The 96,428-nt window shown below is 59.0% G+C and carries 70 protein-coding genes, 1 pseudogene and 1 riboswitch; of the genes and pseudogenes, 34 read left to right on the forward strand and 37 right to left on the reverse strand.

Annotated elements, in window-relative coordinates; all coding sequences use genetic code 11:
• Positions 1 to 156: 156 nt before the first annotated feature.
• Complete coding sequence (locus HMPREF2942_RS02640) at positions 157 to 909, reverse strand: alpha/beta hydrolase (RefSeq protein ID WP_070688288.1); 753 nt, start codon at positions 907 to 909, stop codon at positions 157 to 159.
• 94 nt (positions 910 to 1,003) lie between these two features.
• Here HMPREF2942_RS02640 and HMPREF2942_RS09495 point away from each other — a divergent pair.
• Positions 1,004 to 1,285 (forward strand): annotated as a pseudogene (locus HMPREF2942_RS09495) (MerR family transcriptional regulator); the annotation flags it as partial.
• A 72-nt stretch (positions 1,286 to 1,357) separates the two neighbouring features.
• The gene (locus HMPREF2942_RS09500) at positions 1,358 to 1,819 is read left to right on the forward strand and encodes a TipAS antibiotic-recognition domain-containing protein (RefSeq protein ID WP_246823716.1); all 462 of its coding nucleotides are present in this window, start codon (positions 1,358 to 1,360) and stop codon (positions 1,817 to 1,819) included.
• Between the two features lie 137 nt (positions 1,820 to 1,956).
• Here the strand turns inward: HMPREF2942_RS09500 and HMPREF2942_RS02650 are convergent, their stop codons facing one another.
• The 3 genes from HMPREF2942_RS02650 to HMPREF2942_RS02660 all read right to left on the reverse strand — a co-directional run bounded on the left by HMPREF2942_RS02650 (position 1,957) and on the right by HMPREF2942_RS02660 (position 5,544).
• Positions 1,957 to 2,307, reverse strand: a complete 351-nt coding sequence (locus HMPREF2942_RS02650; protein ID WP_070507770.1) for a MerR family transcriptional regulator — start codon at positions 2,305 to 2,307, stop codon at positions 1,957 to 1,959.
• A 356-nt stretch (positions 2,308 to 2,663) separates the two neighbouring features.
• Positions 2,664 to 3,992: a homoserine O-acetyltransferase MetX gene (locus HMPREF2942_RS02655; RefSeq protein ID WP_210399417.1), complete on the reverse strand. Its 1,329-nt coding sequence runs from the start codon at positions 3,990 to 3,992 to the stop codon at positions 2,664 to 2,666.
• A gap of 205 nt (positions 3,993 to 4,197) precedes the next feature.
• Positions 4,198 to 5,544 (reverse strand): bifunctional o-acetylhomoserine/o-acetylserine sulfhydrylase, encoded by a 1,347-nt coding sequence (locus HMPREF2942_RS02660; RefSeq protein WP_070688291.1) that lies wholly within the window; start codon positions 5,542 to 5,544, stop codon positions 4,198 to 4,200.
• 103 nt (positions 5,545 to 5,647) lie between these two features.
• A riboswitch (SAM riboswitch) is annotated at positions 5,648 to 5,760 on the reverse strand.
• A gap of 339 nt (positions 5,761 to 6,099) precedes the next feature.
• On the opposite strand from HMPREF2942_RS02660, the gene HMPREF2942_RS02665 reads away from it, so the two are divergent.
• The 5 genes from HMPREF2942_RS02665 to HMPREF2942_RS02685 all read left to right on the forward strand — a co-directional run bounded on the left by HMPREF2942_RS02665 (position 6,100) and on the right by HMPREF2942_RS02685 (position 12,455).
• Positions 6,100 to 7,086, forward strand: coding sequence for an ABC transporter ATP-binding protein (locus tag HMPREF2942_RS02665; protein ID WP_070688293.1), 987 nt, complete (start codon positions 6,100 to 6,102; stop codon positions 7,084 to 7,086).
• The gene (locus tag HMPREF2942_RS02670) at positions 7,083 to 7,943 is read left to right on the forward strand and encodes an ABC transporter permease (RefSeq protein WP_070688294.1); all 861 of its coding nucleotides are present in this window, start codon (positions 7,083 to 7,085) and stop codon (positions 7,941 to 7,943) included. The genes HMPREF2942_RS02665 and HMPREF2942_RS02670 overlap by 4 nt, the downstream gene beginning before the upstream one ends.
• 1 nt (position 7,944) lies before the next feature.
• Positions 7,945 to 8,772, forward strand: a complete 828-nt coding sequence (locus tag HMPREF2942_RS02675; RefSeq protein WP_070688296.1) for an ABC transporter — start codon at positions 7,945 to 7,947, stop codon at positions 8,770 to 8,772.
• A gap of 75 nt (positions 8,773 to 8,847) precedes the next feature.
• On the forward strand, positions 8,848 to 10,068 hold the full coding sequence (rsgA, locus tag HMPREF2942_RS02680) for a ribosome small subunit-dependent GTPase A (RefSeq protein WP_070688298.1): 1,221 nt from the start codon (positions 8,848 to 8,850) through the stop codon (positions 10,066 to 10,068).
• Between the two features lie 209 nt (positions 10,069 to 10,277).
• Entirely contained in the window at positions 10,278 to 12,455 is a 2,178-nt protein-coding gene (locus tag HMPREF2942_RS02685; protein WP_070688300.1) for a S9 family peptidase, read from the forward strand.
• Between the two features lie 451 nt (positions 12,456 to 12,906).
• On the opposite strand, the gene gatB is transcribed toward HMPREF2942_RS02685, so the two are convergent.
• From gatB to HMPREF2942_RS02730, 9 genes are all read right to left on the reverse strand, one after another.
• Positions 12,907 to 14,412, reverse strand: coding sequence for an Asp-tRNA(Asn)/Glu-tRNA(Gln) amidotransferase subunit GatB (gatB, locus tag HMPREF2942_RS02690; protein WP_049355066.1), 1,506 nt, complete (start codon positions 14,410 to 14,412; stop codon positions 12,907 to 12,909).
• Positions 14,412 to 16,016, reverse strand: coding sequence for an Asp-tRNA(Asn)/Glu-tRNA(Gln) amidotransferase subunit GatA (gatA, locus tag HMPREF2942_RS02695; protein WP_070634997.1), 1,605 nt, complete (start codon positions 16,014 to 16,016; stop codon positions 14,412 to 14,414). The genes gatB and gatA overlap by 1 nt, the downstream gene beginning before the upstream one ends.
• A 15-nt stretch (positions 16,017 to 16,031) precedes the next feature.
• On the reverse strand, positions 16,032 to 16,328 hold the full coding sequence (gatC, locus tag HMPREF2942_RS02700; RefSeq protein ID WP_005507016.1) for an Asp-tRNA(Asn)/Glu-tRNA(Gln) amidotransferase subunit GatC: 297 nt from the start codon (positions 16,326 to 16,328) through the stop codon (positions 16,032 to 16,034).
• A 215-nt stretch (positions 16,329 to 16,543) separates the two neighbouring features.
• On the reverse strand, positions 16,544 to 17,287 hold the full coding sequence (locus tag HMPREF2942_RS02705; RefSeq protein ID WP_070688303.1) for a transglycosylase family protein: 744 nt from the start codon (positions 17,285 to 17,287) through the stop codon (positions 16,544 to 16,546).
• A gap of 696 nt (positions 17,288 to 17,983) precedes the next feature.
• Positions 17,984 to 20,167: an NAD-dependent DNA ligase LigA gene (ligA, locus tag HMPREF2942_RS02710; protein WP_070688385.1), complete on the reverse strand. Its 2,184-nt coding sequence runs from the start codon at positions 20,165 to 20,167 to the stop codon at positions 17,984 to 17,986.
• Between the two features lie 283 nt (positions 20,168 to 20,450).
• Positions 20,451 to 21,344 (reverse strand): PP2C family protein-serine/threonine phosphatase, encoded by an 894-nt coding sequence (locus HMPREF2942_RS02715; RefSeq protein ID WP_070634121.1) that lies wholly within the window; start codon positions 21,342 to 21,344, stop codon positions 20,451 to 20,453.
• Positions 21,341 to 22,492, reverse strand: coding sequence for an adenylate/guanylate cyclase domain-containing protein (locus HMPREF2942_RS02720; RefSeq protein ID WP_070688305.1), 1,152 nt, complete (start codon positions 22,490 to 22,492; stop codon positions 21,341 to 21,343). The genes HMPREF2942_RS02715 and HMPREF2942_RS02720 overlap by 4 nt, the downstream gene beginning before the upstream one ends.
• Before the next feature lie 324 nt (positions 22,493 to 22,816).
• Positions 22,817 to 23,305 (reverse strand): glucose ABC transporter permease, encoded by a 489-nt coding sequence (locus tag HMPREF2942_RS02725; protein ID WP_070688307.1) that lies wholly within the window; start codon positions 23,303 to 23,305, stop codon positions 22,817 to 22,819.
• A gap of 106 nt (positions 23,306 to 23,411) precedes the next feature.
• A complete protein-coding gene (locus tag HMPREF2942_RS02730; RefSeq protein ID WP_070688309.1) occupies positions 23,412 to 24,353 on the reverse strand; it encodes a biotin--[acetyl-CoA-carboxylase] ligase in 942 nt (313 codons plus the stop codon).
• 231 nt (positions 24,354 to 24,584) lie between these two features.
• Here HMPREF2942_RS02730 and HMPREF2942_RS02735 point away from each other — a divergent pair, with 231 nt between their 5' ends.
• From HMPREF2942_RS02735 to HMPREF2942_RS02760, 6 genes are all read left to right on the forward strand, one after another.
• Positions 24,585 to 24,866, forward strand: a complete 282-nt coding sequence (locus HMPREF2942_RS02735) for a YciI family protein (protein WP_049341641.1) — start codon at positions 24,585 to 24,587, stop codon at positions 24,864 to 24,866.
• Positions 24,867 to 25,184: 318 nt separating this feature from the next.
• Positions 25,185 to 26,786, forward strand: a complete 1,602-nt coding sequence (locus HMPREF2942_RS02740) for an acyl-CoA carboxylase subunit beta (protein ID WP_070667165.1) — start codon at positions 25,185 to 25,187, stop codon at positions 26,784 to 26,786.
• Positions 26,787 to 26,852: 66 nt separating this feature from the next.
• Complete coding sequence (locus HMPREF2942_RS02745) at positions 26,853 to 27,248, forward strand: acyl-CoA carboxylase subunit epsilon (RefSeq protein WP_246824074.1); 396 nt, start codon at positions 26,853 to 26,855, stop codon at positions 27,246 to 27,248.
• A 298-nt stretch (positions 27,249 to 27,546) separates the two neighbouring features.
• Entirely contained in the window at positions 27,547 to 28,635 is a 1,089-nt protein-coding gene (locus HMPREF2942_RS02750) for a restriction endonuclease (protein WP_246822788.1), read from the forward strand.
• Between the two features lie 487 nt (positions 28,636 to 29,122).
• Positions 29,123 to 31,573 carry a restriction endonuclease gene (locus HMPREF2942_RS02755; RefSeq protein WP_070688311.1) on the forward strand — a complete coding sequence of 817 codons (2,451 nt, stop codon included), beginning with the start codon at positions 29,123 to 29,125 and terminating at the stop codon, positions 31,571 to 31,573.
• 230 nt (positions 31,574 to 31,803) lie between these two features.
• Positions 31,804 to 33,561: a DUF885 domain-containing protein gene (locus HMPREF2942_RS02760; protein ID WP_070688313.1), complete on the forward strand. Its 1,758-nt coding sequence runs from the start codon at positions 31,804 to 31,806 to the stop codon at positions 33,559 to 33,561.
• 150 nt (positions 33,562 to 33,711) lie between these two features.
• Here the strand turns inward: HMPREF2942_RS02760 and HMPREF2942_RS02765 are convergent, their stop codons facing one another.
• Together HMPREF2942_RS02765 and HMPREF2942_RS02770 are read right to left on the reverse strand one after the other, a co-directional pair.
• Positions 33,712 to 35,004 (reverse strand): glutathionylspermidine synthase family protein, encoded by a 1,293-nt coding sequence (locus HMPREF2942_RS02765; RefSeq protein WP_070634135.1) that lies wholly within the window; start codon positions 35,002 to 35,004, stop codon positions 33,712 to 33,714.
• 134 nt (positions 35,005 to 35,138) lie between these two features.
• Entirely contained in the window at positions 35,139 to 36,065 is a 927-nt protein-coding gene (locus HMPREF2942_RS02770) for a hypothetical protein (RefSeq protein WP_070688315.1), read from the reverse strand.
• A gap of 425 nt (positions 36,066 to 36,490) precedes the next feature.
• On the opposite strand from HMPREF2942_RS02770, the gene HMPREF2942_RS02775 reads away from it, so the two are divergent.
• From HMPREF2942_RS02775 to HMPREF2942_RS02790, 4 genes are all read left to right on the forward strand, one after another.
• A complete protein-coding gene (locus HMPREF2942_RS02775; protein WP_070688317.1) occupies positions 36,491 to 37,909 on the forward strand; it encodes a dicarboxylate/amino acid:cation symporter in 1,419 nt (472 codons plus the stop codon).
• A gap of 435 nt (positions 37,910 to 38,344) precedes the next feature.
• Positions 38,345 to 39,058: a Maf family protein gene (locus tag HMPREF2942_RS02780; protein ID WP_049345185.1), complete on the forward strand. Its 714-nt coding sequence runs from the start codon at positions 38,345 to 38,347 to the stop codon at positions 39,056 to 39,058.
• A gap of 151 nt (positions 39,059 to 39,209) precedes the next feature.
• Positions 39,210 to 41,033, forward strand: coding sequence for an acetyl/propionyl/methylcrotonyl-CoA carboxylase subunit alpha (locus HMPREF2942_RS02785; protein WP_070688319.1), 1,824 nt, complete (start codon positions 39,210 to 39,212; stop codon positions 41,031 to 41,033).
• 386 nt (positions 41,034 to 41,419) lie between these two features.
• On the forward strand, positions 41,420 to 42,820 hold the full coding sequence (locus tag HMPREF2942_RS02790) for an MFS transporter (protein WP_005508870.1): 1,401 nt from the start codon (positions 41,420 to 41,422) through the stop codon (positions 42,818 to 42,820).
• A 150-nt stretch (positions 42,821 to 42,970) separates the two neighbouring features.
• On the opposite strand, the gene HMPREF2942_RS02795 is transcribed toward HMPREF2942_RS02790, so the two are convergent.
• Together HMPREF2942_RS02795 and mfd are read right to left on the reverse strand one after the other, a co-directional pair.
• Complete coding sequence (locus HMPREF2942_RS02795; RefSeq protein WP_070688321.1) at positions 42,971 to 44,389, reverse strand: NAD(P)H-quinone dehydrogenase; 1,419 nt, start codon at positions 44,387 to 44,389, stop codon at positions 42,971 to 42,973.
• Positions 44,390 to 44,530: 141 nt separating this feature from the next.
• Positions 44,531 to 48,280, reverse strand: coding sequence for a transcription-repair coupling factor (mfd, locus tag HMPREF2942_RS02800; protein ID WP_070688323.1), 3,750 nt, complete (start codon positions 48,278 to 48,280; stop codon positions 44,531 to 44,533).
• Between the two features lie 554 nt (positions 48,281 to 48,834).
• Here mfd and HMPREF2942_RS02805 point away from each other — a divergent pair.
• The 12 genes from HMPREF2942_RS02805 (at position 48,835) to HMPREF2942_RS02860 (ending at position 68,319) form a co-directional block, all read left to right on the forward strand.
• Positions 48,835 to 51,201: a fibrinogen-like YCDxxxxGGGW domain-containing protein gene (locus HMPREF2942_RS02805; protein ID WP_070688325.1), complete on the forward strand. Its 2,367-nt coding sequence runs from the start codon at positions 48,835 to 48,837 to the stop codon at positions 51,199 to 51,201.
• A gap of 527 nt (positions 51,202 to 51,728) precedes the next feature.
• Positions 51,729 to 54,197, forward strand: a complete 2,469-nt coding sequence (locus HMPREF2942_RS02810) for a fibrinogen-like YCDxxxxGGGW domain-containing protein (RefSeq protein WP_070688326.1) — start codon at positions 51,729 to 51,731, stop codon at positions 54,195 to 54,197.
• Positions 54,198 to 54,542: 345 nt separating this feature from the next.
• Positions 54,543 to 55,403 carry a hypothetical protein gene (locus HMPREF2942_RS02815; protein WP_070634144.1) on the forward strand — a complete coding sequence of 287 codons (861 nt, stop codon included), beginning with the start codon at positions 54,543 to 54,545 and terminating at the stop codon, positions 55,401 to 55,403.
• Between the two features lie 213 nt (positions 55,404 to 55,616).
• On the forward strand, positions 55,617 to 59,030 hold the full coding sequence (locus tag HMPREF2942_RS02820) for a fibrinogen-like YCDxxxxGGGW domain-containing protein (protein ID WP_246824335.1): 3,414 nt from the start codon (positions 55,617 to 55,619) through the stop codon (positions 59,028 to 59,030).
• A gap of 477 nt (positions 59,031 to 59,507) precedes the next feature.
• Complete coding sequence (locus tag HMPREF2942_RS02825) at positions 59,508 to 60,296, forward strand: CDP-alcohol phosphatidyltransferase family protein (RefSeq protein WP_070688328.1); 789 nt, start codon at positions 59,508 to 59,510, stop codon at positions 60,294 to 60,296.
• 11 nt (positions 60,297 to 60,307) lie between these two features.
• Positions 60,308 to 61,258 carry a glycosyltransferase family 2 protein gene (locus tag HMPREF2942_RS02830; RefSeq protein WP_049345168.1) on the forward strand — a complete coding sequence of 317 codons (951 nt, stop codon included), beginning with the start codon at positions 60,308 to 60,310 and terminating at the stop codon, positions 61,256 to 61,258.
• Between the two features lie 17 nt (positions 61,259 to 61,275).
• Positions 61,276 to 62,631, forward strand: coding sequence for an O-antigen ligase family protein (locus tag HMPREF2942_RS02835; protein ID WP_049345167.1), 1,356 nt, complete (start codon positions 61,276 to 61,278; stop codon positions 62,629 to 62,631).
• Positions 62,628 to 64,604: a lipopolysaccharide biosynthesis protein gene (locus HMPREF2942_RS02840; RefSeq protein WP_070688329.1), complete on the forward strand. Its 1,977-nt coding sequence runs from the start codon at positions 62,628 to 62,630 to the stop codon at positions 64,602 to 64,604. The genes HMPREF2942_RS02835 and HMPREF2942_RS02840 overlap by 4 nt, the downstream gene beginning before the upstream one ends.
• Positions 64,605 to 64,670: 66 nt before the next feature.
• Positions 64,671 to 65,903: a Wzz/FepE/Etk N-terminal domain-containing protein gene (locus tag HMPREF2942_RS02845; RefSeq protein WP_070688330.1), complete on the forward strand. Its 1,233-nt coding sequence runs from the start codon at positions 64,671 to 64,673 to the stop codon at positions 65,901 to 65,903.
• Between the two features lie 201 nt (positions 65,904 to 66,104).
• Entirely contained in the window at positions 66,105 to 66,587 is a 483-nt protein-coding gene (pssD, locus tag HMPREF2942_RS02850) for a PssD/Cps14F family polysaccharide biosynthesis glycosyltransferase (protein ID WP_049327955.1), read from the forward strand.
• A 276-nt stretch (positions 66,588 to 66,863) separates the two neighbouring features.
• Entirely contained in the window at positions 66,864 to 67,574 is a 711-nt protein-coding gene (locus tag HMPREF2942_RS02855; protein WP_070688331.1) for a glycosyltransferase, read from the forward strand.
• Positions 67,575 to 67,821: 247 nt separating this feature from the next.
• Positions 67,822 to 68,319 (forward strand): DUF2505 domain-containing protein, encoded by a 498-nt coding sequence (locus tag HMPREF2942_RS02860; RefSeq protein ID WP_070688332.1) that lies wholly within the window; start codon positions 67,822 to 67,824, stop codon positions 68,317 to 68,319.
• A 145-nt stretch (positions 68,320 to 68,464) separates the two neighbouring features.
• Here HMPREF2942_RS02860 and HMPREF2942_RS02865 read toward each other — a convergent pair whose 3' ends face one another.
• The 7 genes from HMPREF2942_RS02865 to rfbB all read right to left on the reverse strand — a co-directional run bounded on the left by HMPREF2942_RS02865 (position 68,465) and on the right by rfbB (position 75,574).
• The gene (locus HMPREF2942_RS02865) at positions 68,465 to 68,962 is read right to left on the reverse strand and encodes an FAD synthase family protein (protein WP_005506961.1); all 498 of its coding nucleotides are present in this window, start codon (positions 68,960 to 68,962) and stop codon (positions 68,465 to 68,467) included.
• Between the two features lie 528 nt (positions 68,963 to 69,490).
• Positions 69,491 to 69,961: a Fe-S cluster assembly sulfur transfer protein SufU gene (sufU, locus tag HMPREF2942_RS02870; protein WP_049355937.1), complete on the reverse strand. Its 471-nt coding sequence runs from the start codon at positions 69,959 to 69,961 to the stop codon at positions 69,491 to 69,493.
• Between the two features lie 65 nt (positions 69,962 to 70,026).
• Positions 70,027 to 71,325: an aminotransferase class V-fold PLP-dependent enzyme gene (locus tag HMPREF2942_RS02875; RefSeq protein ID WP_049355935.1), complete on the reverse strand. Its 1,299-nt coding sequence runs from the start codon at positions 71,323 to 71,325 to the stop codon at positions 70,027 to 70,029.
• A 188-nt stretch (positions 71,326 to 71,513) separates the two neighbouring features.
• Positions 71,514 to 72,101: an aminoacyl-tRNA hydrolase gene (gene pth, locus HMPREF2942_RS02880; RefSeq protein ID WP_070688333.1), complete on the reverse strand. Its 588-nt coding sequence runs from the start codon at positions 72,099 to 72,101 to the stop codon at positions 71,514 to 71,516.
• Between the two features lie 146 nt (positions 72,102 to 72,247).
• Positions 72,248 to 72,907: a 50S ribosomal protein L25/general stress protein Ctc gene (locus HMPREF2942_RS02885; protein WP_012904012.1), complete on the reverse strand. Its 660-nt coding sequence runs from the start codon at positions 72,905 to 72,907 to the stop codon at positions 72,248 to 72,250.
• A 244-nt stretch (positions 72,908 to 73,151) separates the two neighbouring features.
• Positions 73,152 to 74,576, reverse strand: coding sequence for a dTDP-4-dehydrorhamnose reductase (gene rfbD, locus HMPREF2942_RS02890; RefSeq protein ID WP_070594036.1), 1,425 nt, complete (start codon positions 74,574 to 74,576; stop codon positions 73,152 to 73,154).
• A complete protein-coding gene (rfbB, locus tag HMPREF2942_RS02895; protein ID WP_044142793.1) occupies positions 74,576 to 75,574 on the reverse strand; it encodes a dTDP-glucose 4,6-dehydratase in 999 nt (332 codons plus the stop codon). The genes rfbD and rfbB overlap by 1 nt, the downstream gene beginning before the upstream one ends.
• 74 nt (positions 75,575 to 75,648) lie before the next feature.
• Between rfbB and rfbA the strand changes: the two genes are divergently transcribed.
• The 4 genes from rfbA to HMPREF2942_RS02915 all read left to right on the forward strand — a co-directional run bounded on the left by rfbA (position 75,649) and on the right by HMPREF2942_RS02915 (position 79,353).
• Positions 75,649 to 76,509: a glucose-1-phosphate thymidylyltransferase RfbA gene (gene rfbA / locus HMPREF2942_RS02900; RefSeq protein WP_070688334.1), complete on the forward strand. Its 861-nt coding sequence runs from the start codon at positions 75,649 to 75,651 to the stop codon at positions 76,507 to 76,509.
• 96 nt (positions 76,510 to 76,605) lie between these two features.
• Complete coding sequence (locus tag HMPREF2942_RS02905) at positions 76,606 to 78,078, forward strand: tyrosine-protein kinase domain-containing protein (RefSeq protein ID WP_070688335.1); 1,473 nt, start codon at positions 76,606 to 76,608, stop codon at positions 78,076 to 78,078.
• A gap of 112 nt (positions 78,079 to 78,190) precedes the next feature.
• Complete coding sequence (locus HMPREF2942_RS02910) at positions 78,191 to 79,048, forward strand: nucleotidyltransferase family protein (protein WP_070688386.1); 858 nt, start codon at positions 78,191 to 78,193, stop codon at positions 79,046 to 79,048.
• The gene (locus tag HMPREF2942_RS02915; RefSeq protein WP_070676147.1) at positions 79,045 to 79,353 is read left to right on the forward strand and encodes a PqqD family protein; all 309 of its coding nucleotides are present in this window, start codon (positions 79,045 to 79,047) and stop codon (positions 79,351 to 79,353) included. The genes HMPREF2942_RS02910 and HMPREF2942_RS02915 overlap by 4 nt, the downstream gene beginning before the upstream one ends.
• Before the next feature lie 82 nt (positions 79,354 to 79,435).
• Here HMPREF2942_RS02915 and HMPREF2942_RS02920 read toward each other — a convergent pair whose 3' ends face one another.
• The 13 genes from HMPREF2942_RS02920 to HMPREF2942_RS02980 form a co-directional block, all read right to left on the reverse strand.
• Positions 79,436 to 80,683 carry a glycosyltransferase gene (locus HMPREF2942_RS02920; protein ID WP_049346733.1) on the reverse strand — a complete coding sequence of 416 codons (1,248 nt, stop codon included), beginning with the start codon at positions 80,681 to 80,683 and terminating at the stop codon, positions 79,436 to 79,438.
• 12 nt (positions 80,684 to 80,695) lie between these two features.
• Complete coding sequence (locus HMPREF2942_RS02925) at positions 80,696 to 81,649, reverse strand: glycosyltransferase family 2 protein (RefSeq protein WP_049327945.1); 954 nt, start codon at positions 81,647 to 81,649, stop codon at positions 80,696 to 80,698.
• A gap of 66 nt (positions 81,650 to 81,715) precedes the next feature.
• Positions 81,716 to 82,759, reverse strand: a complete 1,044-nt coding sequence (locus HMPREF2942_RS02930; RefSeq protein WP_070688336.1) for a glycosyltransferase family 4 protein — start codon at positions 82,757 to 82,759, stop codon at positions 81,716 to 81,718.
• A gap of 4 nt (positions 82,760 to 82,763) precedes the next feature.
• The gene (locus HMPREF2942_RS02935) at positions 82,764 to 83,672 is read right to left on the reverse strand and encodes a glycosyltransferase family 2 protein (RefSeq protein ID WP_070688337.1); all 909 of its coding nucleotides are present in this window, start codon (positions 83,670 to 83,672) and stop codon (positions 82,764 to 82,766) included.
• On the reverse strand, positions 83,665 to 84,996 hold the full coding sequence (locus tag HMPREF2942_RS02940) for a hypothetical protein (RefSeq protein WP_070688338.1): 1,332 nt from the start codon (positions 84,994 to 84,996) through the stop codon (positions 83,665 to 83,667). Before HMPREF2942_RS02940 ends, HMPREF2942_RS02935 begins: the two co-directional genes overlap by 8 nt.
• Positions 84,993 to 86,117, reverse strand: coding sequence for a glycosyltransferase family 4 protein (locus tag HMPREF2942_RS02945; protein WP_070688339.1), 1,125 nt, complete (start codon positions 86,115 to 86,117; stop codon positions 84,993 to 84,995). Before HMPREF2942_RS02945 ends, HMPREF2942_RS02940 begins: the two co-directional genes overlap by 4 nt.
• A 17-nt stretch (positions 86,118 to 86,134) precedes the next feature.
• On the reverse strand, positions 86,135 to 88,378 hold the full coding sequence (locus HMPREF2942_RS02950; protein WP_005506934.1) for an N-acetylneuraminate synthase family protein: 2,244 nt from the start codon (positions 88,376 to 88,378) through the stop codon (positions 86,135 to 86,137).
• Positions 88,379 to 88,468: 90 nt separating this feature from the next.
• Positions 88,469 to 89,197 carry an acylneuraminate cytidylyltransferase family protein gene (locus HMPREF2942_RS02955; RefSeq protein ID WP_049346748.1) on the reverse strand — a complete coding sequence of 243 codons (729 nt, stop codon included), beginning with the start codon at positions 89,195 to 89,197 and terminating at the stop codon, positions 88,469 to 88,471.
• Positions 89,197 to 90,291: an RNA-binding protein gene (locus HMPREF2942_RS02960; RefSeq protein WP_070688340.1), complete on the reverse strand. Its 1,095-nt coding sequence runs from the start codon at positions 90,289 to 90,291 to the stop codon at positions 89,197 to 89,199. The genes HMPREF2942_RS02955 and HMPREF2942_RS02960 overlap by 1 nt, the downstream gene beginning before the upstream one ends.
• Positions 90,284 to 90,850 (reverse strand): acyltransferase, encoded by a 567-nt coding sequence (locus tag HMPREF2942_RS09430; protein WP_012904026.1) that lies wholly within the window; start codon positions 90,848 to 90,850, stop codon positions 90,284 to 90,286. Before HMPREF2942_RS09430 ends, HMPREF2942_RS02960 begins: the two co-directional genes overlap by 8 nt.
• Positions 90,841 to 91,839 carry a CgeB family protein gene (locus HMPREF2942_RS02970; protein WP_005506928.1) on the reverse strand — a complete coding sequence of 333 codons (999 nt, stop codon included), beginning with the start codon at positions 91,837 to 91,839 and terminating at the stop codon, positions 90,841 to 90,843. Before HMPREF2942_RS02970 ends, HMPREF2942_RS09430 begins: the two co-directional genes overlap by 10 nt.
• 258 nt (positions 91,840 to 92,097) lie before the next feature.
• Complete coding sequence (locus HMPREF2942_RS02975; protein ID WP_070688341.1) at positions 92,098 to 93,018, reverse strand: glycosyltransferase family 2 protein; 921 nt, start codon at positions 93,016 to 93,018, stop codon at positions 92,098 to 92,100.
• A 103-nt stretch (positions 93,019 to 93,121) separates the two neighbouring features.
• On the reverse strand, positions 93,122 to 94,837 hold the full coding sequence (locus HMPREF2942_RS02980) for an ABC transporter ATP-binding protein (protein ID WP_246824336.1): 1,716 nt from the start codon (positions 94,835 to 94,837) through the stop codon (positions 93,122 to 93,124).
• Positions 94,838 to 95,248: 411 nt separating this feature from the next.
• Here HMPREF2942_RS02980 and HMPREF2942_RS02985 point away from each other — a divergent pair, with 411 nt between their 5' ends.
• The gene (locus HMPREF2942_RS02985) at positions 95,249 to 96,373 is read left to right on the forward strand and encodes an arsenate reductase/protein-tyrosine-phosphatase family protein (RefSeq protein ID WP_070688343.1); all 1,125 of its coding nucleotides are present in this window, start codon (positions 95,249 to 95,251) and stop codon (positions 96,371 to 96,373) included.
• Positions 96,374 to 96,428: the final 55 nt, after the last annotated feature.

Below are 96,428 nucleotides of genomic sequence, written 5' to 3' on the forward strand. Positions count from 1 at the left end.
ACATCAGGGTGCCCGAAGCGAAGCGAGGGCGGGTCCCCTGTAGGAACAAGGACGATAACCACCTTTCCAAGCGGAACTGCACAGAACCATGCGGAAGCAAAAGCAAACGTAAGGCCCCCGAGTCATCACGACCCGAGGGCTTTCCATATAGCCGTTTTAGGCGTCAGAGCCTTCGGCTGCGCCGGTCGCCTCCGCAACCTTCTGCGCACGAATACGCGGCTCCTTACCCTGCACCTTCACCTCCAGGAACTCGCCCACGTGGCGAATCTCCATGGCGCTCACACCGTGACCCGCACCGGCGTACAGTACCTTGATGCCGTCGGTGTACTTGCGGATCCAGTCGTAGGTGTAGTTCACCATCTCCTGCGGGATGACGGGGTCTTCCTGGTCGCGGCCGAAGAACACCGGCAGTTCGGTCTTCTTCAGCTCCTCGTCCTTGAAGTACGGCGAGTCAGAGTCCACCGCGTAGCCGGACAGGCCCACCACTGCGGCGAACTCGCCGGGGGCGTGACGCACCATCGACGTTGCGATGCCCATGCCCTGCGAGAAGCCCAGCAGGGTCACCGATGCGTACGGTTCACGGTTCGCGCGCACCCACTCCAGCACGTAGTCGCTCGCCTGCTCGATGGCGCGCTGGTCAGATTCGAGCTGCTGGTTCAGCGGGTACCACTGGTAGCCGATAGCGTCTGCGGCAATGTAGGCGCCGGTCGAGTCCGCGGAGAACTGGGTGCCAACCGGCTGCGGTGCACGCATGGAGGCGTAGGTGAAACCCTCCTGCGGAAGGTGCGCTGCCAGGGACAGCAGATCGTGCTCCTGGGAGCCGTAGCCGTGCAGCATGAGCACCAGGTGGGTGCCTGCGCGTTCGTTCTCGGGGCGGGTGTATTCGACGACGTATTTGTTTTCGCTCATGCACCCATCTTAGCGAGGACTCCCCCGCAAACCTGCACCGCAGGTTCCGCCGCTAGCTTGACCCTCACCTAACGTGAGGTTTTAGAGTGAAACCATGGACGCGAACAGAACACCGCCTGACGGGCAACACGAATACACCGTAGGAGAAGCGGCATCACTACACGGGCTAACAGTGCGCACGCTTCACCATTGGGAGCAGCGGGGCTTACTCAACCCGGCACATGATGAGTTCAACGGGTACCGGTACTACACCGATACAGACCTTGAACGAATCACCGTCATCATGGGATACCGCGCCACCGGCATGAGTCTTGACGCTATTCACAAAATACTGCAGGACGAAGCGAACAGCACCGAGCATCTGCTCGCTCAGCGGGATATGCTTCAACGCAAAATCGCCGCGTACGGGCGCATGCTTGAAACCATCGAACACCTTTTGGAGGACACCATGGCACCTAAGAATGAGCAGCTCAGCGCTGCCGAAAAAGCAGAGATTATGGGTGAGGGGTTCAGCCTCGCCCACCAGCAGGAAGCGCAGGAACGTTACGTGAAAACTGACGACTGGGCTGAATACCAGCGCCGAACTGCAACGATGAACCGTGCCGACTGGCAGAACGGCAAACAGCAGGTTGACGAGGTAGAGCAGGCCCTCGTCGAGGCATTCAACCGCGGCGTGCAGCCGGGCAGCGAGGAGGCGAACGCGCTCGCCGAGCGGCACCGCGCCTCTCTGTTCTTTTTTGAGGTCACCCCCGCCAAGCACGCTATTCTAGCCCGCGGCTACGTTGAGGATGCCCGCTTCAAGGCTCACTACGAGAAGCTCGCGACCGGGCTTGCAGAATGGTTGCGGGATGTCATCTACGAGAATGCTCGTGCACACGGTGTCGACCCTGATGAAGCCGCCTGGGGTTAAATCTTTGGCTGAAAATACCCAGTAGCTAGGGGTGAGTAGCTGAGTGTGAAAGCTGAGCACAGAAAAACGCCCGGTATTCCCAACGTTGGGAATACCGGGCGTCGGCGTGCATACCTGCATGAAAATTAGACGGCTATCTAGCGGGTGCCATCGAGGTGACGGCGGTGCTCCTGAATACGGCGATCCAGGTGCTCAAGGTTCTGCTGCAACCCCACAATCTCATCCTCAATCTTCTGACGGGCACGCTCCATCACATCAATAGATAGAGCGTGGTCGTCCGGATTGCTCAAAATCGTGCGAATATCGGCAAGACTCATTCCGGCCTGACGGCAGGTAGCAATAAACCGTGCCGAGGAGATGGACTCCTCGTCAAAAACGCGAGTTCCGTGAGCATCACGGGGCACAGCAATGAGCCCCTCTTTTTCGTAATAGCGCAGGGCGTGGGTGCTCACCCCCAACTGCTCCGCTACCTCTTGAATACTTACCACAGCTTTAATGCTATGGGGTTAGAGCGGGTCTAAAGCAAACCGAGAACCCTTACTCTCCAGTGCAACAGGAGGCTACTTCCGCGGTATCTCGCGGAGACCTTCTAAAACACCTCAAAAACCGGAAAATATTCCCTGACTTGGCACGATACCCGTCAGGCGGGCACAAAGAAACGCCGGGCACTCGCGCTATGCGAGTACCCGGCGTCCTATAACCCAACCGTCAAGGTGAACGTTAATTCTCAACGGAGGGAAGGACAGTTGAGAATACCCAGCCATTCCCTCACAATCCCACACCCACTGTTTGGATAAAACAACATTCAGCAGGATGCGTGAAACGCCTTCGGGCGCCGGTCGAGTTAGCGATTAACAGCGCCGTACAGACGAGTCATCGAGTCCAGCGCCTCACGCTCACGCTGCGCCTCGCTCGGGGTAGCAGATTCATCTTCAACACCCAGGGCGCGCGCCAGAATCTTCTCCACCTGCTTCGCCTCAATCAGGAAGCCGTCATGGCCGTGGTTCGACTCGATAATATCCACGGCGACCGGGGTGGGCAGCGCCTCCGCCAGACGGTGCGACTCGTGCGGGAAGAACAAGCGATCCGTGTTCACCGCCGCAATCGTCCACTCGCAATCGGTGTGCGCCAGCGCCTGCGCCAGGGTGCCGCGGCCACGCGCCACATCGTGCGAAATCAGTGCCTCGTTCACTGCCAGGTAGCTATTCGCGTCAAAGCGCTCAACCAGCTTGGCGCCGTGGTGGTCCAGGTAGCTTTCGATGGCGTAGCGGCCACGCGGCTCACCCAGCGAGCCGCCCACGGTGCTTTCGCCACGGTTCTCTTCGCGGCCGAAGCGGTGCTCCAGCTCGGCGGGGCTGCGGTAGGTGGTGTGCGCAATACGGCGTGCCAGGGCAAGACCGGTTACCGGCGCGGGACCCGCATAGTAGTCGCCGCCGGCGAAGTTCGCGTCCGAACGAATCGCAATGTTCTGGGTGTGCGCCCAGGAAATCTGCTCCGCCGTAGCCGAAGGACCGGAGGCAATGACCGCGCATCCGCGCACCAGCTCGGGGTTAGTTGCCGCCCACTCCAGGGCGCGAGCGCCACCGAGGGAACCACCAATCACGTAGCGGAAGCTGTTCACACCCAGGGCACGAGCCAGGCGCGCCTCAGCACGCACCGAGTCGCGGATGCTCACCTGCGGGAAGCGGGAACCCCAGTGCTCACCGGCGCCCGGGTAGCCTTCCGGGATGATGCTCGCCGGGCCGGTCGAGCCGTAGCAGCCGCCCAAAATATTGGGGGCAATCACGAAGTAACGGTTGGTGTCCACGACCGAGCCGGGGCCGACGACGCCTTCCCACCAGCCGTCCGATTCGATAGCGCGAATCAGCGGGGCGGGCATGTCGGGGGTGGGCACGCCGCGGGAGACATGCGTGTCACCGGTGAGCGCATGCAGAATCAGGATGGCGTTATCGCCAGCCTCGTTGAGGGTGCCCCAGGTTTCGTAGCCGATGGTGACCTGCGGCAGGGTTACGCCGGATTCGAGCTCCAGGTCGCCGATGTTCAGCTGACGCAGGTAGCCTTGCGCTTCGGGGTGTTCGCGCTGGGTGCCCGCCACGGGGATGGGCGCGGTAACAGGCTGGTTGGTAGTGCCGGGCTGGGTGGTGCCGGACTGGCTAGTGCTCTGGGCGGTCATGGGGGTTCCCTTCACTGGGTTGGCCGGCGAGGTGGTGCCGGGTGTGAGCGGGGTACTCGTCTGCGGGTTGAATCTACGGTTGAGTCTGCGGGTTGAGGCAGCGAGGCGGCGGTGCCGCGCGCTTATGAAATGCTCCGTAACGGGGAATCCGCAGGTGGACCGAAAAGCCGTAGCTTGCCGGTCCACCTGCGGGTTGCATCACCGTTTAGGAGAGGGTATCGAAGCCCAGCTGCAGGTCGGCGAGAATGTCGTCGATGTTCTCGATACCGACTGCCAGGCGGACGAAGTTCGGGTACACGCCAATCTTCTCCAGTTCCTCAGCGGAAAGCTGGGAGTGGGTGGTGGAGGCGGGGTGAATCACGAGCGAGCGTACGTCACCGATGTTCGCCACGTTGGAGTGCAGCTTCAGGGCGTCCACGAAGTCGCGGGTCTCCTCCAGGGTTGCGTCCTTGAGGGTGAAGCCGAGCACCGCACCGGGGCCCTTGGGCAGGTACTTCTGTGCACGCTCGTACCAGGGGGAGGATTCCACGCCAGCCCAGATAACCTTGTCGACCTGCGGGTTTGCTTCGAGCCAGCGGGCGACCTTGGTGGCGTTCTCAATGTGGCGTTCGATGCGCAGGGAGAGAGTCTCCAGACCGATGCCGATGTTGAAGGCGTTGGTCGGGGAGATTGCGGCGCCGGTGTCACGCAGCAGGGAGACGCGCGCCTTCAGGATGTAGGAGAGGTTCGCGCCGAACGCGGAGTCCTTACCCAAATCGCGTGCGTAGACCAGGCCGTGGTAGCCGGGGGCGGGCTGGTTGAACTTGGGGAACTTCTCGGGGTCTGCACCGTAGTCGAAGTTACCGGAGTCAACGATCACGCCGCCGATGGAGGTGCCGTGGCCGCCCAGGTACTTGGTGGCGGAGTGGACGACTACGTCTGCGCCGTGCTCGATGGGGCGCAGCAGGTAGGGGGTGGGCACGGTGTTGTCCACGATCAGGGGTACGCCGTTTTCGTGCGCAATTGCGGCAATGGGCTCAATGTCGAGCACGTCGTTGCGGGGGTTGGGCACGGACTCGCCGTAGAAGAGCTTGGTGTTGGGGCGGACTGCGGCGCGCCATGCATCCAGGTCGTCCGGGTCCTCAACGAAGGTGGTTTCGATACCGAGGTCGGCGAGGGTGTACTTGAGCAGGTTGTAGGTGCCGCCGTACACGGAGGGCGATGCGACCACGTGGTCGCCGGCGCCGGCAATGTTCAGGATTGCGTAGGTGATAGCTGCCTGACCGGATGCCAGCAGCAGCGCACCAACGCCGCCTTCCAGGGAAGCGATGCGGTTTTCGATAGCTTCCTGGGTGGGGTTGTTGAGGCGAGTGTAGATGGGGCCCAGCTCGGCGAGGGCGAAACGGTTCGCTGCCTGCTCGGCGCTGTCAAAGACGAAGGAAGTGGTCTGGTAGATGGGTAGTGCCCGAGCTCCCGTTGCGGCATCCGGCGCCTGACCTGCGTGAATCTGGCGGGTTTCGAACTTCCAACCTGCGGGGTTGGCGGGAGTCGGGACGGTAGTGTTGTTGCTCATGCGTGGCTCCTAATGGGGATTCTTAGGGGGCCGCATGCCGACGGTACAGGAATCGTCGTCGAATAATCCTGTCACGATTGATGTACCGTTTTCGGTCACATCGGTCCCGCGCTTGCGTCACGCTTGTGCGTGCCGCCTGGTCTTCACCCAGGGCACCCCACCGCGGAGGAGGGTTGCCGGCCAGCTAGCTGGGGCTTGTCGCTGGCGCTCTTGACCTGTATTCAGGGTGTCACAGGGCACGGGGCGGGGTCAAGGGTTTTGTGGGTAGACGGCACTTTAAGACATTTCATTGCAAAGATGACGTTTTTTAACGTCTGTCATAAAACGTGAGCGACGGTGCCGGGGCAATCCGAGGGCGAGGCAATCGAGATGCGGAGGCGGACACCCACCATCCACACAGTAACCCCCATCACTTTTATCTACAGTTTTTCGGTACACTGAAATGACACATACACTCACGCAGGGTACAACTCACTACGGCTCGCTACGCCGTTTATCCTGCTCAGCATCCCTCCGGTATAGGGGCCAGAGGGTCATACCCGAAGGTTACCTACCATGTCTCTTGTTCTTGATGCGGCGCAGCTCAGCCGCGTCTTTGGCAAAGGTGAAAACGCTTTTACCGCCGTCGACCGTGTGTCACTTCGCGTCAGTTCCGGTGAGATTCATGCCCTCCTCGGCCCCAACGGTGCGGGCAAAACGACTACCGTGCAGATGTGCTCGACCCTGCTCACACCCACCGGCGGTAACCTTACCGTGAACGGTATTGACGCTATCGCCCACCCGCAGCGGGCGCGCCGTCACGTGGGCCTAGCTTTGGGAGGGGAGAACGGCTTCTACCCGCGCGCTAGTGCCCGCGACAATCTGCTGTTCTTCGCCGATGTTGCGGGGGTTTCCGGGCGGACCCGACGACACGAGGTGGAGCATGCCCTAGCACGCGTAGAGCTCACCGATGCGGCAACGCGGCCTGTCCAGGAGTTTTCCCGCGGCATGAAGCAGCGCCTACATATTGCCCGCGCCCTGCTCGGCTCCCCCGCCCTGCTCCTGCTGGATGAGCCGACCAATGGGCTCGACCCCGATATCGCTCTGACCGTGCGTACCCTCATCCGATCTCTGGCAAATGAAGGTACCGCCATTCTGCTGACGAGCCACCTGCTGGGCGAGATTGAGGACCTAGCGCACACCATCACCGTTTTGGGCGCAGGTTCTGTCGCCGTGAGCGGCAACCTCGAGGATATTGCCGCGCACGCCGGCATTGCCGCCACGACCGTGGTTCAGGTCGAGGCCACCGCCACCGAGGGTCTTGATACACTACGCGGATTCCTCCACGATAAGGCGGCGGTGCTGTTTGCCCCGCGTGGTTCCGGCTGGGAGCTAACCCTCTACTGGCACGGTGAGCGCACCACGTTCGAGGCGGGTGAGGCTCACCGCATCCTCACGGAGGGGCTTGCCACCGCGAACATTGGGGCACGGACCGAACCGTACACACGCCCGGCAACCTTGGAAGAGGCATACCTGGCAATGGCGGAGGGGCTCAAGCGATGAACGCTCAGACGCAACGCTCGGAAGAGTTCCAGCGGCAGGGTCGACGGTATGACCTGTGGCAGGAGTGCGCCCGCCAACTGCGACTCATGGGCTTTAGCCTGCGCCAGTTCCTGACGGTCCCCTACTTCATTCAGCTGCTCATCAGTACGGTACTCGGCTCGGTCATCCTTCAGGCGCTCGCCGTGCATGCGGCGGCGCAGAGCTCCGCGGGTCACTCCGTTGACCCGACCCTCGCGTGGACCCGCGCGGGCATTGTGGGCATGTGGTCGGTCTGCATCGTGTCTGCGGGCATCATCAATTTCGAGCGTTTCCGTGGGACCCTCGTGTACCTGTGTTCGGGGTCGATTTCTCCGGTGCGGGTGCTGGCGGCTATCGTTTCGAGCGCCTCCATTGTGGGTATGGCGGCTTTGCCCCTGTCGTGGCTCATCTGGGCTCTTGTGACGCTTAACCCGCAGGTCACGGATTTTTCAGCACTCTGGCCGCGCTACGTTCTGGGCGTTCCCCTGCTGTGGCTTGCGTGCCTGTCGGTCACGTTCATGATTGCGGTATTCTTCGTGGCCACGCCGAACGCTATCGCCTACGAGGAGCTATTGCTCGTGCCGGTTTTTATTCTTTCCGGGGTTCTCTTCACGACCATTGAAGCGCCCGCCTGGCTGGATGCCGCGGGCGTGCTCATTCCCCTGCAGGCGCCGGTTCACCTCCTACTTGGGCGTACCGCCATCACTACCCCGGCGGATGCGCTCCTACCCGTGGCACAGACTCTGGCAGTGAGCTTCATCTGGGCGTTGTGTGCTTTCCTTTTTGCCCGGAAGGCTCTCGCCTCCGCCCGTCATCGCGGTACCCTGGGGGCGATGTAGCGTGCGTATTCTCTCTTCTGCCGCTCTGCCTAGCGTGGCGCGTCGGGCTCTGTCGACCGCCTCTATTGGCTGGTCATCTTCTATTACCTTCGCGACCCTCGGAACGGCTATCACGACCCTGGTTCTCGTACCCGGTCTTAACGTGCTTTTCACGGTGCTTCTGGGTGCTGATCTTGCCGCAAACGATACGGTACGCATCGGCTGCGCGTCTGCTCTGATTGCCACCCTCAGCTCCGTGGCAGCCGGTATTGTCGCGCGCGTTGCCACCGACCGGTGGATTGGCGTCTTCGAGTACGTGTGTACGGCTCGCCCGGTGGACGCTGGCTACTGGCTCGGTGCGGCGGCGGTACCCGCGTTGCTGGCATCCGTAACGGGTCTGAGCAATGTGGGTATCGTGTGGTTGCTGTCCCTCACGGAGCCCTCTACCGGAGCAGGTTCGGGGCTTCTACTGGGGGCCATTGCGCTGATGCCGGCTGCGATTCTGGGAGGGGTCTGCCTGGGTATTTTTGCTGCCGGCTTGGGTCTGTACCTATCGGATCCGTACACGGGCTCGAACGTTCTATCTATTGTTCTGCCGGTCAGCGCGGGTGTGATTGTGCCGGTGAGTACCTACCCGGCGTGGCTTGCGTGGGTATGTTCGTGGGTTCCCGGATCCCGGCTGGTGCAAGCTTTAGATACCTCTGGCGGTATTGCGAGCACCGCGCCGGATCTCTTCACGCTCCTGGCAGCAGACGCGGCATTGGCAGTACTCTACGCCGCTATCGGATTGGGGCTGACTTTCCTTGCCGCCCGCCGCATCCGTGCCGGCGCCCGCGCCTCACTGTTGTAAACGGTGAACCCTGAAAAAGAACGAACCTTTTAATCACCCGCTATCCGGGCGCCGCAACCAAGAAAGACTATTCCTGTGACCATCGCTCCCGCTTCATACACCTTAGAGACTCTAGGGTTCGACCCCTCCTGGCAGGGCGCGGCAATCCGCGCCGCGTTCACCCTCGGCGGTACCCTCGAAAACTTTACCCTCGCCCGTGTCAGCGCCGTGCACCGCACCCGCTACGAGCTACTGACCTACGAGCGGGGTGAGCTCATTAAGCTTTCCGCTCCGCTGCGTCCGGTTGAGAACGACTACGGCGAAGAAGAGTACCCCGTCGTCGGCGACTGGGTACTCACCCAGCCCATCCCTGGAACCGGTAGCGATAGCCAGCCCGCGGAGCACAAACCCCTCGCGATACTGCCCCGGCGAAGCTACCTCACCCGACCCAGCGCCACCCGAGAATCCGCGGATCAGCCTGTCGCCGCCAACGTGGATATGCTCTGCATCGTTGAGCCGTGCTTCCCCGAGCCGTCCATTGGGCGAATTGAACGCTACACCGCTCTGGCGCACGCTTCCGGGGTGCAGGTCGCACTGATTCTCACCAAGGGTGACCTAGTAACGGCCGAACAGCTCACCAACTACAGGGACTCCCTCGCAGGTGGTGTGGATGCGGTGCTCGCCGTCTGCACGGACAACGGCTACGACCCCGCTCCAGTGGCGGAGCTCGTCGCCGGACGCACCGCCGCATTCCTGGGCCGCAGCGGTGCCGGAAAATCTACCCTGGTCAACGCCCTGCTCAACCCGGGAGCCGACCCCCGCGAGGCCAGCTCAGAAAACCGGGTGCAAGCAACCTCCGCGGTTCGCGGCGCCGACGGCAAGGGACGCCACACCACCACCAGCCGCCAGATGCTTGTTTTGCCCGGTGTGGAAGGCTCAAGCGAAGGAGACTCGACCAACGCAAAATCATCATCTGGCACGGTGCTGATTGACACTCCGGGCGTACGAGCCCTAGCCGCAACGAGCGATAGCGCCGCGATTGACGAAACCTTCGACGACGTCTCCAGCTACGCCGCCGCCTGCCGGTACAGCGACTGTTCCCACGGTTCCGAACCCGGATGCGCGGTGCAGCAGGCCATCACTGACGGCGCTCTCGACCCCGAGCGCTTCGAACGCTACCGCAGGATGATAGCCGAATCCGCGCGTCTACGCCTGCGCTCTCAAGAACGTGAGTACCGGCAGAGTAACCGTGCCTTCACGAAGGCAAACAAGGCGGGCCGCCGCACCCTCATGTCTATTAAGGGACGCGCTAACTAGCTACCGAATTCGCACGTTCCAGAAAAGTACAGGGGCTAATCTGGGCGATACTGCCCAAGCCGCAATATAGTAGCCTGCCTCACTCTTCGATACACTAGAACTAGGCGTGCCCACAGTCCCCCGCACCCCGTCCCCTCGGCGGTAGAAGAGGCGGGCGCAGACGGCACACACCATTCACAAACCCATAACTCAATGAAAGAGGTGGCAGCATGGCTGAACAGAACCTCACCCCGCCCGTACCGAAGAAGGTCAAGCACCGCCGCGAACACCACGGCGACGTCTTCATCGACCACTACGAATGGCTCCGCGACAAGGAAAGCGAAGAGGTCCTCAACTACCTCAAGGCAGAAGCCGAATACACCGAAGCTGTCACCGCAGACCAGCAGCCCCTCCGCGAATCCATCTTCAACGAAATCAAGGGCCGCACCCTGCTGTCGGATCTGACCGTCCCGAACCGTATCGGTGACTGGTGGTACTACAGCCGCATGGTGCCCGGCGGCCAGTACCCCGTCTTCTACCGCTACCCCGCCCTGCACGAAGGCGACGAGGTGGTGCGCTACACCCCGCCGACCGTCACCCCCGGCGAAGTACTCGAGGGTGAAGTCGTCATCCTCGACTGCAACGAATACGCCAAGGACATGGAGTTCTTCTCCCTCGGCAGCTTCCAGCCTGCACGTAACGGCAAGCTGCTGAGCATTTCCGTGGACGAGAAGGGCGACGAGCGCTACGAGCAGCGCTTCCTCAACATGGAAACCGGCGCCTTCCTCGAAGACACCATCCCCAACATTGCGGCGGGATCCTTCTTCATCAACCACGCCGAACAGCTCATCTACCTCGTCCCCGACGAGTCGTGGCGCCCCTGGCGTGTCTACGTGCACGACGTCGGACAGGGCACCGAAGACCACCTGATCTACGAGGAACCGGACAACACCATGTGGCTCGGCGCCGCCATGAGCTCCGACCGTTCCTCCGTGGTCATTACCAGCTCGAATTCCGAGTACACGGAGGTGCGCCTCATCCCCACCCGCGAACCCAAGGACGAGCCGACCCTGCTCATCCCCAAGAGCGCGGGCATCGAATACTACGCTGAGCCGCTCAACATTGCCGGCGAGCAGCACCTGCTGATTCAGCACGACTACAATGCGTTGAACTCCGAGTTGGTCCTCGCAGACATGCCGCGCGAAGGTGAAAGCCTCGAAGAGTACGCGCAGCGTTGGGTGCCGGTCATCCGCCACAGCGAACACGTGCGCCTGGAGGGCTTCACCTTCACCGCAACGCACCTGGTCGTCACCGCCCGCGCGGACACCACCACCCGCATCTTCCTCGCACCGCGTGAGCAGCTGCCCATCCAGTGGCGCCGCCGCCGACCCGCCGGCGTGACCTTCATGGAACCTGCCGGCTTCGACGAGGAACTGTACACCGCCTCCGTGCTGCGTGCGGAGAACTACTCCCCCGTGCTGCGCATCGCCTACACCTCGTACCTGACGCCGCGCCGCGTCTACGACTACTTCCCCATGTCGCAGACCCTGCTGCTGCGCCGTGAAACCCCCGTGCTGGGCGGCTACAACCGCGAGAACTACCGCGCTTACCGCGACTGGGCACCAGCGGCGGACGGCACGCTCATCCCGATCTCGGTGATTCACCGCGCCGACCTGGACATGAGCAAGTCGCACCCGGTCATCCAGTACGGTTACGGCTCGTACGAGTCATCCATGGACCCGATGTTCTCCATCCCGATGCTGTCGATCCTGGACCGCGGCGTCATCTACGTCATTGCGCATATTCGCGGCGGCGGCGAGATGGGCCGCTCCTGGTACCAGAACGGCAAGAAGCTCGCGAAGAAGAACACCTTCACCGACTTCGTGGACGTCACCAGCTACATTGCGGCTAAGCCGTGGGCTGATGAGGCGCGTATCGGCTGCTACGGCGGTAGCGCCGGCGGCCTGCTCATGGGCGCCGTCGTGAACCTCGCCCCCGAAAAGTACGCCGCCTGCCTGGCTGCCGTGCCGTTCGTGGATGCGCTGACCACCATCCTCGACCCGGAGCTGCCGCTGTCGGCGATGGAGTGGGAAGAGTGGGGCAACCCGATTGAGGACCCGGAAGTGTACGCCTACATGAAGTCGTACACCCCGTACGAGAACATCCGCCCGGTCCGCTACCCGGCGATTGCTGCGGTGACGAGCCTGCACGACACCCGCGTGCTCTACGTGGAGCCTGCGAAGTGGGTTGCGGCGCTGCGTGAGCAGATTGACCCGTCCTCGCCGGTGCCGCTGCTGAAGATTGATATGTCGGGCGGTCACGGTGGTGGTTCGGGCCGGTACACGCGTTGGCGTGAAATCGCCTGGGATTACGCGTTCCTGCTGACTAACCTCGGCGTCGCTGAGTAACTCATCTCTTAAATAGAACGCTCCGTCTGTATCGAGTGATACGGACGGAGCGTTCTTCGTTTTCGTTCTGAGTATGAGGGCCGGTGTTCGTCCTCGTTCCTACAGGGGCACCCGCCCTCGCTTCGCTTCGGGCACCCTGATGTCACTTTCGGACGACACCGCCCCTCCACGCACGCTAGGCTACCCGAGGTGGCGCGCCGTGTTTTCCGGATGCGCCCTCAGGGTGTCAGCCGGGCGCTCTCCGCAGCGAAGCAAGGAGAAGCGGAGCGTCCGGGTGACGGGTGCCCCTGCGTAGGCGCGGAGGAAACATGCGGCGTGCCTCCCCAAACGCTATGGTGCGGAACGAGGACGATACCCGCCTTTCCAAGCGAAACTAGGGAAAACGCAAGAGGCGCCGCCTCCCACACTGGAGACAGCGCCTCTTTCGTTAGAGCCGGGTCAGCAGAAGAGCTTAGTCTTCCACGCCGCACTCAGCCAGAATCAGCTCACGCACGCGGGCGGCGTCAGCCTGACCGCGGGTAGCCTTCATGACCTGACCGACGATAGCGCCAGCAGCCTGAACCTTACCGGCACGGATCTTGTCGGCAACGTCGGGCATTGCTGCCAGGGCTTCCTGAACGGCTGCGGTGAGCGCACCGTCGTCGGAGACCACGGCGAGGCCGCGTGCCTCAACGATTTCGGCGGGGGTGCCTTCACCGGCGAGGACGAACTCGAGCACCTGACGGGCGATCTTGTCGTTGATCTTGCCTTCGGAGATGAGCGCTTCGAGGGCGACCACGGTTGCGGGCTCCACGCCGAGGGCGGTGAGCTCAACTTCAGCCTGCTTTGCGCGGCGGGCAATCTCGCCCATCCACCACTTGCGGGCTGCTGCTGCGGTTGCGCCTGCGGCGACGGTCTCTTCGATGACGTCGAGTGCGCCGGCGTTGACGACGTCGCGGAACTCTTCGTCGGAGTAGCCCCACTCACCCTTGAGGCGGCGGCGGCGCTCTGCCGGGGGTTCGGGCAGTTCGGCGCGCAGACGCTCAATCCACTCGCTGTTGGTGACGACCGGTACCAGGTCCGGTTCGGGGAAGTAACGGTAGTCGTCGGCGTCGGACTTGGGACGGCCCGAGGAGGTTTCGCGGGTGTCTTCGTGCCAGTGGCGGGTCTCCTGGGTGACCTTCTCGCCGCGCTCGAGGATCGCTGCGTGGCGGCGAATCTCGTAGCGGACAGCGCGCTCAACGGAACGGAGGGAGTTCACGTTCTTGGTTTCGGAGCGGGTGCCGAACTTCTCTGCGCCCTTGGGCATGAGGGAGACGTTGGCGTCGCATCGGACGTTACCGCGTTCCATGCGGGCGTCGGAGATGCCGAGGGAGCGTACGATGTCGCGGATTGCGGCAACGTAGGCGCGTGCCAGTTCGGGTGCGCGCTCGCCAGCACCGACGATGGGTCGGGTGACGATCTCGATCAGGGGCACGCCTGCGCGGTTGTAGTCGACCAGGGAGGAGGTTGCACCCTGGATTCGGCCGTCTGCGCCACCGACGTGGGTGAGCTTGCCTGCGTCTTCTTCCATGTGGGCGCGCTCAATTTCGACGGTGAAGATGGTGCCGTCTTCGAGCTCAACGTCCAGGGAACCGTTTTCCGCAATGGGGCCGCCAGCCTGAGAGGTCTGGAAGTTCTTCGGGGAGTCCGGGTAGAAGTAGTTCTTGCGGGCGAAGTAGGACTTGTCTGCAATGTCGCAGCCCAGTGCCAGACCGAGCTTGATGGCGGACTCAACAGCGGTCTTGTTCACCATGGGTAGCGCGCCGGGCAGGCCGAGCGATACGGGGGTGACGTTGGTGTTGGGGTCGTCGCCGAACTCGTTGGGTGCGGAGTCGAACATCTTGGTCTTGGTGTTCAGTTCGACGTGTACCTCGAAGCCGAGGACCGGGTCGTACTTTTCGATGGCTTCTTCGAAGCTGAGGACTTCTTCACTCATTACTTGGTTCCCCCAAAGTCAAAGTCGCGGATCAGAGTTTCGGTGTCGGGCAGGCTCTTGTAGAGCGGTGCGCCCCATTTTGCGGTGAGCAGTTCTTCCAGCGCTGCGCCGACGCGGTAGAGGCGTGCGTCTTCGCGTGCGGGTGCGGTGAACTGGATGCCGACGGGCAGGTTGTTCTCTTCGGAGAGGCCGCCGGGCAGGGAGAGCGCCGGGACGCCTGCCAGGTTGACGGGCACGGTTGCGACGTCGCCCAGGTACATTGCCATGGGGTCGCCTTCGGTCTTCTCGCCGAGCTTGAACGCGGTGGAGGGCGCGGTCGGGGAGATGAGTACGTCGCACTTTTCGAATGCTGCTGCGTAGTCGCGCTGGATGAGGGTGCGTACGCGCAGTGCGGCGCCGTAGTAGGCGTCGAAGTTACCTGCGGACAGTGCGTAGGTGCCGAGGATGATGCGGCGCTTGACCTCGTGGCCGAAACCTGCGGAGCGGGTTGCGGACATGACGCGTTCGATGGTGACGGGGCCGTCTTCGGGTACGACGCGCAGGCCGTAGCGGACGCCGTCGTAGCGTGCCAGGTTGGAGGACACCTCGGAGGACATGATCATGTAGTAGGCGCTGATGGCTTCGGTGACGGAGGGCAGGGAGACCTCGATGATCTCTGCGCCTGCGGCACGCAGCTCTTCGACGGATTCGCGGAAGCGTGCGAGGACGCCTGCTTCGAAGCCTTCGCCGTTGCCGCCACCGAGTTCCTTGATGACGCCGATGCGCAGGCCGGACAGGTCGCCCTTGCGTGCGGCTTCTGCGCCTGCCTTGGCTTCTTCAACGAAGTTGCCGGGCTCATCGGGCAGGGAGGTTGCGTCGAGCGGGTCGTGACCTGCGATTGCTTCGTGGAGCAGTGCGGTGTCCAGGACGGTGCGGGCGACGGGGCCTACCTGGTCGAGGGAGGATGCCATGGCGATGACGCCGTAACGGGAGACGGAGCCGTAGGTGGGCTTGACGCCGACGCTACCGGTCAGTGCGGCGGGCTGGCGGATGGAGCCGCCGGTGTCGGTGCCGAGCGCCAGGGGTGCCTGGAAGGCGGTGACGGCTGCTGCGGAGCCGCCGCCGGAGCCGCCGGGTGCGCGGTCGAGTGCCCAGGGGTTGCGGACTACGCCGAATGCGGAGTGCTCGTTGGAGGAGCCCATTGCGAATTCGTCGAGGTTGGTCTTGCCGAGGATGGGCATGCGTGCTTCGCGGACCTTGCGGGTGACGGTGCCGTCGTAGGGGCTCATCCAGCCTTCGAGCATGCGCGATGCTGCGGTGGTGGGCTGGCCCTTGGTGACGATGAGGTCCTTGACGGCGATGGGTACGCCTGCGAGCGGGGGCAGTTCCTTGCCTGCTGCGCGGTCTGCATCCACTGCTGCTGCGGTGGCGAGTGCTTCTTCGGCGTTGATGTGCAGGAAGGCGTTGAGGCCATTCTTGCCGTCTGCTCGGTTGTCGCTCAGGGGTGCGCCGTCGGTGGCTGCGATGCGGTCCAGGTGTGCCTGGGTGAGCTCGACGGAGGTGATTTCGCCGGATGCGAGCTTTTCTGCTGCTTCTGCGGCGGTGAGCTGGATCAGTTCGTTCACTTGGTTGTTCTCCTCTTAGTCTTCGTCGAGGATTGCCGGCACGCGGAACTTGCCGTCCTGTGCGTCGGGGGCGCCGGAGAGCGCCTCTTCCTGGGTGAGGGTGGTGACGGGTACGTCTTCGCGGAAGACGTTCTCGAGGGGGATGGGGTGGCTGGTCGCGGGGATGTCGGCAGTTGCTTTCTGCGACATGGTCTCAACGGATGCGACGATGACGTCCAGCTCAGACGCCATCGCGGTGAGTTCTTCATCGGTCATCTCAATGAGTGCCAGCGATGCCAGGTGCTTTACCTGTTCAAAGGTGATGGCAGACATGGTTCTCCCGTAGTTTGTTTTCTTGTCTCTTCTCTAGTGTAGTGGAGGTTGCGTTTTCCGTCTCATTGGGGGTTGGAGGGTTTACCTGCTGGTTTGCGTGGTCAGGCGGTGTTCTCCTCCCCTGTTTTCGGGTTAAATGCTCAACGCCCCGCTCCTCGTGTGAGGTGCGGGGCGTTGGGCTACAACGTGTCCACGTTACGCTTGGGGGTTAATCCTTAGGCGGGGATGGTCAGAACCTGGCCGGGGAAGATCAGGTCAACGTTGTAGATGATGTCGGTGTTCGCAGCTGCGATTGCCTGGTAGCCGCCTGCAACGCCGAGCTTTGCAGCGATCAGCGAGAGGGAGTCACCGGGAACCACGGTGTAGGTGCCTGCTGCAGCCTTGGGAGCTGCTGCTACGGGAGCCTCAACTGCCGGTGCCGCTGCGGGAGCTGCGGGAGCCTGAGCTGCCGGTGCAGCGGGTGCTGCTGCGGGAGCTGCCGGTGCTGCTGCGGGTGCTGCTGCGGGAGCTGCCGGTGCTGCTGCGGGTGCAGCCTGTGCCGCGGGAGCGGTGTAGGTCTGCTGGGTCTGCGACTGTGCAGCCACGGTGGTGGTGGGCTCAGTGTAGGTGGGAGCTGCGCCGGTCTTGCCGTAGAGGCCAAGCTTAGCGGAGCATGCGGGCCATGCGCCCCAGCCCTGGATAGCGAGCAGACGCTCGCCAGCCTCGATCTGCTGTGCACGGGTAGCGGTCGCGGGGGAGCCGGACATGCCGACGCCGTTCCAGGACTGCTGGGTGAACTGCAGACCGCCGTAGAAGCCGTTACCGGTGTTGATGGACCAGTTGCCACCGGACTCGCACTGTGCCAGTGCGTCCCAGGTAGCACCGTCTACTGCGTTTGCAGCGGGCATCGACATGGTAGCTGCTACAGCGCCACCGATGGCGAGAGCTGCTGCGGTACGACGAATGGAAGTGTTCTTCATAATGCTCCTTGGGGCCGTCCCCGCTCGTTCCGTCCCCGGAACTCTAGCGCGCCGCCGCTCACCCTTTGATAACGAAGTAGGTTACTCATATTCTGGCTCTACCATGTGAGCGGCTCTCCACCGATTTCATGTCACCGTGAGCGATTCTGCACTTATGTGCGGAATCCGGGTGGCACTTCCTCGGTGGGGACGTGCGGTAGAACCGGGCATCGTTTCAAGCATTCCAAGCTTGAAACCACACAGGCGATTCCCTTGCGAGAATCTGTCTGGTCTCAAAGATAGCCGAGGTTTTTTATGATTCCAACCTGATTTCAAGTTCACAGTGAACGTCCCGGGTTCTCCCAGGGTTCTTTCAGGTTAAAAGTGCAGGAAACATTAATCAAGACCTAGAACCCCGCGTATCTTAAGGGTTTCACCCCGGAATTTCGGGGTTTTCTAGGGATTTAACCCGGATGCGCTCCCCCGCCAAGTTTTTCGATTCGGGGTTGACGGGCGCCACCTTTAAGGGTTTTGAACAGCGTGTAAATATTTTTTAAATATTTCTTCGCTTTGGGAGTGTTTTAAGGCGCTTCCGCCTTAAAAGCTGTGGTAATTACAAATGCCAGAAATTGGCATTCAGGCCCTGGAGCACGCACTCCAGAGCCTGAATGCTCTATATATTGCAGGGGTCAGAATCAGGTGACCCCGCTACCGGGTCTACTCGGCGGTAGCCTCAACAGCCTCCGGACCACCCTCAAGCAGGGCGGTGAAGCCCTCCTCATCCAGCACCTTCAGACCCAGCTGCTGAGCCTTATCCAGCTTCGAACCGGCGTTCGCGCCAGCAACCACAAAGTGGGTCCTCTTAGACACCGAACCGGATGCCTTACCGCCGCGAGAAATAATGGCTTCCTTCGCGCCATCACGGGTGTAACCGTTCAGCGTGCCGGTCACGACCACGGTCAGGCCCTCCAGGGTGCGCTCCACGGACTCGTCACGGGTATCTTCCATGCGCACACCGGCGGCAGCCCAGGAGTCCACCACCTCGGCGTGCCAGTCCTCAGCGAACCACTCAATAATAGAGTCGGCAATCGTGGTGCCCACACCGTCCACAGCGGCGAGGCGTTCACGGTCAGCCTCGCGGATCGCCTGCATCGAACCGAACTCCGCGGCGAGCGCGCGGGCAGCGGTCGGGCCCACGTGGCGAATCGAAAGGGCAACCAGCACGCGCCACAGCGGCTGTTGCTTTGCCTTCTCCAGCTCGGCGAAGAGGTTCAGCGTATTCTTTGTGGGCTTCGGCTCGGGGCGTGCCTTGGTCGGCTTGGTGTAGAAGTAGGGCACGCGTTCCATCTTTCCGGTGCCCACGCCCTTGACTTTCTTCTCACGCTCGATGGTGACATCGCGCAAATCCTCAATGTTGAGGCTGAACAGGTGCGCTTCGGTGGTCAGCGGAGGGGTGTCCGGGGTTGCGGGGCTGGTGAGCGCCTTTGCCGCTTCGAAGCCGAGCGCCTCAATGTCGAAGGCTCCGCGGCTTGCCGCATAGTACACGCGCTCGGTCAGCTGCGCCGGGCAGGAGCGCGGGTTCGTGCAGCGCAGGTCCACGTCGCCTTCCTTGCCGGGGGCAAGGGGCGAACCGCAGGAGGGGCATTCACTGGGCATGACGAACTCTCGTTCGGTGCCGTCACGTAGGGCAACCACGGGGGCGACGATCTCGGGGATCACGTCGCCTGCCTTGCGCAGCACCACGGTGTCGCCGATGAGCACGCCCTTGGCCTTGACCACGTCCTGGTTGTGCAGGGTGGCGCGTTCGACGGTCGAGCCGGAGACGAACACGGGCTCCATGACGCCGTAGGGGGTCACGCGGCCGGTGCGTCCCACGTCCACGCGGATGTCCAGCAGTTTGGTGTGCACCTCTTCGGGCGGGTACTTGTACGCCACCGCCCAGCGCGGCACGCGGGAGGTGTAGCCCAGCTGAGCCTGGGTCGCGAAGTCGTTGACCTTAATGACGATGCCGTCAATCTCGTGCACCAGGGAGTGGCGCTGCTCGCCGTACTTGTTAATGAAGTCGAAGACCGCCTCGGTGTTGGCGGCGATTTCGCTGTAGGGGCTCACGGGCAGACCCCAGGAGGCGAGCAAATCGTAGGTCTCGTACTGGGTGGCAATATCCAGGCCGGTGCGCGAACCGATGCCGTGCACGTACATGCTCAGCGGGCGCGAGGCGGTAATCGCCGCGTCCTTCTGGCGTAGCGAGCCTGCCGCGGCGTTACGCGGGTTCGCGAAGGGGTTCTTTCCTGCGGCAATCATGGACTCGTTGAGCTTCTCAAAATCGGCGGAGGAGATGAACACTTCGCCGCGGATTTCAATCTCTTCGGGGTGGTTCTCGCCGCTCAGCTGCTGCGGGATGCTCGCGATGGTGCGCACGTTGTGGGTGACGTCTTCGCCGGTGGTGCCGTCGCCGCGGGTTGCCGCGCGTACGAGGGTGCCGTTGCGGTAGAGCAGGTTCACCGCCAGGCCGTCAATCTTCAGCTCGGTCAGCCACTGCGGTGCGCTGCCGGTGAGGGTCCGGGCGCTCTCTTCGGTCTTGGTCAGCCAGGCGCGTAGCTCTTCGAAGGAGAAGACGTCCTCGAGGGAGTACATGCGCTGCAGGTGGGTGACGGGTGCGAAGGCCTCGATGGCTTCGCCGCCGACTTCCTGGGTGGGCGAGTCGTTGGCGATCAGGTGCGGGTGCTCCGCCTCAATGATTTCGAGGCGGCGGTAGAGCTTATCGTACTCGGCGTCAGAGAGGAAGGGCGCGTCCTCGTTGTAGTAGGCGCGGCGGGCGGCACGAATCTTATCGGTCAGTTCCGCGTACTCAGCACGCAGGGCCTCGGTAATCTCCACGGTGTTTTCTGCGGTGTTTTCCACGGAGTTTTCTGCGGGGCTCTCTGCTCGAGTCTCGGCGGTGGCAGTCTGCTGGGTGGTGTTGTTCTCAGTCACCCGTCCAGTCTAGCGTTTTTGCTCCGCCTCTCCCCTATCGCTCGTCATATTGGCAGGTTCCTCGCGCGCGAACACTGGCGCAAAAACACCGTAGCCACTTCCCGAATCGCGCTTCCTTAGTTTCTGTGTGCAGATACAGTTCACCCCCACCTCCTGAAGGCACTCGCACGAGTACCCGAAGAGAGCGGGGGTGAATCATAAGGTATGAAGTTTAGGCCTCGACAGCGTCAGCAACAATCACCGTAATGTTGTCGCGGCCGCCGGAGCGCAGCGCCTCGTGCTGGAGCACGTCAGCGGCGTCCTGCGGGTGGCGAATCGAGGTGAGTACGCGCGCCATGTATTCGTGCGAAAGCTCACCGGAAAGGCCATCGGAGCAGAGCATCAGGCGGTCACCGGCGCGGGCGGGCAGAACCCAGAAGTCCGGTTCCCAGTAGTTGCCGGTACCGAGGGCGCGGGTAATCACGTTGCGGCGCGGGTGGGTCAGCGCCTCCAGGGCGGTAATCTGACCCTCGTCAACCAGGTACTGCACCTCGGAGTGGTCGCTCGTGACCTGCTCCAGCGAGGCGGAACCCTCAGAGCCGGGCAGCTTCTCCATGGCGGAGTGGTGAATACCGTCGTCTTCACGCAGCAGACGGTAGGTTCGGGAGTCACCCACGTTGAAAATAACCCACAGGTTACGGTCACCGATGCTGGTCAGCCAGGCGCCAGTGACGGTCGTGCCGCCAGCGCGGGAGAGTGCCTGCTTAATTTCTTCGTTGGTTTCGCCGAGAATATCGTGCAGGCGGTTCAGGGTGCCCACGATTTCGTTGTTGAGGACGGTGTTGGCGCGGCGACGACGCTTGGCGGGGTCGGAGTCGTCAATGGCGGCGAGGCGTTCAGCGTAGGCCTGCTGCTCCTCTTCGCTACGGCCACCGGGCATGGTGAAGAAAGGCGAGTAGGCAAGCTGACGCACGCACAGGCGCGATGCTACTTCGCCGGCTTCGTGGCCTCCCATGCCGTCCGCGACCACGCAAAGGGAACCGGCAACGACCATCGAATCTTCGTTATTTTCTCGATGTGCGCCGCGGTGCGTTGCACCACCGGTACGTAGTTTCAGTTCAGTCATGAGAGGTCTATCTCCATTGTGTAGTTCGCGCGACGAGTCACCGCCACGGGGTCTACGTTACCAAAGCTTCTAACGTTTCGCGTCCCTTGAGAGGTGAGAATATAGCGATTTCCCACCTGTCGGAGCGTGTTTGCTGTCTCATTATCGGTCAGTACGGTACCCGGTTCAGCGAGGGAGACCAGGCGCGCAGCCAGGTTCACGCTGGAGCCGTACACGTCGCCGCGGTTAGCCAGAACTTCACCCCAGATGAAGGCGACACGTGCATCCGGCAGTTGCGGGTCGGCACCAATCTTTTCGGAGAGCTGCAGGCTAATCTCTGCGATAGCGTCCGGGGTTTCGGTGAGGAAGAAAACTTCGTCACCGAGAGTCTTAATAATGCGACCGCCCAGGGGCGCAATAACGTCCAGGCAACTCTGCTCAAAGTGGTTGATGAGCTGAGAAAGAGCCGCCGCGTCTAGGTTACGTACCAGAGAGGTGTACGAGACCAGATCCACGAATCCTACACCGCGTACCAGGGGCAGGCGGGAGAGGCCGGAGGTGGTCACGTTGTTTTCGCGTAATCCCAGGCGCAGGATTCCGGCGTACATCTGGCGACGGTATGCGTATAGCGCCAGACGCTCGAGAACCTCGAGGTAGCGCGGGAAGTCTTTGAGGAGCTTGCGGCGGGCATCATTATCGCTGAGGTTTTCGGTGACCATGATGTTGTGCACGAGCGCCTCAATCTGCCAGGCGACGGTGCGGTCGGTCAGTTGGCCTTCGGCACGCACGAGGGATGCCACATATTCCATGCGGATATCGCCTTCTGCGTCCAACTTCTGTAGGTCGGCGAGCATCTGCACGTCTGTTTCAGTGAAGTAGGGCGAGTGGTTGGGAATCGTCGGGAAGCCCATATTGTGCCAGATGCGCTGGGCGGTTTCGAAGGGAAGTCCGGCGCATTCTGCGGCTTCTAGGGGGGTGTAGCGGCGGCCCTGTCCCAGGAGCGACTTTTCGAGGGCTCGGATTCCTGCCTTGGATTCCTCGTCTCGGTAGATATTGTTCTGGGCGAGGTTCTGCAGAATTTTGAGGTTCAGCATTTGGGTTTCGGGGCCCATGGTGGCGCCGGTGCCCTGCGGAGAGTGCGCAGGTTCATGGTGGTCTGCCGTGCTCATTGCCGCTGCCGCTCCTTTCATCTCTGCCGGACAATACTGTCTGGTTTACACCGTGGTGGCACGAGGTTACGAGGTGCCTCGTTACACTCTGTGGGTTTTGCATTGCGTCACTGCGATGATGCTCACCGTGTAGCGCCTTGTTAATATACCCCTCCGCTGTGGTGTTTGGGTCACAAAAGCGCCCGCACCCTAGGATAGTTTAGTGGAGTAATTCACATTTAAGAATACTCTAATCCGCATTTTTTCGGCAGATTTAGCGACTGATTTAGGCTCTGAGCCAACCCGACAGCTCCCGCCCGAGTCGGCGGCGGGGGCGAAGAAGCTCTAAATATAGCGAGAGCGCAGGGCGTAGCAGTCACGTCGGGCGGCTTTAATTTCTTTTTCAAAGCGCTTCGGGTCGGGCACGTAGGTCAGGCGGTGATGCACGCCGCGGCAGACTACGTACACCGAACCGTAGCCTAGCCAGGCTCCCGGGCCGCGCTGTTTTGCCCAACGCTCCCCCATGGAATCCAGGTAGAGGGATTCGTCTCCGGTTCGGGTCATTACGCCGCGGCGAACCACGAGCCGGTGGGTGGTCAGCAGGTAGTAGGTGGTTGCCCAACGCCAGGCGGTGCGCACAGCACCGAGCAGGGCACCTACCGCGCAAATCATGCCAAGAGTCCACAGAATCGGTGAGGACCGTGCCGTGGAGGCGAAGGTTGACGCGGCGATAGCAACCAGCAGGTAGGCAAGCGCGGGCAGCAGGGCACCGTAGTGCTGTCGGGTGGCGATGATGACATGCTCACCGGGGTTGAGTTTTCCGCGCAGGCGCATGGTGTTCCTTAGCTGTGCTGGTTGTTATATTCCGGCTGGAGGCGCCGGTTGAGGTGGTGTGGGTTAATGCAGTTGACGTGCCGGGCTGACATTTTAGGGGTTGGTTCTAGTGTGCCTGCTGAAAATCTCCGTAGCTACCGTTGGCGGGGCGAAGGTGCTCAATATCGCCCACCGCGTAGGGCTCTAGGGATCCGTCCTCGCGGCGGATGAGGATGCGCCCCTGCGCGTCGAGGTCTTTGGCGGTGCCTTCTACGGTGCTTCCGTCGGGCAGACTCATGCGCACGCTGGCGCCGAGGGTTGCGGTGGCGGCGCGCGCCTGGTCAAGCAGGCTGAGGCTATCAGGGGTGAGCGGGTCGGGGCGTTCGGGGTCGCCGCCGGCGCGCACGAAGGCGCGGTAGCGGCGGGCGAAGATGCTGAGCAGCCGGGTGAGCACCTCGGAGGAGTCAATCACAGTACCGGTGCACAGGCTCAGGCTCGTGGCGGTGGGTACGGGCAACTGCTCGGCGGACATGTTCGTGTTCTGTCCGATGCCCACAATAATGCTGCGTTGCCCCTCGGTGGAGCCGCTTTCGGGAACGAGCTGGGCGAGAATTCCGCACCCCTTAGCACCCTGCGCGATGACGTCATTGGGCCATTTGAGGGCAGCATCGACGCCGTAGCTGCGCCAAATATCGACCACGCTGAGCCCGGCGATGAGGGTCATCCAGTGGTAGCTGCCTTCGGGGAGTTCTCGGGCGAGCGGGTCTGCGGAGGCGTGCGGGCGCACCACGATACTTGCGGCGAGGCAGGCTCCGGGAGGGGCGGTCCAGGCTCGGGCGAGGCGGCCGCGTCCGGCGCTTTGGTAGAGGCTGGCGTAGACGGAGAGCTCACCGAGCTGTTCGCGTTCGGGGTCCGTGCCGTCCATAAGTAGCTCGCGGGCGCGGGTGGTGGTGGAGTCGACCTCATCGTAGAGGTTTACGCTGGAGTACCCGGTTTCCATTGCAATGGTGCGGATGCGTGGCACATCCAAAACCGAATAATCGCTCTCGATGTGCATGTTCTTCTCCATAGCTTGCGCCTTTCCACTCTGTCCGAAACTACTCTGCAGTATGCCGACCCTCTTTCAGCTCACCGTCGAAACCTGCCAGCTTCTACCGAGTCGCACTGGTTTCTCACCATACCAATTTCTTGCCGCCGGTGATGCCCACCCGGCGCCCGAGACGGTACATTAGACAGTGAGGGTGCATCAAGCACCGACCGGCTGCGGAGGTTCCTCCGCCCTGCTCGAAAGAAGACCGCTATGGCTTATTACGCAATTACTTACGTTTACGCAGCTCCCGAGGAGCAGGCGAAGTACCGTCCGGCTCACCGCGAGTACCTTGGTTCGCAGATTGAGGCGGGCAACCTGATCGTTTCGGGTCCTCTGCTGGACGGCGAGACCCCCGCTGGCGCTCTGCTGATTGCAAAGGTTGACTCCGTTGAGGCAGCTGAGAAGCTGGTTGCTGGCGACCCCATGAACATTGGTGGCGCGGTTCTGTCTCACACCATCACCGAGTGGAACCCGGTCCTGGGCACCATCTAAGCGTCATTTCACGCTGAAAGTTTGAACGCAAACCCCCTTTCCGTCGACAAGGATTGCCGAAGCGAAAAGGGGGTTTTCTGCGCTCTTTTGAGCCGCGCTTTCGCACTTTTCGTTTACTATATGCACCTTCTTGGGTACTGAGTGCATAAAAGTGTATCTAGTGTTGATATTCTGGCTTCTCACCTGGCATATGTGGGCTAGTTCGCACTATAGTTGAAAGATATGCACATTGTTCAAGAGTGCTCTTCGGGGCACCTGAGCACCTTATCACCGCAACCACTGGCTCCCGACGATCGGGTGGAGCAGGAACGAGGAATAATGTCCGAGAACCTCCAGCAGGAATTTGATTTGAGCACCACCGCCGGTAAGCTCGCTGATTTTTATGCACGTCGAGAGCGCAGCTTCGCGCCCAGCGGTGAGGCAGCTATCGAGAAGCAGCACGCACGCGGCAAGCACACCGCCCGCGAGCGCATCGATATGCTTCTGGACGAGGGTTCTTTCGTAGAGTTTGATGCCCTCGCCCGCCACCGCACCACCGCATTCGGCATGGAGGCGAAGAAGCCTCTGGGTGACGGCCTGGTCTCCGGTTACGGCACCGTGGATGGTCGCCTGGTTGCCGTGTATTCGCAGGATTTCACCGTCTACGGTGGTTCTCTCTCGCAGGTGAACGGCGAGAAGATTGTGAAGGTGCAGAAGTTCGCTCTGAAGAACGGTTGCCCGGTCATCGGCATTAACGATGGTGGTGGCGCCCGCATTCAGGAGGGCGTGGCTTCCCTGGCGATGTTTGCCGACATTTTCCGTATGAACGTGCGTGCGTCCGGCGTGGTTCCGCAGATTTCTGTCATTATGGGCCCCTGCGCTGGCGGTGCCGCGTACTCCCCAGCGCTGACTGACTACATCATCATGGTGGATAAGACTTCGCACATGTTCATTACCGGCCCGGACGTCATTAAGACCGTGACCGGCGAGGATGTGGACATGGAGACCCTCGGCGGTGCGCGTCAGCACAACTCCGTGACCGGTACCAGCACCTACCTGGCTGAGGATGAAGAAGACGCGTTCGATTTTGTGCGTGAGCTCCTCGAGTTCCTGCCCTCGAATAACCTTGCAGAGTCCCTGCCCCTGGAGCACGACCAGGAGCCCGTGGTGACGGTAGACGATCTGGACCTGGACACCCTGATCCCGGATTCGGCAAACCAGCCTTATGACATGCGCGCGGTCATTGAGTCCGTGGTCGATGACGGCCACTTCCTGGAGATGCAGGCGCTGTACGCCCCGAACGTGATGATTGGTTACGCCCGCGTTGAGGGCCGCACGGTCGGTATTGTGGCGAACCAGCCGATGCAGTTCGCCGGCTGCCTGGACATTTCGGCTTCCGAGAAGGCCGCCCGCTTCGTGCGTCATTGCGATGCGTTCAACATTCCGATTCTGACTTTTGTGGATGTTCCCGGCTTCCTGCCCGGCACCGATCAGGAGTTCAACGGCATTATTCGCCGCGGCGCTAAGCTGCTCTACGCTTACGCGGAGGCTACCGTTCCGCTGGTTACCGTCATTACCCGTAAGGCGTACGGCGGTGCGTACATTGTGATGGGTTCGAAGAAGCTGGGTGCCGATATTAACCTGGCGTGGCCCACCGCACAGATTGGTGTGATGGGCGCTCAGGGTGCGGTGAATATTCTGTACCGTCGTGAGTTGGCTGCTCTGGCGGCTGAGGGTGGCGATGTTGAGGCTCGCCGCGCTGAGCTGATCGCCAAGTATGAGGAAGAGCTGCTGAACCCGTACCAGGCTGCTGAGCTGGGGTACATTGACGAGGTTATTGCCCCGAGTGAGACTCGCGTGCGCATCATTTCTTCGCTGCGTGCCCTGCACGATAAGCGTGCGGCAACCCCGGCAAAGAAGCACGGCAACATCCCGCTGTAGGCTTCCGCTGTGCCCGCGCCGCTTGTGGCGCGGGCATTCCCAGGATTTTAGGTTTTCTAAGGAGGCGTGCCTTTGGCAGGCTACAACCCGCTGAGTTATTTCTCATTCGGTAAAAAGAAGGATAGTTCGGAGGCTGCTGAGAGCCCCGAGCAGCTTGAGCGTAGCTCCGCACGTTCTTCTGCACACGCGGATAGCGCATCCAGTGCCGCGAAGGACTCCGCTCAGTCTTCGGTAGATACTGACGCTGAGCAGGAGCCTCTGCTGAAGGTGGTTAAGGGCTCCCCCACCCCGGAGGAGATTGCCGCCCTCACAGCTGTGGTTGCGATGATGCAGGCGAATGCCGCACAGAAGGAGCAGAACTCGCTGGTGGGTGCTGCTTCGCGCATCCTGAACCGCGGCCAGCGCCTGGGTGTTTCGTTGCGTCCCGGTCCCGGTTCGTGGAGGCGCGCTCGCCCCAGGTAACGCGAGCTGATAACTCTGCTTCTTATATTCCCGTCACGCCGGTTGGTGTGGCGGGAATATATTGTTTTGCCTCAAATTCAAGATTGATATTGCGCTATTGAACATCTAATGCGCCGATTCTTGTGGTTTTGTCATATTAGAAACGATAAAGTCATGATGATACGTACTGATGCTACGATGTATATACCATCACATTAGTGTTAATAAATTGGCAGGGACCATGGCAAAGATGCTGAATAAAAACCATAGGCCCCCACCGGATGTCTATATCGCGCTTCTGTTGCCGACGCTACGGCGCTTGTCGAAGACTGTGCCTCGCACCGCCGCCTATGTTAGTGAGCAGTTGCGGCAGCAGACTAAGGCGTTGGGGTCAAAGAAGAACCTACCGGCTCTTGAATCCACCGATTTTGCGGTGGCTGTGCGCACCACCTTGAAAATCTTGGTGGCACTTCGTTATGCCCAGCTGATGCCTCGTATAACCCCGTGGGAGAAGAGGAAGTACCTGCTCACTCCTCTGGGTGCCGAGCTGACCTGCACCCCGCATCTGCACGGTTCGGTACCGCCGCGTGTGGTGAAGCAGGTGCAGGCGCTGTGTGCGCAGAGTTTGACGGCGAAGAGCGTGAAGAAGCTCAAGAAGCAGGCGAATGCACTCCTGGCGACTGCGGAGGCGGAGCATCGCCTCATTTTTGGCGCTCCTGACACTGGTGCCCTTAACGCTCTGCCGCCTTTCTCAGGCGCTGATCATGCTCAGTTGAACCCCGCTGCTTATGATGCAACCGATGCTGACTGCCCTATACCCGCCCTGAATTCCGCTGGGCCTGCGAATTCCTGGCCTGCCGGTCAGTCTCCGCTGGATATTATTTTGCGTGCCAGCGATTCGCCGGTGATTCACGCTCAGGCCGAGTTTGCGGAGCATTTTACACAGGATTTGATTCAGCACATTCACGCGGTGACGCCAGAATATTTTGAGCAGATTGTTGCCGATATTTTTACGGCTCTCGGTTTTAATACCGAGGTAACCGGCGGTGCCGACGATAAGGGTGTTGACGTTATTGCCCGCTATTCTGATGGCCTGGATTTCGCGCCGATCTATATTCAGGTGAAGCACTATTGCGGAACCATGAAGGTCACCCCCAATGAGATTCAGAAGCTTGCCGGTGCGGTACTTTTACACGGCGGTTTGCAGGGTGTTTTGGTGACCTGCGGTGCTTTTGCACATCCGGTGCCCGAGTATTTGCAGGGTTTGCCGGGGGCACGCAATATTGCTCTGGTTGATCAGCATCAGCTGGTGGAGCTGATGATTCGCCATCGTGTGGGTGTGCTTGATGGTGAGGGCGAGTGCGGTTATCGCATTGATGAGGAGTATTTTGCTCGCGGATTGGAGTAACCGGGGGCTTGGGGTAAGTATTTTCCTCTGAATGTCTCTGGTCTTCGCGCATTTCCTACGTCATTTCACTTAATGTATTTTCACTTTTCCTTGAGGATATTTTTCATATATCGGTTGGTTTTAGAAAACTAGGTTATTTCCTGAACCAGCCGATACAATGGGAGGGTAATGCGTTATATATACTCGCATTATTTCACGAAGTGTATATACCCGTGACGGTATCAGCACTTCACCATAATTTATAGCGTTCTTTCTGAAGTGTTCGTCATAGAAGACGGTACGTGAGCGGAACGTGCTGAGAAATCTACCGTTCCTACTTCTCTTCACGTACTTCTCTTCACAAGGGGTTACCAAAGTGGGTTACCAAAGTGTCGACCCAAAAATAAAGATGGTGTCGCCCAGTATTGTGTGAATATTTTCCCGCTCGAATGACTGCACTTTATGAAGAATGCCCGCACGATAAATAACACCAGATAAGGAGCCCGGCGTGGCTTTTGTGAATAAAACAATGCTCCATATCGACCATTCCGAATTGCACTCTCTGCAGCAGGAAACTTCGTGGGAGGCCCTACCCGAGGAAGCACGCGCTCTCAGCGTTGCGGCGGCTTTCTCCCTGCTCCGCCATTTTGAGCGCGCTCAGGACCGTGGCGAGAAGGTTTTCTTCCCCGATATGTACACCCCCGTAGGTGTGGACCTGGGTTTCAACATGACTCAGCGTTTCATTGCGGTCGGTGACAATGTTCTCTTCCGTGAGGCACTCAATAAGCTGATTGCGGCGCTGGTCAACGCTGACTATCTTGAGGTGTCCCTCAGCCAGCTGCATCCGGGCAACCTGCACTACGCCCTCAGCGAGGCTGGCCGTGAACTTTTGGGCACCTCGAAGGAACAGCAGGCGCAGGCTCTTCTGCCGGTTCTGCCCCTCCTCAGCGGCGTGTACCTCTACTACCTGAAGCAGTTCTACCCGGTTCTGCTCTCGCACATTACGGTGCGTGAGCTTCTGCCCATTGTCCTGAGTGTTACCCCGGCCTACCCCGCGGCAGCTCCCGTGAAGATTCGTGAGCTGGTGCTGCGTGAGTGCGGTTTTGTGCAGGGCTGGTACGGCCTGTCGTACCTGGAGCAGCGCATTGTTGAGCCGGTGATCGCTCAGGCGCTGAGCCTGCTGACCCGTGAGGGCTACCTGCGCACCAAGACGATCCACGAGCACACGGATTCTCCGCTGACCCTGTACTCGCTGTCGCCTTCGGCGAAGGAGCTGGTGGCACGCCACGAGGAAACCGGCGTACCGGCGAGCGAGCTGAGCTCCGTGCTGGCGCTGGTGAAGGATGAGGGCGCTTCCATTACGGCTGAGGATATTGCCGCAACCGATGCCCTGTTGACCCATATGGGCGTTCTTCTGCTCGACACCCTCAACGACCACGGCGCCGATGTGGAGCTGAGCCTTCCGAGCCTGGAGCAGGTCTTTGACCGCGACGAGCGTATTCAGCAGGCGTCCTCGAACCCCTATTTTGTGCAGATTGACGCGCAGGATTACCTCTACGATGTGCTGATCGCCCACCACTACCTCTCCGAGCGTGAGACCGTCTACTCGTTGGGTCCTGCTTTCGCGCCGGCTATGGCGCAGATGGTTGAGCCGAGCGTTCAGAAGCTGGTGGCTTCGGCTCTGCTCGATCCTGCGGCGGTGGACGCTCTGCCGTACCCGCATCAGCTGTTGCACCCGATTCTGAAGATTGTTGAGGAGAACCCGCGCATCTCCTACTACGACATTTACGATGAGCTGAAGCTCGCCCTGGACATCCCGTACCTGCAGGGTGAGGTCGCTCCGCACCGTTATAAGCTGACCCCGCGTCTGCGTAACCGCTATTCGGTGGCGATGCACGTGCTCAAGGGCGAACGCTACCTGAACGCTCTGCGTGAGGGTACCGGTCGTACCTCCCGCAAGAACCCGGAGCGTTACGAGCTGAGCGAGGCGGGTAAGGAGCTGCTCAAGCGTTTCCCGGAGGGTGCTCCGGAGGCGGTGACCGCCCGCATGGCGCCGCTGCCGCCGCAGTCACTCAAGCACAAGCTGCCTCAGGATATTGCGGCTGAGTTGCAGGCTCGTGAGGAGGCTCTTCAGGCTGCTAAGGAGGCGCGCGCGGCGGAGCGTCAGGCTCGTCTGGCAGCTCGTGAGGGCGCTTTGCGTGAGCCGTTGGCTCCGGTGCCGGGTGCTTCTCCGGCATTGTTGGCGCGTCCGGCTGGTTCGCCGGTGGCGGCTGTTGCCCAGGCTCCCGCTGAGGTTCCGGCGGCTGCGCCGGTTACTTCCGCGGCTTCGGTTGTTGAGCCGGTTGCACCCGCTGTTTCTGCACCCGTTGTGGCTCCTGCTCAGCCTGCTGTTGCTGTCCCGGTTCCCGCCTCCGCTGACCCGTCCACTGCTCTGCAGGTGGCTGCCGCTCAGGTGCGTGAGGCTCTGAAGCGTTACCGTCAGGTCTTCCGCCGCGACGCGCTGGCACCCGCCCTGGCGCAGGTGTCTGAGGAGCGTTTCCACCGTATTGGTTTCGATCTGTTCCTGATGCGCGGCTACACCGTGGAGCCGCTGGAGGCTCGGGGTGTGGACGGCGTGGCGACCCCCGCCACCGGTGAAAAAGAGCGAGCGTTCTACGTTCGTACTCTGCGCCCGGCATCCAACGGCGTGCTGTCCGCGAGCGTTCGGCCTCAGGACATTACCGCGTTCTTCCTGGCAATTCACGCCCGCGGCGGTCAGCTCGGCACCTTCATCACGAACGCCACATTCAGCGATGAGGCGTACGACGAGTTCATCCGCTGCTCGACCAAGTACCCGAACATTCTGGTGGATCTGGTATCCGGCGATGAGCTGCAGGACCGCCTCATTGCGCACCGCCTCGGCGTGGTCCAGAGCGCGAACGGTCTGCTCGGGCTCAACGGTGAATACTTCACCGGCTAAGTCGCCAGCTAGCAGCTTGTAACCCATCTGGGTGACGCCCCGGTCTTCCTCTCCTGCACGTTCAGGAGAAGAAAGCCGGGGCGTTTTCGCGCATCCTCCCCGGTGAGTTGTCCACAGGTGGGCCCTTTTCTTGGCGTTCGGTGCCGCTCAGCACGTAATATTGCCGGTTTAAGCGACCCATATCACCGAAAATCGTGGTTGAAGGCACACCCCTGAGTTAGGATATGAACATGAGCACTTACCAGGAACTTCCCAGCATCTACCGATTGAAGCGCTCGCTGACCGACGTCGATCAGATTGCTAACGAATATTTTGAAAAGGTCCTCGACCTGAACCCCGTCCATGCAACCGAGCTTGGTCGCAAAGGCGTAGAGACCCTGTACCCCGACTACTCGCCCGCCGGCGAGAAGGCTTTCGCGCGCCTTGCGAAGAAGACTTTGAAGAAGGTCGATAACGTCCTGCCTATTGATGACGTTGACCTGGTCACCCTGGATGCTCTGCAGGAGCGCCTGAGCCTGTACCGCAAGCAGCACAAGGCTGGCTTTGGTGGCTGGCAGCTGAACAATATTGCCTCCGTCCCGCAGGAGGTGCGCTCGGTCTTTGACCTGATGAAGCGCAACACCCAGCAGGATTGGGAGCACATTATTGGTCGTATGCACCGCGTGACCGAGGCGCTGGAGGGCTACATCCAGACCCTTGAGGCGGCTCGTGAAGAGGGCAAGGTCGCCCCGCGCCGCCAGGTGGATATTGTCATTGAGCAGACCGCCGCGTACTACGCTCCCAGTGGTTTCTTTGACGAGCTGGCCGCTGAGGTCGCCGAGGCTGTCCCCGCGCTGAAGGACGAGGCTGCCGCAGGTGCCGAAGCTGCTAAGGAAGGCTACCGCCGCCTCAACAGCTACCTTGTGGAGACGCTACAGCCGATCGCTCCCTCCCGCGACGCTGTGGGCCGTAAGGCGTACAGCCTGCACTCCCGTTCGTTCCTGGGTACCACCATTGACCTGGACGAAACCTACGCCTGGGGCGTGAAGGAACTGGAGAGCATTATCGCTCGTCAGCGTGAGGTTGCCGAGGAGATTGAGCCGGGCGCAAGCATTGAGCGTGCGAAGCAGCTACTCGATGAAGATCCGGCACGTCAGCTGCACGGCACCGATGAGCTGAAGGCATGGATGCAGAAGCTCGCCGACGCCGCGGTGGAGAACCTGGCGGATACTCACTTTGAAATTGGCGGCCCCATGCGCCGCATTGAGTGTTGCATTGCGCCCACGAACGAGGGCGGTATTTACTACACCGGCCCCTCCCCCGATTTTTCGCGTCCGGGCCGCATGTGGTGGTCGGTTCCCGAGGGTGAGGACACGTTCACTACCTGGCGTGAAACCTCCACCGTGTACCACGAGGGCGTTCCGGGTCACCACCTGCAGATTGCTATTGCTACGGCTCTGCAGGGCACCATGAACTCCTGGCGCACGAACATGCTGTGGGTGTCCGGTCACGGTGAGGGCTGGGCGCTGTACGCCGAGCGCCTCATGGAGGAACTGGGCTACCTGAAGGATCCGGGTGACCGCATGGGCATGCTGAACGCTCAGCGTATGCGCGCCGCCCGCGTGGTCTTCGATATTGGTGTTCACTGCGAGATGCCGATTCCCGCTGAGTGGGCTGAGCAGCTGGGCGTTGAGCCGGGCACCATCTGGACTTCTGAGCTGGGTTACGAGTTCTTGAAGCTGAACCTGGACGAGTCCGAGGGTCACCTGCGTTTCGAGTTCCTGCGTTACCTGGGTTGGCCGGGTCAGGCGCCGAGCTACAAGATTGGCGAGCGCCTGTGGCTGGAGCTGCGCGATCAGGCTCTGCGCCGCGGCGATGACATGCGTGCGTTCCACACTCGTGCGCTTCTGCTCGGTTCGGTGGGTCTGGACACTCTGCGCCGCGCCCTGACCGATGAGATGATGCTTCCTCTGGATACTGAGGATGACGATGACGAGGACGACGAGTAGCCTCTAGACGAGTACCCTCTGGACTAGAGCCTCCGCATAGGAACTCTATAGATGAAGCCCCCGCTTCAGCTTTGCGGCTGAGGCGGGGGCTTCGCTGTATTTTCGTGTCTTCTGAGGTCTATGTCCTCTGAGGTCTATGTCTTCTGGGGGCTATCCGAAGTTTGCGGTGCCGGGGTCGGTGGTGCCGAATCCCATGCCGGAAGAGTCGTTCAGATCCACCAGGTGCGGGGCAAAGCGGCACCAATAGTCGGTGAGCGCGCCGTTCGATTCGCGGATGCCCACGCCTACGGTGCGTCCATCGACCACCCACACGCCGAGAATGGGGTGGCTGACCGGATTGATAATGCCTTCGTAGCGCGGTGCCGGGATGTACTCCTGGTAGATGAATTCGCTTTCGGGGGCGTTGGCGAAGAAGTCGTCGTCTTCGGGCTTGATGAAGACGTCGTAGTCGGGGGCGTAGATTTCTACGCCGTCGCCTTCGCGTCCGAAGATGGGCTTGCGAACCCAGTTGCGCATGCCGCCGCGGTGGCCCGCGTAGGTGGGTACGAGGTTCGGGTGGCCGGGGTACTTATCCCAGAGCGCGGCGAGCAGCAGCTTATTGGAGAGGAACATCTTCCACGCAGGCTCAATCCAGCGGTCCATGGCGCCGTGGTAGGCGAAGAGGAGCTTGTCGTAGCCTGCTTCGCTGTCGGTGACCAGGTCTTCCCAGGGGTAGAGCTTGAAGAGGTTGGTGATGCGCCGTCCCTGTGCGTCTTCCCAACTCTTGGTGTCTTCGTTGAAGATGACTTCGTCGATGGGAATCATGTGGGTTTTGATGCCCGCCTGCTGTGCCGAGTAGGCGATGAGCCAGAGGTTGTTGTAGTCCTCGTTAGTCTCGTCAATCTCGGGGGGCACGTGCGCCAGGTGCAGTACGGGCTGCACGCCCGCGGTGATTTCGGGGGCGAAGATGTGGCGCCAACGGTTGGTGAAAGCTTCGCCGATTTCACCCCAGTGGGCGTAGCCGCGGGTGTCGAGGCGCTGGTCTTTCGCCCAGGTTTTCTGGCTGACTGCCGCCTCCACGATGCCGGTGGGGGTGTCTGCATTGTATTCGAGCAGCTTCATCGGGTCGCCCGGCACACCGGAGTAGGTGAAGTCGAAGCGGCCGTAGAAGTCGGCGTCGCGGCGGTTCCAGGATTCTACGGCGAGGTTGAACGCTGCCTGGGGCAGGCCGAGGGTGCCAAACGCGCCGGAGGCAATGTACTCGACGGTTTCCAGGCACATGCGGTGCATTTCTTCTGCCTGGGCGCGCACAGAGTCCATTTCTTGCGGGCTGAAAATGTATGCGGCGTATTCGTTCCAGTAGTGGTCGGTGTCGTGGGGGCCGTCCACGCTGTAGGTGAGGCCTTCCTCAATGATGACGTTCTCCCAGTCGGGTCGGCCGACGGGAAATTCTTCGCGGCGCATGAGGGGCTAGGCTCCTTCGAAGTAGTGAATGGAAAGCGGTGTTGTTACGTCACCGCGGGTTTGGTTGTTCTAGTGAGGAAAATGCGGGCGGGACCGTTCAGTCCCTGCCCGCATTCAGTGTGATGGCTTATGGCTTAGCCGCCGGAGGTACCGCCGCCGGACTTCGAGCCGCCACCGAAACCGCCCTTGCTTCCGGACTTCGAGGAAGAACCGGACTTGGACGAAGAACCGGACTTCGAGGAGGACTTGGAGGTGTTCGACTTGCTGTAGGAGCCGGTGCTACCGCTATTGCTGGTGCCCTGCTTACCGCTGGAGACCGAGCCGGTGGTCTTATTACGCACCGAGGAGGTCTTACCGGAGTTGTTGGTGCTGGTCACCTTGCCGGAGGAGACGGTGGAGGACTTCTTCGCGCTGCGGTAGGAGTCTTCGAAGCTACCGCCCTTGGAGGACACACCGCTGTAGACGGTGCCGTTGCTGGGGCGGGTGGTGCTGCCTCCGGAGAGCTTGGTGCCCACACCGGGAACCGTGGGGGTGCCGGTAGAGTTCGCGGCACTTTGGCGGCCCAGGTAGTACCAGAGGAACGCATTCGAATTATTGTGGGTGGTGGTCGAACCAGAAGTGCCCGAAGACCCAGAAGAGCCCGAGGAGCTGGAGGAACCGGAAGAACCAGAAGAGCTTGAGGACTCCGTGGAAGAGGCCGAGGGCGAGTCGGTCGGCTCCTGAACGCCTGCCTTCTCACATTCGCTATCTTCCACGCGCAGGCCGGTCTTCGCGTCCTGGCAGACGCGGGCGTACTCTTCGCCCTGCGACAGGAACGCATTCTCTTCCTGGTGCATGGAGTTGTAGGCGAAGATGCCACCGCCAACCAGCAGCACGCCGGCACCCGCTACGGCAATCATCTTGGCGATGCCGGGGCGGGTCGCACCCAGGTTCAGGGTCTGCTGGGCTGAGGTCTGTGCGGCGCGGGTAGCGAAATCTGCAACCGCTTCCATGCGATTGCGGGGCTTCTTCGGGCCGTTAGGGGTGGTGGTTCCGCCGGGGTATTGGGGAGCAGAACTCATGCATCTCTCCTTGAAAGGTGGTGCGTGGCGTAACGCTCAACGCGTACATGAAGCTGAGTGGGTACAGCATCATCCGGCGACTTTCGCCGGACTATCGGTGTGATTCCAGCATATCAAGCCCTAGCTTTCGGATTATCCGCTGACGGCAAAATCTCAGCAAGCTTCCCCGCATGTTGCGCAGTTGTTTCCTTTCTGTTTGCTTTTGCGGTGATTCCTAATTAACTATCAGCCGTTTTAACCGCCTATTGGGGTCAGCTGGCGGCGTTGCTGGTTGGGTTGTGCTGCTGGTTGGGCAGCTGGATGTACAGCCGAAAAGTGCCACCGGAAGGTCACGGTTCGTCACACATCCCCCACACTGCACCGGATTGAAACACTTCTTCACACAAACTCGCGCCGGAGTGCACAAAAGTTTTAGAGTATGCCACATGTCTACACCGCATGCATCATCTCGTTCACGTCTGCCCAAGTGGGCTACTTCTTTCGGCAACCAAATCATTGCCTCCCTCATTCTAGGTATTGTTCTCGGCGCGCTCGCCCTCACACTGGGTGGGGACGCGAAGAGCAACCCCAACTGGCTCATGGTGACCTTAGATACCATCGGCTCCTCGTACGTCACCCTGCTGAAGGCTGCCGTTGTTCCGCTGATTTTCACCGCCGTGGTCGCCTCCATCTCTAACCTGTCGCAGGTGACGAACGCGGCACGCCTGGCGGTTAACACGCTCATCTGGTTTGCGATTACCGCGTTCTTCGCGGTGCTCATTGGTATTGCGATGGGCCTGATCGTTCAGCCGGGCGTGGGTGCGCAGGTGCAGGGCAAGGCATACACCGGCTCGACCGGTTCGTGGACCGCGTTCCTGACCGGTCTGATTCCGGTGAACTTCCTGGGTCTGGGTGTCAGTGCTAAGTCCGGTGATTCCGGCATCACCGCGTCGGCGTCCTTTAACGTACTGCAGATTCTGGTCATTTCCGGTGCGGTCGGCATTGCCGCGCTGAAGGTCGGCGAGGCTGCCAAGCCGTTCATTGACGTGGTCAAGAGCGCCCTGGCAATTATCCAGAAGATTCTGTGGTGGATTATTCGCCTGGCACCGCTGGGTACCGTGGGTCTGATCGCTAAGGCAGTGTTTGCCTACGGTTGGGCGTCGATGGGTTCGCTGGTCGCGTTCGTTATCGCCCTCTACATTGGCCTGCTGCTGGTCTTCCTCGTGATCTACCCGATTATTGTGCGTGCGAACGGCCTGTCGGTCCGACAGTACTTCTCGGGCGTGTGGCCGGCGCTTCAGCTGGGCTTCGTGTCCCGTTCTTCGATGGGTTCGATGCCGATGACCCAGACCGTTGCCGAACGCAACCTGGGTGTTCCCCGAGCCTATGCGTCCTTCGCGGTTCCGCTGGGTGCGACCACCAAGATGGACGGTTGCGCTTCGGTTTACCCGGCACTGGCGGCGATTTTCGTGGCTCAGTTCTACGGTATTCAGCTGGACTTCACCCAGTATCTGCTGATTGTGATGGTGTCCGTGCTCGGTTCGGCAGCAACCGCTGGTACGACCGGCGCTATCGTGATGCTGACCCTGACCCTGTCCACTCTGGGTCTGCCCCTGGACGGCGTGGGTCTACTCCTGGCGATTGACCCGATCGTTGACATGGGTCGTACCGCTCTGAACGTTGCCGGTCAGGCTCTGGTTCCCGCGATTGTGGCTCGCCGCGAGGGCATTTTGGATGAGGAGCTCTACAACGCTCCCCGTTCTGAGGGCGGCTTCGTGGCTCAGGAATTCTACGATGAGCGCATCGCCGGCGAGGCGCAGCGACTTCACGAGGTGGAAGACAACACCGCCGCGGCACGCCGCTAATCTGGCAAGCTAATCTGGCGAAGGCTCATGCACACGGCGCTAGGCGGTACTGCTTAGCGCTGTGTCGCTTCTCCGCCACCCATGCCCCCAGCATGGGCAAAATACATTTGTCAAACGTCATAAAAGTGTCACTATTGATTCTTTTTTCTTTAAGGTTTGAGAAGAGTTATGATTTTGAACGGCGTGTTCCATCTCCTACGTGGTTGAGGGGGATGGGACACGCTCTTTGTATGCCCGCCGGTTTTATGCCCCCTCGTTACGCCCCTCGGCTCGACACTCCAGCCCTCCCGCAGATCACGCCCCCCCCCAGATTGCACCAAGGCTCCGTGCTCAACGCTGACGCACCGGCGGAGGCTTCCACCCAGTGACCCTCAATCTGCACCCCAGAGTAAAACCCGAAAGTAAAACTCTCCGGCAACGCTTAAAATAGAACCCATGACTACCAGCGCTTCATCACCCCGACTAATTCTTGCCTCCGCCTCCCCGGCGCGCCGCAAGCTCCTGGAAGACTCCCGCATCGCATTCACGGTGCGCGTCTCCTCCGTAGATGAGGACGCCGCACTCGCTACCGCCAACGAACAGGCGCGAGCGCAGGGACGTGCGGGACTCACCCCGGCTGAGACCGCTTCCCTTCTGGCGCAGTTGAAGGCGCAGGCAGTTGCCGCTGAACTCGCCGCCGAGGGTGTGCGCGATGCGCTGGTTCTGGGCTGCGATTCGGTCTTCGAGTTTGAGGGTGTTGCCTACGGCAAGCCTCACACTGCCGAGGCGGCACGCGAGCGCGTTAGTGCCATGAGCGGCAACCACGGTGTGTTGCATACCGGTCACGCGCTCGTGGATTTGCGCGGTCTTGAGCCAGGTGCCGAGCTGTCCGCTACTTCTGAGTTGCCCACCGTTTCTGAACTACGTAGCGCCACCGTCCACTTTGATACGCTCAGCCCCGAAGAAATTGAGGCGTACATTGCTACCGGTGAGCCGCTCTGGGTAGCCGGTTCCTTCACCCTGGACGGTTACGGTTCGGCGTTTATTCGCGGTATTGAGGGTGAGTTCCACACGGTGGTGGGCCTGTCCATTCACGCGCTACGCGATATGTTGCGCCGCCGCGAGGTCGCGGTGACCGAGTTGTGGTTAGCGCCCCAGGATGAGGATTAGATCCAGCGCAATCGTATAAATCTGTCTCAAAGCGCGCCCTGAAATACACATTATTGAACACCAATCGATAAGATAGAACAGTATGATGCGCGTTATATTCGCCAATCCTGCCGATGTATCCTTGGAGCAGGAGATTAAAGGAGAGCTTTAAGTGACTCAGCACCAGGCAGAAGCCGCCAAGAAATTTACTGCAGTCCCCGGCCGCCACACCGGCCCGGTCAGCAAGATTCTTATCGCTAACCGCGGTGAAATTGCTGTCCGCGTGATTCGCGCAGCCCGCGATGAGGGTCTGCAGACCGTCGCCGTCTACGCTGACCCCGACCGCGATGCCCAGCACGTAAAGCTCGCCGATGAAGCCTATGCTCTCGGCGGTGCCACCGCGGCACAGTCCTACCTGGTGATGGACAAGCTCATTGAGATTGCTATCCGCTCCGGTGCCGACGCTGTGCACCCCGGCTACGGTTTCCTGTCCGAGAACGCGCAGTTCGCGCAGAAGTGCATCGACGCGGGCCTGACCTGGATTGGCCCCTCCCCCGAGTCCATTACCCAGCTGGGCGATAAGGTGGCGGCACGCCACATCGCGCAGAAGGTGGGCGCTCCCCTGGTGCCCGGCACCAAGGACCCGGTCAAGTCCGCCGATGAGGTTGTTGCTTTCGCGGATGAGCACGGTCTGCCCATTGCGGTGAAGGCCGCATTTGGTGGCGGCGGCCGCGGCATTAAGGTGGCGCGCGACCGCGAGAGCATTGTTGAGATGTACGAGTCCGCTGTTCGTGAGGCAACCGCGGCGTTCGGTCGCGGCGAGTGCTTCATCGAGCGCTTCCTGGATTCGCCCCGCCACGTTGAGACCCAGTGCCTGGCGGATGCACACGGCAACGTCGTAGTGGTTTCTACCCGTGACTGCTCCCTGCAGCGTCGTAACCAGAAGCTCGTTGAGGAGGCGCCCGCACCCTACCTGAGCGATGAGCAGAACGAGCGCCTGTATGAGGCGTCCCGCGCGATTCTGCGTGAGGCTGGCTACCAGGGTGCCGGCACCTGTGAGTTCCTGGTCGGTACCGACGGCACCATCTCCTTCCTTGAGGTGAACACCCGTCTGCAGGTGGAGCACCCTGTCTCCGAGGAGATTTCCGGTCTGGATCTGGTTCGTGAGCAGTTCCGTATTGCTCGCGGCGAGAAGATTGAGGAGAAGGACCCGGTTCTGCGCGGTCACTCCTTCGAGTTCCGTATTAACGGTGAGGATGCGGGCCGTTCCTTCATGCCTGCCCCCGGCACCATCGAGAAGCTGACCGTGCCCACCGGCCCCGGTGTTCGCTGGGATTCTGGCTTCGTGGCTGGCGACGTTATCGGCGGTAACTTCGACTCTATGCTGGCTAAGCTCATTGTCACCGGCGCGGACCGTGAGCAGGCTCTGCAGCGTGCTCGCCGCGCCCTGGCTGAGCTGACCATTGAGGGTATGCCCACCGTCATTCCGTTCCACCGCGTCGTGCTGGACGACCCCGCCTTCGCACCGGCTGAGGGCGGCGAGTTCAAGGTGCACACCCGCTGGATTGAGACCGAATTCAATAACACCATCCCCATGTACTCCGGTGCACCCGGTAACGTGAACTCTGACGAGGACGAGCGCACCACCATGGTGGTCGAGGTCAACGGTAAGCGTTTGGAGGTGTCCCTGCCCGATTTGAGCGGTGGCACCAAGCACACCGCAAAGCCTGCAGCGTCCAAGACCCGTAAGTCCCGTTCGGCACGCGGCGCGGCGAAGGGTGGCGGCGATGAGCTGACCAGCCCCATGCAGGGCACCATTGTGAAGGTGGCGGCTTCTGACGGTGACACCGTCGCTGAGGGCGACCTGATTCTGGTGCTGGAGGCTATGAAGATGGAGCAGCCCATTACCGCACACAAGGCGGGTAAGGTTTCGGGTCTGTCCGCTAAGGCCGGCGATACCGTCACCTCCGGCGCGGTGCTGGCGACCATCAAGTAACGCTCTATCTCGCTACTGCGGTCTCGATACCGCGAGCGCCATAGGCTATACGAATCCCCCGGAAGGGCAGGCATGAGGTAACGTCTCGTATCTTTCCGGGGGATTTTCTATGTCCGCTCTTGCCCGTTTAGGTGGGATTTACGCCGCTAACCCTTGTGTTCGCGTCCAGATAGTGGCTGTATTTGTTTGGGTTTTTCTGAACAGAGTTATAATGTTGCACTTTAGAGGAGTCTTTCAGAATCCGACGCCTGCCGCACCCCACCCGGTGCGGTCACGGCACCCAGTACGCGCCTACGGCACACCCGCCTCCCGCGCTGACCGGCAACGGAACACCTACCTCAGGCTCCATGTGTACACACAAATTCACCATCTCGGGAGTTTTCCTCATGAGCGCTTCTGCATCCGACACGAAAGCGTCTGCTGCACCGGTGAAGAATACGACTCCTCGCAGTCGAGTTATTCTCGCCTCGCTCGTTGGTACCACCATCGAGTTCTACGATTTCTACATTTACGCCACGGCAGCAGTGGCTGTGTTCCCCGTACTGTTCTTCCCCTCGAAGGACGCAACCACCGAGCTTCTGGCTTCCTTCGCTACCTTCGGCGTCGCATTCATCGCGCGCCCCCTCGGTTCCGTGATCTTCGGCCACTTCGGCGACAAGATTGGTCGTAAGGCTACCCTCGTCGGTGCACTGCTCACCATGGGTCTGGCAACCTTCATCATCGGCCTGCTGCCCACCTATCACCAGATTGGTCTGTGGGCACCGACCATGCTGACCATTATGCGTTTCTGCCAGGGCTTGGGCCTGGGCGGCGAATGGTCCGGTGCGGCGCTGCTCGCGAGCGAATACGCTGAGGACGGCAAGCGCGCCCGCGCCGCGATGTGGCCTCAGCTGGGTGCACCCATCGGCTTCGTGCTTGCGAACGGCTTCATGCTGTTGCTGACCAGCTGGATTACCTTCAACTCCGCAACCGACGCGAAGAACCTCGAGCACCCCTTCCTCATTTGGGGTTGGCGTATTCCGTTCCTGCTGTCCATCGTGATGGTCGCCGTTGGTCTGTACGTGCGTTTCAAGCTGGAGGAGACCCCCGTCTTCGCCAAGGCTGCCGCTAACAACGAGAAGGTGAAGACCCCGCTCGTTGAGGCGTTCAAGGTCGCTTGGTGGCCCATGATTCAGGGCACCTTCATCATGGTTGCCTGCTACGTGCTGTTCTACCTGATGACCGCGTGGGTTCTCTCCTACGGTATCGGCAAGGCCGATAAGGGCGGTCTGGCTATCCCCTACCGCGAGTTCCTGATTATTCAGCTGATCTCCATTATCGGCTTCGCGATCTTCATTCCGATCTCGGGTTGGCTGGCTGACAAGTACGGCCGCCGCACCCAGCAGCTGTGGACCACCATCGCTATGGCGGTCTTCGGTCTGTCCTTCGGTCTGTTCATCTCCCCCTCCGTTGTTGGTACTGGCGCGAACGCAAACGCCGCTGTGGTTACCCTCTTCATCTTTATCGGCATGTGCCTGATGGGTCTGTCCTTCGGTTCCATGTCCGCATACCTGCCGGAGCTGTACCCCACCAACGTGCGTTACACCGCCAGCGGTATCGCCTACAACGTGGCGTCCATCCTCGGTGCGGCCCTGACCCCGTTCGTGGCCGTTTGGCTGAACACTTCCTACGGTGTGGCTGCAGTGGGCGGCTACCTGGCATTCGCCTCGATCCTGAGTGTTGTCTTCATCCTGCTCACTCACGAAACCCGTGACGTGGACATGAACGCTGTCAGCACCACGAAGTAAAGCTTCACGGAGCTAACGCGTCTCTACGGCAAAGCGATGGGGGTCGCCTCCTGAATTTCTTAGATTCAGGAGGCGGCCCCCACCGCTTTTATGTTTATAGGGATGCTGTGCCTAGCGGGCAACGCCCCGGCCCAGCGCCTCGTGCGCGGATTACAGACCGCGAGTGTGCAGCTTACGTGCCGCCTCAGCAATAGAGCCAGAGAGCGAGGGGTAGACCGTGAAAGTATCCGCCAGATCATCCACCGCAAGCTTCTTCTCCACCGCCAAAGCAATCGGGTAAATCAGCTCGGAAGCACGCTGACCAACCACCACGCCACCAATAACGGTGCCGGAGTGGCGGCGAGCAAAAATCTTCACAAAGCCGTCGCGCATCGCCATCATCTTCGCGCGCGGGTTCGTGCCCAGCTGCAGGGTCACCGCGTCACCGCGGTAGGCACCCTCAGCAAGGTCCTTCTCACTCACGCCCACGGTCGCAATCTCCGGGGAGGTGAAGATGTTCGCGGCAACCTTATCGGTACGCAACGGACGCACCGCATCACCGAGAATGTGCGCCATAGCGATACGGCCCTGCATCGCAGCCACAGAAGCCAGCGGGTACACGCCCGTGCAGTCACCAGCGGCATAAATGCTGTTCACGCTCGTACGGGACACACCGTCCACCTTAATATGACCGCTCGGGGTCTGCTCAACACCGATGTCTTCCAGGCCCAAATCTTCAGTGTTCGGAATCGAACCAATAGCAACCAGACAGTGAGTGCCAGAAACCTTACGACCATCCGACAGAGTCACAATAACGCCGGAGCCATCCTCAGTACGCTCAACAGCAGCCGCACGGGAACGCGGCATCACTCGCACGCCGCGACGCTCAAAGACGTCCTCCAGCACGCGGGCTGCATCCTCGTCCTCGCCGGGAAGCACGCGGTCACGCGAAGACACCAGCGTCACCTTAGAACCCAGGCCGTTATACGCCGAAGCGAACTCCGCACCGGTCACACCCGAACCAATCACGATCAGCTCCTCGGGAACCTCGGAGAGGTTGTACAGCTGAGTCCAGGTCAGGATGCGTTCGCCGTCAGGCATACCGGTCGCCATTTCACGCGGATGCGTACCCACCGACAGCAGCACAAAGTCTGCGTGCAGGGGGTAGACGAGGCCCGCCTCATCGGTCACCTGCACGGTGTGGCGGTCAAGAAGCTTACCGGTACCGTGAATAATCTTCACACCAGCAGAGGCCAGGGCACGCTTAATGTCGGCAGACTGCTGCTGGGCCAGGTCGCGGACTCGGCGGTTCACGCGGTCCATATCAACACGCAACTGGGGTGCCTTACCCTTCGTGTTTTCAATGCCCAGGCTACCCGCCTCGGAGAAGCGGGTCATCATATCCGCCGTAGCAATCAGGGTTTTAGAGGGCACAACGTCAGTCAGAACGGCGGAGCCACCAATGGCGTTGCGTTCGATCAAAGTCACGTCCGCGTTGGATGCGGCAGCCACCATCGCTGCCTCATAGCCGCCGGGGCCACCACCAATAATTACAATTCGCTGAGATGCGTAGTTCACCTTTGAAGTCATGCCTTAATTGTGAGCTATGCCGCCCCTACGGGGCAAACGCACTCGCCGTGCAGATGTGCCATATTGTGGCAATCTGCACGGCGAGCATCTTCATGGTTCGGCCGCCCGATATGACAGGGCGGCACCTGCCCCTGTAGGTCTCTACTCCTCGAGAGCCTGCGGCTTCTCGGCATAAATCGAGTTGATGAACTTCTCAGCCCACTGCAGCATCGCGCCGTCCACCAGGTCCTTGCCGCCCACCGGCATGGTCTTCGGGCGCGGAACCAGCGTCAGCCAGGTGTCCATACCCTTCGGCTGGGCGTGCGTGGAGCCAGGGTACACGCGCTTCAGGCGCATCTGGCGGGACTCCGGCAGCGGCGTAGCGGTTACCACGCGAACCTTCGGACCCAACACCACCAGTTCATGAATACCGGCGGCACGGGCGTGCATACGCACCGTCGCCACGGCAAGCAGGTTCTCTACCGCCTCCGGCAGCTCGCCGTAACGGTCGACCAGCTCCTCGCGAGCCTCCGCGATCTTCTCTTCGGTGTCGGCTGCAGCAATCTGACGGTACGCCTGCAAGCGCAGACGCTCAGAATCAATGTAGGTGTGCGGAATATGCGCATTGACGGGCAGGTCAATCTTCGTTTCGACCTCGCGCTCTTCCTTCTCGCCGCGGTAGTTTGCGACAGCCTCGCCGACCAGGCGCAGGTACAGGTCAAAACCGACACCGGCAATATGGCCGGACTGTTCGCCGCCGAGCAGGTTGCCGGCACCGCGGATCTCCAGGTCCTTCATCGCAAGCTGTAGGCCAGCGCCCAGCTCATTGTGGGTCGCTACAGCCTTCAGACGCTCGTGTGCAATCTCGCCGAGGGTCTTATCCACCGGGTACAGGAAGTAAGCGTAGGCGCGCTCGCGGCCACGGCCCACACGGCCACGCAGCTGGTGTAGCTGGCTCAGACCGTAGTTCTGGGCGTGGTCGACAATGAGGGTGTTCGCGTTCGAAATATCCAGGCCGGTCTCCACGATGGTGGTGCACACCAGCACGTCAAAGCGGCGCTCCCAGAAGTCCACAATAATCTGCTCCAGGCGCGATTCACTCATGCGGCCGTGGGCAGTGGCGATGCGCGCCTCCGGCACGAGCTTGCCGATTTCCGCGGCAACATCGTCGATGTCAGCCACGCGGTTGTGCACGAAAAACACCTGTCCTTCACGCATGAGCTCGCGGCGGATTGCGGCGGTAATCTGGCTGTCGGTTCGGGGACCGACGAAGGTCAGCACGGGGTGGCGTTCCTCCGGCGCGGTGGCAAGGGTGGAGGTCTCGCGAATACCGGTTAGCGACATTTCCAGGGTGCGCGGAATCGGGGTTGCACTCATGGCGAGCACGTCCACGTTGGCGCGCATCTGCTTGAGCTTTTCCTTGTGTTCCACACCAAAGCGCTGTTCCTCGTCAATGATGACCAGGCCCAGGTCCTTGAACACTACGCTGTCCGAGAGGATGCGGTGGGTACCGATCACCACGTCCACCGCGCCGGATGCGATTTCTTCGGTAATCTGGCGGGTTTCCTTCGCCTTCTGGAAGCGGGATAGCACACGAATCTTCACGGGGAATCCCGAGAAGCGCTCGCTGAACGTCTCGTAGTGCTGCTGCGCGAGCAGGGTCGTGGGTACGAGCACGGCAACCTGTTTGCCGTCCTGCACCGCCTTGAACGCGGCACGTACGGCAACCTCGGTTTTGCCGAAGCCCACATCACCAGAGATGAGGCGGTCCATGGGGATTTCTTTCTCCATGTCTTCCTTCACCTCGTGGATGGCGGTGAGCTGGTCGGGAGTCTCGTTGTAGGGGAAGGACTCTTCCAGCTCTCGCTGCCAGGGGGTATCTGCGGCGAAGGCGTGACCGCGCGATGCCTGGCGTGCCGAATAGAGTTTCACCAGGTCGGCGGCGATTTCCTTGACTGCCTTGCGGGCGCGGGACTTGGTCTTAGCCCAGTCGCTGCCGCCCATCTTGGACAGGCTCGGGTTCTCGCCACCCACGTAGTTGGAGATCAGGTCCAGCTGGTCGGAGGGCACGAAGAGGCGGTCGGGTGCACCACCGCGCTTGGCGGGGGCGTACTCGATGACCAGGTATTCCTTCATGGGCTGCACACCGTTGACCGGGGAGGCGCCCGCCACCGGGCGGGAGGTCATCTCGACAAACCTGCCGATGCCGTGGCGTTCGTGCACCACGTAGTCGCCGGGGTTCAGTGCGAGCGGGTCAACCGCATTGCGGCGGCGGCGTGTCTTGAATTTCTGTCCTGCGGCGCCTCGGGGTGCGTAGGTACCGCGGCGTCCGAGTAGTTCGGCTTCGGTGAAGACGGCGAGCTTCGCCTCCTCGATGAGGAAGCCTGCGGAGGCGGGCGCCTCGCAGACCTCGACGATGCCGTGTTCGAGGTCCCCGGCGGGGTCGGCTTCGAGGCTGGTTCGGCGGGCTGCGGGTACGGCGGGTGCCCCTTCGCCGGAGTGGAAGAGGTCGATGAGGCGGTCGGTGGAGCCGCGGCCGTTGGTGAGGGCGAGGACGGTCCACTGTTGCTGGATGAGCTCGCCAACCTGGCTGAGCATGCGTTCGACGGAACCGTTGAATGCGGTTGCGGGGGTGGCATTGACGGTGTAGGTGTCGATGCCATCTTCGATGGCGTCGGCAATGCTCTGGTTTTCGAGTGCGCCTGCGGCGGCGTCTTCGAGCAGGTCTGCGTCGGTGACGAGTTCGGTGATTTCCCACCAGCTGAGTTTGGCTTCGAGTGCCTGTGTGGTGGTTTGGTCGATGGTGCGGAATCCGCTGTCGCTCATGCGGAGCTGGCCGAGGTCGATGGGTGCTACTGCGTCGGCTTCTGCGGAGGTGTCCCAGGCGGCGGCGAGGAATTCTTCGTTGGTGGCGACGAGGTCTTCGGCGCGGGCGCGCACACGCTCGGGTTCGACGTTAATGATCATGGACCCAGCCGGCAACAGCTCGGTGAGGGTGTTCATGGATTCGATGAGTAGCGGGGTGAGTGATTCCATGCCTTCGACGTAGATTCCGCCGGCAATCTTCTCAAGCATGGCTGCGGCTGCCGGGTAGTCGGCTTTCAGTCGTGCGGCGCGGCTCATGACCTCGGGGGTGATGAGCAGTTCGCGGCAGGGCAGCAGGGTGAGTTCGGTGAGCTCTTCTCCCCCGCTGAGGGTGCGCTGGTCGGCGACGGAGAAGTGGCGCATTTCGTCGAGTTCGTCGCCGAAGAATTCGAGGCGTACGGGGGTGGTGGCGGTGGGCGGGAAGACGTCGATAATGCCGCCGCGTACAGCGTATTCGCCGCGCTTGGCAACCAGGTCTACGCGGGAGTATGCGGCGTCGTTGAGACCGCGCACCACATCCTTGAAGGGGTATTCTTCGCCGCGAACCAGGTGCACGGGTTCAAGTTTTTCGATGCCGGTGACGATGGGCTGGATGACCGCGCGTACGGGTGCGATAACGACCTGGGGGCGTTTAGCAGCTTCCCCGGTCATGGCGCGCAGTACCTGCAGGCGGCGGCCTACGGTGTCGGAGCGCGGTGAGAGGCGTTCGTGGGGCAGGGTTTCCCAGGCGGGGAAGAGCGCAATGTCGGCGGCGGGCAGGTAGGAGCGCAGGGCTGCGGCGAGGTCTTCTGCTTGGCGGTCGGTGGGGGCGATGATGAGGCTGAGCGCTTCGGGGGTGGTTCCGCGTACGGCGGCGGAAATATCGGCAATGAGCGCGGCGTGTGTTCCTCCGACGGCGCCGATGAGGGTGCGTGCGCTACGTTCAGCGGGCTTCGCGGAGGCGGCGGTGCGGATCGCGGCCCAGCTGCTGAGTTGGTTGAGGGTGTTCAGGAGGGGGTGCAGGGGTGCCTCGAGGGGCTGTGCGGTAGCTTTTCGGGTGGTGCTCACGGGTTCTCCTGAGTCTGGGGTCTTCGCTTGCGGCGGTTGAGCTGGTGGAGGGCTGCTATGGATGGTCGGTATTGGGCGGTGCCGGTTTGGGGCGTCCGAGTGAATTTGCCTTTATTTCACGGTGCTTTTTGTGCGTTTTGGGGTGTTTTTTGCGGCTTTTCCATTGTAGGACTTGTCCGCTTTTCTGGCATTTTTCTCTTGTACTCTCTGTGATGGAATATATTCCTTTTTGCACTCGGTTGTCGCTTTCGTGGGTGATATTTGAGTATGGTTTTCTTCCGTGTCCGTTCCTGTGTCACAACGTTCATCGCATGGGGTGCAAATCACACACTCATGGGCATCTTTGCACTTTGTGCACCATTATTTTCACAGCTTAATCCTGTACCCTAATCATTAACACTTAGAGCAAAACCAGACAGTATATCCCCTTCCGGATTCTGTTTACCTCTTCCAACCAACCTCAGGTTTTCAGTATTTACTGCGGTTTTTCTAGTGCGCTAAATTCACCGTATCTTTCGATGTTTCTTCCGGAACGTCGCATCAGAAAGACGCATATGACAACCACATACACGAACAAACCCGCTGAAAAGCGCCATGCCCATTCATGGTCTGCTAAGAAGTGGGGTGCTTTCGCACTCGCTTTTGGTACTGCTTTTACTGCGGCACCTCTTACTCCTACTACTCCCGCCTCGGCTGCAACCGGAACCCATGACGGTTCCAGCAGCGATAAAGCGGCTGCTTCCTGTTACGAGGTCAAGCAGGTTAATCCTTCTGCCTCCTCTGGCACTTACTGGCTGTACACCCCGCAGATGAGCGGCCCGGCGCAGTTCTACTGCGATCAAGAAACTGATGGCGGCGGCTGGGTCATGATTGGTCGCGGTCGTGAGGGTTGGACCGAGTCTTACAACGGCACCGGCGACCCAAATCAACTGCACCAGAACCCCACGGGTCCATCCGCTTTTACTCCCGTCCAGCTTCCCGCAAACACTGTCGATGCTCTGCTGAACGGCATTAAGCCTCAGGACCTTCCCGATGGCATGCGCCTGCACCGTGCCCACAATGCAAGGGGCACCCAGTGGCAGAACGTTTATGTTCAGCGTCCTCAGACTGAGCAGTGGACCTGGGCGATGAGCTACGGTCAGCGTTGGGGCACCGTGAAGTTCACCGGTGCCGGCATTAACCGCACCGCTCATATGGGTCGTCATGCTTCGGAGATGGCTCCGGGTATTACCACCAGTTCTGTTCGTTTCTTCGCGAACCCGAACCAGGGCTACCAGATTGGTTTTGCGTACGGTGCGCTGGTGAACTTCGGTAATGAGAATCCGGATTCATACATTTACCACAAGCGTGGTTCCGCTGGTTACTCCATCCCCTTTACTCAGGTGTTCCTGCGTCCGAAGCTGACTCAGCGTGACTTGAACTTCTCGCAAATTGGTTCTAGCTCTGCCGCTAGCAACCGTCGTGCTCTGCCGAATAGCTACACGATGCCCGTTCGTTGGCGCACCAGTGAGCAGACTGGCACCGGCAAGAAGAACGAGATGAACACCTACGTTCAGGCTATTACTCAGGTGGGCGACACCGTCTTCACCGGTGGCGACTTCAAGTACGTGGAGTCGGCTGGTGGCGAGCGCGTGGACCAGTCGTACCTGGCGGGCTATAACGTGGATTCGGGCGAACTGGTTCGCTCTTTCCGTCCGACTTTCAACGGTCAGATTAAGGCTCTTGAGGCTCTGCCGAATAACCGTCTGGCGGTTGGTGGCGAGTTCACCGAGGTTAATGGCGAGAAGGTCAACCACTTCGTCATTCTGGACGCAACCACCGGCCAGATCGACCGCACGTGGGATCTTCAGGTTCAGCGCCGTAATGGCGATGCAGTTCAGGTGAAGACCCTGCTGGTTCAGGACGGTTACCTGTACATTGGCGGTAACTTCACCCATGTAAAGGGCAATACGTCTAAGGCGTACGCTTACTCGCGTGGTGCCGCTCGTATTAAGCTCTCGAACGGTGCGGTGGATTGGAACTGGCGCCCGAACTTTAACGGTACGGTCAACGGTATTACCGCTGCGTCCGATAACTCGACTGTTCACGCTGCGGGTTACTTCACTGAGCTGAATAACCAGCGTGCTTTCCGCCTGGCTGCTCTGAACGGCTCGGATGCTTCGAACATTAGGTGGGAGTGGGAGCCTTCGCTGAAGCTGAACATTACTGACCGTATTGTGTACGCGTTCCAGTTCGATGTTCAGGATGCTGGCTCGACCGTGTGGACTGCCGGTGCTGACCACCTGATTGCTAACTACTCGAAGAACGGTTACGGCCGTATTTCCACTGCGATTTCTAAGTATGGTGGCGACTGGCAGGATCTGCATCTGAGCGGTAACACCATTTACGGTGCGTGCCACTGCGGTGACGTCCTCTTTGAGGGTTCAACCGGTTACCACACCTACTGGAAGGAATCGAAGGCGGTTCACCGCATGCGTTTGGTCGCGGCGTTTGATAAGGACAGCGGCGAGGTTGTGGGCGAGTTCAGCCCGGTTCTGAAGGGCGCTAGCGGCTACGGTGTCTGGGAGTCCTTCGTGGATTCTCGCGGCAACCTGTGGGTTGGTGGCGACATTAACCGTTCGCTGGGTGCTAATGGTGAGCAGCGCACTGTCGGTTTCGCTCGTTTTGCTCCTCGCGATGTGACCGCCCCGTCGACTCCGTCGAACCTGTCGGTTCAGCGTGATGGTTCGATGGATAAGCTGTCCTGGTCTGGCGTTCGAGAGAATGGTGCTCGCTACCAGGTGCTGCGTAATGACCGTGTGATTGCTACCGTCTCTGGTACCAGCTACGAGGTTGAGCATACTGATGGCACTCGCTACTACGTACGCTCCATCGATGCATCTGAGAATTTCTCGGCTTCCACGGGAGCTGCTCAGGCTTAGGTCAGATTGTTGATCTAGTTTCTTTGAACCGCCGCCTGGTTCGGGCTCTGCAGGGTTTGCGGGGTCCGGATCAGGCGGCGGTGCACCCGGGGTGTATGCCCTCTATAGTTTTGGTTTGGTCCGGATTTCCCAGTTTGCTATCTCTTCGCCCCTGTGGCGGCTATGATGGGTTGGGATTCATTGCGTCGGATGGGTTACTTCCGTCCTTCCGATGATGGGCTGAATCTTTGTCTGTGGTGTTTCTTCGCTGTTGGTACGACAGAGGAAACTTCACAGATTTTTAGCGTTCCGCTTCGTACGGGTACGGTGCCATTGTTGGCTTCGTGCGTGAGGGGTGGGGCGTATTCATTCAATTTCCGATAACTACACTCACTGATTCCGGCTACAGACTCGCTGTTAGCGCAGTTCATAACGCTTCCCCCTTACCCCGATGCCTGGTCACTATGCTGTGCCTTGTGTGGGGTTGGTGCTGCTGTGTGAATTGCAGTTTTCTGCTGTGTGCCGGTTGAGGTCTCTAGGAGAGACAAATGAATTTTCTTCCGTTCACGCGTGGAGGGCGCGCGCAGGGTGCTGCTTCCTCCGCTTCTGAGGGCTCTCGCGTAGCTTCTCGCTCCGGGTCCCGTGCTTTGGGTGCGGCGGCTGCTTCTTTTGCGATGGTTGCGGCTTCTTTGGGTCCGATTGCTTCGGGCGCGCAGGCTGCTGATGCACGCTACTATGACGGTTCGTCGAGTGAGCGCGCGGCTGCGAGCTGCTGGGAGGTTAAGCAGAATAATCCGCGTGGCAAGAGCGGCGCGTACTGGCTGTACACCCCTGCGATGAGTGCTCCTGAGCAGTTCTATTGCGATCAGGAAACTGATGGCGGCGGCTGGGTTATGATTGGCCGCGGTCGTGAGAGCTGGACTGAGAACTACTACGGTCGCGGTAATGCCGATCAGCTGTATAAGAACCCGACCGGCTTTGATGCGGTGCAGCTCTCCGGCGTGACCGTGAACGCGCTACTGAACGGTACCCGTCCGCAGGATTTGCCCGATGGCGTGCGTTTCCATCGCGCGATGAACGTTGAGGGTACTACCTGGCAGGATTTCACGGCTCGCCGTGATTCCAGTACCGAATGGACTTGGACTTTGCGTTCGAAGATGTTCTGGTCAAATATTTCGGTTAAAAACACCTGGCAGTACAGTAACCGTTATGACTACACCAACCGTGGTCAGGTGGCCGATAACATCTTCACCCACGATTCTGATGATTTCCGTTCTCTGCATTTCGAAGAGAAGGCGTCACAGGGCTACAAGTTGGGCTTCACTTACGGTCGCAACACCCAGATTACCTGGTGGACCGAGACCTACCTGATGAACCGTCCTTCGGCGTATATTTACCGCCCGGCGGATGATTCGACTACTCCTCTGGTGTTTACCCAGATGTTCTTGCGCCCGAAGGTGACTCAGAACGATTTGGTGGCTAAGGGTCTGCATGATTATGGCCAGCAGGGCGCTGCGGCAAGTAACCGCCGCGCGCTACCCAATAGCTACTCCGAGAAGTGGAAGTGGCGTACCAGCGCTGATACCGGAACCGGTAAGAACGGCGAGATGAACACCCAGGTTGAGGCGATCACCGAGGTCGGTGGCGCTGTCTTTACCGGTGGCGATTTCGCGTATGTTGAGTCGGCAAGCGGCGAGAAGGTTGAGCAGGCTTTCTTGGCTGGTTACGAGGTGGGTACCGGCGAGCTGCGCCGTTCCTTCCGCCCGAAGATTAACGGTCAGGTGAAGTCGGTTGAGGCTCTGCCGAACGGCCTGCTTGCTGTGGGTGGTTCTTTCGACCAGGTGAACGGCGAGTACTACAACGGTTTTGTAATTCTGGATCCGCAGACCGGTCAGGTTGCTAAGGACTGGGATATCCGCGTGGTTAGCCGCATTGCTTCCGTACCGGTACAGATTAAGACCCTGCACGTGCGTGATGGCTACCTGTACATTGGTGGTTCCTTCACTCACTTGAAGGGCCAGACCTCCCCCACCTACGCGTATGCGAGGAACCTGGCTCGCATTAAGTTGAGCAACGGTGAGGTGGACTGGAACTGGCGTCCGGTCTTTAATGGCACAGTTAACGGCGTGAGCGCTTCTGAGGGCAATGCCGATGTGTACGTCGCTGGTTACTTCACCCAGCTGAATAACCAGGAGGCGTTCCGTCTCGCTCATATGCAAGGCAGTAGCACGAACCCGGTAGCTTGGCACCACCGTCCTTCGTATACCCCCAAGAATGCCCAAACCTGGGATTTGAAAAACGAGCGCAGGATGTGGGGCTTCCAGTTCGATGTTCAGGATGCTGGTTCCTCCGTCTGGGTGGGTGGCACCGAGCATATGATTACCCGTTACGAGAAAAGCTCGATGCGCCGCACGGACAGTGCGATTACTCGTGAGGGTGGCGATTTCCAGGATCTGCACCTGAGCGGCAACACTATTTACGGTGCGTGCCACTGCGGCGATTTCCTCTTCCAGGGCGCAGACACTGTCTATTCGGAGTGGGAGAACGCGACTAATGCTCAGACCATTCGCCTGGTAGCTGCGTTCGATAAGGACAGCGGCAAGATGCTGCCGGAGTTCGCACCGATTATGAACGGCGCGTATGGATACGGTGTGTGGGAGTCCTTCGTGGATTCCACGGGCACCCTGTGGGTTGGTGGCGATATCCGTAAGTCGCTGGGCGCTAATGGCGTACAGCCGACTATTGGCTTCGCGCGTTATGCTCCTCGTGATGTGACCCCTCCGGCTCCCCCGAGCGATCTGAAGGTCACGACGAACGGTTCCAAGGATCAGCTGACGTGGTCGGGTATTTCCGAGCGCAGGGTGAAGTACCAGGTTCTGCGCGATGATCGTCCTATTGCGACGGTTACGGGTACGAGCTATTCGGTGGATCACCGCGATGGCGCCCGCTATTATGTGCGCGCGGTAGATACTGCAGATAACTATTCGGCAAGTACCGAGGCTGTCCAGGCAGCATAACCCCTCATCAGGGCAATATCCACTTTTGTGACAAAGAATTTTAGTGATGTTCGCCCTATTGTCCCGGGCTGGTTCATGACCAGCCCGGGACTTTTTTGCACAATGTGAATCTATTTCATTCATTTACATGAAGGTTCTTTCATTCAGAGATATATATTTATCTTCCATTCGGGCAAAAATAGAGCATTATTTAGGGCTTATTCTCATCATTTATAAAAACGTTATTTTTGCGGGTCTAAGTGTTTTCCCAGCTTTGCGTGTTAGCCTTTAGGTGCTTTGCCATTGTGCGAGGTATTATCTTCCGGAATATAGTCATTCTCACTCCAACCACTAAAGAGGCTTCCTATGTCATCATTCTTCAAGCAGTCCTCCCGGTCCCGGCTTCTGGGCACCCTGGGCACCGTTGCGGTATCCGCCCTGGTTCTGAGCGGTTGCGCTACTGAAAACCCGAGCTCCGATAGCTCTTCTTCCGCTTCTGCTTCCGCAAGTGTTTCCGCTTCTGCACACGCTTCTTCCGCTCAGTCTTCGAGCGCTTCCCCTAAGGTTTCTGAGCAGGGCACCGCTTCTGCATCCGCTGAGGCTTCGGGTGAGGCATCTCCCAAGGCAAATGCTGAGGCTACTTCTTCTGACGGTCAGAAGCTTGAAGAGATTTACACTGGCGCTGAGGAAATGAAGAACGCTTCTTCCGTGCCCGTTGACGCTGAAGAAGTTAAGAAGACTACCGAACTGGTTAACTCTTTTGAGACCATTCTGACCAAGGTCAAGGCGGCTCCTTCCGCAGCTCCTTCTCCCGAGCGTACCGCTGATCCGAGTAGCGATGAAGAGGCCGAGCAGCAGAACGTTGAGCAGGCGCGTGCTGTTCTCGATGATGAGACGATTCGCTCCATCGAGGCGGTAGCTGTGGATTCCGCTGCCGCTGAGTTTGCCGTGCAGGCTTCCGAATACGCACTGGCTGGCTGGCACTACGAAGGTTCTTCCACTGTGGTGGGCACTCCCCGTATGACTGAAACTCAGTACAAGGGTCAGCCCGCGCGCATGCTGGAAGTATGCATGGATTCTTCCTCGGTGAAGATCTATGACGAGAATAATCAGCCCGTTAAGGATGACAATTCTCCTAAGCGTTCACTCAATATTTACACCCTCGTTCAGGTCGATGGTCAGTGGAAGATTGCGACCCATGATTTCCCGAACAATCCTGATTGCTAGGGTCTAATTAAAGATGCCGGTTTCCAGTTATGATTCGCTGGAACCCGCGCATTATCATCCATAGCGCATTAATGTTGATGCGCACTCGATAACATTTCTTGGCATTCATTTGGAGATATTATGAAAGCCCACCTTGGCATGACGGGCTCCGGCTTTTCACGTTCTGCTATAACCCGCTCAACTCTTTGCTTGAGCATTGCTACGGCTTTGGCTTTGCCCGTAGCTATCCCCGCTATTACGCCGAGTACCGCTGTCGAACAGACTGCGGAAAAAAGGGACTCTGCTTTCTACAATGGCACGACCTCCGAGCGTGCTGCCGCCAGCTGTTGGGAAGCCAAGCAGGCTAACCCCGAGGCAAAGAGCGGCGCCTACTGGCTGTACACTCCCGCGATGAGCCAGCCTACCCAGTTCTACTGCGATCAGGAAACTGATGGTGGCGGTTGGGTCAAGATTGGTGAGGGCCGCGATGGCTGGACCGAAAACTACGAAGGTCAGGGCGACACCTCCCAGCTCTACAGTGATGCCGCACCCGCGTCGTCCGGTTTGACTCTAGAGCAGGGCAAAGCTCTGAGCTCGGTGCCTGCTGCAAAGACCCCTATTCAGCTTTCGGGCACCACTATTTCTCAGCTGCTCAACGGCACCCGCCCCGATCAGTTGCCTGATGGTTATCGTTTCCGCCGTGCCCTGAACACCTCGGGCACCAAGTGGCAGGAGGCGACGGTTGATCGCCGCCAGACTTCTGAGTGGACTTGGGCTCTGCGTTCAAACGCTATCTGGGCCAACGCGACAGTCTCCAACCCTGACGAGTTCTCTTCTTACAATGAAAATGGCCGCAGGGACTGGCCTGATGGCACGTGGGAAGACCATATGCTTGGCGGCCAGAACTACGGCTTCAGGACGATGCTCTTTGAGGAAATGGCTTCGCAGGATTACCGTATGGGTTTCCGTTACGGTGCAAACGCCCCCATTTCGCAGGATGGCTCTGAGCCGGCGATGACCGACGCGCAGAACTCTTACATTTACGGTAAGGACGGTAAGGGTGAAACCTCATTCGGTTACACCCAGATGTTCCTGCGCCCGAAGCTGACCCAGAATGATTTGAATCTGGGCGCTATCCCGGATTCAGGTACCCCGGCGAGCGCTCGTCGCGCCCTGCCCAGTAGTCGTTCGGCGGACTGGCGCTGGCGAACCAGTACTAGGACCTTCACCGGTGAAACCAACGAGATGAACACCTACGTTGAGGCGATCACCGAGGTCGATCACGGCAACGGCACCTCCAGCGTGTTTATTGGTGGCGACTTCGAGTACCTTGAGTCGTCTTCCGGCGAGAAGGTTCACCAGTCTAATATTGCTGCCTTTGACCCGGAGACCGGCGAGTTGCGCCGCGACTTCAAGCTGACTGTTAATGGTCAGGTGAAGGCTGTTGAGGCTCTGCCGAATAACCGTCTGGCTATTGGCGGTAACTTCAAGCTTGTTAACGGTGAGGAGCATAAGAGCTTCGTCGTTGTTGACGCCACGACCGGTGAAATTGCCCCTGAATGGGCTCAGGTTAAAGTCGAAGATCGTATTCTCACCGAGGTCATGACGGTGAAGACCATTCACCGTCAGGGTGACTATGTGTATATTGGCGGCACCTTTACCCACATTCATGAAAGCGAAAAGGCGGGTGTTGCGTATTCGCGCAATATTGCCCGTTTTAAGCTGGGCGAGCCTTCTGACGGCGTGCCCGGTATCGTGAGCGTGGATCGCAATTGGCGTCAGGTGTTTAATGGCACCGTCAACGGTATTAGTGCCTCCGCTGATAACTCTCATGTTTACGTAGCCGGTTACTTCACCTGGCTCAACGGCGGCCTTGCCTACCGCGTGGCTGATATTACTCAGCACCTGCAGAAGGGTAGCCCCTGGGCGTACCAGCATTCTGAGATTCCTGCTGGCGCTAATGTCTCTGATCTGCGTAATGAAACTAAGATTTGGGGTTTCCAGTTCGACGTTCAGGACGCCGGTTCCGGTGTCTGGGTGGGCGGTACTGAGCACCTCATCTCTCGTTACGACAAGGCCTCCCTGAGCCCCACCTACACTGCTATTACCCGTAACGGCGGCGACTTCCAGGATCTGCACCTGCATGGCAACACCATTTACGGCGCCTGCCACTGCGGCGACTTCCTCTACCAGGATTCGCGTAACAAGCAGGCCCCCGTGGGCGGTTCGAGCGTGATTCACTCGGTCAAGCTGGTTGCTGCGTTTGATAAGGACAGCGGCAAGATGCTACCGGAGTTCTCCCCCTCTATTAAGGGTGACCATGGCTTCGGTATCTGGGAGTCCTTCGTGGATTCGAAGGGCACCCTGTGGGTTGGCGGCGATATTCACCGTTCGCTGGGTGTTCACGGCACTCAGGATACCATCGGTTTTGCGCGCTTTGAGGCTCGCGATGTAACTCCTCCGGCTACCCCGCAGAACCTGCAGGTTGAGCTGAAGGACGATAAGGACGTTCTGACCTGGGACGCTGTGCAGGATACCGGTAGTGTCCGCTACCAGATTCTGCGTGACGACCGCGTCATTGCAAGCACTTCGGGTACGAAGTTCGAGATTGACCACACCGATAACGCACGTTACTTTGTGCGTGCTGTGGACACCTCGGATAACTACTCTGCGTCCACTCCGGTTCAGGTAGCTCCGGTTCGCCCGACTCCTACGGAGACCGCGACCGAGACTCCTACCGCTGATCCGACCGCAAGCGCTGACCCCAGTGCTTCAGCAAGCGCTACCCCGAGTGCAGAAGCAACTACCGAGGCACCGAAGGAAGAGGATCCGAAGCCTGCCGATCCCAAGCCTGCCGATCCCAAGCCTGAGGACCCGAAGCCTGCCGATCCCAAGCCTGAGGACCCGAAGGAAGAGGCCGCTAAGGACCAGATTGTTCTGCCCTACGCCTCGGATTGGAAGTACATGGTCTCTACCCAGGCTCCCAACCGTAAGTACGGTTGGAAGTACAACTTCCACTTCAGCCTGGAAGATATTGCGCAGGAAGCATGGCAGACCGGCAAGACCCCGATTGGTGTCGGTGCTAGTAACCTCAACACCTCCGTTAAGGTTCCGCTCGTGCGTACCCGCCACAACATCTACGCCTACACCACCGTCCACCTCACCCGTGAGCAGGCGAGCCGCGACCTGGTGCTGACCACTTACGCGGACGATGCTATTGCTGTGGGTGTCAACGGTGAAGAAGTTGGTCGTACCAACTTCGACACCCGTGGAAAGCTGTGGAATAGCTCGCTTGCATCGAGCTCGATTGACACCACTGAGGCTCAGAAGACTCCGGTGACTTTCACCGTTCCTTCTTCCAAGCTGAAGGCTGGCGAGAACCTCATCGCAGTTGAGGTTCATGCGGGCATTAGTCGACGTAACGTTCGCCCGAACGTGAGCTTCGATCTGCAGGCTACTTCCAAGGCACCGGTTGCTGAGCAGCCCGCCGAGAAGGAAGCTGACAAGGAGGCGGAAGCTCCCGCCGCAAACGAGGCTGAGCAGCCCGTGGTTGATAACGCGAACAATGCGGCAGCCGACCAGGGCGAGCGACGTGCCGTCAATAACGGAGTCGGAACCCGCGTTCCGATGCAGTCCCGAAGGAACTAATACCTTCTAGACAATCTCAGCTAAATGGGGTTTGATTTTCTGAATGATTCAGAAAATCAAACCCCATTTGCGTGTGTTACCCGCTTTTCTGTGTTTTTTGCATCATATATTCTTGTTTTTTGTGTTTCTGTTATCTGTCTCTCTGCACAATATTCAGAAATGTTTTCTAAAGTCAGAATTCACAGGAACAAAGCGCCGATAACCCCGCCTGACAGCACGCCAAATCTGCCCGATGGATCCCGCAAATCTGCACTAAAGCGCATTGTCAGCGGCTTTTTACGACACAATTGCTGACCCTGACCACACGTCCCCTGTTGCACTTTATCTCGTTGTAAAATATCTATATAGTGGAGTATGTGAAAAAGGGACCAACCACCTCTTTTTCGCGCGCGGGACTTTCCGGACTTTCTCGCAACCACCCCGAAAGGGAGTAATTCACTCTCCTTCACTCCTCTCACCGATTAAAAAGGAATGTGCATGTCCACCTCTGAGGCACCTCACACCCCAAACTCCGCGTCCGCGTCAGGATTTTCTGCGAAGTTTTCTCACACCCTGCGCTCCCTTGAGGCAGCGCAGAAGCCCGGCATCGGCGTTCCCGCCTACACCCGCTGGGTCAACCGCCGAGTAGCACGCTACTTCGCGGCGGCAGCTGTCGCTCTGGGCATCACCCCCAACGGTGTCACCGCTATTTCCGCTGCATGTTCCGCGGCAGGCCTCATCGTTCTGATTACCTGCCCGCCCAGCGTTGGTGTGGGTATCTGCGTTGCACTACTCTTCGCCCTCGGTTACGGCCTGGACTCTGCTGACGGCCAGGTTGCTCGCGTGACCGGTGCGTCCTCCCCCGCCGGTGAGTGGCTCGACCACGTGGTCGACTCTATCCGCGTACCCTCCGTGCACATGGCAACCCTGCTCTCCTTCCTGCTGTACCCTGCGCACTACTCCTTTACCGGCTCTAGCGCATTCAACGGCTGGATTATTGCCATGCCCATGATTTTCACCGCGCTGACCGCCGGTCACTTCATGAGCCAGATTCTGGCTGAGCAGCTGCGCAACAACCGCAAGACCGCGGCACCTCCCACCGGTGGCCCCCTGCGCTCCTTCATCAACCTGCACATGGACGCTGGCACCCTCTGCTGGATCTACATTTTTGTTGGCTTCGGCCCCGTATTCGTTATCGTCTACGCGCTGCTTCTGCTGGCTAATGCCGCAACCGTCCTGCTGTCCATGCGTCGCAAGTACGTTAGCCTCGCGACCCCCGCTGAGTAAGGAGAATCCCAATGATGCACTTCACCTCTCGCAACCCTGCTGTTTCCGCCGTTATCGCGACCAACGGCAAGCGCCCCGAACTGTTGCGCGTGGCTGTCCGCTCCATCCTTGAGCAGAGCTACCGCGGTTTCGTTGAAGTTGTTGTCGTCTTTGACCGTGTTGAGCCCGACCGCCTCGAGGATATTGAGGTCGGCGAAAACCGTGCCCTGAAGATTGTCTCCAATACCCGTTCCGGCGGTCTGGCTGGCGGCCGCAATAGCGGCATCATCGCCTCCAGCGGTGAGATGATTGGCTTCTGCGATGACGACGACTACTGGATGCCTTCCAAGCTCACCCAGCAGGTCGCTCTCTGGCGCGAAAACCCCGAAGCAGCCGCTATCTCTTCGGGTATTACCGTCCGCTCCGGCGGTCAGGACATCGTACGCCTGGCACCCGAGCGCGCAACCTTCGCGGACTTCCTGCGTTCGCGCATTACCGAAATTCACCCCTCCGCCATGCTGTACTCCCGCGAGGATCTGCTCGGCGTTGATGGTAAGCCTGCCCGCATCGGCCTGGTCGATGAGGAGCTGCCCGCCGCCTACGGTGAAGACTACGACCTGTTGCTACGCGCAACCCGCCACGGCGATGTACTGAGCGTGCCCGAGCCGCTGATTCTGGTGCTCTGGGACCGCCCCTCCTTCTTCTCTGGCAAGTGGCAGTCCATGGTTGACGGCCTCAGCTACATTCTGCGGAAGTTCCCCGAATTTGAGCAGGACCCCAAGGGCCTGGCACGTATTGCCGGTCAGATTGCGTACGCTCAGGCGTCGCTGGGTAACAACAAGGAGGCGCGTGCCTACGCTCGCTCCGCTCTGCGCCGCGACCCCAAGCAGCTTCGTGCTTGGGCGGCGTATGTTGTGTCCACCGGCATTATTAAGCCCGCTACTCTTCTTGATCTCGTCCAGAAGACCGGTCGAGGTCTCTAACCAGGTATCGCACAGACATGGTTTCCTCTTCCGTTCTTTCCCCTCCGGGTACTTCGCCTGTGGCTCTGAAGGATTCCGCCGGGTCGGTTAATACGCCGCCTAGCGGTATTCTGCGTGCCCGCGCGCGCATCCGCCCGGTGTCTACGGCGCAGAAGAAGCTCCCCGCCTGGCCTCTGCTGGCGTTGCTGTACGGCTTCCCGGCGCTGTGGGCTCTGGGGCTGCTTCAGATTGCACCGCTGGTACTGGCAGCGATCATACTTTTTTACCTCATCATTCGAGGTAATGTGCGTGTTCCCGGTTCCCTGTGGGTCTGGGGTGCATTCTGCGTGTGGGTTGTTGTTGCGGCACTTGCTCTGACCCGTTCCACCGACATTATTGGTTGGGGTCTGCGCTTTGTGAATATTCTCAGTGCCGGCATTTACGCCCTGTACTACTACAATGCGCGCTCCTCTATTAGCGTCAATAGGCTGCTGGGCGGTCTGGCAACTCTGTGGGTGACCCTGATTGTTTTGGGTTACGGCGGCGTTCTCTTCCCCGAGTTCCGTCTGCGTACCCCGATGAGCTTCATCATGCCTTCTGGCTTTATGCAGAACCCGCTGGTGCGCGACTACATGCTTCCTCCCCTGGCGGAGGTTCAGCGTCCTTGGGGTGCGCCTGAGGCGTATATTCGCCCCTCCGCGCCGTTCCCTTACGCGAATAGTTGGGGTCTGGCGTACACCCTGCTCACCCCGGTGATGCTGGCGTGCCTGCTGCGTCTGCGTTCCATCTGGTTGCGTATCGCACTGCTAATCGGCATGGCGCTTTCTACCGTGCCGGCAATTGCGACCAGTAACCGCGGTATGTTCATTGGTCTGGGTATCAGCGCAGCGTACGTACTGCTGCGTCAGTTCCTTGCAGCTAATTGGCGTGCTGTGGGTATGGGTGTTGCGGCAATCGTAGCTGTGGTTGTGGCGCTCTTTGCGTCGGGCACCGTGGATAATATTCTGGGTCGTCAGGACTACTCGGACTCCACCGGTGGTCGTGCGGCGCTCTACCGCGCTACTTGGAAAGCGACTTTGGAGTCCCCGATTATTGGTTACGGCACTCCGCGTATGGAACCGAGCATTGGCGTGTCAATGGGTACCCAGGGATACCTGTGGACTCTGATGTTCTGCTTTGGCTTCGTGGGTCTGGCGCTGTTCGCGCTCTTCATGGTGTGCACTGTGGCAAGCGGTGCACGAGTGAAGACCACGTCCGGGTATTGGCTCCATAGCGTGCCGGTAGCGTGCTGTGTTGTCTTCATCTTCTACAGCTTCGATATCGCTCAGCTGACCATTCTGATGCTCGCGTCGATGGCATGTATTCGTTCCATTCGGGATGGTGAGGGGCTATGACGAAGAATCAGTCCCCTCGTGGTTTAGAGACCTCTGCGGTTTCAGCTTTCGATGATGCCTACTCGACGGGTGGTCACCCTAGCCGCCGTGCACGCCTACGTGAGAGCGGCGAGTACGTGGAGCCGGTAGTGGAGCTGACTGATTCGCAGGTGGAATCTTCTGCTGATGAGTTCGCTCCGACGGTGGACGACATCCGTTCCGGTCGTTTTCCTGCGACCACGGCGCTGTCGATTGTGCCTCCGGCTCGAGGCTTTGCTTCCGAGGAGTCGTTGCCCGGTTCTTTGGAGGCGGGTTCCTCAGCGGCGAACGCTACCGCTGTAGCGGGTGCTCATCTGCCCGGTTCCCGGCGGATTGCCCCGGCTACTGCTGAGTCTGTAGAAAAGGCACAGGAAGAAAAGACTCTGACTGAGAAGGCTAAGCCTTCCGCGTCAGGTGTTCCGGCAGATAGCGCATCCGCAAAGAGCGCGCCGGTTAAGAAAGCTCCCGCTAAGGGTAAGCAGCCCAGCCTGGCGAAGAGCGGCTCTCTTGCTTCGCTGTGCGTGATGTACGGTGCGGGTATCGCATTTGTGACCACGATGGTGGTGTCGAATGGTATTGGTGCTGAGGGTTCGGGCGAGTTCTTCCGTCTGATGGCGTTGTTCGCGATTGCGATTTCACTGGTGACCTTCGGCGCGGATACTGGCTTGGTTCGTACGATGAGCGCTCAGCGGGCGCTGGGACGTTACGGTGTGTTGCCGCAGCTAATCCGTTACGGTCTGATTCCTTCGCTGGTGACTTCGGTGCTTCTGGTGACGGGTGTTTACATCTACACCGGGATTGTGCCGATGGCTCCCGAGTATCAGGCGGCGATGCGCGTCAGCTCCGCTTTCGTGCTGGTGGCGGCGTTGATGACGGTGTTCTTCGGCGCTCTGCGTGGTCTGCATCGTGTGGTGACTTTTACGCTCCTGCAGAATGTTCTGCTTCCTACTCTGCGTTTTGCGGCTGTGGGTTTGGTGGTTCTGTTCTCGGGTCAGCTCATGGATTTGGTTTACGCTTGGACCATTCCGGTGGCGATTACCGCGGTGGTTGCCCTGTGGCTTTTGGAGCGGGCGTTCCCCTCGGAGGAGCATCTGGAGGTTCTTCCTTCTGAGGATTCTCCGACCGAGACGTTCCGTTCGTTCTGGGGTTTCAGCTCTGCACGCGGTGTCGCAACCGTTGTGGAAACGATTCTGGAGTGGATTGACGTGCTGGTGGTGACGGCGTTCTTAGGTGCTGCTGCAGGTGGTGTCTATGGTGCTGTGAACCGTTGTGTTCGTGTGGGTGCCATGATTGAGCACACCGGACGTGTGGTGACCGGCCCGTCGATTAGTGCGGCGTTGGCGACTCGTCAGCTCGATCGTGCTCGAGAGATTTTCCTATCGACTACTCGCGTGTTGACTGCTCTGTCTTGGCCGTTCTACCTCTCCTTGGCGTTCTTTGGTCCGGTTCTTCTGGGCTTCTTCGGTAAGGGTTTTGAGGCTGGCGCCGGTATTCTCTGGGTGATTTGCCCGGCGGCGATGCTGTCGATGAGTGCCGGTGGTGTGCAGTCTGTTCTACTGATGAGCGGTAAGAGCCGCTGGCAGCTGTTGAATAAGCTCTCCTCGCTGGTGGTGGCTGTGACTTTGAACTTCACCTTGGTTCCGGTCTGGGGCCTGTACGGTGCGGTGACGGCGTGGGCATCGGCTCTGCTGATTGACACCTTCTTGGCGAGCTACCAGGTGTTCCGTTTGGTGGGTATTCGTGCTTCGGTCCGTGAGATGGCTCCTTCGCTCTTCTTGGGCGCGGCTGTTCCAACGGCGTGTGCTCTGGTGTCTTTGACATTCTTGGGTCAGAGCGTATTGGGCGTCATCGTGTACGTGGTGCTACTGGTGCCGGTGTACGGTGCGGTGCTGTACCGCTTCCGTAAGGCTCTCGGTATTGAGCGTTTCCTTTCCGCCCGCCGCGCGAAGTCTTAGCCTTCCTCTTCTTCTACGTTTTTCTCCGATATTTAGTGTCCGTTTCTCTTCCTCTAGGATGTCCTCATGGATAACACCTCTCATTCCTCCTCGGTTACCCTTGGCAGCCAGGTACGTCGCATTTTCCGACACCCTCTGCTGATTCTGCTGTCAGTCGTGGTTTTCGCTGTGGCGGGTGCTGCCTACGGCTACATGACCAATAGCAAGTACACTTCTAAGGCATCGCTGGTTGTTTACCCGATGGTGGTTGATCCCGCCGGTACCGGTAGCGCTAACTCCGCGAAGGTAGATATTGCGACCGAGTCTCGCGTTGCGTCCTCTCGTGAGGTTGCGCAGAACGCCGCGAAGTCTCTGATTGCTAATGGCGATACCCTCTCTGAGGCTCAGCTGACCAGCCGCCTGATGAACTCCGTCAAGGTGACCGGTACCTCCCAGACTGCTGTGCTGGATATCGAGGTAACCCGCCCCAACGGCACGGAGGCTGCACGTTACGCTAACGCTATGGCAAACGCGTACCTGCAGGTTCGTTCCGAGTCTCTGAAGAGCAGCGTTGATTCCGCTCTGCACCAGATTGATGAGCAGATTTCTGCTCTCGAGGGTGATAACAACCGTGCGGGTCTGCTTTCTCAGCTGCAGGAGCGTCGCGCTCAGATTCAGCTGACTTCTACTACCGGTGGCCGTGTGATGAGCGAGGCTCAGGTTCCTTCTTCTTCCTCGGCTCTTGGCCCGGTGAAGATGGCTATTGTTGGTGCTGTTGCCGGTCTGCTGATTGGTGCTGTGCTGGCTTACGGTCGTGACCGCACCATGCGTCACGTTGGTTACGCTGACCGTCTGGAAGATGCTGGCATCCCGGTTCACGAGCTGGGTTCCTCTTCGGAGGCGAATGACGCGTTCATGCTGCTGCGCACCATGGGTGCTCCCGACGGCGATGTGAAGAGTGCTGGCGCTTCCGGCATTGTCATTCTGCCCGGTACTGACCGCGGTGTTGAGCACCTGTACCAGATGCTGCAGCGCGTTCTGCCCACCGAATACGCACGTTTCACCGATTACGCTTCGGTTCGTGACGCTCTGACCCGCCACACTCCCGAGTCGCTGGTTGAGAAGAGCGAGACTCCTCTGGTGATTAGCCTGAGCACCGCTACTCCCCTGTCGACCCAGCTGCGTTTCGTTCAAGCTGGCGGCGTGGCTCTGATTCCGGTGACTGCGGCTACTTCTCTGCAGCAGGTTCGTGAGCTCTTCGCTCAGCTGGATCAGCTTGAGGGCGTGAACGCTCTGGCTGTGTTCCTGGACCGCGAGTAATTGCGGGTAATCGGGTTTCTGTTGATGGATGCCTCGCTTCTGTGCGGGTTAGTCCTTCGTCCTTGAGCGTGGGGTGAGGTAACGCCTGTTGAGGCGGATCTGTTGCGGCAGGGCTGTTGATACAGGTGTTGCCGGACCCGGCAGCTCACCCTTATCTTCTCTTCTTATTTTTCTCTTGTATTGGGGCTTTAGGAGAACACTATGACTGAGGCAACTTCCTCTCAGGCACCGAAGAAGAAGCTTCTGCTGGTTTCTAGCAGTGGCGGACACTTGAAGCATCTGACGGCTACTTCTGCTGCGTGGCAGGATTATGACCGTGTGTGGGTTAGCTTTAAGCAGCCCGATGTTGAATCTTCTCTTGCTGATGAGAAGACCTATTGGGCGTATTACCCGACCACTCGAAATATTAAGAACGCTATTCGTAATTTGTTCTTGGCATTTCGTATTTTCCCGAAGGAACGCCCGGATGCGGTTGTTTCTGCGGGTGCGGGTGTTGCTGTTCCTTTCTTTGTTGCGGCTAAACTTTTTGGCGTAAAGACTCTTTATATTGAGTGTTTTGACCGCCCGACTCTGCCGACGATGACCGGCAAGATGCTGTACACCTTTGCTGATCGAATTATTGTTCAGAGTGAGGAGCAGCAGGAGAATTTCCCTGATTCTCGTGTGATTCATCCCATTTTCTAAGAGTGATGAATTTATCCTGGAAATGGCGTCCCCGCGTGTGCTGGGGGCGTTATTTTCAGGGTATAGTATTTATTAAACATACAGATACGCATAAGTCGTGCGCTCCACTGTGGACTCACCATCCAAGCGAACTAACCACTCGCCAGAGAAGCGTATGCGGAGATTACTCACCATTTTCTCCGGCACGACGCCGCCGCGTATACCCATGATGCCCTCCGGATTTTTGCGTCAGGTATACGGGGTTACTACCGATAAATACATAGAGAGGAATAGGCGATGTCTATTCAGAACTTCCCCCACGTCAGTGTTGATACTTCCAAGTTCGACCTGCCCGTATTTACCCCTGCCGTCGCGCCCGTTCGTATTCCTACCAAGACTTACGATTTGGTGGTGTCCCTCGGCACCGACGTTCACACTTTTGATCGTCTTCTGCGCTGGGTTGAGGCTTACCTTGAGGCTCACCCCGAGGTCACCTGCCTCGTGCAGCACGGCCACACTGCGCCTATTAAGCACGCAGACAACCTTAAGCTTCTTCCCGCATCCGAACTGCTGGACTACTACGCAACCGCACGCGTAGTGCTGGTTCAGGGCGGCCCCGGTTCCATCCAGGATGCACGCCGCACCGGCGCTCTGCCCCTGGCTGTTCCGCGCCGCGCAGAGTTCGATGAGGTTGTTGACAACCACCAGGTCCCCTTCACCACTCTGATGGAGAAGCGCGGCCACGCTGTTGTTGTTGAAAGCCGCGAAGACCTCTTCGACAAGCTGGATCTTGCTCTGGCGAACCCCTCCCTGTTCCGCACCGCTGAGCCCTACATCTCCACCCCGGAGATTTCTGCAGCACAGCTGAGCGAGGAACTGCAGGATCTGCTCGCTGGCAAGACCCACCGTAAGGATTCCTTCTGGGGTCGCCTGAAGCAGGCTGCTCGCGCACACCGTGCGGGTAAGGCTGAGATGGCTCGCATCGACGCAATGGCTCCCAGCGCCTAAAAGCTTTAGCTTTCTAAGCCCAGCATCCTTAGCGATGCGATGTGGGAGCCACCCGGAGGTGTTTCCCGCATTTTTAGACCGGCATGCGAATCCTCCAACCACCCTGTGAGAGGCTGCGGACGTTTTCCCTTGTTCACGGCATATTCTCAGGTGGATTCGCGTCTTTACATTGGTTGCGAAACCCCGCGCACCGTATCCTTAGAAGGGATAATGCGCGGGGTTTTCGCGCACTACGAAAGGAACAATTATGGCAGTTCAGGAATCGACCGTTATCAACGCAAGCGTTGAGCAGGTTATCGAGGCATTCTCCAGCGAGGACTTCGCACGCTTCGTCTGCTCCGAGGTTGGCGTTGAGTTCGGTAGCTTCTCCGTTTCCGGTGACACCTCCGCTGAGTTCACCGCAACCACCGAACGTACCGTGCCCGCTGAGCGCGTGCCGGACATCGCTCGTAAGTTCGTCGGCAACGGCGTTGCTATGACCCAGGTGGACACTGTAAGCGCACCGGCTGCTGACGGCTCCCGCACCGTTTCTACCGAGGTCAAGGTCAACGGCGTTCCCGTGTCCGCTCAGGCTACTCAGAAGCTGACCCCCGAGGGTGAGCAGACCCGCCTGGACGTCAACGGTGAAGTCTCCTGCTCCATCCCGCTGGTGGGCAAGAAGATTGCAGCCGCGGCTGAGCCTCAGGTTGGCCGCGTGCTGAAGGTTCTGGGCACCTCCGCTGAGAAGTGGCTGGCACAGCGCTAAAGCTTATGAGACGCTCACCTTTGAGGTGTAGCTGATATACCGCCAATATACAAAGGATCCCCGCCGTAAGTAATTACGGCGGGGATCCTCTGTGTCTTTATGAGTCTCTATGAGCTCTAGCGCCCCCCACGAGGGCGTAGGAGCTTTAGGAGGCGATGATCGCCTCGGAGTATTCGCGTTCGCCGAGCAGCTCAGCGAAGCGGCGCATCTCTACGCGCAGGTCGTGCTCTGCTTCAAGCAGGTCAACGACCTTACGCAGCTTGGTGCTGGAGGTGTGCTCGGTGTAGGGGAAGTAGTGCACTTCCACGCCGACCTCTGCGAAGCGTGCTTCCAGGGCGTTACCCTTGTCGGTGCCCTTCCAGTCGTCGCCCTTGAAGAAGACGTTGAAGGGCTTCTGCTTCCAGGTTTCGAGCTTGTCAGGGGTGGTTTCGACGTGCACTTCGTCCACGTAGTCAATGTGGCTGACGATGGCGGCACGCTCTTCGATGGGGATGACAGGGCGGCGACCCTTGGTCACTTCCAGAACGTCATCGTGCACGACGCCTGCAATAAGGTAGTCGCAGTTTTCCTTAGCCTTGCGGAGAATCTCGAGGTGGCCGTAGTGGAAAAGGTCGTAGGCGCCTGCGGCGTAGCCAATAATCATGGGGCTTCCTTGTGGTTGGTAGCGGCGATGGGTATTCCGGTGTGGTTGAAGTACCGGAGGGTGAGAAACATATCCGCTGTCTAGAGTGAGAGCCTAAGAATAAGTAGAAGAATGTGCAATATTGAGAAAATATTTTCTACTATTGTCCTATTTCTTCTCGCTGTCGCCTCAGAGTGTGCGGGTCCGAAAAGAGTTTCTCGAGGGTGCTGGTTGGGCGCCCTTCGTCCTTTTATTTTACCAGTCACTTTTTTAGAGGAAAAAGGAAAAGATATAAATATGAGGCGGATACAGTGTAGTATCCGCCTCATGTTTTCATCATATTGTTTTAAATCAAAGAAATCTTATATCAGGAAAGAGTAGGGAGTAGATTCTCGGATCGAGTCACGTTTGGTACTCACCACTAAAAGCTCATCGAAAAACATTACACTTACATGCAATATATTATCGATGGCTCCATTCGATATTTTCGATTGGCGTTCAAATATTGGCTACTGACCGAACATTCCAACCTACCCTCTCAGCAAAGAATTAGTTCTTCGCGGTTGCTTCCTTAGCAGCTTCCTCAACCGCAACCCAGGAGAGCATCGCACACTTTACGCGCGCCATGAACTTCGAAACGCCGGAGAAAGCCGCCATATCGCCGTACTCCTCTTCGTCCAGGGTCACCTTACCGCGCGAGCGCAGCATCTCGCGGAACGCATCCACGTGGCTCTGCAGCTCGGAGATGGTCATGCCGGGAGCCATTTCAGAGAGCACGGAGGCGGCAGCCATGGAGATGGAGCAACCGTCGCCTTCCCAGGAGATCGACTCAATGGTCTTCTCGCCATCCTTCAGCTCATCAGAGAGCACCACACGCAGGTTGATTTCGTCGCCGCAGGTGGGGTTGTACTGGTGGTTATCGGCGCTTGCATGGCCGGCGGGTACCTCTACGAGGTGCTCGCCGCTGCGCTGCTTAGAATGCTCCAGAATAATTTCCTGGTACAGGGATTCAAGAGACACGGTGATCTTCTTCCGTCAGTTGGTATGTCTGAAAAATTGGGGCGTTGGCTTCTAACGCATCTGCTTTAAAAGCCGAAGTAGGGGCGCACCTCGGCGAGTGCCTTCAGGAAAGCGTCCACATCTTCGGTGGTGTTGTAGATGTAGGTGGAGGCGCGGGTCGAGGCGGTCACACCGGCGCAGCGGTGCAGCGGCTGAGCGCAGTGGTGACCCACGCGCACGGCGATACCCTGGGTGTCGAGTAGCTGACCCACATCGTGCGGGTGCACGCCCTCGATGGCGAGGGCGACCAAGCCGGTACGCTTGGTGGGGTCGGTGGGGCCGAGCAGTCGCACACCATCGATCTTCTGAACTCCCTCAACCAGGCGGGTGCCCAGTTCGTGTTCCCACGCCTCAACGTTCTCCATGCCCAAGTGCTGCAGGTAGCGCACAGCAGCGGCGAAAGCGACCGCCTGCGAGACTCGCTGGGTACCTGCCTCAAACTTGATGGGGGCGGGCATATACTCGGCGTCCTGCAGACCCACGCGGGTAATCATGGAGCCACCGGTCAGGAAGGGCGGCAGAGCTTCGAGCAGTTCGGCACGACCGTAGAGGGCACCGATGCCGGTGGGCGCCAGCATCTTATGGCCGGAGAACGCCGCGAAGTCGACGTCCAGGGCGTGGAAGTCTACGGGCATGTGCGGTACGGACTGGCAGGCGTCCAGCACGACGAGCGCGCCGTGCTTGCGTGCCATGGCGACCATGCGGGGCACATCGGTAATCGCGCCGGTCACGTTCGAGACGTGGGTAAACGCGACGATACGGGTCTTCTCGTTGATGATGTCTTCGGCTGCCGCGTAGTCGAGCTGGCCGTCCTCGGTGGAGGGAATGTGGCGCAGAGTTGCGCCAGTACGCTGAGCAAGGATCTGCCAGGGAATGAGGTTCGCGTGATGCTCAATCTCCGTGGTGACGATTTCGTCGCCGGGCTTCAGCGCGAAACGCTCGGCGGCGGGACCGCCGATGCCCTGGGAGGCGTTGCCGATGGAGTAGGCAACCAGGTTCAGTGCCTCGGTTGCGTTGGAGGTCCACACGATTTCTTCGTCAGTGGCACCGACGAAGTTCGCAACGGTGATACGCGCATCCTCAAACAGGTCGGTTGCTTCGACCGCGAGGGTGTGGGCACCGCGGTGCACAGCGGAGTTAGCGTGCAGGTAGAAGTCGCGTTCTGCGTCAAGAACCTGAAGGGGTTTCTGACTGGTCGCCCCCGAATCCAGGTAGACCAAGGGGTGCCCGTTGACCTCAGTGTTGAGGATCGGGAAATCCTGGCGAAGCTGGCGTACGAGGTCGTCGCTCAGCGGGGTGTTGGCGGGGGTGGAGTATTCAGCCACGGGTACCTTCTTCTCTCGCTCATACGCTCCACGGGTCGGGTATTTTCCCGTCGTGGAGCGTATAACGTCATTCTTTTCTAGCTTATTCCCTCACCGGGCTCTTGCATAGTTAGGTAGAGCCTAGTTCACGCATCGGCCCGCATCATGCGTTACCCCAGTTCAGCGTTTACCCGGCCCAGGTCGTACGGCTAGGAGCCTGCTCCGTGGTAACGCTGCTGGGTTGCCAGCAGGCCTTCCTTCACGAGCATCATGGTTGCATCCGCTGCGTTTGAGATGAGGAAGGGCAGGTCCTTCGCTTCAGTGCTGCTGAAGGGCTTGAGCACGAAGTCTGCGGTATCCATGCGTCCGGGAGGACGACCGATGCCGGTGCGCACACGGTAGTAGTCCTTGGTGCCCAGTGCCTTGGTAATATCGCGCAGACCGTTATGGCCGCCCTCTCCCCCACCAATCTTGAGCTTAATGGTGTCGAAGGGGATATCAAGTTCATCGTGCACAACGATGATGTGGTCGGGGTTAATATCGTAGAACTGGGCTAGAGCCGATACCGGGCCGCCCGAGGTGTTCATATAGGTCAGGGGCTTGGCCAGCACTACCTTGGGTCCGCCTATACCCAAACGTCCTTCCAGCACCTGGGCGCGCGCGCGTCCGTGCTTCTTGAAGCCACCGCCTACTTCACGCGCCAGTTCATCAACCACCATCTGGCCGATGTTATGGCGGGTTTTCTCGTACTCCGGGCCCGGGTTCCCCAGACCAACAATGAGCCACGCATCAGACATATCTTCGCCCTTTCCACGGCGCTGTAAAAGGTTTTTAGAAAATTCATGGACTACACCATTCTATGAGTATGGCCCGCTACCACCTCAGAAGAGAGGTAGCGGCGGGCCATCCACAAATCATTGTTGCGCTAGGCGCAGGGCGCGGTCTAGTGCTTTGAGTTATCTGAGTCGTGAGCTTCGCCAGCCTGATCTGATTCCTCGGAAGCTTCAACGATGTCACCCTCGGGTGCGTTTTCGCCTTCTTCACCGGGCTCGGGAACGTCGAGTTCCTCGGGCTCAGAAACGTTAACGATCAGCAGTTCAGCGTCTGCAACCAGGGTTACGCCTGAGGGCAGTTCAACGTCTGATGCCAGAACGTGAGCGCCAGCTTCGCGGCCTTCGATGCTCACGGTCAAAGCTTCGGGTGCCTTCAGTGCGTCAGCTTCAACCAGAAGAACGGTTTCTTCCTGGTTAGCAACGGCGCCAACAGCAGGCTCGCCTTCAACGTGTACAGGAACCTCAATCTCAACGCGCTCGCCGCGCTTAACGGTCAGCAGGTCGATGTGCTGCAGTTCAGGGCGGATTGCGTGACGCTGGATGTCCTTGATCATTGCGAGGTGTGATTCACCTTCGATGTCGAGGTCGAGGATAGCGTTGGGGACGCGGGCAGCCAGGGTGGTTGCGTGGCCGGGGAGTACTACGTGCTTGGGCTCTTCGCCGTGGCCGTAGATGACGGCGGGGATGTCGCCTGCCATGCGGATGCGGCGCGCGTAGCCCTTGCCGAAGTCGCTACGTACGGTAGCTGAAATTTTGATGGTATCTGACATGAGTTGTCCACCCTTTCTTGGTTAGAAGTTATGCGCCAAGTGGAATAGGGACTGGCGCCAGAAATCTCTTTCCAACCAGCCACCGTCAGTTACGGACCTACACGTTTCGTGTATTCCACCGCCTTGGGCAAGACAATATTGTACAGGTTCCCGGCTCTTCTTCAAGGGCCGGGAACCTGTGATATGGCGTTTTTCACGCCTTTTATGCTGTTGTCAGCAGATATAGAGCCAATTCCTTAGAGGATTAGGAGCCCATTTCTGCCAAGTAGGCGGCAAGCGCCTCGCGGTGATCACGCGGGGTGAAGCCTGCAGCAATCAGCTTGGACAGGTCCATTGCCGAGTTCGTCGGACGGTGAGCGAAGAGCTCAGCGTTGGCGAAGTATTCCTCGGTGGTGGTATCGCTGACTCGTGCCGGGTCGTGGCCGGTGCCCTCGTACACTGCACGAGCGAACTGCGCCCAGTTGATGACTTCACCGGTGTTCGACACGTTGTAGGTGCCGTACTCTGCGCCGGAGAAGAGCAGGTGCAGGGCAGCTGCTGCCAGGTCCTGGGTGAAGGTCGGGCGGCCCCACTGGTCGGCGACCACGGACGGGTCGATACCGCGCTCAGCCAGGGATGCCATGGTACCCACAAAGTTCTTGCCGGCGCCAACAACCCAGCTGGTGCGCAGGGTGTAGTGCTTACGCCATGCGGCGGCGGCAACCTCACCGGCAGCCTTGGATGCGCCGTAGACGCTCAGCGGTGCCAGGGGGTAGTCCTCCGGGTATTCCTCGCCCAGGGGCAGGGAGCCGTCAAAGACGTAGTCGGTGGATACGTGAACCAGCGGCAGGTTAGCTTCTTCACAGATGGAGGCAAGAGCGCTCACACCCAGGGCGTTAGCTGCCCAGGCGTCACGGCGCCCCTCGGGGGTTTCTGCCTGATCCACTGCGGTGTACGCTGCAGCGTTGATGACCGCGCGGAAGGAGCGCCAGCGGAATGCGTCGCGCCACTGCTCGGGCTTGCCCAGGTCGAGGCGGTCGCGATCCACAGCCAGGAAGGGTACGTTCTGCTCGGTGAGCTGGCGAACCAGCTCGGTGCCGAGCTGACCGCCCGCACCAATAATCAGGATCGGGTCGGCTTCCAGGGGCTTGATCTCGTTCAGACGCGGGTGGTTACGGTCCTTCTCGGAGAGTTCTGCCTTCGCCAGGTCGATAGGCCAGTCGATTGCGACGGTCTCATCGGCAAGGTTCAGGAAGCTGTAGCCGGATACTGCATCCGCCGACCAGTGGTCGTTCACCAGGTAGGTGTAGGCGGTGTTCTCTTCCAGGGTCTGGAAGGAGTTACCCACGCCGCGGGGCACGAAGATTGCGGTGTCCGGGCCCAGCTCCACGGTGACGACCTTGCCGAAGGACTCGCCGGCACGCAGGTCAACCCACGCGCCGAAGATACGGCCGGTCGCAACAGAAACGTACTTATCCCACGGCTCGGCGTGGATACCGCGGGTGGTACCTATCGAAGCGTTGAACGAGATGTTGTTCTGCACCGGGTTGAAGTCGGGCAGACCGGCTGCGACCATCTTCTCGCGCTGCCAATTTTCCTTGAACCAGCCGCGGTTATCGCCGTGAACCGGCAGGTCAATGATGAGCAGGCCGGGAATCTCGGTTTCAGTAACCTTCAATTCCTTGGTCATTACTGGCCAGCCTTTGCGTACTTCGCCTCGACCTCAGCCTTCAGGGGCTCCCACCAGCCGCGGTTGTCGGTGTACCACTTAATGGTGTCGGCAAGACCGGATTCGAAGTCGGTGAACTTCGGCTCCCAGCCGAGCTCTGCACGCAGGCGGCTACCGTCGATTGCGTAGCGCAGGTCGTGACCGGGGCGGTCAACCACGTGCTCGAAGTCGTTCTCGTCCTTGCCCATCAGTCGCAGGATGGTGCGCAGAACCGTGATGTTGTTCTCTTCGCCGTCTGCACCGATGAGGTAGGTTTCGCCAATCTTGCCCTGCTCCAGGATGCGCAGCACAGCCGAGGAGTGGTCGGATGCGTGAATCCAGTCACGGACGTTCAGGCCCTCGCCGTACAGCTTCGGGGTCAGACCCGAGAGGATGTTAGTAATCTGGCGGGGGATGAACTTCTCGATGTGCTGGTAGGGGCCGTAGTTGTTGGAGCAGTTAGAGATGGTTGCTTCAATACCGAAGGAGCGGACCCATGCGCGCACGAGCAGGTCGGAGCCTGCCTTAGTGGAGGAGTAAGGGGAAGAGGGGTTGTAGGGAGTGGTTTCGGTAAACTTTGCCGGATCGTCCAGCTCGAGGTCACCGAAGACCTCGTCGGTGGAGATGTGGTGGTAGCGAGTGCCGTGCTTACGGACTGCTTCCAGGAGGCTGAAAGTACCGATGAGGTTAGTGTGGATGAACGGTTCGGGGTTGGACAGGGAGTTGTCGTTGTGCGATTCCGCAGCGTAGTGAACGACAGCGTCTGCCTTGCCGACCAGTTCGTCAGCCAGCTCGCGGTCGGCGATGTCGCCTACGACGAGCTTGAAGCGGGATTCAGGAAGACCCTCCAAAGACGCAGCATTTGCGGCGTAGGTCATCTTATCCAGCACAGTAATAGTGTGATCAGTGTTATCGATGAGGTGGTGAACAAAGTTCGAACCAATAAAACCGGCACCGCCGGTAACAAGAATGTGAGCCATACGGTATATTTTACCTGCCTAAATAGCGATTTTTATGCCTCAACAAAGAGATAAACATGACACAATAAGAAGTTATGAAGGGAATTATTCTTGCCGGCGGCACCGGAAGCCGTTTGCACCCTATCACTCAGGGTATTAGCAAGCAGCTCACTCCGGTCTATGACAAGCCGATGATTTACTACCCGCTGTCCACTCTCATGCTGGCGGGTATCCGCGATATTTTGATTATTACCACTCCTACCGATCAGGAGCAGTTCCAGCGACTGCTCGGTGACGGTTCCCGTTTCGGTATTAATCTCGAATACAAGGTGCAGCCTTCTCCGGATGGTCTGGCACAGGCATTTATTCTGGGTGCTGATTTTATTGGCAACGACCCCGTAGCCCTCGTGCTCGGTGACAATATCTTCTACGGTCCCGGTCTGGGTACTCAGCTTGCCACCTACGAGCAGAAGGATGGCGCGACCGTCTTCGCTTATCGGGTTGCTGATCCTCGCGCTTACGGCGTGGTGGAGTTCGATGAGAATTTCAACGCACTATCTATTGAAGAGAAGCCCGAGAACCCCAAGAGCGACTACGCTATTCCGGGCCTGTACTTCTACGACTCGAAGGTTGTAGAGTACGCACGTCAAATCAAGCCTTCCCCTCGCGGTGAGCTGGAAATCACTGACCTCAACCGTGTCTACCTGGAACAGGGTAAACTGAAGGTTGAGGTTCTGCCTCGCGGTACCGCGTGGCTCGATACCGGAACCTTTGATTCACTCGCCGATGCCACTAACTTCATCCGCACTGTTCAGAGCCGTCAGGGTCTGTCAGTTGGTTGCCCGGAGGAAATTGCGTGGCGCCACGGTTGGCTCTCCGATGAGCAGTTGCGCGACATTGCTACCCCCCTCGTCAAGAGTGGTTACGGTAGCTACCTGCTCGGATTGCTCCGCTAATAAACACCTGGGGATCTTCGCATCCCTTCACCGCCTGCAACAACACTCCACGTCGCAGGCACACTAACTCAAACTTTCTGGAGTATTCTCACTACCATGACCATTTTGGAATTTTTCCGCACCACGAGGGCTAACCTCTGGCTGCTGATTATTGGCATCGTTGTCGGTGCCGCAGCGGGCTTCGGCTATGCATCTCTCCAGCCGAAGGTCTACGCTGCATCGTCCTCGGGCTACGTGACCGTGGGTGAGTCCGGTACGGTGGATGTTCTCTCGGGCTCTACGGCCGCTAAGGAGCGCGCTCGCTCCTACGCTGCTATCGTCTCCTCTGAGGCCGTGGCACAGAAGATTAAGCAGAACAACCCCGAACTGTCCCTGTCCACCGGTCAGATTCGTTCTAGCCTCACCGCAACCGCAGGTGATAACGCTGCACTGATTACCGTTAACGCGAAGGCTTCTTCCCCGAAGAACGCACAGGTTCTCGCTAACAGTGCGCTACAGGCTACCGCCGACTACATCAAGGAAATTGAGCAGAACCCCGGTAACGCTCAGGCTCTGGTAAACGGCGAAAACACCGGTGCATCCCCGACCGGCGGCAACACTGTTCGCGTGATTCCGCTGAATAACGCAAGCGTGAACCCCCCGCTGGTGGCTCCGAACTACCAGCAGAACGTACTCGTTGGTGCCGCTGCTGGCCTGGCGCTGGTGTACCTGGCTATCTTCCTGCGCCGCGCGCTGGATCAGCGCATCCGCACCCGTGACGACGCTACCAAGGCAACCGGCGCAAGCATCCTGGGTGTTCTGCCCGTCAGTGACGACCTGAACGAAGAGAACATTGTTAAGGGCAACACCGACGACCACATCGCTCAGGAGTCTATCCGCCAGCTGCGCACCAACCTGCGCTTCGTGAACGTTGACACTCCCCCTCGTTCGTTTATCGTCACCTCCGCAGTGCCCGGTGAAGGTAAGTCGACCGTGTCGCTGTCGCTGGCTCGCGCAATGGCTGACGCTGGTTCGCCCGTCATCCTCATTGACGCCGACCTGCGCCGCCCGACCGTGGCTAAGAAGCTGAAGCTCGACGCTAAGGTTGGTCTGACCCAGGTTCTGGCTGGCCAGGTTGAGATCGCTAACGCCGTGCACCAGCTGGGCGATTCGAACCTCTTCGTCCTACCTGCAGGTCGTATCCCCCCGAACCCCTCCGAACTTCTGGGCTCGGATAAGATGCGCCAGCTGATCAACGAGCTCTCCGAAGAGTTCATCGTGGTTGTCGACGTTCCGCCGCTGCTGCCCGTGACCGACGCTTCGCTGCTCTCCCACTCCGTGGATGGCGTGATCCTCGTTGGTTCTATCGGTCGAAGCCACCGTGAACAGATGACTGAGGCAGCAAGCATCCTGAAGAAGGTTAACGCTAACCTCTTCGGTATGGTTCTGAACCGTGCACCCCGTAAGGGTCTGGGTAACTCCTACTACGGCTTCGGTTACGCAAGCGCCTACGTTGGTTATGCAACCTACTACGGTTACGGCAAGGAAGGCGACAAGAAGTCGTCAAAGAAGTCCTCGACCAAGAAGTAACAACGTAATAAGCGCCCTAAACCATAGGGAGCGACTTAGGGCGGGATGGGCAGTATTTTCTGCCCGTCCCGCCTTATACTTATCTGGTATACATGTGCACCGAAAGGCTATTGTGACCACTCACTCACCCAATACCCCGGAGCCGCAGACTACTCCGCTCGCGGCACGGATTCGGCTTGCGCACGCCTACTTCCAGCGGATTGCCGACATGCACTCCATCGATATTCTGCATGTCAAAGGCTACGCTTTCTCCCAGGAAATTTACCGCAAGGGCAGGTACAGCTCCGACGCTGACCTGCTTGTCCGGCCCTCTCACGTGGACCGCTTTGTAGAGATCCTTATGGCAGATGGATGGCGTATCCAAGCCCACTTCGAAACAGGTTCCGTGTTCGAGCACGCGATGACGCTCTACCACGCTTCATGGGGCCTGACTGATATTCATCGTTTCTTTCCCGGTCTAGGACGCCACGGCGATTATGAGAAGGCGTTTGACCGCATCTGGGCGGCACGCAAGACCCGTATGATTGCTCACCGTCCCTGCACTGTCCCCAGCGATCTGGATGCGCGTCTTCTCGTGGTGCTTCACCGCGCCCGCGCTGCATCACGCTACAGTGCAGATATTAACTATCTAGTCTCTCTGCTCTCCTATAGCGATTGGCAGCGCCTACGAGCCCGCGCGGAGGAGCTTGACTCTTCCCTCGCATACAGCGCGGCTATGGGCGGTCTGGAGCAGTACCGTGACGACCGCGACTACCTACTGTGGCTGTCGGTCTCCCAGGATGTGCCCCACTACATCCAGTGGATCGGACGCCTGCAATCAGCAACGACCCTGCACGATAAGCTACGCACACTCAAAAATATTTTCTTTGTGAATAAGGACCATTTGGCGATGCAGCTGGGACGCACCCCTACTAAGGCAGAGATACGTGCAAAGTTCTTTGAGCGTTTCGGAATCAAGGTGAAAAAATGAGCAATCCGGTAGATTCCCGTCAGACCGTATACGGCATCCCCGAGAACATCGCGTATGTTCATTCTGAAGAGTTCGCTAAGTACTCCCCCACAGCAACTTATCTCGCGAATCTTGCCAACGGTGAGCTGTCTGTTCTTCAGGATTCTGCCTCCATTATTTGGAGTATTTTTGAGGACCCGATGCCGTTGCAGGACGCTATCGACGTGCTCTGCGAAATGTATGAACAGCCCATAGAGACTATGGGACCGCAGATTGAGGGTTTCATTCCTGAGCTGCTCTCCAAGGGGCTCTTAGAAGCCCGGTAAGGCCCTCAGAACGAATAAAGAAGGCGGGACGGTAGAACTATATAGTTCTACCGCCCCGCCTTCTTCTATGGGCCGAGCTCTTTTAGTCTTCGGGCAAAGCCTGCACGTAGGTCTTCAAGCGGCTGATAAAACGAGCCTCCGAGAAACCGTCAACGTGCTCACGGATGTAGTCGGCGTCCCAGTCATCCGGGTTGAAAGCTTTGAGGGCTTCCACCAGCTGCTCCACGGTCGGCTGGTTGATGAACATGCCGGTCTTGCCTTCCTGAATGGTATCCAGGAAGCCGCCCGCACGGTAGGCAATCACGGCCTTGCCGCTAGCACCCGCTTCTAGCGGGGTAATGCCGAAGTCCTCATACGAGATAGCCAGCAGCGCCAGGCAATGACGGTACGCGTAACGAAGCTGCGCATCCGAAACACCCGAAGCAATACGAATAGTCGGGCCCGCAAGCGCTTCCAGACGTTCCTTCTCCGGACCGCGGCCAATCACCAGTAGCTTCTTACCCAACTCATTGCAGGCTTCAACAGCCTTATCAACATTCTTGTAGGGCAGCAGGCGAGAAACAATCAGGAAATAATCGTCCGATTCGGTGAACTCTTCCAGGCCCGGAATAGGCTCAACCGGTGCGGTGGTGTCTACCGAGTGCGGCGGGAAGAAAATCGGAACGTCCTTCTTGCCGTACACGTTCTCGATGCGCTTCTTAATCACGCTCGCGTTCGCCACATACACCGCCGAGCGGTGAGCCGCCCAGTGATCCCACAACATCAGTGCAGGACGCAGAGTCTTCAGCAGCAGCGGCACGGGGCCGGTGCTCTTCTCGCCCAGGTACTGATCGCTCAGGTACAGCCAACGCGCCGGCGAATGGCAGTAAATGAACTTACGACCGGCAAAGTTGAAACCGTGTGCCCAACCGGTCGTCGACACCACAGCGCGTTCAGCCGGTACCTTCAAGAAAGAAGAAGCAAACGGCAAAATCGGCAACGCCATACGGTGGTTACGACGCAAATAACCAATCTTATTCAGCGGGCTGGTAATGATCTTCGCGTCTTTGAACTCAGGGAAGGTACCCTCCGGGTCGTACAGAGTCGTGTAAATCGGTGCATCCGGGAACGCACGGTGCATTGCCAGGACAACACGCTCCGCGCCGCCGCGCTGAGTCAGGTAGTCGTGAGCAATCGCAATCTCTTCAGTAGCCTCAGGCTTGACCAGCGGCACGTAACGGCGCGCCAGGCGGCCAAGCTTCTTGAGGCTCTTCGGGATATCCGCGAGCACCGCGTCGGGGTTCTTCGGCCCGGTAAACGGAGCGGAGGTCAAGAGCTGAGTGAGTGACATTTTCTTTTCCTCCTAGAAAACTTTCTGAGCTCGCTCAGGATAGTGAATACCGGCGTAAGATGCAGCCTCAACCTGCAAAGCCACAAGCTTCTCAGCCGCCTTAGCGGGCAGCTTGAGCAGAATCTTATCGCTCGCATCCCCCAGAGCCTTGATGGTCTTCTCCGTGGTGAAACGAGCAAGGGCCTTGACCAGCAAGCCCCATGCACCCGTCGGGTTCGGGGCGGGGTGCGCCGCATCGCCGTGCTTACGCACGAAGATGGTGCGGGCAGAACCCGAGTGCAGGGCACGCAGGGCACGCACTGCAGTGGTGGTAGCAGCCACGTAGTGCTTAGTCGCCAGCTCAGGGGCAATATGGATTTCGCCACCGTGCTGAGCAACCTCATAACCCATGTCTACGTCTTCCCAACCGTAGAGACGGTACGCGGGGTCATAGCCACCAATCTCGTCGAAGAGCTTCTTCGACATAGACACATTACCCGCCCAGTAAATCCAGCGCTTCTCAGGCGCAACTTGGTACGCAGCTTCACGGAACTTCTGGTCGCGGTAGTTACCGTACACACGAGAGTAGGGAGTGTCCGGGAACTGGTTCAAGTAGATACCGATTACGCCGTGCTCACCAGGAGCCTCATGGTACTTGAGGTGGTTCGCAACGTAGTTGGGATCGGGTTCCAGATCATCATCGCAGCGGATAAGGATGTCCGCATCAGCCGCACGGTGACCAGCGTTCAACGCAGCCACGCGGCCGCGGTTCTCCTCGAAAACAATCTTGGTCAAGTTCAGCTTGCCTTCTGCAATGTAGCGGTCAAGCACAGCTTCACTGTTGTCAATATCGCCGTCGAGGACCACGATAACCTGGAAGTCCTTCTCAGTCTGAGCGGCAAGCGCATCCAGCGGGTAGTGCAGAATATCTGCACCACCGCGAGAGGGAATGATAACCGCAGCCTTGTAGCGGTGAGTAGTCGTCATAATTTTCCTTCGGGGGTTTGAGCGAGAGGATATCCGTTGGGAATGGCCTATACGTTTAGAAGCACCTTAGCGGATAAAACGTTCCAGAATCTCACCAACACGGACCTTACCTGCTTCAGGCGAGTAATTCTCCTGCCAACGCCAGAACAGCTCGGAGGTTCGCTCCGCCAGCGCATCCGTATCTTCTCGAAGCTCAGTACCCAGGCTCTTAATAGCCTGGGCAAGAGCTACCGGCTGGTCAGCAGGCACAACGTACGGGTACGATGCACCGCCCAGTACCTCCGACAGAGCACCAGCATCACTGACGATCACAGGGACGCGTGCGCTCATCGCTTCAGCGACCACCAGACCAAAGGACTCGGGGGCAATCGAAGGTACAACGAGCATGTCGATGTCACCGAAAAGACGGTCCGGGGTAGTCCAGCCCAAACGAGTGCTGAAGGTGGCGACACGAGCTAGCGCCTCCTCAACCTCAGCTCGTTCTTCGTCAGATGCGAAGACAGGCTCGCCGCCAATCACCAGGTCGTATTCAATGCCGTTAGAGTTCAAGGAACTCATCGCCTGGCACAGGGTCGCAATGCCCTTAGAGGGAGTCAAACGCCCCAGGTAACCGACGCGAAGTCTGCGCTCCCCCACACGGTGATCAAGCTCGGTGGATACGCCGCTGACCCAGTTCGCAAACAGCTCGCTGCCGGGGCAGGCGCGAGCCACATAGCGGCTCGGGACCAGGGTGACGGACGCCTTATGGCGAGCAAAGGGTACGAGCTTCGCGTTCACGCCGGCAGGAAGCTGGTGCAGGTGCACGATGCGGTTCTTGCGACCGCCCGTTGCCGCTGCGGGAACCAGACCGTTACACCACAGCAGAACGTCCTTGTGGCGAGCGTGCCAGCTACGCAGAGCCACCATGTACTGTGCGCGGTTCTTAGCCGGCAAGACAATGCGGGGGAACCCCTCATCCGCAGCGGCTTCTACAAGCTGCTTCGGCTCGGAAGGGCCCACAATGGTGACCTTGTAGCCAAGGCTACGGGCCGCGCGGGCGATGTTCAGAAGCATGACCTCGCCTCCGCCCATGTCACCGTTATTGGTGGCGATGTAGAGTTCTTTCTCCATCCTTCTACTCCTTCACCAGCTTGCGTGCGGGCACATAATTCTTACCGGAGTATTTGATACTTCCGCGGATACGTCCCAGCGATGCAACCCAGTTGGCAACATCTCGACGAGCAACTTTACGTTGGGTCACAGCCTGACGCAGGATATTCAACAGCTGCTGAACGCTGCCAGTCACAGTAGACTTCAACGAATACGTTGCAGAATCATACTTCGGGAAACGACGGGCCATCAGCACACGTCCCACACCCAGCTCGTACTTCTTACGGATAGAGCTCTTCCCCTCCGAGAGAGTAAAACGAATCTCTGCTTCAGGGATAAAGCGCATCACACCGTCGGCTTCCTGATGACGCCACGAAATATCCACATCCTCGTAGCCGTAGCGGGGAAGGGACTCATCGTAGCCGCCAATTTCAAAAAAGCGTGCACGGGTAATAGCACAGTTACAGTTGCCCACGTGCGGCAGATAAGGAGTTGCAATCAGACCTTTGCCAAAGGCATCGGGGCGAGGGCTGCCATTAGCGTCAAAAGCGCGAATCCAGCCACCTGCCAGTTCCTTATCCTGCACCTCTGAAAACGCCTGAACCCACTGAGGAGATACTTCATCATCAGCATCGCAGAATGCTAAGACTCTACCCGATGCGGCACGTGCACCGGCGTTACGGGCCGCGGGAATACCTGGAGTTGCGGAGGCGTCCACGACCTTGACCGTGAACTTATCCTCTCGGGGTTCCTGAGCCCACGCTTCCATAACGGCGCGGGTGTCGTCCTCTGAACCGTTGTCTACCAAAATCACTTCGTACGGAAGCTCAGTTTCCTGGTTCTCCAGGGCCTTAAGCTGGCGAGGAAGAGTCAATGCAGCGTTCAGCGCACAAATAATGACGCTAACTTCAGGAGCTCGATCAGTCTTAGACATTTTCTTCCTTCCACATCGGCGCAGCGTGCTGCGACTTCTCTTCCGCCTCACGAATTTCAATTCGCTCGTCGAAGCCTTCGATATTCGCTTCATCATGGCCGGTGCCAAGACGCTGTTCGCGTTCAAGCAGCAACACGCGCAGAGCCAAACCACAGGCAACAGCCCACGGCCAGGTGTAGAACACCTCGCCCAGACGCGATGCACAAATCATGATGGCAACGCCAACGCCCTGTACAACATAGAATTTAGCCGGCAGAGTCTTCTGGCCGCTAAACACATTCACGATAAAGAGCAAGGTAATGGCAACGACCAGAATCATCCACGGCCAGCCGCCCTCCACAAGCGCAGACCAGTACGAATTGTGGAAGAACCAGGTCTTCGAACCAGTATGTGCCAGATATACATACGCTTCGCCCAAGCCCTGGCCGAAGAAGCCAGTTGCCTGAACCTTAATCTCAGATGCCTGGTCGATCAGTGAACGAAGCGCATCGGTACCGGTACGATCTGCGAAGGCACCAGACTGCGCGTAGTCACTAGTCAAGATATCAATTAACCAGTACAGGGCCACACCCAAGGCAATGCGGCCAAAAGTCTTCATACGGTGAGCAATAACGATCCAAATCAGACCCGCTGCATACGCCGCGATAGAGGTACGAGAACCCGTAGCCCATAGCAGCCCGGAGAAAACAACAATAGTGCCGATAACTTCAATTTTGTTACGGGCAAAGCTCAGAATTAACAGACCAAACAGACAGTACACCAGACCCGAGAAGTTTTTGTCACCCAGCCAGCCGGTCAGATAGCCAACATAACCAGTTGCCGGGGCAAAACCTGCAAAATACCCTACAGCGTTAAAAAGAATCGCCGATGAGTATCCCAGAACAATAGAGCGAATATGCAGACGTCCGGCTGCAATAGCCCAAATCAACACGGTTGCAGCCACAAGACGGAGCAAACGTCGAGTCCAATCCGATGCGTCCTCGGAATGTACACCGTAGAACGAGACAATTGCGAGGTAACCCATTGCAATAAACATAATTGCGCGCAGACCCGAAAAATGACTCACGTCAAAAGTTGGCTTACGGGTCAGACCGTACAGCGCCAGCAAAAGAATGATTACCTGGTTAAAGGGCAAACCAACACCCGGTACTGGGTCACCAAAAAGCAAGAGGAACGCCAGGATGAACTCAGGCATACGAATCTGGCTGGTCTGATGGCGGACGTAATTACTACCGCGAGACACAGTTTCAGAGAAACGCGAAACCTCTGGCTTCTCGGTGGGTTCGTTCAGATGCGCGTAAACCTGCGAAGTCTGGCTCATCATCGGCCTCCTCGAAGTACACGAGTGTAAATATCAACCGTCTGAGCAGCCATCTGCTCGTTCGAAATCCAGGTGAAAGGCTCAGTCTCACCCTTCTGCAGCTGCTGGCGCATGACCTGCAGAACATCCTGAGTCAGGGTTGCACTCTGGCGGTCCACCAGCTCGTCAGCACCCAGGATCTCCGGGTTACCACCCACAGCGGTAGCGACCGTCTTCAGGCCAGCAGCCTTAGCGTCCAGCAGAGTGTAGGAGCAGTTCTCCCACACCGACAGCTGAACAATCATGTCACTACGACCCATCGCCTCAATCGGGTTAACGAAGCCGCTGAAGGTCACCGAATCACCCAGGTTCAGACGCTGAGCCTGAGCCTGCAACTCGGACGCCAAATCGCCAGAGCCCGCAATCTCAAGATGAGCCTGCGGGTAATCAGCACGAAGCTGTGCAAAAGCATCCAGCAGCACGTCGATGCCCTTCTCAGGAGACAGGCGGGACAGCGAGAGAATACGCGGACCTCCCTCTGCGGGAACACGTTGCTGCTCAACAGCTGCATGCACCTCGGGGATATCCACGCCGTTGTACACCAGCTCCACGCCACGAGCGCCCCACTTGGCACGCATCTGATCAGCGGTAGAACGAGAAACAGCAATCGCCTGATCGGTACCCCACAGGCGCACACGGTGCACGGTCTCCATGAGCTTAGAACGCCAGGAGCTACCGTGGTACACCGAGTCATTACCGGCAATACCGTGCTCAGTGGTCAGAAGCTTCGGCACGCAGGTGCCGCGCTTGATGACGCTACGGATGCGTAGTGCGTTGACCACAGCGGTTGCGACAACGTCTGCATACGCCAGGTGGCTGTGGACAATATCCGGGCGGAGCTGCTCAACAGCCTTCTGCAAAGAAGCAAAAGAAGTCTTAAAACCGTAGTCAGGACCGAACTCAGCCTTGATGACGGTGACGCCCAGTTCCTCAAGACGGCTCGTGAGCTTACCCTCGGGTGCGAGAACCACCAGGTTAAAGCCGGGGAGCCCGGCACGTGCCATATCGACAACGTGCCGAGCTACTCCACCAAACTCGGGAACCGGAACGACCCACAGGGCAGTGGGAAATCCGTTTGAATTCATGAGTGAGTGTCTACTTTCTACAGCCACTTCTCGAGGCGGTCCAGTGCGGTGAAGAAGCCTTCACCGTTGTTGATGTGGCCCTGCCAGATTTCGGGAATGAAGGATGCCTTCGGTGCCAGCTCACGCAGCTGCTTGCCCAGGGATGCCCAGTCGACATCGCCTTCGCCGACCTGAACGCCCTCACCGTCAACGCCGGTGCCGTCCACCAGGTGCAGGTGGATGGACAGCGGTGCCAGCTGCTCAACAGCCTCCGACAGCGGAATGTTCAGGAAGTTGCAAGCAAGCATGGTGTGGGAGATGTCCAGACAGAGCGCGGTGTCGAACGCACGCGAGAACTCTGCAGTGTCCTTCGGATCCAGGAACAGGTTGTGGTACTGCTGACCACCCATCAGCCAGGGGTACGGGGGCAGAGTCTGAGCCGCCAGGCGAACGCCGGATGCGTCCAGACGCTTCAGCGCCTCACCGATACGCTCGTACTTCTCAGCACGTGCGGATGCGGGGATGTGCTTGTCCTTGGTGAAGCCACCCATGGTCACGACCATGACCGGATCCTCGTCTACGGTGAAGTAGCGGGTCAGGTCACGGGTGATGTCGATGGTGCGCTGAACCTCGGCGATGGAGCGCTCCCACACCTCGGGGTCCTTGGACGCGAGATCCACCAGGAAGTCGCCTGCGAACAGGTCGGGCAGGTGGGTGGTGAAACCCATGTCCAGCTTGGAGTCAAAGACGTCGTCGATGTTGATCTCGAGGTCCTTGTAGGAGAAGTGGAACTCCAGGAAGTCCGGCTTTGCCTCTTCAATCAGCGGCTTGTAGTCGTGGTAACGAACCGGCAGACCCCAGGGGCGGTCGAACTTGAAGTCGCGGCGGGTCACCAGATCGTCCTTCAGGTCGCCCTCGAAGAAGAACGAGCCTTCTTCAACGTCGCGCTGCATGGTGCGGCCCAGCAGCTGCGGCAGGTAGTTCGGCTGCAGACCGCGGCCGGGGGACTTCACAGCAACGTCAGCCTCGGTCACGACCTCGCCCTTAGCGATGTGGCGGGTAGCAACCAGGGACTTTGCCAGGTTCACGCGGTTCATCAGCTCACCGGTGGACACCTCACGAGGAGCAGCAGAACCAATAGCGGTCTCAACCTCACGAATCTGCTGAACCATTGCCTTGAATTCCTCAGGCAGCAGGGAGACGGTGTGGTCGTTACCCTCGAGGGTCTTGTCGGTGGTGAAGTGCTTCTCAATGATCTTCGCGCCGCGAGCAACAGCAGCAATCGGCACGTGGTAGCCACGCTCATGGCCGGAGTAGCCGACCAGGCACTGACCAATCTCAGCCAGGCGGTCCATGTACGCCAGGTTGACGTCCTTGAAGGGTGCCGGGTACGCGGACTGGCACTGCAGCAGAGCGTAGGATGCGCCAGCGTTACGCAGCAGAGCCACGGACTCGCGGATTTCCTCTTCACGGCTCATACCGGTGGAAACCAGCATGGGCAGGCCGCGGGAAGCCACGTCACGCAGCAGCTCGTGGTTGGTCAGGTCAGCAGAAGCAATCTTCATGCCCTGGATACCGTAGTCAACCAGTGCCTGAACGGAGGGTGCGTCCCAGGGGGTGCACATGATGTCCATGTCGTGCTGCTTGACGTGGTCGAAGACCTCGTACATCTGGTCAACGGTCAGGGAGAAGCGGGACAGCAGGTCCAGGGTGTACTGAACGCCCAGGTCCTCACCTGCGGTTGCTGCGCCGCGCTGGCGGTACAGAGCGTCCATATCGCGCAGCTGGAACTTCACAGCGTCTGCGCCGGACTCAACAGCCAGGTCCACCAGCTCCTTAGCGAAGTCAACGCTACCCTGGTGGTTGTTACCAATCTCAGCAATGATGAAGGAGGGGGAATCCTCGCTGATGGTGTGCTTACCGATGCGCAGGACGTCCTGCTCATCCATTGCCAGTGCCACGAGGTGACCGCGCTCGTCGGTCAGCGGCACGTGGTTGATGCCCTTCGCGAAGTATGCGCGCAGGGTCTCGGGATCAGCATCAGCCGGTGCGGTCTGCGGGTTGGTGTTCGCAGCGTCCAGGGCGCTGGTCTCCAGGGATGCGGTCGGGTTAGCAATCAGCCAACGACGGAAGTCACCGTCAGAGAGCGAACCGCGCAGAATACCGGACTCATTCACCAGGAAGATGATGCGCTGGCCGTTAGCAGAAATCTTCTGCAGGGCGTTGAGAATCGGGTCTTCAGCGAAGACCACGTAGGGGGCAATATTGCGTTCAATAATCACGATTTTGACCTTTTCGTTTGAGCGTTTAGTTGAATGCCTGAGTGCTGGTCAAGCCGGAAGCGGCAGAAGAGGTACTGCCGCGGGTGAAGGTTACTTGCCTTCGGACAGGATCTGAGTGAGCTGGTGCTCTGCCACGGAGAAGTCAATCGGTGCGTCGATGTCGACGCCCTCGACCTCGTCCAGCATGAACAAGTCAATGGTACCGCCGGGGTAGCCCGCCAGGCGGTTGTGGTGGTCCATGTACACGTGGGTCTTGGTGATGTACATCGAACCGTTCTCACGGTAGCGGAAGGTTTCCTTGGTCAGCTCCTGGCGGCGCGGGCGAGCCATAATCTCGAACGCCGCGGTGGGCTCACCGTCAGCGTGCCAAGTCCAGATGAACGGACCAATCGGAATCACACCGACCATGGAGTCCTTACCGTTCTCCGCGAACTGGCGGACCGCACGAGCCAGAGTACCGGGCAGACGCACCGGGCTGGTTGCCTGCAGCAGCATGACAGCCTCGGGTTCCCAACCGTTTTCGGTGTAAAACTCGATAGCGTGCTCGATGACCGGCTCGGTTGCGGTGGTGTCTTCAGCCAGGTGTGCCGGGCGAATGAACGGCACCTCAGCACCATACTCGCGGGCGATATCAGCCAGCTCAGCATCGTCGGTGGAGACGACAACACGCAGCTCGTGCTCGCCGGCTACTTCTTCCTTAGCAGCCAGTGCCTGCTCGATGGTCCATGCGACGAGCGGCTTACCCGCGATGGGGCGCAGGTTCTTACGCGGAATGCCCTTTGAGCCACCGCGCACGGGGATGACGCAGAGAATACGCATTATGCCTCCAAAGTTTCAATCATTAGTTCAGCGATACGCTGTGCCGGTTCCTTCTTCGGCTGAACCGGTGCCGGGGTCGGTTCCTGACCCCACTGGTTCATGCCGTAGCGGTCCCAGAATTCCACGAGCCATGCCGGCGGTGCCGGGTGGTAAACCCACGCCGGGATACCGCGGATTGCAGCCTCCAGAACACCGGTAGAGAAGATGGACACCACCGGGTTCGGTACCTCGTTCAGCGGGGTGCCGGAGCGGTCAATGCGGATGCCTTCCTTCTCCCACAGCTTGTGGGTCAGCACCGACAGCTTGTCCTTCTCGCTCGGATGCGGGCGGTAGGTTCCACCAAACTTCTTCAAGAAGGAGTGCGAAGCGTACGCGAAGGATGCGCGCGGCAGTTCCGCACCGTGCATCTGTCCCAGGAAGATCGGTTCCAGGTCGTTCTGCTTCTGTACCTCAGCACCGGCAGCCTTCTGCGCCGCGAGGTAGAGCAGCTGCGAACCCACCGCGTGAGTGGTGACGTCGCGGCGACCCGATGCCCAGAATTCCGCATCAGCTTCGCTGAAAGCCAGCAGGGTGCATCCGACCGGTAGCGGCGGCGCCTGAGGCACCAGCAGGCCATGCTGAACCATCCAGTACTCAGCGCCAATCGCGCGAGCGTACTCGTAGGCGGCCGCACCGCGTCCAAGGAACTGTGCGGCAGAAAGCACAATGCGAATATCAGGCAGGAGGCGCATCAGCTCATCGCCGGAGATCTCCTGCTCAGACCAGTCCTTGCGTGAGTAGCGCTCGCTGGCGTACTGCCCGTCCAGGTACTCGCTAGCGTCCTCAGGAACCCACAGGGCAACATCGACAGCATCCAGGTGCTTGAGAGGCTCCAAGATTGCGTTGCGGTTCGTCGGAGAGAACGAATCCATAACGATCAGCACCTGAGGCTTAGTACCGCGAGTGTACAGAAGGCCGTGTACGGGCTCCTCCGCAACGGTCCGAGAACGCGCGGAGGCAAGAAGTGAATTCAGCTTGTACTTAGCCCACTTCAGCTTCTTCTGACGCCTCTGCCATGCCTGCCAAGCATCCAAATCTAGAGGGTATTTAAGCATCCTGCTTCTCCCCAGAACGGACTCGAATAACGGTAGCCGGGATACCCACAGCCACGGCATTAGCCGGAATATCGCGGGTGACCACAGCTCCAGCACCAATCACAGCACCGTCTCCGATGGTGACACCACCGAGTACAGACACATTCTGACCGAGGAAAACGCGATCACCAATCACGATGTCGCCACCGGGCTGCACATCATGCAGAGAGTCCAGAGGGTGCTCGCCAGAATTGACCATCACGTTATCGGCAAAGACACAATCCTTACCAATAGTCACATTCGACAGAGCGTGAATATGGCTACGGTGACCGACATAGGTCCCAGAACCGATACGCAGAATACCTCCGGCTTCAGAAGCGATCCAGGCATCCTCGTAAATTGCGATTTGGTCACCAAGGTAGATGTTCTCTACACCGACCATACGCAGGGGGCGGACAAGAACAGTCCCCGAACCGAAAGAGCCGAACGCCCGCGAGTACAGGGTCTTGCCCAGCAGGTCTGCCATGTGCCAACGCACGCTCGGCATCTTGGTCACAATCTTAGAAAGGTTTAGGCCCATAGCTGCTCCAAAATCTTTACACGCTGATCGAAGGTGTGCTCAGCCAGAGTACGCTTCTGACCGGCTTCACGAATCTGACGAGCCCACTTCGGCTCACGGAAAATACGGGTACAAATCTCGATGAGCTCATCAATGCTCTCGTAGACCAGGACCTCTTCGCCAGGAATGTAGTAGCGATCCACATCAGCGCGGTCAATCACCTGCAGGGCGCCCACGCCGGGAGCCTCAAAGGTGCGCATGGTGAAACCATCCTGGTTATTGTGGATGTTCAGCGTTGCCGGGGAGGATGCCATAATGCCGTACGCCTCAGAGCGGTCAATATCGCGGCCTGCGGGCACGCCGGAATCCTTGAACTGCTTAGTGCGCAGAATGTCATAGGGGTGACGCGACCAAGCACGACCGTAAGCACGCACCGGCAGACCGGCTGCGACGAGCGCCTGCAGGGTCTCCTCACGGTTGGGGTACTTAGCGCCCACAAAGTTGATGGAGTCCTCGCGCATGGGGACAACCGGGCAGTGAGTGTCGTAGGCGTTGGGCATGTCGAGCACCTCGAAGCCCTGCTCACGCAGGTGCTGCGCGTCCAGCGGGCTGTAGCTTGCCAGCGAGCCCAGGTGGTGCAGGTCCTCTTCGGTGTAGCTCATACGGCGCATTTCGTCGTAGAGCCAGGTGCCGTAGCGAACGCCGGAGGTCTCCAGCAGGTCCCACCATTCGCGGGAGAGCATATCGCCCTTAATGACCAGCACAATATCGGGGCGGAATTCGTTGAAAGCGTCAATCGCCTTACGAGTAGCCTGAGCAGCGAAGCTTTCGGGGCGGTACTTCTCGGGCAGCTCGTGAGCAAGCTTGTTGAGGATACGCTCGGGCAGAGTACCCGGCGCATCGTAGATGTGGGTGCGCACTTCGTATCCGTGCACTTCCAGGGATGCTTGAATTGCCTTCCAGTACCCGTGGAATGCGGGTGAGAGCAGTAGAAGTTTGGGCTGAGTCATATGAGGATTGAATCCTGTCGGCGTTTGCTATGAGAACCCGCAGGGTAGAACCGTGCGGTGCTATGTGTTGGAGTGAAGAGGAACGGAAAGTTTCACCTGCAACTTGAGGCAAAACATACCTACTGAAATTTTACAACGAAAGCAGGAGACGACACACTCGAATGCACTGTGTCGCCTCCTACGTTCTATATGCACCTTCTGACGAAGAGGGCTAAAAATCTTGCGGAACTGCCGCTGTAGATTCCGCACGTTTCGCGCCTAGTTCTCGCGGCGCTCTGCCTTGGCGATACGCTCCAGCTCGGTGGCGAGGAAGCCACGAGCGTCCACGTCTTTATTGCGCAGAGCACGCACGGAGTTCACCAGGAAGTTTGCGTAGCTGGTAGCGCGCAGAGCCGTAGCAAGCTTCTTCTCCCAGCCCCACTTATCGGCATAAATAAAACGAGCAGTGGTTAGCCACTGTACACGGCGCTCGGAGGGCGAAGATCCGCCTCCCTCGTGGGTGACAGTTACCGAAGGAATCAGGTAGCGGTCCACACCAGCATTCGAGAGGCGGTACTGGAAGTCCACCTCTTCGCTGTTCATGTAGAAACGCTCATCCATGCCGCCGATGCGGTTGAAGGTCGCGCGAGGAACGACCATGCACGCACCCATAACCCAGTCGACCTTCGCGTCCGAGGTGCCGGTGCATGCCTCAACATCGTGGCCGACACCGCGGTGCCACCAGTTAGTCGGCTTGAAACGAGCCAGCAGGGTGAACCATTCCCACGCCACATGCGCTGCGGTGGGGAACTTGCGTGCGACCCACTGCTGCTTGCCGTCGTGGCCAATAATCTGCGGGCTAGCCAGCACCTCGCCGTGGCGTTCCACGGCTGCGAGCATGCGCGAGACAAAGGTGTTATCCAGTTCCAGGTCGCTGTTGAGGATGAAAACCCATTCACCGGTCGCGGCAGCAACACCGGAGTTCACAGCTTTACCGAAACCACCATTCACAGGGCGGCGAACCACGGTCACACCCTCAACCTCGGGGAAGGGGGTGGGCGAAACGTCATCCGAGACGACGATTTCAATATCGGCGGGGTCAATACCCTGCTGAGCACGCAGAGTGTCAATAATGGCAAGAACCGGCTCCGGCTCGCCGTAGAAAGGAATAACCGCAGAAACGCGGGGAGTATGAGTCACAATATGTCCTTTGAGTGAGGCGCCTGAAAATCACAAGCGATAGAAGGCTAAATATGGGGGCGACCGTATCTATATCTGCATACGATCACCCCCATAGTTTCAATTAGTCGGGCAGCTGGCCCAGGCGAACGAGGTTCGCAAATTCTTCGTTGGCCGTCTGAACTTCCTTGAAAGTTCCCTTATTGGCAATGCGGCCCTGGGAGAGGTACACCAGCTGGTCAACGTTACGCACCGTAGAAAGACGGTGAGCCACGATAATCACGGTAATCTCCTGGGAGATGCGGTTAATGGTCTGAGTAATCTTGTGCTCAGTCTCATTGTCCAGTGCACTGGTTGCCTCATCCATAACCAACAGGCTCGGGTTGCGGTACATCGCACGCGCAATGCCCACACGCTGACGCTGACCACCGGAAAGGCGGTTACCGTTCTCACCGATCGGAGTGTTGATGCCGTCTTCCAGGGTCTCGACAACGGGCATCAGCTCCGCCAGCTCAAGGCAGTAGATCACGCGGTCATCATCAATGTGCTTTTCGGGAATACCGAAAGCAACTGCCTCACGCAGAGTACCGTTACCCAGGTAGGGATCCTGAGGAACATAGCCAATCTTCTGGTACCAGGAATGCAGGTCAGTATGGATGTCCTTACCCTGGCTAGAAATCTTGCCGCTCGTCGGGGTCAGCAGACCAAGAATCAAGTCAACCAGAGTAGTTTTACCCGAGCCGGAACCACCCACGAAAGCAACCGAGGTACCAGCCGGAACATCCAGCTGAATGTCCTTGAGAACATCCTTATCGCCATCCGGGTAACGGTAGGCCAGGTTATCAATCTGAACATCCACGGGCTCAATACCCGAGTTGATGATGGTTGCCGGATCAACTTCATCCTTCAATTCAACCATCTGCAGGCGCTGCTCTTCGGGGCTCATCGAGCGGATGACCTTAGCGACTTCCTCACTCGCAAACTCATTCGCGCGGATGCTACCCATAGAAGCAACCATACGGGTAGCATTCGGAAGGATACGGATACATGCGGTTGCGAAAAGCATCAGGGCGGGAAGACCATCGGCGCCCTGAGTAGCAGTCATCAAGGCAAGAAGACCTGCGATACCGATGATAAAGATAATCTCCAGAGCGTACTTGGGAAAGTCCGCCAAGAAGGCAACATTAACTTCGCTCTTCACACCGCGCAACGCGTACTGGCGGTACTCTTCAACGGTAGACTCACGGGAATTAGAAATACGAATCTCGCGGAAGCCCTTAATGTTATCGAAGAGAGAACGAAGAGCATTACGACCGGCACGAGCAGAAATCTCACCATACTTAGTGTTTCCTCGACGCAGGAAGAACTGCATCACAGAGATAGTGATACCGAAGTAGGCGAAGGCAATCAGAGCCGGAATCGGCATAACACACAGAATCATCACCAACAACACTAGGATTGAGAGCAGGTCGCCTACAAAGTTAATGATCGAGCCGACATAGCCACGGTAAGCAAACACCACGTAAGTGCTAATCAAGTAGACGGTTTCTTCCGGCTGGGACTTCCTGTGGTTAAAGTAGCTATCCTTCATGTAATGGTTGAGGATTGTCGTCGATGTCGCCAGCTGCTGGTAACCGGTAAACTTCAGGCTCCAGCGCTTAAAGAGGAGTGCGGCGACACCCTTAATAACAAAGGCCAGCACCAGAACAATACCCAGGTAGAGCACCAAATCAGAACGCTGAGGGTTGCCGAAAATATCGGAAATTACAGCCAGGTAACCGGTAATTTCCGCACCCATCGCAATATTCACAATGGGAAGAATTGCAGCAACACCAACCATCTCCATCAAAGATAGGAGGAACAGGCCGATCAGGTTAAAAACAAGTAGCGTAAAGGTTCGTCCCGGAAAAAATAGACGAAGCTTAGTGTAAATCCTCTTCATTGGTCCTCGTTGGTGAGTATACTCGCTGGTCTCTGAGTGAGAAGAAGACCAGCATTTCACGCCAATTCTAGCACGCACCCTCTAAACATTTTCAGTATCAAGCTTGTACTTTAGGTCATCTTTAGCGGAAAGAAGCACCTCTAATTCGTAGCTAAAACACAAGACATTTAGGGGTATTTGCCACACACAGGAAAAGGAACCGTTGAAGGTGCAAGTAACTCGGTATGATAGATACTATTCATTCAACAAACCCAGCACTTCCGGCTTCCCTGTTCACTGTTGGGTACGTCAATTAGAAAAGGCTTTTTGATGGGCATCTTCAACATCAAGTCCCTCAAGGACAAGTACGCGTGGGGCTCCTCCGAGGACAAAACCAACTCCGCAGAAACTGCCGAGGAGCAACCGGCAACCGCTACTTCTTCCTCCGCAAATATTGCTGATGGAGTCCGCTCCCTCATTAAGAGCAACCCCGAGCTGGCGGGCAAGAACCGCCGCGGGGTAGCCGGTCGTACCACCACCCCTGACGGATCCCTCCTGGAAGCCGTAGACGATTACGAGGCATACACCGCTACGCAGACCCCTCAGCAGGAACCCACCCCGGAAGAAGAACTGAGCGCCGACGGCACCGCAACCGTCTCCGCACAGCCTCTCACCCACACCGACATCGAGGCCACCCCCGGCGACATCCTCGACGTAGACGGCAAGACCACCGGCCCCAGTATCATCCGCGTGGGCCAGCACAACGCGCCCATCGTTGATGCCGAAGAGCTCGCCAACCCCGAAGAAGCCAACAGCCAGAACGCACAGGCTTCCCGCCCGGCTACCACGCCCCGCGGCGAACGCCCCTCCCTCTTTAAGTTCTCCCCCAAGACTCTCAACCGTACCGACAGCGCCCGCAAGGACGGCCCCTTCGAAGCGCTCTTCGTGTGCACCGGCAATATTGCCCGCAGCGCATCCGGTGAGGTAATCTCCAAGCACCTCGCCGCAGAGTACGGTCTGGAAGACAAGTGGATTTTCTCCAGCGCGGGCACCGGCGCGCTCGTTGGCCACGGCGTCTACGAACACGTAGCTAACGAGCTTATTGAGCGCGGCTACAACCCCGAAGGTTTCGCCTCCCGTCAGCTCAACGAGCAGATTATTGAAAACGCCACCATCATTCTGGTGGCCGAGAAGGTACACGCCGACTGGATCGTGCGCGAATGGCCCCAACACCACTCCAAGATTAAGCTTCTCAAGCAGGTTGCACGTATCCGTGAGGATGCACGCCGCGCCGAGCCGCTCTCTTACCTCTACTCCTACGGTGCCCGTCCGCTCGATAGCGACAAGTTGGAAGACCCCTACCGCCGCGGCCCCGCAGCAGCGAAGGTTGCCGTGGACGAGGTGGAGCAGTCCCTCCGCGTGATTCTGCCTTGGCTCGCACAGGCGCATCGCTAACCATACGAGGCTAAATACAGCGCTAACCCGGCTGGAACAGATATCTGTTCCAGCC

The organism is Rothia sp. HMSC071C12 (genome assembly GCF_001813895.1).
GTDB classification, from domain to species: Bacteria; Actinomycetota; Actinomycetes; order Actinomycetales; family Micrococcaceae; genus Rothia; species Rothia mucilaginosa.

Coding starts and splice junctions, on each gene's coding strand:
- HMPREF2942_RS02640 (WP_070688288.1), bottom strand. CDS start 909: ATGAGCGAAAACAAATACGTCGTCGAATACACCCGCCCCGAGAACGAA.
- HMPREF2942_RS09500 (WP_246823716.1), top strand. CDS start 1,358: ATGGCACCTAAGAATGAGCAGCTCAGCGCTGCCGAAAAAGCAGAGATT.
- HMPREF2942_RS02655 (WP_210399417.1), bottom strand. CDS start 3,992: ATGACCGCCCAGAGCACTAGCCAGTCCGGCACCACCCAGCCCGGCACT.
- HMPREF2942_RS02660 (WP_070688291.1), bottom strand. CDS start 5,544: ATGAGCAACAACACTACCGTCCCGACTCCCGCCAACCCCGCAGGTTGG.
- HMPREF2942_RS02665 (WP_070688293.1), top strand. CDS start 6,100: ATGTCTCTTGTTCTTGATGCGGCGCAGCTCAGCCGCGTCTTTGGCAAA.
- HMPREF2942_RS02670 (WP_070688294.1), top strand. CDS start 7,083: ATGAACGCTCAGACGCAACGCTCGGAAGAGTTCCAGCGGCAGGGTCGA.
- HMPREF2942_RS02685 (WP_070688300.1), top strand. CDS start 10,278: ATGGCTGAACAGAACCTCACCCCGCCCGTACCGAAGAAGGTCAAGCAC.
- gatB (WP_049355066.1), bottom strand. CDS start 14,412: ATGAGTGAAGAAGTCCTCAGCTTCGAAGAAGCCATCGAAAAGTACGAC.
- gatC (WP_005507016.1), bottom strand. CDS start 16,328: ATGTCTGCCATCACCTTTGAACAGGTAAAGCACCTGGCATCGCTGGCA.
- HMPREF2942_RS02705 (WP_070688303.1), bottom strand. CDS start 17,287: ATGAAGAACACTTCCATTCGTCGTACCGCAGCAGCTCTCGCCATCGGT.
- HMPREF2942_RS02715 (WP_070634121.1), bottom strand. CDS start 21,344: ATGACTGAACTGAAACTACGTACCGGTGGTGCAACGCACCGCGGCGCA.
- HMPREF2942_RS02720 (WP_070688305.1), bottom strand. CDS start 22,492: ATGAGCACGGCAGACCACCATGAACCTGCGCACTCTCCGCAGGGCACC.
- HMPREF2942_RS02725 (WP_070688307.1), bottom strand. CDS start 23,305: ATGCGCCTGCGCGGAAAACTCAACCCCGGTGAGCATGTCATCATCGCC.
- HMPREF2942_RS02730 (WP_070688309.1), bottom strand. CDS start 24,353: ATGGAGAAGAACATGCACATCGAGAGCGATTATTCGGTTTTGGATGTG.
- HMPREF2942_RS02735 (WP_049341641.1), top strand. CDS start 24,585: ATGGCTTATTACGCAATTACTTACGTTTACGCAGCTCCCGAGGAGCAG.
- HMPREF2942_RS02740 (WP_070667165.1), top strand. CDS start 25,185: ATGTCCGAGAACCTCCAGCAGGAATTTGATTTGAGCACCACCGCCGGT.
- HMPREF2942_RS02760 (WP_070688313.1), top strand. CDS start 31,804: ATGAGCACTTACCAGGAACTTCCCAGCATCTACCGATTGAAGCGCTCG.
- HMPREF2942_RS02765 (WP_070634135.1), bottom strand. CDS start 35,004: ATGCGCCGCGAAGAATTTCCCGTCGGCCGACCCGACTGGGAGAACGTC.
- HMPREF2942_RS02770 (WP_070688315.1), bottom strand. CDS start 36,065: ATGAGTTCTGCTCCCCAATACCCCGGCGGAACCACCACCCCTAACGGC.
- HMPREF2942_RS02775 (WP_070688317.1), top strand. CDS start 36,491: ATGTCTACACCGCATGCATCATCTCGTTCACGTCTGCCCAAGTGGGCT.
- HMPREF2942_RS02780 (WP_049345185.1), top strand. CDS start 38,345: ATGACTACCAGCGCTTCATCACCCCGACTAATTCTTGCCTCCGCCTCC.
- HMPREF2942_RS02790 (WP_005508870.1), top strand. CDS start 41,420: ATGAGCGCTTCTGCATCCGACACGAAAGCGTCTGCTGCACCGGTGAAG.
- HMPREF2942_RS02795 (WP_070688321.1), bottom strand. CDS start 44,389: ATGACTTCAAAGGTGAACTACGCATCTCAGCGAATTGTAATTATTGGT.
- HMPREF2942_RS02805 (WP_070688325.1), top strand. CDS start 48,835: ATGACAACCACATACACGAACAAACCCGCTGAAAAGCGCCATGCCCAT.
- HMPREF2942_RS02810 (WP_070688326.1), top strand. CDS start 51,729: ATGAATTTTCTTCCGTTCACGCGTGGAGGGCGCGCGCAGGGTGCTGCT.
- HMPREF2942_RS02815 (WP_070634144.1), top strand. CDS start 54,543: ATGTCATCATTCTTCAAGCAGTCCTCCCGGTCCCGGCTTCTGGGCACC.
- HMPREF2942_RS02825 (WP_070688328.1), top strand. CDS start 59,508: ATGTCCACCTCTGAGGCACCTCACACCCCAAACTCCGCGTCCGCGTCA.
- HMPREF2942_RS02830 (WP_049345168.1), top strand. CDS start 60,308: ATGATGCACTTCACCTCTCGCAACCCTGCTGTTTCCGCCGTTATCGCG.
- HMPREF2942_RS02835 (WP_049345167.1), top strand. CDS start 61,276: ATGGTTTCCTCTTCCGTTCTTTCCCCTCCGGGTACTTCGCCTGTGGCT.
- HMPREF2942_RS02840 (WP_070688329.1), top strand. CDS start 62,628: ATGACGAAGAATCAGTCCCCTCGTGGTTTAGAGACCTCTGCGGTTTCA.
- HMPREF2942_RS02845 (WP_070688330.1), top strand. CDS start 64,671: ATGGATAACACCTCTCATTCCTCCTCGGTTACCCTTGGCAGCCAGGTA.
- pssD (WP_049327955.1), top strand. CDS start 66,105: ATGACTGAGGCAACTTCCTCTCAGGCACCGAAGAAGAAGCTTCTGCTG.
- HMPREF2942_RS02855 (WP_070688331.1), top strand. CDS start 66,864: ATGTCTATTCAGAACTTCCCCCACGTCAGTGTTGATACTTCCAAGTTC.
- HMPREF2942_RS02860 (WP_070688332.1), top strand. CDS start 67,822: ATGGCAGTTCAGGAATCGACCGTTATCAACGCAAGCGTTGAGCAGGTT.
- HMPREF2942_RS02865 (WP_005506961.1), bottom strand. CDS start 68,962: ATGATTATTGGCTACGCCGCAGGCGCCTACGACCTTTTCCACTACGGC.
- pth (WP_070688333.1), bottom strand. CDS start 72,101: ATGTCTGATGCGTGGCTCATTGTTGGTCTGGGGAACCCGGGCCCGGAG.
- HMPREF2942_RS02885 (WP_012904012.1), bottom strand. CDS start 72,907: ATGTCAGATACCATCAAAATTTCAGCTACCGTACGTAGCGACTTCGGC.
- rfbD (WP_070594036.1), bottom strand. CDS start 74,576: ATGACCAAGGAATTGAAGGTTACTGAAACCGAGATTCCCGGCCTGCTC.
- rfbB (WP_044142793.1), bottom strand. CDS start 75,574: ATGGCTCACATTCTTGTTACCGGCGGTGCCGGTTTTATTGGTTCGAAC.
- rfbA (WP_070688334.1), top strand. CDS start 75,649: ATGAAGGGAATTATTCTTGCCGGCGGCACCGGAAGCCGTTTGCACCCT.
- HMPREF2942_RS02905 (WP_070688335.1), top strand. CDS start 76,606: ATGACCATTTTGGAATTTTTCCGCACCACGAGGGCTAACCTCTGGCTG.
- HMPREF2942_RS02915 (WP_070676147.1), top strand. CDS start 79,045: ATGAGCAATCCGGTAGATTCCCGTCAGACCGTATACGGCATCCCCGAG.
- HMPREF2942_RS02920 (WP_049346733.1), bottom strand. CDS start 80,683: ATGTCACTCACTCAGCTCTTGACCTCCGCTCCGTTTACCGGGCCGAAG.
- HMPREF2942_RS02925 (WP_049327945.1), bottom strand. CDS start 81,649: ATGACGACTACTCACCGCTACAAGGCTGCGGTTATCATTCCCTCTCGC.
- HMPREF2942_RS02930 (WP_070688336.1), bottom strand. CDS start 82,759: ATGGAGAAAGAACTCTACATCGCCACCAATAACGGTGACATGGGCGGA.
- HMPREF2942_RS02935 (WP_070688337.1), bottom strand. CDS start 83,672: ATGTCTAAGACTGATCGAGCTCCTGAAGTTAGCGTCATTATTTGTGCG.
- HMPREF2942_RS02940 (WP_070688338.1), bottom strand. CDS start 84,996: ATGATGAGCCAGACTTCGCAGGTTTACGCGCATCTGAACGAACCCACC.
- HMPREF2942_RS02945 (WP_070688339.1), bottom strand. CDS start 86,117: ATGAATTCAAACGGATTTCCCACTGCCCTGTGGGTCGTTCCGGTTCCC.
- HMPREF2942_RS02955 (WP_049346748.1), bottom strand. CDS start 89,197: ATGCGTATTCTCTGCGTCATCCCCGTGCGCGGTGGCTCAAAGGGCATT.
- HMPREF2942_RS02960 (WP_070688340.1), bottom strand. CDS start 90,291: ATGCTTAAATACCCTCTAGATTTGGATGCTTGGCAGGCATGGCAGAGG.
- HMPREF2942_RS09430 (WP_012904026.1), bottom strand. CDS start 90,850: ATGGGCCTAAACCTTTCTAAGATTGTGACCAAGATGCCGAGCGTGCGT.
- HMPREF2942_RS02970 (WP_005506928.1), bottom strand. CDS start 91,839: ATGACTCAGCCCAAACTTCTACTGCTCTCACCCGCATTCCACGGGTAC.
- HMPREF2942_RS02980 (WP_246824336.1), bottom strand. CDS start 94,837: ATGGTTGGTGTTGCTGCAATTCTTCCCATTGTGAATATTGCGATGGGT.
- HMPREF2942_RS02985 (WP_070688343.1), top strand. CDS start 95,249: ATGGGCATCTTCAACATCAAGTCCCTCAAGGACAAGTACGCGTGGGGC.